The sequence below is a fragment of the Paenibacillus sp. A14 genome, assembly GCF_036864815.1.
GTDB lineage: Bacteria > Bacillota > Bacilli > Paenibacillales > Paenibacillaceae > Fontibacillus > Fontibacillus sanfengchensis.
In genome coordinates this window covers 1-104,750 of sequence record NZ_JBAGJD010000013.1, presented here as the reverse complement: position 1 = coordinate 104,750, position 104,750 = coordinate 1, and the positions used below count along the sequence as shown (strand labels likewise).

Genomic DNA, 104,750 nt, shown 5'->3' with positions numbered 1-104,750 from the left:
CCCCCTCAAGATGAGATTTCCCAATTAGTAAGACCCCTTGAAGACGACGAGGTTGATAGGCCTGGGGTGGAAGTGCAGCAATGCATGGAGCTGACAGGTACTAATCGGTCGAGGGCTTATCCAAAAACAACTCCAAAAAGTGGCGTCAGGCTGAACAAGCCGATCTGAGCACTTGAGGAGACTAAAACGCAAAGCACGTTTCGTATCCAGTTTTCAGGTGATCAAACATCTGAACACGTTTGGTGGCGATGGCGGAGGGGTTCCACGCGTACCCATCCCGAACACGACCGTTAAGCCCTCCAGCGCCGATGGTACTTGGACCGAAGGGTCCTGGGAGACTAGGACGCCGCCAAGCGAACTTTATTCCCTGATAGCTCAGTTGGTAGAGCACTCGACTGTTAATCGAGTTGTCACAGGTTCGAGTCCTGTTCGGGGAGCCATTTCATGGCCCGTTGGTCAAGGGGTTAAGACACCTCCCTTTCACGGAGGTAACAGGGGTTCGAATCCCCTACGGGTCACCATTTCTCTACTTTGTTTTTATCCCAGTAGCACGGAGGCTTAGCTCAGCTGGGAGAGCATCTGCCTTACAAGCAGAGGGTCGGGGGTTCGATCCCCTCAGCCTCCACCATATGATTTTCTTTTACTGACGCGGGGTGGAGCAGCCCGGTAGCTCGTCGGGCTCATAACCCGAAGGCCGCAGGTTCAAATCCTGCCCCCGCAATTATCCCTTCAATGGGATGCTTAACTAGTGTGGAGCCGTGGTGTAGAGGCCTAACATGCCTGCCTGTCACGCAGGAGACCGCGGGTTCGAATCCCGTCGGCTCCGCCATTTACATCTTAAGATTTCGCTTACGCGAGCCATTAGCTCAGTTGGTAGAGCACCTGACTTTTAATCAGGGTGTCGAAGGTTCGAGTCCTTCATGGCTCACCAGTTTTATTTTCTTTTTTTGCGGACGTGGCTCAGCGGTAGAGCATCGCCTTGCCAAGGCGAGGGTCGCGGGTTCGATTCCCGTCGTCCGCTCCATAATGCGCGCCCTTAGCTCAGCTGGATAGAGCGTTTGACTACGAATCAAAAGGTCAGGAGTTCGAATCTCTTAGGGCGCGCCATTCTTTTTATAGGCCGGTGTGGCGGAATTGGCAGACGCGCGCGACTCAAAATCGTGAGGGAAACCGTGGGGGTTCGAGTCCCTTCACCGGCATTTATCGGGACGTAGCTCAGCTTGGTAGAGCACCTGGTTTGGGACCAGGGGGTCGCATGTTCGAATCGTGTCGTCCCGATCCAAAACAGTCATCTTACGGATGGCTGTTTTTTTTATTGGAATTGGAAATGTGAACCGGGGTGCTAAAGGCATTGTATATTTCTAGAAACACGAGGTCAGAATATACAATAAAACTCCGATAGAAGGGGATCCTCGTGAATAAATTTCATCCTTTAAAGTGGCTCGGGAAATGTTGGAGAGCATGGAGACGTAAGGTTTTTACCATCTGTGCGTGCGGTATCGTTGCCTTTATGGCTTGGCTCGGTTTGCCGCTCTCCAAACAAATGGAAAGCCTGATGACCGAAGAACCGCTGGCCCTGGAAGCCCTCGGCAATTGGGTTGCCCCCGATACCTCGGAAGAAGCTGAAGGTTGGCTCGAAGACTTACGGAGGACGAAGCATCTCCGGATTGTACATCTGAACAAGAACTATACCTGCGGACAAGAAAGTTCGGTTCTGGGGTTAATGCGTCCCGAGGAGATTGAGGCATTGGCCAAGCAGCACCCGGAATGGAGCGGGCGTCTTGCCGCCGGCGGCGATGTTTGGTTTGATGAGCAGGTGCAGGGCATGTCGGAAATATGTGAGCGCGACGGTTATGTAGGCATTGATAAGAAGGGATATCTGAGCCTTTTTGAAGGACCGCCCAAACAGGAAAAGGTGATCCGAACCTTTTTTCAGTTGGACGTAGAAACCATGGAGAGCGCTCTGCCTACCGAAGTATTGGAGCAATTGCAAAACGGTATTCGCATCCGGGATATTGAAGAATACAACAGTGTATTATCCACCTTTAGCGACTATGCGGTAGAGGCATCCGAAGGAGCCATGAAGCCAACCGATGAAGAATAAGGAATAGGGCCGCCGCCCGTATTTAAAATAGAGAAGAGTCCAGGGACGTTGCGAGGCAACGTCTCTTTTTTGTTAGCGAAGGGCCTTCGAATTTATATTAAAGTTTTTCCTCAACCCCTTCAAACTTTTGTTATAATGAAGTGAATACATATGTTCGCTTTACCGGACATATCCCGAGGGGCTGGTGCAAACAGCCGGATCGGAGACTTGACTTGAGCAGGCTAGGGAGAGATTGGATTTTGCGAATATTGGGAATCGACCCCGGAATCGCAATTGTCGGTTTCGGTTTTATCGATAAGCAGGGGAGTAAGCTGGTACCCGTTCAATACGGTTGTATTCAGACGGAGGCCCATACGCCGGAGGAAGAGCGGCTGCTTCATGTCTATGAGGGAATGGTACAACTGATCGACAAGTATAAGCCGGATGCGGTTGCTTTGGAGAAGCTGTTTTTTAATCGGAATGTGACAACGGCGATGTCGGTGGGACAGGCCCGGGGAGTGATGGTGCTGGCTGCGGTGCAAAAAGAGTTGCCGGTCTCGGAATATACGCCGATGCAAGTCAAGCAGGCTATCGTCGGGTACGGAAAGGCCGAAAAACGGCAAGTCCAGGAGATGACGAGGATGTTTTTGAAGCTCCAGGCGATTCCCAAACCGGATGATGTAGCCGATGCGCTCGCTGTGGCGATCTGCCACGCACATTCCTGCACTTTAAATTCCAAACTAAATGAGGTATTGCGGTCATGATTGATTTTTTGCGGGGCCAGGTCGCCCATTTTGAAAGTGAATATATCGTACTGGACGTACAAGGGGTAGGGTACCGGGTCTTCTGTCCGAATCCCTATGCCTTTGCCGCCAAAAATCAGGAGATCACTACCGTGTATACGCATCATCACGTCAGAGAAGATGCCATTTTACTGTTCGGCTTCCCGTCCAGGGAGGAACAGCGGCTGTTCCGCAAACTGATCGAAGTGTCGGGGATCGGCCCCAAAGTGGCATTGGGAATTTTAAGCGGAGGCAATCCGGATACCGTGGTCGCCGCGATTCATCAGGAGAATATTTCATTTTTGACGAAGCTGCCGGGTATTGGCAAAAAGACGGCCCAGCGGATGATCCTGGACCTCAAGGACAAGCTGGATGGCATGGGCGGAACCGCCTCGCTGTTCGATCCGGTTCCGGCCGCGGTCGTGTCGGTGGACGGTGTGCCCGGCTGGCCGGAAGCCCGGGAAGGGCTAAAAGCGCTCGGATATACCGATGCCGAACTGGACCGCGTGTGGAACACCTTAAAGGATCAGGTGCATGTGGATGAAGCTGTCAATTCGGTAATGAAAAAGGCCCTCAAGCTGCTGTACGCGGGTTGATCATAGGCTGAAGGAAAGAGGTGCTGAAAAATGGAAGACCGAATCATTTCGGCAAATCTGATGATGGAAGACCAAGCCGTGGAGCTAAGCCTTCGTCCCCGCTATTTGGCGGAATATATCGGCCAGGAACGGATCAAGGAAAATCTTAAAATTTATATAGAAGCGGCCAAAATGCGCAAGGAAGCTCTGGATCATGTACTTCTTTACGGACCGCCGGGGCTGGGAAAAACGACGCTCGCGAATATTATCGCCAATGAACTGGGGGTCAATCTGCGGACGACTTCGGGGCCGGCGATCGAGCGCCCCGGCGATCTGGCGGCTTTGTTAACGAATTTACAGGAAGGCGATGTCCTGTTTATCGACGAAATCCACCGACTGCACCGGACCGTGGAGGAAGTGTTATATCCGGCGATGGAGGATTTTGCGCTGGATATAATGATCGGCAAAGGGCCGAGCGCGCGTTCTGTCCGGTTGGACCTGCCGCCTTTTACCCTGGTAGGCGCCACAACGCGCGCCGGTTTATTGTCCGCGCCGCTGCGCGACCGGTTTGGCGTAGTGAGCCGGCTGGAGTTCTATACCCGCGACGAGCTCAGCTTCATTGTGTCCCGGGGCGCCGACATTCTGGGCATCCCGATCCTGGGAAATGCCTCCGACGAAATCGCGCTTCGCTCGCGGGGGACACCGCGGATTGCCAATCGTCTGCTAAAGCGGGTAAGGGACTACGCCCAGGTTCGCGGAGACGGCATGATTACGCCGGAAATTGCTAAAGAGGCTTTGGAGATGCTGCAGGTAGATCCGATGGGCTTGGATCTGATTGACCATAAGATGCTGCGCGCCATGATCATGAGTTTTCGCGGCGGACCGGTCGGCCTGGACACGATTGCAGCGACCATCGGGGAAGAGAGCCAGACGATCGAGGATGTTTACGAACCGTATCTGCTGCAGATCGGTTATTTGCAGCGGACACCGCGCGGCCGGGTGGTAACACCGGCGGCTTATGCCCACTTGGGGCTTCCTCTGCCGGAACCGCCGAAGTAAAGGGTCGCCTGGCCACCCTGTAATAGGACTGCAACAGCAACATGAGGAGGAGTCGCGACATGAAGAACAAGACGCCGGGGATTTCCCCAAGACTATGGGGAAAAGCTCTTCTGGCCGGACTTTTGCTGGCTGGAGCCCTTCAGCTTCCCGTTTCGGCCGATCGCGGGACAAGCGCTAATGTAAGGGTAGCCATGTTTCTGGATTTCGGAGGCACCTTTAAGTCCACCGTTCCGGCGGTGACCTTGAAAGCTGATTCGGCTTGGGGAGCCGGTCTGCAGACGGGAGGGGACAATTGGGTCCGGCTGTCGGCCGGAGAATCCGCCCGTTTCAGCGTTTCCGGCTATAAGGTAAAGGTCATGGAAAGCACGGACTGGAACACGGTAGCGGCGGCGGTAAAGAAGCTGCAGGCAACCGCCGATAAACCGGTGGCGTTTGAACAGAAACAAGACGGAGGCACCCGCTATCTCATATATACCGGCCCTTACGCAAGCGAGGCGGAAGCCCGGAAAGCCGCGGATCGCACCGCTTCCGCACTTTCCGCCTCGCTAAAAGGCCAACAGCCGTCCGTGCGGGGCGTCCATTATGCTTCCGCCGGGAGCTTTGACAGTAAGGTCGAAGCGGAAGTGGTGCGCGCTTCCCTGGATGTGCCGAACGGAGAAGCGTTCGTGGTGCTTACCGGACCGCAGCAATACAGCGTATGGGCAGGGGGCGCGGCGAATGAGGCAGATCTTGCGGCGTTGAAAGGGCAACTGAACCAAACGGCGCCCCAGCTATCCTGGACTACGGCAAACACGAGTCAGCCCGCGCTGCTTATTCACAGCGACGTTACGCTCAACTTGGCAGCGCCTTCTTCAGTAGATCACTTTGAACTTAGCGGAAGTGAGGCAGCACTGCGGATTGGGGACGATGAAGATTCCTTGATCCAGGTGGCAGAACGATCCAACCGCAAATATCGCGGCGACTTTGAAATTAGCCGCTATAACGGTCAATTGGCCTTGGTTAATGAAGTCCCGCTAGAGCAATATTTATATTCCGTCGTAGCTGCCGAGGTTCCTTCTTCCTGGCCCCAGGAATCCCTGAAGGCGCAGGCGGTGGCCGCCCGAAGTTACGCGCTGTTCAACGCCTCAGCCAATAGATTCAAAGTGGCCGGATTGGTTGACACGACCTTAAGCCAGGTTTATAACGGAGCGGAGAAGGAAGTAAAGAGCGTGAAACAGGCTGTAGACAGCACGGCGGGTGAGGTTCTCACGGTAAACGGCAAAGTCATCGAGGGGATTTTCTCCTCCAACAGCGGCGGGGCCGTAGCGGATTCCTCGGAGGTCTGGAACAGCCTTGATCCGGTATTTTCCTACGTGCCGAGCGAGGAGGATCAGGCGGCGCAGGCCGGTTTGAAATCCTGGTATTACGTCCTTTTATCGAGCGGTAAGACAGGCTATATTCGGCAAGACCAAGCGGAATTAACAGGCGGCTCAACCGCCGCCGGATTAAAGAAACTGACCGCCAAGTCGAATTCGGTCATGGTCAGACCGCTGCCATTGATTCAATCGGGAGTGGACCCCGTCGCCAAAATCAATCTGGGCGACCAGGCGATCGTCCTCGGTGAACAGGTTGAATCAAACGCCTATGCCTGGATTCGGGGTCCCTTCAGTTCGGCGCAATTGGAGAAATCGTTGAAAGGCAAAACGAGCACCCCGGTACCTTCGCCCATCAACAGTCTTGAGGTCACTCAAAGAGGGCCGTCCGGTCGGGTTACCCAGGTCAAAGCCAACGGCCAAATTGTGGATGTCAAATATCCCGACGCCTTGCGTTCGGCTTTGAACGGCTTACCGAGTACCCTGTTTGATATTGTGCCTACCGGACGTTATACTTTACAAGGTGCGGATGGTGTTGTCGCCAGCAAAAAGGCATCTGAGGGCGTTCAAGTCATGACGGCTTCCGGTACCAAGAACTTGTCCGGCGGAAACCTCGTTGTTATGGACAGTAGCGGCGCGGCTCGTGTCGTGGACGATACCCAGGCGTTTTTGTTTATAGGTAAAGGAAACGGCCATGGTCTGGGATTATCCCAATGGGGAGCCAAAGGAATGGCCGACGCCGGGTATGATTATCGGAAAATCTTGCAACACTACTATCAAAATGTGACTATTGTCAAGGAATGAAGGCTAATTATGAATGTAGACCTGTACGATTTTGAGCTTCCGGAAGAACTGATTGCCCAGACGCCGCTTGCGGATCGTACCGCTTCCCGGCTGCTGGCCTTGAATAAACAAGACGGAAGCATACAGCATCATACGTTTTCGGACATCGTGGATTATTTGCAGCCGGGCGATACCTTGGTCTTGAATGATACTCGCGTAATTCCCGCCCGACTATTCGGGGTCAAGGAGGATACCGGGGCCAAAGCGGAAGTTCTCCTGCTGAAAAATTTGGGAGAAGATCGCTGGGAGGCCTTGGTCAAGCCCGGTAAAAAATTAAAAACCGGAGCGGTCATCGTGTTCGGCGAAGAGCTGAAGGCGACGATTGAACAGGAAGGTGAAATGGGCGGTCGTGTGCTTCGTTTTTCCTATCAAGGGATTTTTCACGAAATTCTCGACCGCTTGGGGCAAATGCCCCTCCCGCCTTATATCAAGGAGAAGCTGGATGACCGGGAAAGATATCAGACGGTTTACTCGAAGCATGAAGGCTCGGCGGCCGCTCCGACGGCCGGACTTCATTTTACGGAAGACCTGCTGGATGAGATTCGAAAAAAAAGGATCGATATTGCTTTTGTGACGCTGCATGTCGGGCTTGGAACGTTCCGCCCGATGTCGGTCGATCGCGTTGAGGATCATGTAATGCATGAGGAATATTATGTTCTGCCGCAAGAAACCGCGGATTTGTTGAACGAGACGAAGGCGAGAGGCGGCCGGATTATCGCCGTAGGAACGACATCCGCGCGGACGCTGGAAACGGTGGCGCAGAAATGCGGGAATGGTCCGGTGGTTCAAAGCAGCGGTTGGACCGGAATCTTTATCTATCCCGGTTATCAATTCGGGCTGGTGGATGCGCTCATCACCAATTTTCACCTCCCGAAGTCAACGCTGGTTATGCTGGTCAGCGCCTTGGCGGGCCGGGAGACAATCTTGAAGGCTTACCGGGAAGCGGTTGAGCATCGATACCGGTTCTTCAGTTTTGGGGACGCCATGTTTATTTACTAAAAGCTATAGAGGATGGATGATAGATGGCTGCAGCGATAACTTACGAACACATCAAAACCTGCAAACAATCGGGGGCCAGACTGGGGCGTGTGCATACGCCGCACGGCAGTTTCGATACCCCCGTTTTTATGCCGGTCGGAACACAGGCTACCGTCAAAACGATGAGCCCGGAAGAGCTTAAGGAAATGGATGCGCGGATTATTTTAAGCAATACGTATCACCTGTTCCTTCGTCCGGGGCACGACATCGTCCGGGAGGCGGGCGGGCTGCACAAATTTATGAATTGGGATCGCGCCATCCTGACGGATAGCGGCGGATTTCAGGTTTTTTCCCTGAGTGAAATGCGAAAGATTACGGAGGAAGGCGTGCATTTTCGTTCCCACCTGAACGGAGACAAGCTGTTTCTTTCCCCCGAGGTCGCCATGGAAATTCAGAACGCGCTCGGCTCCGATATTATGATGGCATTTGACGAATGTCCGCCTTATCCGGCGGATTACAATTATGTCAAGAAATCCACGGAACGGACAAGCCGCTGGGCCGAACGCTGCCTGAAGAGCAACGCTCGACCGCATGACCAAGGGCTGTTTGCCATCGTGCAGGGCGGCATGTATGAAGATTTGCGCAAGCAGAGCGCCAAAGATTTGACTTCCCTGGATTTCCCGGGGTATGCTATTGGTGGACTGAGTGTGGGTGAACCGAAGCATTTGATGTATGAAGTGTTGGACTATACGGTGCCTCTGTTGCCGACGGACAAGCCCCGCTATCTGATGGGTGTCGGTTCGCCGGATGCGCTGATTGAGGGCGCGATTCGGGGAGTCGATATGTTTGACTGCGTATTGCCGACACGGATTGCCCGCAACGGCACCACGATGACGAGCCAAGGAAGACTGGTCGTCCGAAACGCTCAGTATGCCAAAGACTTCGGACCTCTGGACCCGGAATGCGACTGCTACACCTGCCGGAACTATTCCCGCGCTTATCTTCGTCATCTGATCAAAGCCGACGAAACGTTCGGACTCCGGCTGACTACATATCATAATCTGCAATTCTTGATCAAACTGATGGATAACGTTCGCCAGGCGATCATGGATGACAGATTGCTGGATTTCCGGGATGAGTTTTTCGAAAAGTATGGTCTTTTTGGCAACGAAAAAGGATTTTAAAGATTCGGATATACCATGAAAGGGGGAAAAATGGGATGTTCCATCAATTTTACGCGGCAACACCGGCGGCCGGTGCACCGGGAACAGGGGGACTGCTTTCGTTCATCCTGCCGCTTGTGATTATGTTTGCCGTGTTCTACTTTTTGCTGATCCGTCCTCAGAAGAAAAAACAGCAAACCCGCAATACGATGCTCAACGCGCTGCAAAAAGGGGATAAAATCGTCACGATCGGCGGCCTGCACGGCTCGATTGTAGAATTGACCGATGATACGGTTGTCATTCGCGTCAACGATGTAACGAAAATGACGTTCGACCGCAATGCCATCAGCCACCGGGTGGATGAAAAGGCATAGCCTTACGGTGTGAACTCGAAAGAGCCTGAAGTCAAAACTTCAGGCTCTTTTTTTCGACCAATCGGAAGAGGGGAGGGAGGGATTCGCGCTTCGATCCAGGCGCCGGGCCCATTTTAAACCAAGGCCGGATGCCAAAGTGGCGAGAAGCAGTCCGCCGATCATATCCGTTAGCCAGTGAATGCCCAGGTAAAAGATGGAGAAAACGATAATAGCCGCGCTTGCCGTAGCCGCGATCGCCCATTTCCGGTTTCCCGAACGGATCGCGAGCATCGCCATCGAAACCGAGACCGAGGTATGCAGGCTGGGAAAGCAGTTGTTAATCCCCGAAAGGGGACGGTAAAGCGTATTGAATTCCGGAAAAGCCTCCAGCATGTAGAACGCTGCTCCCGATGGCGGATAGGACCATACTTCGTTGACCGGAAACAGCGCATAGAAGGGGAGCGCGACCAAATAATTCAGCATAACCGTACAGCAAGTGGCATATACGAAAAGCTGCCGGCCGTCTCCGGCATAAATAAACAAAGAGGCTAAAATAAGCGCTTGAAATACGACCAGATAAAAGAACGACACGACCAAAGTTACCCCAGGGGCATGAAAAAGCTGCTGAAAAAAGGAAACAAAGTGGCCTTCCAGTTGGAATACCCAGGGCGTAAAATCAGCGGAATAGCTGTAATTTTGTTCCCAGGTCAATTCCAGGCTGTTTAACAGAAGCACAGCCACCATCATCGCCACCACGAGAAGCAATTTTCTGGATTTGACCAACAAGCTTAGCATAGCGGTCGCCGCGGTCCATAAAGAACGCGTACAGCAAAGTAGAACAAGAAGAAGAAATACCACCGCCGTTAGCAAGGAAATTGTAGACATCGAATGAAACTGCACGATCAAGCCTCCTACTATAGATCATCATCACTATGAAAGATTACCATAGTAGAGAGACGGGGAGTTTGCAGTTCCGTTACTTTTTCGTAAAGTTCACGCCAAATACCCCGCCGACGGCACCCAGAAGCAGCGAAGGAATGAGCAGCGCAAACTCCTGAACCCCCAGGGCATGATCCAGAGCCAGAAAACTGACAAGAAGCAACAGCAATCCGTACAGCCCCCCTGTAATAGAGCCTTGGTACAATCCTTTATGCCCGGCTTTTTTTCCGGAAACCAGCCCCCCTGCCAGCAGAGAAATCCCGTGTACCAGATAGGTATACCAAGTGAGTTCCTCTTCTTCCAAAATCCCGGATTGAAGCAGCAGCGACAAGATTAAGGCACCGATCATCATCCACAGAAAAGCGTACCATAATCCGGATACAGTAGGATGAGAAAAGCGGAATGAGAACATACGGCGAATGAGATGCATGGCAAGTTCCTCCATTCGATATTGTTAACCCATTTTATGGCCAAGCCGGGAGCGTTATGACTGAACGTCCAAAAATCAGGAATAAATTGTTTGGCATGTTAGCGGGAAGCGAAAGCCAGAATACAGGTACACCCCATTTTTGAGAAATGACGGGAGGGAACAGTTATGGCCGGGCATATCACACATCTTTCACTTGTCGTTTTTCGAACGGTATTGATGTATGTATTGGTTTTCGGAGTCATGCGGATTATGGGGAAAAGAGAAATCGGCCAGCTGTCCATCTTTGATCTGGTCATTTCGATTATGATTGCGGAAATCGCGGTTTTCGCTCTGGAAGATCCGGAACGACCTCTATATGACGGGATTGTTCCGATGATCACGCTGCTGCTTATCCAAATCGGCATTGCCGTCTTGTCCTTGAGGTTTCGCAAGGTGCGGCTTTGGTTCGATGGCGAGCCGAGCGTCATTATCCGCAACGGGGATATCAATCAGAAAGAAATGAGAAAGCAGCGCTATAACATCGATGACTTGTTGATGCAGTTGCGGTCTCAAAATATAGACAGCGTGGCCGATGTGGAGTTTGCCGTGCTGGAAACCAGCGGAAAGCTCAGCGTGCTGCCGAAAGATAAAACACTGGCCGGCGAGCACCCCGCCAAAGATGGCAAGAGCAAGGAAGCGGTATTCCCGTCGCTCGTTCCCAAGGTAAAATATGAAGCGCTGCCCCTGCCCCTGATTTTGGACGGAAAAGTGGACGATCACAATTTGAAACAAATCGGAAAAACCCGGTTCTGGTTGAAAAATCAAATTCAGGCCAAGGGGGTCCAGGATTTCAAGGATGTCTTTTTCTGTTCGATCGATCATAGGGGCAGATTATACTTCAATCGAAAGAAGGACTACTAAGGGATTTTTAGGCCTTGAACCATCTCCGGAATAGGGGGAGGCGTTTAAGATCATGCAAATCCACGAGCCCCAGCAAACCGGATAAAATCAAATACAAAATACCCGAGAGCGAGACGGAGGTCAGAAATTGAACTCCTGCGTTACCTCCTATTGGAACTTCATAGTAGAGATAAGAGGCGGCACCGGCCATGATGATCATCGCGCAACAGACTTTGACCAGATCCAGCAACGGCAACCGGTAATTTAACGTTTTGGCGACGCTTTGTCCATGGAGCAAAGTGACGATCACAAAGTTGACGATGATGGCAAGAATGGCCCCATAAATGCCTAGCGACGGATTTGAAGCAAGGTAAAAAATAAGAATAATTTTAACGATCGCTCCAATCAGCGTGTTGACGAGAGCCCTTCCCGGCTTATCCAGCGCTTGCAGTGTTGCCTGCAGCGGGGTTTGGACGTACAGCAGGAGCGCGAAAGGGGCCATCAGTTTCAGCATGCCCGCTATTTCCCCATCATTATAGACCAACTCGCAAAGCGGTCCGGCCAAAACATACATAACCGCAGCGAAGGGGGCGCCCGTCACCAGGGCTAGCCGAATGGATTGATGCAATCGCAAGTGAATCGTTCGGTGATCCCCCCGCGCTTGCGCCTCCGCCAATGAAGGAACCAGGGAAACCGCCAGGGCGGAGGTCAAGGCCCCCGGCAGCAAAAGCAAGGGAATAACCATGCCCTGCAGCGCTCCGTACTGGGCGGTGGCCACGGCGGTAGCAACCCCTGCAATCGCTAGACTTTGCGCGGTAGTAATGGACTCCAGCAAATAGGACAGCGAGCCGACAAGGCGACCTCCGGTAACCGGAATGGCGATACGCAGAATTTTGCGGAGCATTGCGGAAAAACTCTTAACCCGGGTGGCTGGCGCGGTTACTGAGATCTCCGGGGTTTCTTGCGCCTTCTTTTCCCGACGTTTCAGCCGGTGATACTGCCATAGCAAGACCGCCATTCCGGCCATTTCACCGACAACGACACCAAGCATGGCCCCGGCTGCGGCATATTCGATTCCCATCGGCAGCAGCAGAAAGGAAAACCACAGCACGCAAATGATCCGGGCTACCGTCTCCAGAATGGAGGATACGGCCGAAGGGATCATGTCCTGCTTCCCTTGAAAATAGCCGCGGAATACGGAGGAAATGGCAACGATGACAATCATCGGGCTCATGGCCAGGAAAGTCTGATATACCCGCGGATCCGTCAAAATATAGCGCGTGACCAAAGGAGCCCCCACAATGCACAGGACCGTAAAAAACAACCCGGCCCCGGTTGCAAAAATCAGGCTCGTTCGCAAGATGGCTTTGGACCGCTCGGGGACGCCGGCCGATTCCGCTTCGGCGACCAGCTTGGCGACAGCCAGCGGGATGCCTCCGGCGATCAGCGTGACGATCACGAGAAAGAACGGGTAACCGAGCTGGTAGAGGCCGACGCCTTCGGCTCCGATGACCCGGGGAAGCAAAATTCGCGGAATAAACCCGAGAATACGATTGATTATACTTGCGGCCAGCAGAATCATCGTGCCCTGGATAAAGGTCTGTTTGTTCAAATGGGATTCCCTCTCTCCTTATTAAGCGGCTTTGCGTGCATGCAAGACCCGCGGTTGTTAATAACCATATGCCGGTCCTGTCCCACTTCATGACTTGTCTTTTTGGGTCTTTATGCAGGAATCCAAAAAATAAGGTAGAATGTAATAAGACGGGGAGATAGAAGGAGGCATCATGATGGCTGAAGATGAAATGAGCGAAAAGCAGTTAAACGAAGCAATCGAAAGCCTTTGCGTCAGCAAAGCGGAGGAGTTCCGGTTAATCGGGTATGAGCATGTCACCGGCCGGGATATCTGGGAGTGCGTCAGCCAGAAATACGAGAAAGAAGGCTTCCCGCCATTATATCAGTTAGTGAATGATATCCTTTCTTTAAAAGCGACCCAGTTTATGAACTATATGACGATTTCCGCATTTCGTGGATCCCGTTTCGAATGAAAGGGGTCTTTTTTGTGATGGAATTTTAACCACTGTTTAAAAACCGACATAATTTGATAAATTGACGCTCATTTCAGGCATAGCTATAATAGGAATATTGAGAATTGAAAGGGGAAGGAAGCACGGGATGAAAAGAATCTTCGCATTCGTAACCGTCGTGGTTGTGATTTCCGGCCTTATGGCCTGGTCAACCCCCGGATTGCTGAAAAGTGTACATCTCGGACTGGACCTGAAAGGCGGGTTCGAGATTTTGTATGAGGCTTCGCCGATGGAAGGCGGAGAGAAAGTATCCAGACAATCGCTGTTAAAAACCGCTCAGAGCCTGGAAGACCGGGCCAACAAGCTGGGAACCAGCGAACCGGAAGTTACGACGGAAGGAACGAACCGCATTCGTCTTAAACTGGCGGGCGTGACCGATGAGGCCGAAGTCCGTAAGTTGATGAAGGAACCGGCCTCTTTGACTTTCCGTAGTAAGGACGGGACGGAAAAATCGGAAAACGAGTACAACAAGATCGAAATGATCGGGACGGACTTTGTCGAGAACGCGGCCAAGCTGGAAGTTGGCTCGATGAACGAGCCGATCGTGAGTATCAAAGTCAAGGACAAGAAGAAATTTGCGGAGATCACGGAGCGTTTAATTGGTAAGCCGCTCGCTATTTACATGAATGATAAGTTGATTTCCGACCCAATCGTACAAAACGTACTAGCGGACGGCACCGCCACAATCACCGTGGGGGGAGACCGAAAGAAAGCCGAGGAGGTCCGCGATAACATCAACCTGGGCGCTTTGCCCCTGAAGCTGACCGAGAAATATACGCAAAGCGTCGGCGCTACGCTGGGCAAACAGTCGTTGGATAAGACGATTGAAGCCGGATTGATCGCTTCCGCATTCATCCTGCTGTTTATGGTGGGCATGTACCGGGTTCCCGGTCTGGTGGCCTCGTTTACGCTGATTGTCCATACATGGCTATTGATACTCGTATTTGTGTGGGCGGACTTCACGCTGACCTTACCGGGGATTGCAGCCCTGATTCTGGGGGTCGGGATGGCGGTCGACGCCAATATTATTACCAATGAACGGATTCATGAAGAAATGAAGAGCGGCAAGAGCGTGATGTCGGCCGTCAAAGCCGGGGACAAGCATTCCTTCCGGACCGTTATGGACTCGCAAATCACAACGATTATTGTGGCGGCCGTAATGTACTGGTTTGGAACCGGCGCGGTCAAAGGCTTTGCGCTTGTGCTTATCGTAGAGATCGTGCTGAGTATCGCAACGAACATTTACCTCTCCCGCTTCCTGTTGAACCTGCTGCTTAAAGCCGGTAAACTGTTGAAGCCGAAGTACTTCGGTGTAAAGGAGAGTGATATTCGTGAGCTTTAAGAAAACCTTGGACTATGTACATCTTAGCAAGTATTTTTATATATTTTCGATCGTTCTGACCGTTGCCGGAATTATTTGTTTGTCCGTATTTGGGCTGAATTACAGCGTAGATTTCAGAGCCGGCTCCAATGTGGATATCACGTTGACCAAGGGGATCACCGCGGAGCAAGTAAAGCCGATTCTGGACAAGCTGAAAATCTCGGATGAAGCGACAATTAGTCCCGGCGAGGAACGGATGAATATCCGGTTTACCAAGGTGTTGAATGAGGACCAGGAATCCCAATTGAAGCAGGAGATAACGAAGCTTGATGAGAAAGCCTCCTTTGAGGTGAACACGGTCGATCCGGAAATGGCCAAGGAATTGGCTCGCAACGCGATCTATGCCGTCCTGATCTCCTGTCTGGGCATTATCGTTTACGTCAGCATCCGTTTTGAATGGAGATTTGCCTTGGCTGCGATTGTCTCCCTGCTGCATGATGCATTTATGGTCGTTTCGGTGTTCTCGATTTTCCGCTTGGAAGTCGATTTGACCTTTATCGTTGCCGTTTTGACGATTATCGGGTATTCGATTAACGATACGATCGTAATTTTTGACCGGATTCGCGAGAACTTGCGCTTCAGCAAGCTGAAAACCCGTCAGGACCTGGTCGAATTGGTCAACCGAAGCGTCTCGCAAACCATTATGCGTTCGATTTACACCGCATTAACGGTATTTGTGGCTGCCTTCTTCCTTTTCCTGCTCGGTGGAGAATCGATCCGGATGTTTTCGCTGGCGATGGTTATCGGGCTCTTGTTCGGGGCATATTCCTCGATCTTTATCGCAAGCCCGTTGTGGTTCGTTTTGAAGAGCAAGCAGAAAAACAAGCCGGCCAAGGCGTCTTAAGAGGCCGCTTAGCCTTTTGTTTGGTATAACAGAGCCGCGTCGAATCTTGACGCGGCTTTCCCTCTCTTTACGTAAAAATGTCTCAGGAGGATTCATATGTCGCGCGAACAAGCCGTTCCAACCAATTCCGCAGTATGGCTCGGTATCGCTAATCATATTGTTTTAGCCGCATTTAAGGGCACGATCGGCGTGCTCTTCGACAGCAGGGCGCTGCTGGCGGGCGCGCTGCATTCGGCCGCGGACGGGGCCGCCCTGGTTTGTGAGAAACTCAAGCTGCCAAGACAAGCGAAAAAGAACGGGGAATCCCGGCGGTCCGGTGCCGGAAAAGCCGGGGAGCCGCTTCTGGCCATCTTTTTGTCCGTGTTCCTGCTGATGGGAAGCTTTCAAATGGGCATTTCCTCCATCGGCGAGATATCCCAAGGAAAGATAGCTCCCCCCGGGGCCTTGGCCGGCGTGGCTATCGTCATCTCGATTGCGCTGAAGGAAGCGCTGTTCCAATACCAGTACCGCCAGCTTCGGAGGTCTAAAAGCGAACAGGTTCAGGGGTTGGTCGATTCGCACAGACATTCCCTGTACGCCTCGGTTGCCGTATTGATCGGCGTATTCGGCGCGATGACCGGCCAGGAGATGGGAGTGCCCGTGCTGCTTTACCTGGACCCGGCCGCATCGCTGCTCGTGTCCGTCATGGTGCTGTGGCGGGTGTATCGTATGATTCTTGGAACCGTATACGGTTCTTTGATTTCGGACATCCAGGAGGAGGACGCCTCCCTGTTCGTCGAAACGGTTCAGCGGGTGCATGGCGTCATCACGGTGGATGAACTAAAGGCGAAGGAAAACGGTCATTATGTAACGGTTACTGCCAGAATCAGTGTAAATCCGCGGATCACCGTCCTGGAAGCCAATGAGATCGCCACACGGGCAAAGGTATTGCTGATGACCCGGTTCACGCATATCAGCGAGGTAAGCATCCAGGTGTTTCCGTATGATCCCGGTTATCCTTACAAAAGCAACTTCGAAGGTGCCGGCGATGATCTGCCAACCTTGCTTCAGTAGGAAAGGGTCTTAGAAAGAAGGTGTTAGAGGCTTGATTCAACCGAGATATCAATGGAAAATACTCCCCAGCGACCGGGATGCTGCCGCGGAATTGGAGCGGAAACTTAAGCTTCCACCGCTAGTCGCTTCTTTACTGGTGACCCGGGGATTAACCGATGCGGACGAAGCCGCAGCATTTCTCAAAGGGACTATGGGAGATTTACATGATCCGTTTCTGCTGAGCGGAATGCGAGAGGCGGTCCCGCGAATTCGGAAAGCCCTGGAGCATGGGGAGCGCATTTTGATTTATGGCGATTATGACGCGGACGGGGTATCCTCGACGGCGTTGATGATTTGTTTAATGAGACATCTAAAGGCTGACTTCGAGTATTACATCCCCCACCGTTCCAAAGAGGGGTATGGACTGCATCTTCCGCCTTTACAGCAGGCCCGGGAACGCGGGGTCACGCTGGTGATTACGGTGGATACGGGGATCAGTGCTGTCGAACAGATCGCCTTTGCCAAGGAAGCCGGAATGGACGTGATCGTTACCGACCACCATGAGCCGCCTGCCCGGCTGCCGGAAGCCTTCGCATTGATCAACCCCAAGCTGCCTTATTGTCCTTATCCCTTTAAAGGACTGGCCGGGGTAGGGGTGGCGTATAAATTGGCCACGGCCCTTCTCGGGAAAGAAGTGCCCGCATCCTGGACGGAGCTTGCCGCTCTGGGCACCATTGCCGATTTAATGCCGCTTACGGGCGAGAACCGGGCGATCGTCCGCTCCGGTCTGGCGTCCATGGCGGATTCGCCTTTTCCGGGGATGACCGCTCTGTTAAAAACCGCGGGTTGGAAAGCGGGGGAAGTCACGGCTATGAACGTGGCCTTTGGATTGGCGCCGCGAATCAATGCCAGCGGACGGATGAGCCACGCGGACCGGGCGGTGAAACTGCTGGTTACCGAACTGATGGAGGAAGCGGAGGCGGCGGCCCTTGAACTCGACATCCTGAACAAAGAACGGCAGGAACTGGTGGAGCTAATCCTTCAGGAGGCCTTGCTCGGTCTGGAGGCGAAAGCGGCGTCCGGGAAACTGCCGGACGTGATCGTCGTAGCCGGGGAGGGCTGGAATGTCGGCGTCGTGGGTATCGTCGCTTCCAAAATACTGGAGAGGTATTACCGGCCAACCCTGGTGCTCGGCATTCACCCCGAGACGGGAGAATGCAAAGGCTCGGCCCGTTCGATTCCCGGTTTTGATATATACGAGGCCCTGACGGAATGTGCCGATCTTCTGGATCATTTCGGCGGGCACCCTTCGGCTGCCGGAATGTCGCTTTCCCGCGAGCATCTGGCCGACTTTGAGCGGCGCTTGAATGAGTTTGCCGCAGGTGTGCTGAAGCCGGAGCACTTTGTTCCGACAATGGTGAACGATTTGGAGTGCTCTTTGTCGGGTATCACCCTATCGGTCATTGAGCAGATGGAAACTTTGGCTCCTTTCGGAATGGGCAACCCCTGTCCCCGCTTGTTGATCCGCGGTGCGAAGCTGGTGGACTGCAAGCCGATCGGAAAAGACGGCAAGCATTTACGGCTTACGGTCGCCCAGAACAACACAACGATGGAGGCGGTAGCTTTCGGAAAAGGGGAGCTGGCCATCATGCTGGCCGAGGAGGCGGAGCTCGATATCGTCGCGGAGGCGGGAATTAATGAGTGGAACGGCTCGCGGAAACCGCAATTGCTGATTCAAGACATCGCCGTGTCCCATCTGCAGGTGCATGATTTCCGCGGCTTTGGCAAGCCGGCAGTCAAACTGAACGAGTTAACCGAAGAACTCTTGAAATGCCCGGGATTCCGTGCGGAATCCGTTGGGGCGCTGCTCAACCCGGACTCCGAAATTTTGGAGCGTCCGGAATTGAATCCTGCCTCGCTTTGGGTATATGATAGGAGAGTCGGTGCCGTACCGGTGAAATCCGGCGATCCCGAAATGGGAGCCCGGGAAGTGACCACACTCTTTTTGCTGGAGCTGCCGAAAACTCCCGTGGATTGGAACCGCATACTGGGATTATTCGGGGCTTTGGAAAGGGTTTATCTGCTTCATCCGAAAACCCCGCCTCAGGAGCTGCTGGAGCCGCCGACCCGAGATCAATTCAAGCAGGTCTACGCTTTGCTCCGGAGCTATGCGGCAGCCGAAGGGCAGCCTGAAGATAAGCTGATTCCGGCCATGATGGCGCGGACGCGGTTATCCGGACGCATGTTGGCTCTTACGATGGACGTTTTTGAAGAGCTTGGCTTTATCGCGCGGACTTCGGGAATAATAACCGTAATGCCATCCCCGTCCAAACGGCCGTTGGAATCGTCCGTACGCTACAGGGACCTGGGGCTGCTTGCGGAGACGGAACAAATGCTGCTTCGGGCGCAGGTTTCCCAGATTACCGAATGGCTGCAAACCCGGATTCAAGGAGCTTCATAGCTATATATCCATACTTAATCGCGTTACGCATACTTAGGAGGAGATTGTATTGAATTTTAAAGATTACATCCGGGTCATTCCCGATTTTCCGCAGCCGGGAATCAGCTTCAAAGATATTACGACCTTGCTGAATGACGGTGAGAAATACCGGCTTGCTATTGAAGAACTAAAAAGCCTGGTGTCCCACCTGAAGATCGATCTGATCGCCGGCCCGGAAGCCCGCGGCTTTGTCGTCGGCGCGCCGCTCGCTTACGCCCTGGGCGTCGGGTTCGTCCCGATCCGCAAAAGCGGGAAGCTGCCTTACGAAACCATCGAGGTCGGCTACGATCTGGAATACGGCAAGGACAAACTGGCGATGCATACGGATGCGGTTAAACCGGGGCAGAATGTGCTGATTGCCGATGATCTATTGGCAACCGGCGGTACGATCTCGACCTCGGTCGACCTGGTCCGCAAGCTGGGAGGAAACGTAGTCGGAACCGCTTTCCTGATCGAACTGGGCGACTTGAACGGCCGGGCCAAGCTGCCGGGAATCGATGTCTTCTCCCTCGTCCATTACGATTTCTAACCATCGCTTAAGCGATAAGAACAACGTCTATCGACGTACATTTATAATCTAAACAAAAAGAGCTATCTTCCCGAACCGAGAACGGTTCGGAAAGCATAGCTCTTTTGCATAACTCCTAGTGGGCCGCTTCATCCTTGTCATTGGACCATCCCAGCACTTGGAACAGCTTGAAGAACAGGCTGAGCAGGATGCCGACAATCGTAGCGAGAGCCATCCCCTTCAACTCTACGTTGCCCATAACCAGCTTGGTGCCGCTGAGGCCGACAACCAGGACGACGGTAGCGAGCAGCATGTTGGTCGGTTTGGAGAAATCGACTTTCTGTTCCACGAAAATTCGCAGCCCCGATGCGGCGATCACGCCGAACAGCAGCAGGGAGACACCGCCCATGACCGCGGGAGGAATATAAGCGATAATGGCCGAGAACTTGCCCGAGAATGAGAGCAGGATCGCAAAAAACGCTGCACCGCCGACAACAAAGACGGAGTAAACCTTGGTCAGCGCCATAACCCCGATATTTTCTCCATAAGTAGTATTAGGAGTCGAACCGACAAAGCCGGACAGGATCGTCGACAAGCCGTTGCCGAGCAGAGAGCGGTGCAGGCCGGGATCCTTGGACAAATCTTTGCCGACGATATTGCTCGTTACGAGCAAATGGCCGATATGCTCCACGATCACGACCAGCGCGACGGGGATGATGGTGATGATTACAGAGGGATCCCACTGCGGCGTAGTGACGGTAGGGAGCGAAAACCATTTCGCCTTGGCGATCGCCGCGGTGTTTACCTCGCCCATAAAATAGGCGGTCACGTAGCCGACCACGATTCCGATCAGAATATGAATAATTTTCGGAAATCCGCGAAACAGGACCGCGCCGAGAACCGTTACGCCAAGGGTGAGCAGGGACAGCAGAATTGTCGGAGGGTCGGGTGTCCAAGGCTCTGTCGGATTGGTGGAAATCCATCCGGCCATACCGGCGGCAACCGGGATCAATTCAAGCCCGATCAGGGCAACGATAGCGCCCATGGCGGCCGGAGGGAACACGACGTCAATCCAGCCGGTCCCCGCGTATTTGGCGATAAGACCAACGGCGATGAAGATCAGACCGGTGATAATAAAAGCGCCCAAAGCCAGCGCATAGCCGTTGCCCGCATCCGCATGGGAAATCAGCACGCTCTGAACGGGGGAGATAAACGCAAAGCTCGAACCCAGGTAAGCGGGGATTTTCCCCTTACAGATTAAAATGTAAAGCAGCGTACCGATCCCGTTCATCAGCAGGATCATGCCCGGATCGACGCCGAACAAATTCGGCACCAGCACGGTGCTGCCGAACATCGCAAACAGATGCTGCAGGCTCAGCAGGACGCCGGGGGCGAAGGAAACTTTTTCATTCACTTGAATTTCACGTTGCAAACGGGGTCACTCCTCTATTTTTCCGCTTATTGAAGACCATCCTTAATAGATTATAGAGATTGATGACATTTTTCAACAGAAAATTTCATGCCCTTTCGGGATTTCTTAACAGATTCTCCTAAAGCAAATCGTTGCATACTTTAAATTCGGGGCAGGCTTGCTGGATTTGGATACCACGGCTTCAAGTGTTGACGGAAGAGAACGCAAGAGTCATAATTATAGGAAATCAAAATTGGGGGAAAAATGTCCTCTTACATGCAGTTATCCCGTTTATTTTCATATAGAAAGGACTCGAGCAGGATTCAATGGGCATAGAGCGATTACTTGAAAAGGCGTCCGCCTATATTAAAGAACCCGATTTGGAGCGCGTCCGGGAAGCCTATGATTTCGCGGAGCAGGCCCATCACGGACAAGTGCGGAAATCCGGCGAACCTTATATTCTGCATCCCTTGGCGGTTGCGGAAATTGTCGTAAGCATGCAGATGGACATTTTGTCCATCATTGCGGCGCTTCTTCATGATGTCGTGGAGGACACTACGGTTTCCCTCAAAGAAATCGAAGAGAACTTCGGCAAGGATTGCGCCCTGCTCGTGGACGGATTGACGAAGCTGGAACGCATCAAGTTCCGGTCCAAGGAAGAGCAGCAAAATGAAAATTACCGGAAAATGTTCATCGCGATGGCGCAGGACATCCGGGTGATCGTCATCAAGCTGGCCGACCGCCTCCACAATATGCGCACGCTGAAATACCAATCCGAGGAAAGTCAGCGCCGCATCGCCTATGAGACGCTGGAGATCTTTTGTCCGATTGCGAACCGGCTCGGGATTTCGGCGATCAAATGGGAAATGGAAGATATCGCGCTGAGATATTTGAATCCGCAGCAATACTACCGGATCGCGAATTTAATGCGGAAGAAAAGAGCGGAACGCGAGGAATACATCGAAAGCGTGATTTCGCGGATTGCCGAAAAGCTGGACGAGATGGGCGTGGAAGCCGATCTATCCGGCCGTCCCAAGCATATTTACAGCGTCTACAAGAAGATGACCACGAAGAACAAGCAGTTCAATGAAATCTACGATCTGCTGGCGATTCGGATCATCGTGGACAATATTAAAGATTGTTATGCGACCCTGGGGATCATTCACACCTTGTGGAAGCCGATGCCGGGGCGCTTTAAGGATTATATCGCCATGCCGAAGGCCAATATGTACCAGTCGCTCCATACGACGGTCGTAGGGCCGAACGGCGAGCCGACGGAAGTGCAGATCCGCACCTGGGAGATGCACCGGACGGCGGAATACGGTATCGCGGCGCACTGGGCGTACAAGGAAGGACCCGAAACCGGGGGTCCGGAGAGGAAAATGACCTTCTTCAACGAAATTCTGGAGCTTCAACACGAGGCCAAGGATGCGTCCGAATTCGTAGAATCGTTGAAGATGGATTTTTTCACGGATCTGGTCTTCGTGTTTACGCCATCCGGCGAAGTCATCGAGCTGCCTTCGGGTTCCGTCCCTTTGGATTTCGCGTACCGGATTCATACGGAGGTCGGCAACCGGACGATCGGCGCGAAGGTCAACGGCCGTATCGTGCCGCTGGACCATCGGCTGAAAACCGGAGATATCGTCGAAATTTTAACCTCGAAGCATTCATACGGGCCGAGTCAAGATTGGCTCAAGATCGCCCAGTCCTCCCACGCGCGCAGCAAGATTAAGCAGTGGTTCAAGAAAGAGAAGCGCGAGGAGAACGTCGAGAAAGGCCGCGAAGCGATCGAGCGCGAGCTGAAGCGCGCGGGCATCGAGCCTTCCGCCTGGATGTCGGACGACAAGCTGATGGAGGCCTGCAAGAAGTTTGCTTTTAACGATGTGGATGACATGTTGTCCGCCGTCGGATTCGGCGGAATTACGGCCGCACAGATCTGCACGAAGCTTACGGAGAAGCTGCGCAAGGAGCAGGAGGAGAGTCATTCGATCGAACTGACTTCCGAAGTGAAGGAAGTGAAAGCGGCCGAGGAACGGAAGCCTCGCCCAACCAACGGGGTGGTCGTCAAGGGGATCGACAACCTGCTTGTGCGGTTTGCCAGATGCTGCAATCCGGTGCCGGGCGACGATATCGTCGGCTATATTACCCGGGGGCGCGGCGTTTCCGTGCATCGCAGCGATTGTCCGAATATCCCGAACGGAAGCGATGGGGAAGAAGCGGCCCGCGTGATTGAGGTGGAATGGGAGCGTGCCATCGAGGCCAACTACAGTGTCGATATCGAGATTACGGGGCACGACCGCCGGAATTTCCTCAATGAGGTGCTGCAGGCGGTTTCCGAAAGCAAGACGAATATCTCCGCGGTCTCGGGACGCTCGGACAAAAACAAAATGGCCTTGGTGCATATGACGATTCTGATCCGGAATACCGATCATTTGCAATCTGTCGTGGAAAAAATCAAGCGGGTGAAGGATGTATACACCGTGCATCGGATCATGCAGTAAAAGGAAACCGGCCTTTACCCGCTTTTGAGGGAGCCAGAAAGAAATGAAAATTGTCGTTCAACGCTGCAAGCGTGCCAAGGTTACGGTTGCCGGAGAAACCGTAGGTTCGATCGGGCCCGGTCTGATGCTGCTCGTCGGGGTGACCCACGAGGATACGGAGAAGGATGCCGCTTACCTGGCGGAGAAAGTCGCCGGCCTGCGCATCTTTGAAGATGCCGAAGGGAAGATGAATCTTAGCGTGACGGACGCGGGCGGCGCCATTTTGTCAGTGTCCCAGTTCACACTTTACGGGGATTGCCGGAAAGGCAAACGGCCGAGCTTTATAGCGGCGGCTCGTCCGGAAACGGCGGCCCCTCTTTATGACCGGTTCAATGAGTTATTGCGTCAAAAAGGGCTTGTCGTCGAAACCGGACGGTTCGGGGCGGATATGGATGTAGAGTTGACCAACTGGGGGCCGGTTACCCTGATCCTTGAGCACCCCGCGCCCGCGGATGGAAACGGGAGCCAGGGATAGGCCGGATGCTTATTGGACAACCTTAGGGTGATAGTGAAAAATCGTCCCTTTTAAAGGAGTCCGATCCAACCGATGCGCCAATCCATGAAATCCAGGGTCTGGCAGAGCCTACCGCTGATGCCTGCGGGACACCGCGGCGAGGCCTGGACGACGATGCGCCTGGCCGAAGAGGAACAACTTTATCATGTCCGTCAGATCAAGCCTTCCGGCGAGTATATTCCCAGGCCCGGAAGCTGACGAGGAAGGCACCGGAGAAAAGTTCCGGTGCCTTTTTTGTGTTAGATCCGCCCTGTTATAATCTCCTTACGTTCGGGTAATAACAAAGCAAAAGATATTTCGGGAGGGAATGGAGAAATGAGCAAGGTTGCATTTTTACTGGCAAACCAGTTTGAAGATTCGGAAATGCAGGTGCCCTACGATGAAGTGAAGAAGGCCGGACATCAAGCCGATATCATCGGACTAAAGGCCGGTGAAACGCTGAAAGGCAAGCAGGGAAAGGCGGAATACACGGCGGAGAAGGCTATTTCCGAAGTCAACGCCGAGGACTATGATGCCGTGGTGATACCGGGCGGTTCCTCCCCGGAAAACCTGCGGCTCGACGCCGATATTCAGAAATTTGTGACACGGGCCAACGCTTCGGGAAAACCGATCGCGGCGATTTGCCACGGTCCGCAGATTCTGATCAGCGCCGGATTGCTCAAAGGAAGAACCGTCACCTGCTATCCGCCGCTTCAAGATGATGTGGTCAATGCCGGGGCGGAATTTCGCGACGAAGAAGTCATTGTGGACGGCAATTTTGTTACATCGCGCACTCCGAAGGACGAGCCGGCCTTCGTGCGGGAGCTGTTAAAGAAGCTGTAACCGGTCATTCTCCGAGCGGTTGATATACATGGATGGTCGGGACGGCAAATCCAATGCGTTCTAAAGGAGAGATCGACATGTCCAAGCATATTCAGGCTTATTTCAAGAGTGAAGATCAGGCGGAGGGAGCAAGAACCAGCTTGCTTCCGTATGAAACGGAACAACTGGAGGTCGGAGCGCTGGATCGGTCGATCGGCCGAAACAGCAATATTCTCGTTCCGCTGCTGCCCCTTAACGGATCCGGGGTCGATACCGGCGGAACTTACGGATCGGTCGGCGTGCCGGGCACCGTGTCCGCACAAGGGGTCGTCCCCGTTGTGGCCATGGCGGGCCGTACCGACGATAACGAGCCGGTATCCGGGGAACGGGAGCGTGCGCAAGGAGATGTTCCCGGGTCTGGCCCAGTCGTGGACGTAACCCGTACGGACGAGGGAGATTACGATGACCTGAAATATGTGTTGACCGCCAAGGTCCGGGATAACGACTATGACGACATCGTGAGAAAGCTGCGGATGCAAGGCGCCTATGTGGAGCATTTGGATTAGGCAGGCAACACTATGATGCTTTGTAATGAAACTGTAATATTCGGTTCATGTTCCTTTAACATAGCCTGTTTATAATAACAGCATGACCCCCTTTTAATATATTTACCTTTTGGACCTGTGCCCCGTTGGTACAGGTTTTTTCTTTGGGTTGGGCTTGACTTTGTTTCTGCATTTCCTTAAAATCAGGAAATATACAGTTTCAAACCGATTTGATGACGGGACAAAGTAATTCAACCCCACACCCGCAGAGAGGAATCCCTGCCTGGAAGGCCCGCGATTGTTTGGAGGCGGTCCTGCAGGCTAGGCTGGAAGGATTCCGGTGATGATTGAACGAAAGACTTCCCCGAGAACCGGCGGCGAAGTGCATCAAGGTGCAGAGTAGACGTGCGGCGCAGGCGGGCGTTAACCGCTTATGAGCGGATCTTTTGGCGGCGAATTTTGCCCCGGGATTCGGAATGTGGGTGGCACCACGGGTGAATGGATAACCAATCTCTCGTCCCTGTTTGTTATAAACAGAGGCGGGAGTTTTTTATTTCCAAAAACTTCGAAATGAAGCAGATCAAGAGAGATGGAGGATGGGATTATGGCGTTTCAGAAACCGACGGGCACGCAGGATTTGCTGCCGGGCACGGTGGAAAAGTGGCAATGGATCGAAGACAAAGCCCGCGATCTTTGCCGCCGTTTCAATTACCGGGAAATCCGGACGCCGATGTTTGAGCAAACCTCGCTATTTGAACGGGGAGTCGGCGAAACGACGGATATCGTGGAGAAGGAAATGTACACGTTTCAGGATAAAGGGGAACGCTGGATGACCCTGCGTCCGGAAGGCACAGCCGGTGTAGTCCGCTCTTATGTGGAAAATAAATTGTACGGCGATCCGGACGTGACCAAATTGTATTACATCGGACCGATGTTCCGTTACGAGCGTCCTCAGGCGGGACGCCAGCGCCAATTTCACCAGTTCGGCGTCGAAGCTTTCGGGGCGACGGACCCGGCGATCGATGCGGAGGTCGTCGCTCTTGGTTTTCAATATTGCCGGGAGCTGGGATTGAAAGAGGTGAAGGTGGAAATCAACTCGGTAGGAAATCCGGCCAGCCGGGCCGCTTATCGCGAGAAGCTGCTGGCGTTTCTGACCCCGATGAGGGACACGCTCTGCAAGGACTGCCAATCGCGAATGGAGCGAAATCCTCTGCGGGTGCTGGATTGCAAAGTGGACCAGGATAAGTTCGGCGGGGCCCCGTCGATTCTGGACAGTCTGGATGAGGAATGCACCGCTCACTTCGCCAAGGTCCAGGAACTTCTGACCGCGATGGAAGTGGACTATGTCATCAATCACCGGCTCGTCCGCGGTCTGGACTATTATACGCACACCGCGTTCGAATATAAAGCTCAAGGGATCGGGGCCATCGATACGATCGGCGGCGGGGGCCGGTACAATGGCCTTGTTGCCGACATCGGCGGGCCGGACCAGCCGGGAATCGGCATGGCGCTTGGACTTGAGCGGATCGCGCTGATTCTCGAGAAACAAGGGATCGGCCTTGACGCGGTCAAGCCGCTGGACGTTTATCTGGTGGCGCTTGGCGAAGCGGCGGACAAGGAGATTACGACCCAGTTGTTTAAGCTGCGGCAGGCCGGATTCTCCGGAGAGCGGGATTATTTGGGGCGTAAAATGAAAGCCCAGATGAAATCCGCCGATCGGATGCAGGCCCGGTATACGGCCATCCTGGGCGACGACGAGCTGGAGCGCGGCGAAATTGCGCTGAAATCGATGGAAACGGGCGAACAGAGCACCGTCAAGCTTGCGGAGTGGATCGACTTGTTGCGGAAGTAAGAGAAGAACACCGTTTTTTCAAAATTAACCATATTAATTAAAAGTGAAGGAGCCATACCTGTATGAAACGTACGCATCAATGCGGAACACTGACGACCGCAAATATCGGAGAAACCGTTACCCTGAACGGCTGGGTCCAAACCCGCCGCGACCTTGGAGGTGTCTTGTTTATCGACCTGCGTGATCGCAGCGGGATTGTTCAGATCGTCTTTAATCCGGCTTACTCCGGAGAAGCGCTGCAAATTGCGGAAAAAGTGCGCACCGAATATGTGCTTGCCGTTCGCGGCGAAATCGTAAAACGGGATGCGGAAACGGTGAACCCGAATCTGCCAACCGGCGAAATTGAAGTTCGCGTGACGGAGATCGAGGTGCTGAACGCGGCTAAAACGCCTCCGTTCTTCATCGAAGACGGCATTGAAGTCGATGAATCCTTGCGCTTGAAATATCGTTATCTGGACCTGCGCCGCCCGGAAATGCAGAAAACGCTGTGGCTGCGTTCCAAAGCGGCTAAAGTATTCCGCGATTTCCTCGACGGAGAGGGCTTTATCGAGGTGGAAACGCCGATTCTAACGAAAAGCTCGCCGGAAGGCGCCCGTGATTATCTGGTGCCGAGCCGTGTGCATCCCGGCGAATTCTTCGCTCTGCCGCAATCGCCGCAATTGTATAAGCAATTGCTCATGGTCAGCGGGGTCGAACGCTACTACCAGATCGCCCGCTGCTTCCGGGACGAGGATTTGCGGGCCGACCGCCAGCCGGAATTTACGCAAGTCGACATCGAGACCTCGTTCCTTAGTCAGGACGAGCTTTTGGACATGATAGAGAAGCTGGTGGCCCGTTTGTTTAAAGAGACCAAGGGTCTGGACATCGAAACGCCGTTCCAGCGGCTCAGCTATGCCGATGCAATCGGCAAGTACGGTTCCGATAAACCGGATCTGCGTTTCGGTCTGGAACTGGTTAACGTAAGTGATCTTGTCGCGACCAGTGGTGTTAAAGTATTCGCTTCCGTCATTGAAAAAGGCGGGGAAGTCAAAGTGCTGAACGCCAAGGGCTGCGGAACATGGAGCCGAAAGGACATCGATGACCTCGGCCCGTTTGCCGCCCGCTACGGCGCGAAAGGCCTGGCCTGGATTCAGGTGAAGGAAGGGGAATTCCGCGGACCGATCGTCAAGTTCTTTACCGAGCAGGAAATCGAAGCGTTGAAGGAACGCACGGGTGCGGAAGAAGGCGATTTGCTTCTCTTCTCGGCGGACAACAAGAAGGTCGTTGCCGACGTTTTGGGCGCGTTGCGTCTGAAGATCGGCCGGCAGCTCGGCCTGATCGACGAGAGCGTGTACAAATTCGCCTGGGTCGTCGACTTTCCGTTGCTCGGATGGGATGAAGAGCAAAAACGCTATGTGGCGGAGCACCATCCGTTCACCCGTCCGCGCGAAGAAGATCTTGCCCTCTTCGAGACCGATCCGGGTAAAATCTTGGCTCAAGCTTATGACCTTGTCTTGAACGGCTACGAAGTCGGCGGCGGCTCCATGCGGATTTACAAACGTGAGGTACAGGAGAAGATGTTCGAAGCCATCAAATTGTCTCCGGAAGAAGTCAAGGATAAATTCGGCTACCTGCTGGATGCCTTTGAGTATGGAACGCCTCCGCACGGCGGGTTCGCCTTCGGCTTCGACCGTCTGGTCATGTTGCTGGCCGGCCGTTCGAACCTGCGCGAAACGATCGCCTTCCCGAAAACGCAAAGCGCCGCCGATCCTTTGATGAACGCTCCGGCCGAAGTCGATGTGGCTCAGTTGGAAGAACTGCATATCAAGCTGGCTAAGAAACCGGCTGAAGATAAAAAGTAAGTTCGGAATCGAACCAGAAACCTGATGGGAGGTTAGCCTACACATGCTTCATCAATTTTCACGAACCGAGCTGGCCATTGGTGCCGAGGGTCTGGACATTCTGAAAAAAAGCACGGTAGCCGTGCTTGGTGTCGGCGGCGTCGGGGCTATGGCGGTCGAAGGGCTGGCCCGGACCGGCATCGGGCGGATCATCATGATCGACAAGGACGTTGTCGACATCACGAACATAAACCGCCAGATTCATGCTTTGACGACCACCATCGGCCAGAAAAAGGCGGATCTGATGTGCGAACGGGTAAAACTGATCAATCCGGAATGCGAGACGATCGCATTGAACATGTTTTACACCGAAGAAACGTATGAGGAATTGTTCAAATACGATATCGATTATGTATTGGACGCTTCCGATACGATCATGTACAAAATTCACCTGATCAAGGAATGCCGCAAACGCGGAATACCGATGCTCTCCAGCATGGGGGCGGCCAACAAAATGGATCCGACAAAGTTCCAGGTGGCCGATATTTCCAAAACCCATATGGACCCGATGGCGCGGGTGATCCGCACCAAACTGCGCGAAGACGGCATCAAGAAGGGCGTCAAAGTCGTTTTCTCCACGGAACAGCCGGTCAAGCCCCGCGTGGACGTCACCGAGAAAATCGCTCCGGCCGACGCGAAGATTCGGAAAGCGAAGCAGCCGCCGGCGAGCAATTCGTTTGTGCCGCCGGTCGTCGGCTTGATCATGGTCAGCGTGGCCGTACGCGAGCTGCTGGAAGCCGGGGGAGTGCGGGCATGAACCCGCAGCCGGAGCTGATCAAGAAGCTGCGATTGCCCGCGGATCACGAACGCGTTCTCGTGCTGGGCGCGCCGGAGGGGTATGTGGAGCAGTTGGGCTTAAGCTCGGCGCATACCGTTTTGGACGAGGGACTGGCCGGAAGTTACGAGTTCGTGCAGATGTTTTTCCGTTCGATCCGGGACGTGGAGGAAAGGGAGCCCGCGGCGCTGCGCGCCATCAGGCCGGACGGACTGCTGTGGCTGTGCTATCCGAAAGGAGGCGCCAAGGCGGGCACCGATCTGACCCGGGACAAAGGCTGGGAAACGGTAAAAGCCGCCGGGTATGACGGCATCGCGCTGGTATCGCTGGATGACGTGTGGTCGGCGATGCGGTTTCGGCCGGCGGACCTGGTGAAGCTCACGCCGAGGTCCACCCGCCGCACGGCCGGGACGGGAGAGGCCAAGGCGAAGCGCGAACCGGCGACCCTCGCCGAAGCGCCGGAGGAGCTGACGTTGGCGCTCGGGAAGGAGCCGCAGGCCGCGAAGTTTTTTGACGAGCTGGCCCCGTCTCACCGGAAAGCGTACCTCGAGTGGATCACGGATGCCAAGCGTGCGGAAACGCGGGAAAAGCGGATTGCTCAAACCATAGAGAAGCTGAAGCTGGGCTTGAAACGTCCGTCGGACAAAATCTGACGCTATAAAATGCATAGGCTGCTGCAACGAAGCGCAGGTTTGATGGGAACATCAAACCTGCGTTTTTTATTGGGTGCGGCTTCGCAGAAGTTGTGCAAGAATGTTTCTCTGAGGCAGGGGGGCCGGTTGCGACAGACTGCGGGTGTGGTATGAGCAAGCTTGGTGGTGGTGCCTGTTCTAATAATTAACGGGAATTCCTACCGTTAATTTCGAGCGTTTCCCCTTGTGGAGCAGGATTAACGGGAATTTATCCCGCTATTTCCGCACAAAGTGGTCGATGGAGCCGCAGGGGCGCGGATTAGCTGGAGCTTTTCCAGTTATTTATGCCCGCGGGGCTGGAGTGTCCAAAATAGCGGGATGTTTTCCCGCTATTTAGAATGCGCCGCTCGCCGGGCCCCGCCGGAACCTGTGACATTTAAGCAAGTAAATTCGCTTTAATCCGTTCTTAAGTGGTATAATAAAACTCCTTTTGACTTCGGAGCAGGGCAGCCAGAGCTACACCGGATCGGCCGGAGCACAGACGGAATACTAAACCTTAGGAGGTAACTGAAATGGAAGATTTTCAAAGTGCCTATCAAGAAGAAAAAGAGCGGCTGAATCGGACGCTGGGCGAGGTGGAAGCGAAGCTTCAAGAGCTGCGCAGCATCCCCGTGTATACGGGCCATGATTTTACGGAGCAAATTCTGGAATCGGGCAGGGAAGCCCAGCGGCAGCAGTTGGAGAAATCTATCCGCGAGCCTTACTTTGGCCGGCTGGATTTTGAGGAACGGGGCAAGGGGGCGTCGCCGCTGTATATCGGCAAAGTGGGCGTGGCCGACGCCGACGGGAGAAATCCGCTGATCATCGATTGGCGCGCCCCGGTGGCCAGCTTGTTCTACTCCTTTACCGGCGGGGACTCGGCCGCCTATGAGTCGCCCGAGGGACTGATCGAAGGGCTCGTGTACTTGAAGCGGAATATCGTCATCCGCAAGGGCATTCTGGAACGGGTCGTGGACACGTTCAATAAGGAGAGCGAAGGCCCGGCCGTATCCGACGAGTTCCTGGTGTACCGCCTCGGCGAAAACAAAGACAACCGGTTGCGTGACATTGTCTCCACGATTCAAGCGGAGCAGGATCTGATCATCCGGGCGGCGAAAAACACCGCACTCATTATCCAGGGCGTGGCCGGAAGCGGAAAAACGACCGTGGCGCTGCACCGGCTCGCTTTTTTGCTGTATCAGTACAAGGAGCAAATCAAGGCGGAGCGGATGGTTATTTTTGCCCCGAACCATATGTTTATCGACTATATTTCCGAGGTGCTGCCCGAGCTGGGGGTCGGAGACATTCAGCAGAGTACCTTCGGCGACTGGGCGGCCCGGGTCCTGGGACTTATGGAGGCGCCGACCGACGGCGCGGCTACGCTGACGCGCTGGTTCGATAGCGATGAGTTTGGCGGTGGCGGCAAGCGGCCGGACGATGAAGCATTGCCCGGGAGGTACAAGGGCTCGCTTGCCTTTCAAGCGATCCTCGACCGCTATCTGGAGCGTATTGAGACCGGCTGTGTACCCGATGCGGATTTTGAGCCGTGGGACGGGAGCCGGCTTGCCCGGGAAACGATTCTGCAATGGTTTGAGGGCGAATATAAGCACTATCCGGTTGCCCGCCGCAAAGAACGGGTGTTGGCCCGGATTCACCGCTGGGTCGAGATGGAGCTGAAGAAATCACCTTCCCAAACCGCGCTCAAAGAACGCAAGAAAAAAGCGCAGCAGCGGGAAAAGGCCTATGCCAAAAAGTGGCCGGAGCTGGAGGCGGTGGCTTTGTACAAAAACTTATTTTTGACGTTCGGGGGAAAAAAAGGGAACAGCTCGGACGGGGATATCCTCTCAGGTATACCGGCCGCGATCTATAAGGAAACCAGGGATTATTTGAAAAAGGGACAGGTCAAGGACGAGGATCTGGCGGCCTTGCTTTACTTGCATTCCCGAATCCAGGAAATCGAGGGGAGCCTGACTTTCGATCACGTCGTCATCGACGAAGCCCAGGATTTCAGTCCTTTTCAAGTGGCGGTGCTGGACCGGTTCGTCAAAGGGCACTCCTTCACGATTCTCGGCGATCTGTCGCAGGGGATCCATTACTACAAAGGGGTCCGGACCTGGGAGGAGATGCAAGCCTTGTTCGCGCCCCAGGAAACCGCTTATTTTGCGCTGACGCGCAGCTACCGGTCGACGATGGAAATCATCGAATTCGCCAACGATATTTTGAAAAAAGGGGTGGGCACCGACCTGTTGGCGGTTCCGGTATTCCGCAGCGGGGAGCCGGTTAAATTGAAGCCGGCGGTTGGGGACGGACGTCTGGCGGCCATTTCGGAAGCCTTGGACCTTACGCTATCCGGCACGCACCGCACGGTGGCGCTGCTGACCCGGACGATGGCGGAGGCAGAGGAGCTGCATCGCGAGTTGGCGGAACAAGGCAAGGATGTTCATTTAATCGACGGCGACCAGCGGCAATACGCGGGCGGGATTTCCGTGCAGCCGGTCTACCTGTCCAAAGGCCTTGAGTTTGACGCCGTGCTCGTGACGGATGTGGACCGGGCCCACTATGGCCCGCAGGATGCCCGGCTGCTGTACGTCGGTTGCACGCGGGCTCTGCATGAGCTGTGGCTGATGCTTGGCGAACAACTGCCGGAGTATGTGCCGGACAAAGTGCCATCCGATGTGTAAAGCTGCCCGGCTAAACCAGCCGGACCGCATTCAACGGCCGTCGGTAAAATCCTCCAGGCTGCGGTCGGCCTTGCTTTGATTGCATTCGCTGCAGGCGCAGACGCAATTTAGCGGCGTCGTATGTCCGCCCTTGGCTTTCGGCAAAAGGTGGTCAATCGTATCCCCGTAGGCGCCGCAGAAAAAACAGGTATAGCGGTCCCGGGTTAAAATGTAGCGGCGGAAGGCCTTGTTGCTGTACAAACGGCGGATCGTGTGGCGATTGACGACGACGGCGGCATGCTCTTTCACGAGGGTGACCGCGAGTTCCAGGTCGACCTCCTGATGCCAGCGGCTGCCTTTGTCGGTCCGGCCGCGCATCCGGATTTTCCCCTCCCGGTTAGGGCGCAGCACCGAGGCATCGGGAGCCGAGGCCGGCGCCGAAGCGGGAGGAGCGGGGAGAGCCCGCTTCATCAAGGGGCGGGCGATTGTCCCTTCGACCGGCTTATCCGCAGCCGCAGCCGTGGACGCTTTGAGCTCGATCGGCCGGGAGGCAGGCTGCCCCAGCCGTTTCAATTCGGCGCGGCAGCCCCGGCAGGTGCCCCGGCGGGCGCCCTTGCCGGAACGCTTGGCAGTGCGCCGCAAAAAATGAGAGACCGGCTTTATTTCGCCGCAGCGGGCGCAGCGTTTGAAGTTCTTTTGCAGTTCCCCGCTTTTCGTATCGGGGGCTTCGGCAAGTTTGTCCGGGTTGTTCGGTCCGGTCCGCATCATCGGTTCACCTCGTTCTTGAGAGCATCGTGGAATTTCGTTATATGTATATTATACCTCCCAGCGCCCATAAGTCCTAAACGGATTCGTTTTTTTAGCGCAAATCAAATAGGCCGTCCGGGCCTGATCCGGGCGGCCTATCTCTATTCGGTAACAGCTGCGGCTTCCCTGAGGGAGGTTCGCATTTTACAAATGATTTTACGGATGCTTTCGTCGGACAGAAAAAATCGCTCCGCCAGATCGCTGACGGTATGCCCCGAATGGTATAGGCGGTAGATTTCTTCATTTCTTTTGGCCATCGATTTGCGGGTTCCGCTGAGCTCACCCCATAATGCCCGGGAACGTTCCGGCTTGGGGATATAGAGCAGTTCGCCCTGGATATAATTCTGAAGTTCTTTCAACATCCTAGGGGGAAGCACATCCTTCCCGTTTTTGTAGTTCACGATCATGTTCCTCCTTGATCCTGGGTATGGAAGTTTGGCGGATAAATTGAGTTTCCATGGTCGTAAATCCCCCTTTCGGCGTAAAATTTGGTTTGCCCTAATTTGGCAATGCTTGCGTCTATCTTAACATACTTGGTTTCAAACGGAAATAAGAGGGGCATTACAGCCCCCCTAGCATGAGCTCCCGCGTTACGCGGAAGCCACCTCACTCACTGAAATCACTTCGATCAGCCCCCTTTCCAGTGATTCGTCGGCCCGACATCTATATTAACTCATATTCGGGGTGGGGAAGAAAGCGAAAGAACGTTTATAAATGTTTTTTACCGTTCATGTGCTAGAATGTGTATTGTATAGTCGATAACAAATGAATTGAGGAAGTGAGTTCATGGATTTATTCTCTTATTCCCGGGAAAGCGATCCCTCGGGGCGGCTGCTGGCCGACCGGATGCGGCCGACGACCCTGGACGAATATATCGGGCAAGAGCATATCGTCGGCCCGGGGAAGCTTCTGCGGCGCGCGATTGAAGCCGACCAGGTCTCCTCGATTCTGCTGTACGGTCCTCCGGGGTGCGGCAAAACGACGCTGGCCCATATTATTTCCCACCACACCCAGGCCGAATTTGTACGGCTTAATGCGGTCGACGCTTCCGTGAAAGATGTCCGGGAGGTCATCGAGAAGGCGCAGAACGATAAGGCGTTCTACGGCACGAAAACGATCTTGTTCCTGGATGAGGTCCATCGCTTCAACAGCTCGCGGCAGGACGCCCTTCTTCCCGCGGTGGAGAAGGGGACGATTATTTTCATCGGCGCGACGACCGAGAATCCGTTCCACTATGTGAACGGGGCCTTGTTAAGCCGCTCGACGCTCTTCCAGCTGGAGCCGCTGACGAAGGAGCATTCGCTCATCGCCATGCGCCGGGCGCTGGACGATCGCGAGAAAGGTCTCGGCTTTATGAAGCTCGAGACCGATGAAGCGGCGCTCCAGCATGTCGCGGAGATGGCCAACGGTGATATTCGCCGGGCCCTCAACGCGCTGGAGCTCGCCGCCATGACGACGCCGCCCCGCGGGGACGGCACCGTCCACATCACGCTCGAGGTGGCGGAGGAGTCGATCCGCCGCCCGCTGGTCAAAGCGGACGAGTCGACGCAGTACGATGTCCTCTCCGCGTTTCACAAAAGCATCCGCGGCTCCAGCGATGCCGCGTTGTTCTGGTTTCTCTACGCCGTCGAGAAACTGGGGATGGACCCGATGACGTTTATCCGGCGGCTGATCGCCGCCAGCAGCGAGGACATCGGGCTGGCGAACCCGCAGGCCATGGTGCAGGCGGTCAGCGCCCTGGAGGCTTACCGCCACAACGGCTGGCCCGAGGCCAAACTGAATATCGCCCAGGCGATCCTGTTCGCGGTCGAGAGTCCGAAATCGAACGGCGTGGTGGCAGCGATCGGCAACGCGATGGCGGCCATCGAGGAGGTCAGGAGCGCGGAGGTGCCGCTGCATCTGCGGGACGCCCATTACAAAGGGGCGGTCAAACTGGGGCATACCGGCTACAAATATCCGCACGACTATCCCGGCCACTACGTGAAGCAGGAATATCTGCCGACCCATCTCGCCGGGCGCTCCTTTTACCATGCAACGGAGCAGGGAAACGAGAGCAAGATCCGGCACAATCAGGAGCTGCGGCGCAGAGGGGAGTAGAGAGTTGCTGACCCACCCCTGAACCCATGGCTACGAAAAAATCCCCGTCCTCCAGGCTGGTGAAGCCGGAAGGCGGGGATTTTTGTGAAAACGAGCGGGTTTACCGATGGCGGCCGAGCTCCGGCACGGGCAGCTTCTCGGGCGCTTCGATAATGCCGCCGCCCAGGCAAATTTCGCCATCGTAGAAGACGACGGCCTGCCCGGGGGTGATGGCCTTTTGCGGCTCGTCAAACTGAACGGACAGCGTGCCGTCTTCCTGAGCCGTTACCGTAACCCCTTGGTCGGGTTGACGGTAGCGGAACTTGGCCGTGCACTTGAACGGCCCTTGCGGCAGTTGATCCTGCCCGGCGATCCAGTTGACGCCCGACGCGGTCAGGCCGGTCGAATAGAGGCTTGGGTGCTTGTCGCCTTGAACGACGTATAGGATGTTCCGTTCGAGGTCTTTTTCGGCGACAAACCAAGGTTCGCCGGTGCCCGAACCGCCGATGCCGAGCCCTTGCCGCTGGCCGAGCGTATAGTACATTAAGCCATCGTGCCGGCCTTTGACTTCGCCGGAGACGATATCGACCATCTCGCCGGACTTGGCCGGCAGATAGTGGCTCAGAAACTCGCGGAAATTCCGCTCGCCGATGAAGCAGACCCCGGTGCTGTCTTTTTTCTTGGCGGTGTACAGCCCGGCCTCTTCGGCAATGCGCCGTACCTCCGGCTTGGGCAGATGGCCGATCGGGAACATCGCTTTGGAGAGCTGCTCCTGGTTCAGCGCGTTCAAAAAGTACGTTTGATCCTTGTTATTGTCGACGCCGCGCAGCAGCTTGTACACTCCCGCTTCTTCCACAACGCGGGCATAATGTCCGGTGGCCACGTAATCGGCGCCAAGGTCCAACGCCTTGTTCAAAAATTCGCCAAACTTGATCTCCCGGTTGCACATGACGTCCGGGTTCGGCGTACGTCCGCGCTTATATTCGTCGAGAAAATAGGCAAATACTTTATCATAGTATTCTTTTTCAAAATTGACGGTATAGTACGGGATATCGATTTGCTCGCAGACGCGGCGCACATCTTCGGCATCCGCCTCGGCCGTGCAATAACCGAACTCGTCGGTATCGTCCCAGTTCTTCATGAATATGCCGATAACATCGTACCCTTGCTGTTTTAACAGCAGGGCGGTTACCGAGGAATCGACGCCGCCGGACATGCCGACAACGACGCGGGTTTCGTGATTGGGCTTGCTCATCTCTTTTCACTCCTTTAGGCCTCTTTGGGCCATATAGTTATTTTACCATAAGATCCGGGATCGGATTCGATGCCTCTCCTTGTGCTGTCGTAGGGCAGCCGCCGTCGAGCCGGTTTGTGAAAATGGTAAATTCCGGGCAGAATATTGCAGGATTCCGGTCGGATTTGTTTTCCAAAAAGAGGCGGGATATGTTACGATAAACAAAGATTAATGATAGGAATAGACAGCAATATCTATTCTTAATTGATCAAAGTTCAATTATATAAAGATTATTTGAAAATTGAAAGAGGTGGCTTCTTTGAAGATTTCCACAAAAGGACGCTATGGCCTGACGATCATGATGGAGTTGGCCGCTAAATTCGGTGAAGGACCGACTTCCCTCAAGAGCATTGCGGAGAAAAACCAGCTGTCCGAGCATTATCTTGAACAACTGATCGCCCCGCTGCGCAATGCCGGTTTGGTCAAGAGCGTTCGCGGCGCGTACGGCGGGTATATCCTGTCCCGCGAGGCCGGCGAAATTACGGCAGGCGACATCATTCGCGTGCTGGAAGGGCCGATTTCTCCGGTGGATTTTACGGAGGAAGACGATCCCGCGAAACGGGATTTGTGGCTGCGGATTCGCGACAGTATCGCCGAAGTGCTGGATTCTACAACTTTGGAGAATCTGATATCCTTTGAGGAGAAGGGCGCGAAGGAAAATTATATGTTCTATATTTAGCAGGGATTAGAATCCCGCCTATTCAAAGGGATTAAAGAATGTTTGGAAAAAATTGTAATCCGTACCTTGCCTGCAATTGGTTGTTGTTGGCATTTTTGAATGGTGTCAAGATAAATAAATAAGAGTTGTTGTCTAGTGCCCCATCAGCCATCGTAGTGGGAGTTTTTAAGACTCTTCGCCTCGGCGTAGCGGGCTTAATTCTGCATGCCTCCACCAGAATTTCTCTAGGCCCTCCCTGTCGCTGCAATAGCGGCCTTTTGGGCCGTTATTCCGGCCCGATTCGCCTCTACCGAGAAAATAGCGGTCAAAAAAGGCCTTATTTCCTGCCTTGGAGCACTAGCGTTGCATTAACCCGCGAGGTCTAACGGCTGTAGCATCCTCCCTTTGAAGCAGGACAGGTGAATAAGAGCCTTTTGCGCCTTATGCGGCGCTATTTTGGCGAATTCGGGTGGTCGGGGGGGAAATAGCCGACTTTTAGGCAATGACGTTGCATCAAACCTTCCTTGATGCTGCCCATTTGGGGCCATTCCGCCGCTTCGGCAAGCAACATGTCGAACTTAGATCGTCGTCTCCCCCTCTCAACCATGCTAACGGTCGCCACAGCCGCTATTTGCCCTGTTTGCGCTGACTCCAAATTCTAACGGTCGCCACGGCCCCTATTTCATATAAGTATGGCTGTTTTGGTCGAAATGATGGTAAATAACGGTCCACACGACCGTTAAAATCCCAATACGTGATTCAATCGCAACATAACGGCTCTCACGGCCGTTTAGACTTCCTAACTGCAGAACCTTGTTTAAAAGGCCTGTACTTTTTTGCGAAGTTCTTTAAAAGCGATTAAGGCATCAAGCTCCGTTGTAATCATGTGTCAGGGTAAATGCAATGCTAGTGCCTTTTGCGCCGCTATTTTGTCGAATTCGGCTCATCGGTTGGGGATAACGGCCTTTTAGGCTCCTATTGTTGGAAAAAGCGGGCCAAGCCCTGATTTCGGAGGCCGCACCACCCAATATAAGGCCCGTTTTGACCGCTATGATTCCCGCGGAAATGAATCGGGCCGAAATAACGCCCCAAAAGACCGCTAATGCGAACGTCCAAGGGACATGAGAGGGCGCAGCTCCCGTTCGGGGCAGAAGGATTCAGCTCGCTGCCACACTGTTACTTAAGGCGGCGCATGCACCATGTCAGGTTTAATGCAACGCTAGTGGCCTTGGAGTCCAATAATCAGGTTTTGACCCGCTTTTTCCTAAAATAGAGTCATAAAAAGCCGTTATTTCCAAGCGCTGAGCCGAATTCGACAAAATAAGGGCGTAAAAAGCTCTTATCACGATTCACTAACCTAGCTTTCAAACAAGTTGTCTGCTGGGGGATTCGGCATAACCGGAAAAATAGAGAACAATGAATAAGCCCACTGGCCTAAATGGCTGTGGGCTTTTATGCTCATACTTGAGACAAGAGATCTTTCTTCTTCAGTTCAAATTCTTCTTCGCTGATGATTCCTTGTTCCTTTAGTTTTGCTAATTTTTCTAGTTTTGAAAAAGCGTCTTCACTGGTTGGGGCGGCTTGTGCGACCGGTACCGCCGGATTTGGGTCGCTCTGCAATTTATAAATTAATTGTTCTATCCTCTTAAAATCATCAAAATTACCACGAATCAATACCGTGTTTTCATCTTTAGCATAATCAAAGGCGGAACCGAATCGCTTCGTATTGTCACCGGAGCCACTAGCAATAATTTGAAAATGACCGGCTGTCAACATGCTTGGTTTTTTGGTCTGAACCGATGTTATGCTCTTGATGAGGTAAGTCTTTAAAGATTTCTGTTCGAGCAACTTCCCTCTCTGTAAATAAACTACGTTCTTAGTTACAGCAATCAGTCCATTTATGCCTTCGGCAGAAGCAATGATGTCCTTTTGATCTACTGATTCGAGCAATTTCCTCATCAAATTTGACATATTCGACTTTCCTCCCTATTTTTTGAAACAATGATACCAAATATTGTATGGTACATCTATTACTTTTTTACCAAAGTTATATCACTTTTCGGATGGATTTTCGGGCAGGGAAGTCCAGTCGGGACAAGTATGCCTCTCATAATGTATAGCAACCGCTTTGACATGGAGGTGGAGGCAGTGCCACGTGTATCAATAATCATGCCGGTTTATAACAATGCGGCGTTTGTCCAGGAAGCGATTCACAGCATGCTGATTCAGACTTTTAAGGATTTTGAGCTGATCGTCATCGACGACGGATCTAAGGATGGTTCGGCTGAGCTTATCGATCAGTTTAAGGACCCGCGGATTCGCAAAATCATTCACCGCCAAAACCGGGGGGTTGTCTCGGTTTTAAATGAGGGATTGGGACTGGCCACGGGAGAGTACATCGCTCGAATGGACAGCGACGATATCTCCACACCGGATCGGCTGAACATCCAGGTTTCGTTTATGGATCAGAATCCAGCGGTTGGTTTGAGTGCGGGAGCATTTACCACAATCATAGGCGGAAGGCCCAAAATTAATCCGTTTTCCCATGAGGAAATCAAGACCTGGCTCTTGTTTCATTGTTGTATCGCCCATCCGACAGTCATCATGCGAAACAGCATCGTTCAACAGTTGGGAGTTCGGTATGACAGCAATTATCCGCACGCGGAAGACTATGAGTTGTGGAATCGGCTGGCGTTTCAGACGCAATTGGCGAATCTGCCCGTAAATATGCTGTACTATCGCACGCATAGCGGACAAGTATCCCACTTGCACCGGGCGATCCAGAACGATTCGGCCCGGAGGGTCCGGCAAAGGCAATTTTCGCGCTTGGGTTTGCACCTTTCCGATGAAGAGAATCGGATTATGCTCGATTTTATACATTTCAATATTAATCCGGCGGACTATCCCGGTTATTTTCGGGCCGTTGGCTTTGCTCGTTGGTTGCTTGAACAAAATGCGAAGCATCGGGTGTATGATCAGCAAATGCTGAATATGGCATTATCCCGCTGCATTTCCCATCTGCCGTATTAAAAGAGGATAAACTCCGCCGCAGTTTCTTTGTGGCGGAGTTTTGTATAGTCGGACGAATTTGTCCGTATCCCGAAATTTACAAACCTTCCAAGCTAATAGGCAGTAGTTTTTTTGTCAAAAATAATATAGAATTAAACTCGCTCAAATGACTGTCTGATTTCATATTATCGAAGGTGGCTTGCCATACTATGAAAACCATATATTTGGACCACGCGGCTTCCACGCCCGTACATCCGAAAGTGGCGGAAGCGATGGTCGCCGTCATGCGGGAGCAGTACGGGAACGCTTCGAGCATCCATGCCTACGGCCGTGCCGCCAAGAGACTTGTTAACGGATCGCGGGACCGGCTGGCGGACCTGGTCGGATGCCGCTCGGACGAGCTGGTGTTCACGGGCGGCGGAACGGAGAGCGATAATTTGGCTTTGTTTGGCGCAGCGGAAGCGCGAAGGGACCACGGCCGTCATATTATTACGACGGCGATCGAGCATCATGCGGTGTTGCATGCTTGCGGTCGTCTGGAGAAGCAGGGCTACGAAGTTACATATTTGCCTGTCGACCGGCATGGCCAAGTCCAACCGGAGCAGGTTCGGGAAGCGATTCGTCCGGAGACGATTCTCGTCAGCGTGATGTATGCCAATAATGAGGTCGGGACGATACAGCCGATCGAGGAGATAGGAGCTATAACTGCGGAGAAGGGGATCGTGTTCCATGTCGACGCCGTCCAGGCTTTGGGCGCGCTGCCGATTCGGCTCGGGGAACTCCCGGTCGACTTGATGAGCTTTTCCGCGCATAAAATTAACGGGCCTCAGGGAGTAGGCGCGCTTTATGTCCGGCGGGAACTGGTGATTGAGCCGATTCTCTTCGGAGGCCTGCAGGAGCGTAAACGCCGGGCCGGCACAGAGAATATGGCCGGGATTGCCGGATTCGCCAAAGCGGCCGAACTTGCGGCGGAACAGCTTTCCGGGCGCGCCGCGCAGGATGAAGAGCTGCGCCGGGTTTTCCTGGATGCGCTGGAAAGCGAGGTTGGGGCGGGCCGTTTCCATGTCAACGGACACCCTGTCAAGCGGCTTGCGCATATCGTCAATGTCAGTTTTCCGGAATGCGACACGGAGACGATGCTGATGAATCTGGATATGGAGGGAATTGCGGTAGCCAGCGGGTCAGCGTGCTCTTCGGGATCGCTGGAGCCGTCGCATGTCTTGGAAGCGATGAATCTGCCGATAAATTTTTTGAACTCGGCGATTCGATTTAGCTTCGGTTTGGGTAATACTACTGAAGAAATGAAACTTACCGCCGAAAAAGTTGGAACCATCCTGGAACGTCTTCGTAGAAGAAGATAATGGGCGTCTTTTGTAGTTTTTTCGGAGGGAGGTTTATTTCGCTGGTCTGCAGCAAGAGATTGCCACAGTAGGAGGAGCCGTGCTCATGATGAAACTTCAAGAGATGGTAGGCTTGGCCGTGTTCGATGTGGGAGACGGCAAACAGATCGGGAAAGTTCTCGACTTCCTGCTGGATGATCACTGGAGAATCACAGGCATACAGCTGGAGGGGAAAGCGATGTTTTCCTCCACAGTGAAGGTGGTGCTCTGGGAAGATATTGTAGCGTACGGTGAAGATGCCGTGATGATACGCAATCAACAGGCGATCCGCAAATGGGATGCCGAGAATATACAGCTTACCTTTTTCGCAGGTAACGGCAAATTGAAAGAACTTCCGCTCCTTACCGAGGACGGAATTTTGATAGGGCATGTGGCAGACGTTTATTTTGACCAGGAAATGGGAAATACAATTACAGGAATAGAAGTCAGTGACGGGTTTATCTCGGACCTGATGGAAGGGCGAAAAGTGCTGCCTTTTATACCCGGTATGATCAAAGGCGAAAACGCAATCATGGTCCCTCCAAACAGTGAGCAGCGGTTGGAGAAGGCGATGAATTCTGTTAATGGATAGGTGATGTGTTGATGATGAAGTGTCCAAACTGCAGTTCCAAGGATATCGGCAAGATCGGCTCCCATCAGTTTTATTGCTGGGGGTGCTTTATCGAATTAACGGTAAATGGCGAGAAAATGTCGGTTTACCAAGTGGAAGAAGACGGAACCCTCAGTTCTTTGGATGATTTGTTTTTTGGAGAAGAGGTCTCCCAGGATCTTCCCCAAATCCATCTGTCCTAGCAGCACGTAGATAACTTAAAATCATCATTATAGAAAAGCTCTCTCCTCCCAGAGGAGAGAGCTTTTTTGTTGTTTTCGGAAACCGGCGGATGAGATTTTAAATGTTGTCAACATTAATCATGACGGAATCGGGTTTTGATTTGATTGAGTGTGAAAGCGCTGTGAATTAGGATGAAATTAAGGAAGCGGAGCTTAAAACAACGCTGCTCCGAAGACAATTCAACAAAAGGAGGCATCCTCGTGATGGGTATAGAAACGAAGCAAAAATCCGGAGGAGCAAGGGTTAGAGTACAGCAGGTCGGGCGGCTGCTCAGCGGAATGGTTATGCCGAACATCGGCGCGTTCATCGCCTGGGGCCTGATTACCGCTTTGTTCATTCCAACGGGCTGGATTCCGAATGAGAAGCTGGCCACGCTCGTGGGGCCGATGATTAATTATCTTCTTCCTCTGTTGATCGGGTATACCGGAGGACAAATGATCCACGGGAAAAGAGGCGCCGTCATCGGGGCGATTATGACGCTTGGCGTCGTGGTGGGCTCGGACATTCCGATGTTCCTCGGCGCGATGATCGTCGGTCCGCTGGCCGCTTGGGTATTGAAGCAATTCGACAAATTGGTGGAAGGCAAAATTAAATCCGGCTTTGAAATGCTGGTCAACAACTTCTCGCTGGGGATTATCGGCGCCATTCTCGCCATCGGTGCTTATACGGGGATCGGTCCGGTTATCCAGGCGATCAGCAAGACGCTATCGGCGGGCGTTGACGTTCTGATCAATATGCATCTGCTGCCGCTCGTCAATATTATTATCGAGCCGGCCAAAGTTCTATTCCTGAACAACGCCATTAACCACGGCATTCTGAGCCCGATCGCGGCGGAGGAATCCGCAAGGTTGGGAAAATCGCTGATCTTCATGCTTGAATCGAACCCGGGGCCGGGCCTTGGCATTTTGCTTGCTTACTGGCTTGTGGGCCGCGGTTCGGCCAAACAATCCGCCCCGGGCGCGGTGGTTATTCATTTTTTGGGCGGGATTCATGAAATTTATTTCCCGTACATCCTGATGAAGCCTATCTTGATTTTGGCCGCGATCGGCGGTGGGGTAACCGGAACGTTTACGTTCCAACTGCTTAACGCAGGACTTGTGGGCTCCCCATCCCCGGGCAGTATCTTCGCCTATATCGCCATGGCGCCGAAAGGCGGTCTGGTACCGGTTCTTGCCGGGGTCGTCACCGCGACCGTCGTCTCGTTCCTGCTGGCTTCCTTACTGCTCAAGACAGGTAAACAGAATGAGGAAGAATTGGATCTTGAGCAGGCGGAGGAAAAAATGCGCGAAATGAAAGCGGCAGGCCGTGTTCCGGCGGCAGCTCAAGCGGCGTTGGAGCAAGAGGCCACCGACCGCAAAACCAACGTGAACAAAATTGTCTTCTCTTGCGATGCCGGTATGGGTTCGAGCGCGATGGGCGCTTCCATCCTGCGCAAGAAGATGCAGCAAGCCGGAATTCATGTGACCGTTGTGAACTCGGCGGTAAGCGAAATCCCGGCGGACGCGGACATCGTCATCACGCAAAAGCAGTTGACGGAGCGGGCGAAGGCGAATAAGCCGGATGCCGAGCATATTTCGATCGACAATTTCTTGAAGAGTCCGAAATATGACGAGCTGGTGGAACGCCTGAAAGGGGAGTAAACCAGTAAACAACTTATTTTTGGACCATAACGCTGGAGATGGCATTCTCCAGCGTTTTATCTCACATTCACATTCAAGCGAGGGATGAATATGGGGAAATTTACCGCCAGACAGCGACAGATTCTCATGTTCCTCCTTGGCCGGAAGAACGGGGTGACCGCGGCGGAGATCGCCGCCGAAACCGCGGTTAGTGTCCGGACGGTACACCGGGAACTTGACGATATGGACAGGAGTCTGGCTGAGTTTGGCATCCTGCTTCTCCGCAAATCCGGCACCGGGATTGCGCTTCTCGCTCAGGACGGCGGCCCGCTTGAAGAAGAGGAGCTGACGAAAGTCCGCGAAGAGTTGCTGACGGGGAAACCGGCGGACTATTCGGGCGATGAGCGGAAAATCATGCTGCTGTGCGATTTGCTCGAGACGGAGGAGCCGATCAAGATGTTCGCTTTGGCCCACAGCTTGAAGGTGACCGTGGCGACGGTGAGTTATGACCTTGATGAGCTCGAAAGCGAATTGAACAAGCTGGGTTTGCAACTCGTACGGCGGCGGGGATACGGAGTTGAGATTCAAGGCGCCGAGACCCAAAAGCGGGCCGCCATCGTCCGCGCGGCTTCCAATGAACTAACCTACTCCGACCTGGTGGGAGCCCCGGCTATTCATGAGAACGCGGGAGCCCGCCGCCTGTTGGAACTGATCGGCAAATCCGACCTGCTTACCGTGGCGAATTGTTTTTGGGACATGAATTGGCGATGGACCGAGGAACTGAGCGAAGGGGCTTATACAGGGCTACTGACCGCCTTGTCCGTAATGGTGAACCGGCTTCGCCGCGGGAGAATGGTCATGGCGGGAGAGTTGCAATCACCGGGCCGGGGAGCTTTGGAGCAGAGCTTGCTGAATCAAGCAGGGGACTTGGCAAGGCATCTGGAGAAAACCTTCGCCATCTCGGTACCCGGGGAAGAGACCGCTTATATCGCAAGCCTGTTCCAGCGGGCCAGGGAGGATTCTCCCGAACTTGCCCATCTCGATCTTGAGATCGTCGACATCATCGAGAGGCTGATCGGTTTGATCATGGAGCGGACCGGGATTCCTTATCAAGAGGATCGCACGCTTAGGAGCGGGCTGCTTGAGCATATCCGCCCCGCGTTAAAAAGAATCCGGGAAGGGGCGCGCATACGAAATCCCCTGCTTTCCGCCATCCGGAAAGATTATGAGGAGCTGTTCGCCAACGTTCGGGAGGCTGTCGACGAACTTGCGGGGGATCTGCAGGTGCCCGATGAGGAGATCGGATTCCTGGTCATGCATTTTGGAGCTTCGGCGGAACGGCTTCACCAGCCGGGCCGGAACTTGCGTGCAATCCTGGTATGCTCCAGCGGGCTAAGCTCCTCAAGGCTGCTCGCTACTCGTTTGGCCAAGGAAATGCCGCAAATTCAGGTGCTGGGAAATGCCTCCTGGTACGATGTGGCCCGGCTGCCGGAGGAGGACTACGATTTGCTGATTTCAACGATCGATCTGCCGCTTTCCGGGGACCGGTACGTGCGGCTCAGCCCTTTATTGACGCGGGAAGACCGTGAACGCCTGCTCTCCCATATCCAGCAGATGACCCTCGGAAAGAAAAAACCTCCGGAAGCCGGCGTGCCGCTTCAAAAGGAAGGCGCGATGGCCCGGCTCGGGACGCTCAACGCCACGCTTAGCGAAATTCACTCGCTGCTTCAGAGCTTTGGGCTTTACGAACTGAACAATGAAGGAGCCGGGCTCGGGAACATCGTAACGGAGGCGCTGGAGCTGGTGAACGGTGCGGGATCCGAATCCGGGGGAAAGCTGATCGCCGATATCCTCGCGGTTGCTGAACGGCTGCTCGAACGCGAGCGTTTGGCCACCCAGATGATCCCCGGGACCGCCCTCGCCTTGTTTCATACAAGAAGCCCGTATATCCGGTCGCGCGCACTTTCGCTGTTCCGGTTGAAATCGCCGTTGGCGTTGGAATCGGAGGGAGAAGTCAAAGTCATTCTGCTGATGCTGGCCCCGCAGGAGCTTTCCAAGGAAAGCTTGGAGGTACTCAGTGAAATCAGCGCTCTGCTGCTGAATTCGCAGCTCGTGTCCCTGCTTGAAACAGGGACGGAAGAGGAGATTCGTAATTTTTTGGCCGCGGAACTGCTGAACTTTTTTGAGAACAACGGATGATTTCACAACGAAAAAAAAAGGAGATAGAACAATGAGCATACTGTCGATAGATAAAATTGTACTCAATGCTGCCGCTAAAGATAAATACGAGGCGATTCGGCTGGCCGGCGAACTGCTGGTGCAAGCGGGACACGTCACGGCGGATTATGTGGAAAAAATGATAGAGCGGGAAAATATCGTGTCCACGTATATGGGGGCCGGTCTGGCCATTCCCCATGGGACGAAAGAGGCAAAATCGATGGTATCATCGACCGGCCTGTCTATCGTCCGGTTTCCGGAAGGCGTCGATTTCGGCGGCGACGAGCCGGCGTTCGTCGTCATCGGGATCGCCGGAGCCGGGGGGGAGCACATGGAGATTTTGACCCAGGTCGCGATGATATTTTCCGACGATGACAGCATCGAACGCGTGATGAACGCCGCCACCAAGGAAGAAATTATGGAACTGTTCGGAGGCGAATTGGCATGATGAAGGCTGTCCATTTTGGCGCGGGAAACATCGGAAGAGGCTTCATCGGGCTGCTTTTGTCACAGGCGAGATATGAAGTGGTATTTGCGGACGTCTACGAGCATGTCGTCGCTGCGTTAAAAGAGCGCGGGGAGTATTCCGTCGTCCTGGCCGGAGAGCGGCGGGAAACGACCGTGGTTCGGGGAGTGACGGCGTTGAACAGCAACGCGGACAATGAGGCGCTGGTCCGGGCGGTGGCGGAAGCCGATCTGGTGACCACGGCCGTCGGGGTTTCCGTGCTGAAGCATATCGCCGGCACGGTTGCCGAAGGTGTTGCCTTGCGGTTGCAGCATTCCGACGCCAAGCCGCTGCATGTCATCGCTTGCGAGAACGCGATTGGTGCCAGCTCGCAGTTGAAGGAGCTGGTCTATAGCCGGCTCGGCGAGGAAAGCCGGGTGCGTGCCGACCGGACGGTTGCGTTTCCGGATGCGGCGGTAGACCGGATTGTGCCTCAGCAGAGCCACAAAGATATATTGAAGGTTGTCGTAGAGCCCTTCTTCGAGTGGGTCGTCGATGCCTCGGCGATGCTGCCGGGCTATCGCCCCATCGGCGGAGTCAAATATGTGGACCGACTTCTGCCGTACATTGAACGCAAATTGTTCACGGTCAATACGGGTCATTGCTCGGCCGCCTATATGGGCTACCTTCAGGAATACGACACGATTCAGGCGGCCATGCACGATGAGGAAGTCGTCGGCCATGTAGCTGCGGTCCTGAAGGAGACGGGAGCGGTGCTGATGAAGGAGCATGGCTTTGACGCGGAAGAGCACCAGGCTTATATCGCCAAAATCCTGGAGCGGTTCCGCAACCCCGCCCTGACGGACGAAGTTTCGCGAGTGGGACGTTCGCCGATCCGCAAGCTGTCGCCGGGCGACCGGTTGGCGCGGCCGGCGATGAAGGCCTTCGAGCAAGGCCTGGAATACCGCTATTTGGCGCGGACCATGGCGGCGGCCCTGCTGTTCCGGGCGGGTGACGATCCGGAGGCGGCGGAACTGCAAGCCGAGCTCCAAGCCTCGGGGCCGTCGGAAACGATCGCCAAGTACACCGGAATTGCCCCGGATCATCCGGTTCACCGGGAAATTATGAAGCAATACGAACTGTTGGAAAATTGGGCGTAAGTCCGGTCGTGATCGATTGAACGCAGATCGCCGCCTCCCCGCTTTTTGGGATTTGTCTCAAAAAGCGCGGACGGGCGGCGATTATTTTTTCCGGCCCCCGCATATACTTTCTTCATAGCTGGTCCGACTCCGAAATGTGGGAGGGGGTTACTGTAAAGTGGAACCGTTCACCAAAAGCAAAGTGTTCCGGTATGCGGTCTGGGTGCTGCTGGGGCTTGTCATCCTTTATTTTGTTTGGCTGCTTCGCCCTATGTTTACCGTGATTTACGGATTTTTGAAAGCCATACTCTCCCCGTTTATCATCGCCATGATTATTTCCTATGTCCTGAACCCCGTTGTCAGACTGCTGGGCGGGCGGAAGGTGCCGAGGACGGTGGCTGTGCTGCTGATCTATGCGGTATTTTTGACCAGTCTGTCCGTGATATTAATGAATGTCATCCCGATGTTTGTCGAGCAATTGGAGGAACTGGGAGAGCATTTGCCCGAACTGACGCTGCATACCCAGCAGTTGATGAACCGTTGGGATAACACGTTCGTGCCGGGGAGTATCCGGATGGGGATGAACAACTGGTTCTTCCAATTCGAACAGCGGCTCGCGGCGGCGATTTCCAGCTTTCTGAACAATATCGGGACGACGATCAGTGTCGTGTTTAACGCGTTCATCGTACCGTTCCTTATTTTTTATATGCTGAAGGATTTTGAAAATTTTGAACGGATCATTCTGAAGTATCTGCCGAGATCTCGGAGGAAGTCCATCGTGTCCTTGTTAAAAGAAATCGATGAAGCGCTAGGAAACTACGTGCGCGGACAACTGCTGGTTTGCGTGATCATCGGCGTGCTGGCCTACATCGGATACGTCATTATCGGGATGCCCTTTGCGCTCCTGTTCGCCGGGGTTGTCGCCGTCTGCAATATCATCCCTTATCTCGGCCCGTTTCTTGGAGCCGCCCCCGCCATGGTGATGGCGACCACAATCTCCTGGAAAATGGTGTTCATGGTATTGTTGGTCAATATGATTTGCCAAATGATCGAAAGCAATGTCATATCACCCCAGGTCGTGGGGCGGAGTCTGCATCTCCATCCGATGCTGATCATTTTCGCTCTGCTGGTCGGCGGGGAAATCGGCGGCATCCCGGGGCTGGTGCTGGCGGTACCTTTTTTTGCGGTGGGCAAGGTGGTCATTCAGCATTTCTATGCTTATTACGTCCGAAGAAAGACCGTATAGCGAGGGATTTCCTTGATTGACAGCCTGTTTGCCGCCTTATATACTAATACTGATTGTTAGAATCAAAGAAAACGTTGACGAAATAAAGTATGTCCGTGCCCGATTTTCCCCAGAGAAGGTGTTCCTTCGTTCCGTAGCGGCCTGTAGATGAAGAGCTGGAAACGATTGGCTGAAAGAACCCGATGATCCCCGGACAGAAACGCTGATTTCCGAGTGCGAGGCCTAAACCCTCGCCGGGGGGTTCCCGTTACCGGACCGTCAAAGGCGATCGCTCTTCTCTTCTGAATGAATGGATTCGGAAAGCAAGGCGATAACCAGGGTGGTACCGCGAGACAATCGTCCCTGATCTTCAGGGGCGTTTTTCTATTTTTTGAGAGTTTAGAGGCATATCTGTCGTGTCGCGTAAACATGAAATCAAAACGAGGAGGAAACATAGATGAAAGCAAGTGAAATTCGCTCTAAATGGCTGGAATTTTTCGCCAGCAAAGGGCACAAAATCGAGCCGAGCGCTTCGCTCGTGCCGCATAACGATCCGTCCCTGCTCTGGATCAATGCCGGGATGGCGCCGTTAAAGGCGTATTTTGACGGTCGGGTAAAGCCGGAGAATCCGCGGATCACCAACTCGCAGAAATGCATACGCACCAACGACATCGAGAATGTCGGGAAGACGCGGCGTCACCATACGTTTTTTGAGATGCTCGGCAACTTCTCCATCGGCGATTATTTCAAGGAGGAGGCCATTACCTGGGCCTGGGAGTTTCTGACCGGCAAGGAATGGATCGGCTTCGATCCGGAACGTTTGTCCGTGACGGTATATCCTGAAGATGAAGAAGCGTTCAAGCTGTGGAATGAAAAAATCGGCATTCCTGCCGAGCGTATCATTAAGCTGGAGGATAACTTTTGGGATATCGGCGAAGGTCCTTGCGGCCCTTGTACGGAAATTTTCTATGACCGCGGCGAGGCGTACGGCGATCTTTCCGATCCGGAATGCTACCCGGGCGGAGAGAACGAACGGTTCCTGGAAGTGTGGAATCTGGTGTTCTCGCAATTCAACCATAACAAGGACGGCAGCTATACGCCGCTTCCGAATAAAAACATCGATACCGGCGCAGGCCTGGAGCGCTTTGCTTCGATTCTGCAAAACGTAAATTCCAACTTCGACACCGATCTGTTCCAGCCGATTATCGCCGAGACGGCCGTGCTGGCCAAGGTCGCTTACGGGACGAGCGAAGATACGGACGTGGCGCTGAAAGTGATTGCGGACCATATTCGCACGGTGACTTTTGCGGTCTCCGACGGGGTTCTTCCTTCCAATGAGGGCCGCGGCTACGTCATCCGCCGTCTGCTGCGCCGTGCGGTTCGCTACGGGAAACTGATCGGCTTGGACAAGCCTTTCATGTTCCAGCTCGTGGAGACGGTGGGCGAGATTATGGGTTCGTATTACGAGGATATCGTAACTAAACGCGAATTTATCGAAAAAGTCATTCACTCCGAAGAAGAGCGGTTCCACGAAACACTGACGGACGGATTGGCGATCCTGGCCGAAATGAGCTCGGAAGCCAAAGCCGCAGGAAGCACGCAGATCAGCGGACCCGATGCCTTTAAACTGTATGACACCTATGGTTTTCCGTTGGATTTGACGGAAGATTTCGCGGCGGAGCACGGGCTCACGGTGGATCGCGACGGCTTTGAAGCGGCGATGGAAGAGCAGCGCGAGCGGGCCCGTTCCGCCCGTCACGACAGCGGCAGTATGAAGGTGCAGGGCGGGGTCCTTTCCGATTTTACGACTAAAACGGAATTCGTTGGATATAATGAGCTAGAAGCTGCAACCGAGATCGTGGCCTTAATCTCGGAAGATGAATTTGTCGAGGTACTGCGCGCCGGGGAGTCGGGACAGGTTGTTCTGGCCCGTACGCCATTTTACGCGGAGAGCGGCGGTCAAGTGAGCGACCGGGGGACGATTTCCGGCGATGCGGGGACCGCGGCGGTGCAGGGGCTGTTTAAGGCGCCTCACGGGCAGCATGTTCACCAGGTGAGCGTCACCTCCGGCGAGCTGCGGACAGGCGCGAAGGTGAAGGCGGAAGTGAACCGGGAGATGCGCCGGGACATCGTCAAGAACCATACCGCGACCCATTTGCTGCACAAGGCGCTCAAAGAAACGCTGGGCGAGCACGTCAATCAGGCCGGATCTCTGGTCGAGCCGCAGCGGCTGCGCTTCGACTTCTCGCATCTGGGCAGCATTTCACCGGAAGAATTGGCCGAAATCGAACGCCGCGTTAATGAGCAGATCTGGAACGCCCTTGATGTCGTCATCGAACTGAAACCGATCGATGAAGCCAAGGCGATGGGAGCGATGGCGCTGTTCGGGGAAAAATACGGCGATATCGTCCGCGTCGTTCAAGTCGGCGAATACAGTCTGGAGCTGTGCGGCGGCTGCCATGTCAACAACACGGCTGAAATCGGCCTCTTCAAGCTGGTGAGCGAGAGCGGCATCGGCTCCGGCGTGCGGCGCATCGAGGCCGTGACCGGACGGGGGGCTTACCTCTTCATGGACGGTCAGCTTGATCTGCTGAAGCAATCGGCCGCCCTGCTCAAGGCCAATCTGCCGGACGTACCTAAGCGCATTGACGCCTTGTATGCACAGCTCAAGGAGTTGGGCCGTGAGAACGAATCGCTGCAGAGCAAGCTGAGCGCGATTGAAGCGGGCGAGTTGACGGACAAAGTGGTCTCCGTGGGCACGACCAAACTTCTCTCCGTCAAAGTCCAGGCCGGCAGCATGGATGCGCTGCGCGGACTGGCTGACGAATTGAAAGCGAAGCTGCCGGATACAGTGATCGTCTTGGGCGCTGCGATGGACGACAAGGTGAATTTCGTCGTGGTGGTGCCGCAGGAGGAAGTGAAGCGCGGACTTCATGCCGGCAAGCTGGTCAAAGAAGTCGCCGCCGTATGCGGCGGAGGCGGAGGCGGCCGGCCGGATATGGCGCAGGCCGGCGGAAAGGACATTTCCAAGCTGGACGAAGCCCTTAAACTGCCGGAACAATGGATTTCCGCGCAGGCATAAAATTCATAGTTTTTCTTCAAAATATAAAGCGGGATTATCCAAAATTTCCTTATGGGGCCCATGATATGTTATAGTAAATATAGGTAAAACATCAGCCGCACAGTTGCGCGGGTCTGAAGAAGCGAGGTGTCATCATGGACTCCATGGATAAAACCGTTAAGTTTAATGTCGCCGGCGACGAACAGGAAGCGTCGGCGAAGGAAATTCTTCTTGCCGTTTATGAGGCGCTCCAAGAGAAGGACTATAATCCGATTAACCAGATGGTCGGATATTTGTTGTCCGGGGACCCGGCATATATTCCGCGCCACAACAATGCAAGAAGCCTGATCCGCAAGAAAGAGCGCGATGAGCTGATTGAAGAGCTGGTCAGATATTATCTTGCAGGCCATCGTTAGGAGTTTGCATGAAAATTTTAGGTTTGGATTACGGGGATCGGCGGATCGGCGTCGCGGTCAGCGACGCCTTTGGCTGGACCGCCCAAGGCCTTACGGTTATTGAACGCCGCCGTGAAGGCGACGAGCTTGACCGAATCGCCGAACTGGTATCCGAGCATGAAGTCGAAGAAGTCGTCGTAGGACTTCCGAAGAACATGAACGGCAGTGTGGGACCCCGCGGGGAAATATGTATGGCCTTTGCCGAGGAACTGAAGACTAGACTTCAGATTCCCGTTCATTTATGGGATGAGCGTTTGACCACGGTATCCGCGCAGCGGACGCTGATCGAAGCGGATGTCAGCAGGAAGAAGCGCAAAGGGGTCGTCGACAAGATGGCCGCAAGTTTGATTCTGCAAAATTATTTGGACTCGAAGAGTCAAAGGTGAGGGTGATCGCACATGTCTAAAGATCGTATCGGCAATGAAGAAGAACCGGAAATTATTTATATCCCCGACGAAGAGGGCAATGAAGAAGAATTCGAAGTCATTATGAAATTCGAAGTCGACGGTTCGGACGCGAAGTATATGATGGTCGTTCCTCTGGATTCCGCAGGGCCAGAAGAGGACGAGAGCGAAGAAGTATACGCATTCCGTTACGAGGAAGACGGGGATGACCTGAAGCTGTACACGATCGAAAGCGATGAAGAATGGGAAATCGTCGAGGAGACCTTCAATACGCTAATCGATGAATTTGACGGGGAGGATGACCGTGACTGAGTTTTCCGCAGATCAGGTTGTTTGGTCCACGCGTGTCCAAGACGCCTTCGGCCCTATAGTCGAATTGGAAGATGAAGAAGGTAAAGTATCTTATTACAACGTAGAGAAGGAATTTCAAGTCGCTGGTTCTACGTACGTGGTTCTTCGACGCGAGAATGGCGAAGCCGGAGACGAACCCGAAATTTTCAAGCTGGTGGCTGCGGCTGACGGCTCGCTGGAGCTCGTTACGATCGACGATGACGAGGAATGGGAGAACGTGTCGGAGCTTTACGATGAATTGACCTTCCCGGAATAGACCGGGCGGGTCGGATTGTGTTACTATAGATCGGAACCAAGAAAGGGCGGGATAACCGCTCTTTTTGAATTGTTCTCATATTTACTGGATACGAATAGGGGTTGAGTTATTGAAGAAGGGGTCAAAATGGCTGATGTCGCTCCTCACGGTAGCGGTTGTTATTGCTGCGGCGGGAGGGGTTTATATCTATAACGGGATGCAGCCGGTGAAACCGTCGAACAAGCCCGTCAAGCTGGCGATCCCATCCGGGACGGGTACGGGGGGAATTGCGGATTTGCTGGAGGATCGGGGACTGATCAAAAATTCCTTTCTCTTTCTTTCCTATCTAAAATGGAAGTCCGAAGGCAGCCGTTTTCAAGCCGGGACTTATGAGCTGACGCCGGGCGTGACTTACGACGAAATCATCGCCAAGCTCAATCGCGGTGATGTGGTTGCGGAAGAGATGATCAAGTTTACGATTCCGGAAGGCTTCACCGTCGTGCAAATGGCGGACAAGCTGGCCGAGCAGGGAATCGTGGACAAAGAAGCTTTCCTGAGCTTGGTGAAGACACCGACAGGGATTCACAACGCTTTGTTGGCGGATATCCCGGAGGATACTGAGCTTAATTACAAGCTTGAAGGTTATCTGTTCCCCGAGACGTACGAGCTGAAGAAAGACAGTACGGCGGCGGATATCGTTCAGCGGATGTTTGAAGAGACGGAAGACCGTCTCGATCAAATTCCAAATTTTCGCGAGAAGCTGACCCAGCGGGGAGTCGACTTGAATGAGCTAATGACGGTGGCGTCCCTAGTGGAACGCGAAGTCGTCGTCGATACCGAGCGCGCCTTGGTGGCCGGCGTCATCTACAACCGACTGGGCAAAGGGATGAAGCTGGAAATCGATGCGACGGTACAGTATTTGCTGGGAAAATCGAAGGAAAGACTCCTCCACTCCGATTTGCGGAGCGTGGATAGTCCTTACAATACTTATATATATGAAGGGCTGCCCCCGGGTCCGATCGCGGCTCCGAGCCAGAAGTCGATCGAGGCGGCTTTGGAGCCGGAAGAATCCGAGTATTTGTTTTATGTGACGAAAAAGGACGGCAGCGGGGAGCATCTGTTTGCCAAAACGTACAAAGAGCATCTGAAGAACATCGAGAAAAGCAAGGCTACGGCCAAATAACTGGGGTGGATAATCATGGGGTACAAACCGGAACTGCTCGTTCCCGCAGGTTCATTAGCGGAGATCAGGGCTTATCTTGAGGCGGGGGCGGATGCCGTCTTAATCGGCGAGACCAGATACGGCATGCGCCTGCCTGGAAATATTCAGGCCAATGAAGTCGCGCAGGCGGTCCGGCTTGGTCACGATCACGGCGCCAAGGTTTACGTCAGTGTCAACAAGCTGCTGCATAATGACCAGTTGAAGGAACTGCAGGATTATGTCAAGGTTTTGGCCGAAGCCGGCATAGACGGCATCCAGTTCGGCGATCCCGCAGTGCTCCAGGCGGTACGGGAGCTTGCCCCCCAAATCGCATTGCACTGGAATGCCGAAATGACTTCGACGAATTACTCGACCGCCAATTACTGGGGAAGTAAAGGAGCTACCCGCGCCGTACTGGCCCGCGAGCTGAACATGGACGAAATTACGGAAATGCAGCCTCACCTGCAAGTCGAGGCCGAGGTACAGGTTCATGGAATGACGAATATTTACCATTCCAAGCGCCGGCTGGTCCAGAGTTATATGATGCATCAGGGACGACCGGTAGAGGGCGGCGACCTGGGGAAAGAGCGCGGGTTGTTCCTCATCGAGGCGGAGCGGAAAGAAGAGAAATTTCCAATTTACGAGGATGACAACGGAACTCATATTATGAGTTCGGACGATATATGTATTTTGGAAGACCTGCATATTTTGCTGGCGGCCAGTGTGGCCAGTTTCAAAATCGAAACGCTGCTCAAAAGCCCGGAATACAACAAAGTGGTTATTCAGGCTTATCGCAAAACGATTGATGCGTATATCGCGGATCCTGACCAGTATGAAATGGATGAGGCCTGGATCGAGAGCATCCGACGGGTCCAAGATCCGGAACGGGAATTGTCCTTTGGCTTTTTCTACAAAGAACAGGTTTATTGATCAATCGCATGCATCGTCATGCATAATCACGCAAAGAGGTGAACGAAGATGCAAACCGCGGAGAAACATATCCGGAAATACACGGGGAAACGTTACCGGTTGGAGAAGCCCGAGCTGCTTGCGCCGGCCGGTAATCTAGAGAAGCTGAAATTCGCGATTCATTATGGAGCGGATGCCGTGTATATCGGAGGACAGAAATATGGCCTTCGTTCCAATGCCGATAATTTCAGCTTTGAAGAAATGCGCGAAGGGGTCGAATTTGCCAAAAAATACGGCGCCAAAGTGTTCGTGGCAACCAATATTTATGCGCATAACGAGGATTTGGCGGGGATTGAAGAGTACCTGCGCAACCTGTATGACGCGGGAATTTCCGCCGTGATCGTCGCCGATCCGATCATCGTGGATACGGCCCGGCGGGCGGTTCCCGGCTTAGAGGTCCATCTCAGCACTCAGCAATCGACGGTGAATTGGCAGGCCGTCAAGTTCTGGAAGGAAGAAGGTCTCCCACGGGTCGTCCTCGGCCGCGAAACGAGCCTGGAAGAGATCGAGGAGATTAAAAAGCACGTTGACATCGAAATTGAAGCATTCATACACGGAGCGATGTGCTCATCTTATTCGGGACGCTGTGTTCTGTCGAATCATTTTACCGACCGGGATTCGAACCGCGGCGGCTGCTGTCAATCCTGCCGCTGGAAATACGACCTGTTCGAAGATGGCCGTCCGGACGAAGCATGGATTTCCGAAGAGGAAGCGATGGGGGATCCCGTGCTGCAGCAATTCCAGCTTGGGGTGAACCAGCTGCCGCTATTCGGTGAACAGGACAACGCCTTCACGATGGGGTCCAAGGATTTGTGCATGATTGAGCATATACCCGATCTGATCGATGTCGGTGTCGACAGTTTCAAGATCGAAGGGCGGATGAAATCCATCCACTACGTGGCCACGGTCGTTAACGTTTACCGCCAGGCGATCGACGCCTACATGGCCGATCCGGAAAATTACGTATTGAAGCCGGAGTGGGTCGAGGAGATCAACAAGGCGGCGAATCGTCCGCTCAATACCGGATTTTTCTATGATACGCCGGATCACGAGGACCATATTTACGAACCGGAGGAGAAGGCGGCGCCTTACGATTTTGCCGGTTTGGTGATGGACTATGACGCGAAGACCGGGATGGCGGTCATCCAGCAGCGCAATCACTTCAGACCCGGCCAGGAAGTGGAATTCTTCGGTCCCGGAGGTACGTTCTTTAAGCAGACCGTAACCGCGATTTGGGACGAAGAGGGGAATGAACTGGACGCCGCCCGCCATCCGCTGCAAAAGGTCAAAATTAAAGTGGATCAACCCGTTTCTTATTTCGATATGATGCGCAAGAAAAAATAAAATGGCTGCTTATATAGCAGGAGCCCGTGGAGTGAAGAACTTCCGGGCTTTTTTGTTGTTTTTAAGAATCTCCCCCAGTTCCATGTTGTTGAACGTACACGCCTTTACAATATTCAACAAGTATGCGAATCCGAAACATTCGCTCTTCTTTTGCTTAGGCCAAAAGTCCCTTTTTTGCGTTTTGCGTTCTTTTTTTACCTCAAGCTTTAAATTCATGGCCGAATTATGCCGATATTAAAGAGGAGTTGCTTACTTGCTGTCGAATGATGTAAGTGACGAGTTATGTTAAGTAAACGTAAAAAGTAAGACCACAAGCCTAGGTTTGTGGGTGCAACAACTAATCTAAGCGGTGGGTGATGGAAATGGGTCTGGTTCCGAAGAAAGAGAACCGAGAAGGCAGCAACAAGGAATCAAAGAAGAAGGGCTTCGATGAAATGAGGAACACCATGAAGAAAGCCTTCGGTGGAGAAACATGGTCGGCATTGGGAAGCAAGCTTCCCAAACAATTGAACCCGAACAAATCGGTTGGCGTCCGTCTGTTCCTGATTTTCTTTATCGCGATTATGTTCTTCGTCTTGACGATCGGCATCATATCCTATCAAATGGCGAAGGGAACGATCCAGAAGAACGCCAAAAGCGCGAATCTGCAGACGATTGTTCAGACCTCGCAGAAATTGGATATTGTTTTGGGCAAATATGAAGAAAATTTGCAGCAAATGTTCCTGGACGACGAAATGCAAAAAGCGATTACGGAAGCTTCATTATCCAACATTTCCGATTATGACCGGTTTACGGTGATGAACAAATTAAGAACCCGGTTAAACGGGATTACTTTTTCCACAAAAGGAATTGTTGCCGTTTACATGATGTCGGCGGACAACCTGATCGAAGATGTTAGCTCGGGCAGCGCGGATTCCGCATTTCTTCAGGAGGCCAGAAAGCAGCCATGGTTTGCGGAAGCTGCTAAGGGACCAAGTGTGGCCTGGCTGAATGTTCCTAAAAAGAGCGGAGGGACGCAGGTTTTCCGACTCGTCCGGTCGGTGCAAAGCGTCAACAGCATGAAGCGTTTCGTTCTGGTTGCAGACATTAATCTGGAAGTGCTCAACGGTTATTTGAAAGAGATCAGCCTCGGGAAAAACTCGGAAATTCAAATGCTGACCCCTGACAATGTGGTGGTGGGATCTTCCACTGGCGGGAATGAAGGCAAGAAGTCCGAAATCGACTTGGCAAAAGCGGGCGATAAGAAAACCGGCAGCATTAATACGAAAAATGCGAAGGGAAAAGACGTTCTGGCGGTCTTTAATACGCAAGCCAGCACGGGATGGAGACTGGTGGGTACGGTCGGCACCGCCGAATTAACCAAGGATGCGGGCGGAATTTTGCTTGTAACGTACATATCCGCGGCTGTGGTGGCGGTAATCACGATCCTGTTGGCGATGTGGATAGTTCGAATGATCGCTTATCCGCTGGCCAAGCTGAAGAATCTGATGGAAGAAGGCGCCAGAGGCAATCTGAACGTTCGGATGGTACTGAATTCGAAAGATGAAATCGGCCAATTGGCGGCCAGCTTTAACGTCATGATGGAGCAAATTACCGGCCTCGTCAAACAGACGAACCAATCGGCCAAGGATGTTCTGGATACGGCCGCCGAGCTGACCCAGGCCTCCAACAAAACGGCGATTTCCGCGAAAGAGATCGCTGTGGCGACGGAGGAGATCGCCAACGGCGCGACAAGCCTGGCCAATGAGGCGGAACGCGGCAATACGCTTACCGAGAATATCACGCGCCAAATGGAACGCGTTATTTACGCCAACAAGGAAATGGAAGAATCCGCCCACCAGGTGGAAAAATCGAGCCAGCAGGGGAGCGGCTATCTGAGCAGCCTGCTGGACAAGACGAATATGACGGTGGATATGATCAACGCTTTGACGGCCAAGGTGGATGCCTTGAAGGCAAGTACGTCGTCCGTATTGAAAGTGCTGGACGTCATGCAGAACATTACGCAGCAAACCAACATTTTATCCTTGAACGCGACCATTGAAGCGGCCCGGGCGGGGGCGGCAGGACGCGGATTTATGGTCGTCGCGGATGAAATTCGCCAATTGGCGGATCAATCCCGTCAATCGATTACGATGGTTGGCCAAATTACCGACAACATTCAGAAGGAAATGAACGAAACGGTCCAGGCGCTGTCGGAGGCAAGTCCATTATTCCAGGAACAAATCAACTCGGTCAAAGAGACCAGTCAGATTTTCGTGTCCGTTCAGGAGCAAATGGAAGGATTTATTCGTCATCTGGATACGGTAACGGCATCGATCGACGAGTTGAACGAGTCCCAGAATGTGATGTCCGAAGCGATGGGCAATGTCAGCGCCGTCGCGCAGGAATCTTCGGCGACTTCCGAGCAGGTGGCTTCGCTCAGCAGCGAGCAGCAAACGGTTGGAGAGCAGCTTGTGCAGTTGTCGAATAAACTGGAAAATGTGTCCAATGGGTTGAAGGATTCGCTGTCTAAGTTTACGGTATAGGGTATTTAAATCATATAAGCGCATTGTTAAAATTGCGGGTTGTCAGGGCGGATTGTCCTTGGCGACCCGTCTTTTTTGTCGGCGTGTTTTATGTGGGTTATGGCAATGTCGACATCGGTACCATCTCTCCCAGGGTGTGAAGTGACTTTTCCCAGGAAATAATGGGAGAGAGAAATGGAGGCGGCGTACATGTCATTATCCGGAAAGAAACGCATATTTTATATTCTAATGCTATTCGCAGGGGTCTTTGTTCTTTTTGCGGTTCGGGTGGCATGGATTCAATGGACGGCGGCTTTTGTTCCGGTAACGAAGGCGGGAAAAACGATGAATGAACTGGCGGTTCGGCAGCGGGAAGAGGGCGTTGAACTGGATAGCGGAAGGGGACAGTTCGCGGACCGCAACGGAGAACCCTTTACCGGACAGATTCACTGGAAACCGACGCTGTTTCCCATCTCCGAGTTACCCCCGAGGAAGTCGGTTCGGGAATTGGCCGGCCTTCTTGGTACCGATATGGAACATTTAAGCGAATTGTGGATGGGGTTGCAGAAACCTTACATCTGGCCCGATGATCCAATGGACGATGGGAAAAAGTCGCTGCCCGAATCGCTGCCGTGGCCGGTCGTCAAGGGGTTTGAGCTTCTTCCTTATAAAGAGCGTTACCCCGAGGGACTGCATGGGAAACAGTGGCTGGGCTTCACGGCCCAGCGACCCGATGAAGTGCGGAAGCTGGCGGCCGCAAACCCGTCGAAGCGACAGCTCCCTTTAAGTTTGCAATTGGGGGCCTCGGGATTGGAAAAAACGTTGGACCGTTTTTTACACGGAGACGGCGAAACCCGGGTATATTACTCCGTGGATGGCCGAAAGCGGGCAATAGACGAGATCGGAACGAGAGCGGTAAGCTCCAAGAACCGCTATTTTCCGGTCAAGGTGAACACCACGATCGATTTGGCGATTCAGCAGCGCCTGGAAAAGTTGACGGAAGAGATGAATATTCGGGAAGGAGCTGTCGTCGTCCTGGACACCGACCAAAGCGATATTGTCGCCATGGTGTCCCGGCCTTTTTTCGATCCGAAGCAGGTGGATATTCAAAGCGGGGATTGGAGCAACCGTGCCGTCAAGGCGGCGATTCCCGGCTCCATCTTTAAAACTGTCGTCGCTGCCGCCGCTTTGGAGAAAGGAGTGGCCCATCCCGGCGAAAAATTTCATTGTTCGGGGCATTACGGCAAATACGGACTGGCCTGCTGGAAAAAAGAAGGGCATGGCACCCTTACATTAGAGGAAGGCTTTGCCCGTTCTTGCAACGTCGTTTTTGCGTCCCTGGGCGAACGCTTGACCGCGTCCGATTTGGAGAGAACGGCCGCCGCTTTAGGCTTGAACAGGAAGGTCGGCTGGAATGCTCAAGCGTTTATGGGCGGAGCCGATCTATGGCAAATTGATCAGGAGGAGAAAGGGGCTTTGTTCGGAACCACCGGAAAAGTGGACGGCGGGGTGATGGCTCAGACGGCGCTGGGGCAGCGGGATGTCCTGATGACTCCGCTCCAAGCCGCCAATCTGATCGTTACCCTGCTTCATGACGGACAAGTGACCTCTCCGCGGTTGGTCCGCTCGATTCAATATAATGATGGCACCACCCTGGCCGATTTTCCGGTGCAGCGTTTGGTCCGCCAGGAAGCGGGGGTCTCGGCCGAGACAGCAAGAACCCTGCTCGCCTGGATGAGGATGACGGTCACCGACCGCAACGGAACGGGGCGTTCTTTGCTTCAGGCTGCATGGCCCCTGGCCGGCAAATCGGGTACCGCAGAGGCGGGAAAGGGGGAGAGTGGCCGAAACCAACGAAACCATCAATGGTTTATCGGGTACGGCCCCAAGGACAACCCCCGGTATGCCGTAGCCGTGCTCGTGCAGAACCGCCCCGCCGGTTCCCCGCATCAGGCTGTCGCCTTGTTCCGCAGCGTGATGGATACGCTTGCCGAACAGAGTAAGCCTGGGGTCGGATCCCATGGGGATCCGGCCACTTTTCCAAAAAAATGACACTAATTCTATGGCGGGTGTGATAAAATAGTGAGGATGCTATGTTTTAGTGCATGACAAAGTCAATGATCATAGAAAAGTGGGGAAAGCACATGGAGACTTTGCTGCTGTGGTTATTTTATATCTCATCGCTTTATGCGTTTATACCTGGCCTGATCACCAGGCTCTTTGGATACCGGGTTTTCAGACGGGGCCTTAGCGACAGCAGGTTCGCCCTTACCTTCGATGACGGTCCCGATCCGGTTTATACCCCTCAACTGCTTGATTTGCTGAAGCGGTATGATGCCAAAGCGACCTTCTTCGTTGTGGGCTCCAATGCCGAGAGACATCTTGATCTGATCAAAAGGATGCACGAAGAGGGCCATTTGATCGGGATCCACAATTACATCCATAAAACCAATTGGTTGATGCGGCCGGCGACCGTCAAGAAGCATATTCAAAAAACGAGCGGCATCATTCAGGCCGTTACAGGCGTGAAATCGATATACTATCGGCCGCCTTGGGGCATCGTGAATTTGTTTGATTTCGCCAAGCGCGGCGACACGCAGATCGTGCTATGGTCGGCGATGTTCAGCGATTGGCGAGTACGGATCGGAGCGGACAAATTAACGAAACGGATGATGAGGAAACTGCGGGGCGGCGAGGTGTTTCTGCTTCATGATTGCGGTTCGACACTGGGCGCAAACCGGGGAGCACCGGGGGAAATGTTGGTCGCCCTGGAGCGGGTCTTGACGGAGGCAGACCGGAAAGGTCTGAAAAGCGTGCGAATCGACGATCTGATCCAAATCACCGAAAACGCCAAGCTCGGAAAAAAGGGCAAACCTGTTCCCGTTGACGGAGAGAAGGTGGCCAGAAGTGGGCCTACGGATGCTTCACGTTTCAAAAAAATACTGATCTCGTTATGGTTGCTTTGGGAGAAGGTATTTCACCAACTTTTCCACGTGCAATCCATACACAAAGAAGACTCCTTCTTTCATTTCCGGATTCGGCCGTATCACGGAGATTCGGTCGAGATGAACGGGGGCGCCAAGCTGAATAACGGAGATCGGATTATGGAGCTTCATTTTGACAATAAGAAGCTGTATGAAATCGGCTCCCGCTCGAAATCGCCGGTTCAACTGGCGATTAAAATGGTTCGGGGCGTGGAGAAGGAACTGCCGAAGTTGGCGAATTACATCGCCAATCACCCGGATCTGCATGATGTCAAGGCTTTGTATGGCGTCAGCATGATCAACCGGGGACCGGAGCAATTCGGGTTTACAGTAACCGATCTGCCCAAAGGCTGGTTTGCCAGCTCGTCGCGGCTGTACCTCAAATTTCTGCTGAGAGTCATCCATCCGGACGGAGGGGCAAGATTGAAGCAGTCCGCCGAGCGTTTGGTTCCCAAACTGATCCTGATGCCGATCGAACATTTGGTCAGCCATTACATGCAGGACGATTCCAAGCGCAAAATGAACGACAAACCGGAAGCTGTTCCGGAAGAGGAGCCCGTTTTGAATGCCAGCATGTCCTGTCCTTAAGGTCTTATCGCACTTAATATGCCAAACGTCTACAAAATGCGCCCGCAGGAGCTTCCTGCGGGCGCATTTTCTTTAGATGGAACCGACTAAAATTAAATCTTCATAACACCGCCGGAGCTGGCGTTGGTTACGAGCTTCGAGTAACGGGCCAAATACCCGGTCTTCACTTTCGGCTCAAAGCCTTTCCAGTTGGCCCGGCGGCGGGTAAGTTCCTCATCGTCGACATGCAGCTCGATCTTCCGGTTGTTCAGATCCAGCTCGATGATGTCCCCGTCCTCGACAAAGGCGATTGGTCCGCCCTCGGCCGCCTCCGGAGAAATGTGGCCGATACTGATCCCGCGGGAAGCGCCCGAGAAGCGGCCGTCCGTAATGAGGCCCACCTTGGCGCCCAGGCCCATGCCGACGATCTGGGAGGTAGGCGCCAGCATTTCAGGCATCCCCGGACCGCCCTTAGGTCCTTCATAGCGGATGACGACAACGCAGCCTTCCTTCACTTTGCCGTTGGCGATGCCTTCCAACGCTTGCTCCTGAGAGTCGAAGCAGATGGCCGGCCCTTTATGATAACCGCCGACCGAAGGATCGACCGCTCCGACTTTAATGACGGAGCCCTCCGGAGCCAGGTTGCCGTACAGAATGGCCAGTCCGCCTTTCTCCGAATGCGGATTAGCGATCGGGCGAATGACGTTATGATCCAGGATTTCGCAGCCCGCCACGTTTTCGGCAATGCTCTTTCCGGTCACGGTAATCCGGTCCCCGAAAATGGCGCCGGGCTTCTTAAGCAGCTCGTGCAGCACGGCGCTTACGCCGCCAGCCCGGTGAACGTCCTCGATGAAAAGATCGGAAGCCGGTGCCAGCTTCGCGATATGCGGGACACGGTTAGCCACTTCGTTAATCCGCTCCAGCGGATAATCGATGCCGGCTTCCTGCGCGAGTGCGAGTGTATGAAGCACGGTATTGGTGGAGCCGCCCATCGCCATATCGAGCGCGAAAGCATTGTCGATCGACTCCTGCGTGACGATATCGCGCGGTTTAAGGTCGAGCTTGATCAGTTCCATCAGTTGGCGTGCGGATTGTCTGACGAATTCTCTGCGCTCTTCGGCTACAGCCAGGATCGTTCCGTTACCCGGGAGAGCAAGACCCAGCGCTTCCGCTAGGCAGTTCATGGAGTTCGCCGTGAACATACCGGAGCAGGAACCGCAGGTCGGACAGCCGTATTGTTCAAGCTCTAGCAGATCGTCATCGCTGATCTGTCCGGCTTGGTGAGCGCCGACGCCTTCAAATACCGAGGTGAGCGAGAGCTTGCGACCCTTGCTGTCCACGCCCGCCTTCATCGGCCCGCCGCTGACGAACACGGTTGGGATGTTGACGCGGAGCGCGCCCATCATCATCCCCGGCGTAATCTTGTCGCAGTTCGGAATGCAGACCATGCCGTCGAACCAGTGCGCGGATACGACGGTTTCCAGCGAATCGGCGATAATTTCCCGGCTCGGCAGGGAATAGCGCATGCCGATATGGCCCATGGCGATCCCGTCGTCAACCCCGATCGTATTGAATTCAAAAGGAACACCGCCGGCTTCGCGGATGGCTTCCTTCACGATTTTGCCGAATTCCTGCAAATGCACATGGCCCGGCACGATGTCGATATAAGAGTTGCAGACCGCGATGAACGGTTTGCCGAAATCTTCATCCTTGACCCCCGCTGCCCGCAGCAAGCTGCGGTGAGGAGCGCGGTCGAAGCCTTTTTTAATCATGTCTGAACGCATTTTCTTTGCTGTCATGATGTTGGATCCCCCCACGATTGAAATAATGAAATATATTGATTTTGGAACTTTACACCGCTAAAGGTTTTCTTTAAAGTCTATCATAGATAACCCGGTTTTTCTACCAACCAGAAAAAAGAAACCCCGGTGGGTACCGGAGTTTCTTCATTAAGAAACAGCGCTGATGACCGTTTCGTTATTTATTGTTATTATTGCGCGCTTCGCCGCCTTTGCGGCCAATTTCACGGTAAAATTCTTTATCGTGTTTTTCGGAGGTAGCTTCGCCGCCCTTTTGACCGATTTCTTGGTAGAACTCGCGGTCATGATTTCGGGAAGTGGCTTCGCCGCCTTTTTGACCGATCTCCTGATAGAATTCCTTACCGTGATTTTTGGCGGTAGCTTGCCCGCCCAAACGGCCTGCTTCTTCACGGCTCATTTTTCTTTTGTCCTGTGCCATGTTTATCACTCCTTAGGTCGTTTTGGTGTGTTAGTTCGTAACAGTTATTTACCACGGGCAGCCGCCTTGAAACCAGATTTAACAGAATAACTAAAATCTTCTATTTGAATTTGCTCCAAGCCCTGATTTCTCATCATTGGTGTTTGCCGATGGCGCCAAAGCTGCCGAAGGCTTTACGCTCCAAATTTAGTACCCACTGAACCGGAGGTTCGATCGCGAAGGAGGTCCATTTTCGGACAATGGGCTGGCTGAGCAGCAGGGTCAGACCGAACGCCGCCATAATGACGGCAACTCCGGCAAGGGCTCCCTCCAGCCGGCCATACAGCGGCGATGCCACAGCCAAGCGGATGATGAGGCCATGGAGCAGAAAGACATATAGCGTCCGGCGGCCGTATTCCGTCAGAAGGTTCTCGCGCTTGGGCACGAAAGAGAGAAAAACCGCGCCGGCAATGAGCTGCAGGCCATACAAGGCCAGCCGATACAGGCCCGCATACCACTCTTCATGATGAAGCTGCATATAAGTCATGCTCCCGTAGAGCCAGCCCGGAACCAAACGGTTCCCGCCCAGAAGGATAGCGGCGAATAATCCGGCGGACAAGAGGATTCCGGCCATCCGAACCTCGCGGGTCAATCTCTTCTCCAAAGCCTCGAAGGAAAAATGATAGCCGGCGATGAAAAACGGCAGAAACACGAAGGTTCGCGAAACGCTGAGCCAGGTTCCGTCCAACGGGAGATAGCCGACGAGCACCCCGAGGGTAACGGCCGCCCCAACCTGTTGCAACGGGGACCATTTGCGCATCGCCAGCAGCAGAAGCCGCCAACATAAATGGCTGGCCAGGAACCAGAGCAACAAGAAGGGAGCGAAAAAGGAATGATGAATATCTTTGACATGAAAGACGGTTAGATCCAGCGCCGAATACAGGGACTGGAAAATGATATACTGCATGCCGATCTGCAGCATGATTTTGCGGCCGGCGGTGCCGGTCAGGCTGGACTTGGCAAAATACCCCGTAACAAAGACGAACAAGGGCATATGGAAGGTAAATATCCATAGGTACAGCGTATGGAGTCCCTCCATCCGCGCAATCAGCGGCTCAACGGCATTGCCGATTAAAACGCAGACGATGAGCAAAAAGCGTAAATTGAGGAAAAACGTTTCACCTCTGGGATTTAGCTGATGTGCCGACATACGTAAAACTCCTCCCCCATGGATTTGATGCTTATAGCCAATTGTTTGGTCGAGATTAACGGGATGCCTGAAATTGCGGATAACGGCGGCTGAGCGGTGAAGTAGAATTTAAACGGACCAGACAACCCGGCGTGAAAAAAACTAAAATTTTAAATATATTCTCATAATAAAAGTACTTTGAATTCTCTTAAATTCTTGTGATATTAATCACAATTGAAAACGCTGCCATTGATCATTTTTGTGTCTATCCAATGAAACCCCGAGTAGGGAAAATTTTGTCTCCTGAATGATCACGGAGTACAATGTTTTTAGAGTATATAAGTTTAGTTTGTTTAGGGGAACTATTTAAAGGAAGACAGGGGGGGACGATAGTGCCGGCGATCCGAATTCATGACCGGGCGGTTCCTTGCCGGGGAATTCTGTTCGATAAGGATGGGACTTTGCTCGATTTCCTGCAGCTGTGGGGGAATTGGGCGCGGACGCTAACCGAGCTGCTTGTGGCCCATCTTGGGGTGCTCGGGGCGGAACTTCCCGTTCCCAAGCGGCGTTTGATCGGGCTTCAATACAACGCAGAGGGGCAGGTGAGCGGATATGACAAGACCGGCCCGCTCGCGATGGGAACAGAGGAAGAAATGACGGCGCTGCTCGCCTGGCAGTTGTATGCGACCGGCGTGCCGTGGAATGAAGCGCTGGTTCAAGTCAGGCAATTCAGCGTTTCCGCGATGGTGGAGGTGGAGAAACATAGAAGCGCCCAGCCGCTGCCGGGATTGAGCGACTTTTTGAACTCGTGCGAAAGAGCTGGCCTGCGGCTCGGCGTGGTTACGTCGGACACGACCTCCGAGGCGTTGAAGCACCTGGGCTGGCTCGGTTTCCGCGGCCGGTTCCAATCCGTGGTCGGCCGGGAACGGGTCGTGAAGGGGAAGCCGGATCCGGAGATGGCCTTTCTCGCGATGCGGGAACTCGGGATCGCGCCGGAGGAATGCATCGTCATTGGAGACAGCAACGCCGACATGGTGATGGGCAAGCAGGCCGGTGTTGCCCTGACGATCGGGATTGCGCCGGATGGCGAAGGTCCGTCTTATCTGCTGGATGCCGATCATATTATCTCCAGCTACCGCAGCCTGGAGGCTTATTAATGGTAACGGATTACGGGACGGATTAGGAAGAGCAAGGAGGAGAAGAACGAATGAAGGAAGAATCGCAAGCCAAAATCGCCATACTTTCGGAATGGATCGGGGAGAGCGAAAACATCGTCTTTTTCGGCGGGGCCGGGGTCTCCACCGAGAGCGGTATTCCGGATTTCCGCTCGGCGGCCGGAATATATCAAATTGAGAAGGAGTCGCCGTATTCCCCGGAGGAGATTTTGAGCCGCCCGTTTTTTAACCGGCATCCGGAGGTGTTTTTTGATTTTTACAAATCGAAAATGATCCACCGGAAGGCACAGCCCAATCAGGCCCATCTGTTACTGGCGAAACTTGAGGCGGAGGGCAGACTAAAGGCCGTGATTACGCAAAATATCGACGGGCTCCATCAATTGGCGGGCAGCCGCCGCGTGCTTGAACTGCACGGGTCCGTCCACCGCAACTTCTGCATGGACTGCGGGCGCTTCCACTCTCTGGATGAAGTGATGGCCAGCCCGTCTGCCGTTCCCGAGTGTTCCGCTTGCGGCGGCATCGTTAAGCCCGATGTCGTTTTGTACGGAGAAAACCTGAATGACCGGGTGATAACCGAAACGGTTCAAGCCCTGGCGGAGGCGGATTTGCTACTGATCGGAGGCACCTCGCTGACCGTATATCCGGCCGCTTCGCTGATCGGCTATTTCAAGGGACGCCGCACCGTGCTGCTTAACGCTTCAGCTACCGCTTATGATGACCGTGCCGACTTGCTGATCGCTGAGCCGATCGGCGCAGTAATGGAACAAGCAGCGGATCTGCTTGAGCGCGAGTCTTCCGCGGACTTCTAGCTAGAAAACGGTTTCTTGCCAAAGCGGAAGGAACGAGCTATGATGTTTTTCAAGGAAAATTCACTTCGGGAAGGATGGGAAGAGTATGGTCTATACGGCAAGCGATGATCGTTATGAATCTATGAAATATAACCGGGTCGGCCGCTCGGGTCTGAAACTGCCGGCCATTTCGCTGGGGCTGTGGCATAATTTCGGCGGCGTCAATTCGTTTGAGAACGGACGGGAGATGCTGCGCCGCGCGTTTGATCTGGGCATCACACATTTTGACCTGGCGAATAACTATGGGCCTCCTCCGGGTTCGGCCGAAGAGATGTTCGGTCAGATGTTGAAGAAGGATTTCGCCCCTTATCGGGACGAAATGGTCATTTCGACGAAAGCGGGTTACTATATGTGGCCGGGGCCGTATGGGGAATGGGGGTCCCGAAAATATCTGATCTCCAGCCTGGATCAGAGCCTGAAGCGGATGGGGGTAGATTATGTGGATATTTTCTATTCCCACAGACCGGATCCGGAAACGCCTCTGGAGGAGACCATGATGGCGCTGGACCAGATTGTGCGGTCGGGAAAAGCGCTGTACGTCGGCATTTCCAGCTATTCGGCCGAACAGACCGCGGAAGCGTCCCGCATTCTGAAAGAGCTCGGCACACCGCTGCTGATTCATCAGCCGAGTTACTCGATGCTGGAGCGTTGGATTGAGAACGGGCTCCAGGATGTGCTGGATGAGAACGGCGTCGGCAGCATCGCTTTCTGCCCGTTGGCCCAAGGTTTGCTGACGAATAAATATTTGAACGGCATCCCGGAAGATTCCCGGGCGAAGAGCGCAACGGGTTTCCTCAAAGAAGAGCAGATCACGCCGGAAACGCTGCGCAAAGTAAGGGCGCTGAATCAGATGGCCTCGGCCCGCGGGCAAAGCCTTGCGCAATTTGCGCTCGCTTGGGTCCTTCGCGGAGGCCGGGTCACCTCCGCCCTGATCGGGGCCAGCCGGGTGAGCCAAATCGAGGAGAACGTCCAGGCGCTGAACAAACTAGACTTTACCGAGGAAGAATTGTCCCGGATTGAAACGATCTTGAATACGAACGGGGATCATTAAGGGTGTAAGGCCGAGACCGATCGGCGGATTACGCGGCGACAACACCCCTATCCTCCGGCTGGTTACGGAGAGGTGGGGGTGTTTTTGTTGTGCGGCCCGCCGGAGGCGTTCTTCCTATACTCACTGGGCGATTCGCCGTGAAAGCGCCGGAATTGTCGGGAGAAATACAGCGCGTCTCCCATGCCGACGGAAGCGGCGATTTGTTCGATCGACAGCTCGGAGCGTTCGCGGAGCAACTGCCGCGATTTATCGATCCGCAGCTTCAGCAAATAGGTCACGGGAGACAGCCCGGTCTCCTTCTTAAATATCCGGGATAAGTAAGCGCGGTTATATCCGAGACTTGCGCACATCTGCTCGATCGACATCGGATGCGCATATTGGCTGGACATATAGTGAATCATTTGCTTGACGATGCGCTGGACTCCCGTTTCGCCTGCCGGCAGGCCGGATTCCAGCACCAGTTTTTCCTCCGCTTCGGCCATAATCAAATACAGGCAGCCGAGCGAGGCCAGATGGGAGCTCGGCTTCTTGCTGCGGAACGCTTGCAGTGCGGATTCCAGCAGCAGGGGGATCCGGCTCTCCTCGCCGGAGCGGAAGACCGGAAGCTTGGGGGTAAAGCCGGCGCGCAAGATCAGGGTCTGCGCCTTCTCGCCGGAAAAAGCAATCCACCGGTAGCCCCAGGGATCGTCATTGTCCGAGGCGTAGCTCACGAGCTGGTCGGGCTGGATGAGAAAGCAGTCGCCCTGGCTGAGATCGTAGTGGGCGAATTCCGTCCGGAAGCTTCCTTTTCCGCGTTCAACAAAATGCAGAAGATAATAATCGTATACTTTAGGGCCCAGACGGTGCTCCGCCATCGTTTGGCTTTCTCCCGCAAAAAGGACATGGAGATCATGGTTTTCGCTGATTTCCGGGTTGGCCGCGGCGCTATAAGTTTTCTCGGGCATCGGTACACTCCTCTTGGGTTCAGGTCACATATGTCCATATTATTCTCGCATAGATGCATTATCAATTACAAGCGTTTTCTTTATACTAGGAACAAGAACTTAAGATTCCATGAAGATGGGGTGCAGGTAAATGAAAAAGCAGGAAATGGAACAAATGTTTATATCGCGTTGCGGAGGGAGCGGCGAGGGTGTGCGCATCTTTAACGCACCGGGCCGCGTCAACCTGATCGGCGAGCATATCGATTATAACGGAGGCTATGTGCTCCCGGCCGCCCTGGAGTTCGGAACCACGCTGGCCGTACGGAAGAGAGACGACCAAAAAGTTACATTTGCATCAAGTAATTTACCTTATACGGCGGAAATCGCACTGGATGACCTAGGCAAGGCGAAAACCGGAGAATGGGTGGATTATCCGATCGGGGTGATCGTGGAACTCGGCAAGAAGGGAATCCGTTTAACGAGTGGCTATGACTTGTTTTTCCATGGGGAAATCCCTAACGGCGCAGGATTGTCTTCCTCGGCATCGATTGAGGTGGTAACCGCTTATGCGCTGCTGTTCATGGAAGGCCAACCGACGGACAAGGTGGAGATCGCCGTATTGTCCCAAAAGGCGGAAAATCTGTACGTAGGGGTAAACAGCGGCATCATGGACCAATTCGCCGTTTCGAATGGCGCGCGGGATCATGCGATTCTGCTAATGTGCGACACGCTCGAATACAAGCTGGTTCCTTTCCGGACCGGGGCGTATAAGCTGATTATCGGCAATACGAACAAACGGAGAGGACTTGTGGATTCAGCTTATAACGAACGGCGCGAACAGTGCGATGCGGCTCTGCGCATCGTACAGCGGGAGGAGCCGGAGATTCGGTACCTCGCCCATTTGAAACCGGAACGCTTCGAAGCGCTCCGCGGCAGCTTCACGGATGAAGTGCTAGTGAAACGGGCGAAGCATGTCGTGGAAGAGAACGCCCGCGTGCTGCAATCGGTGGATGCGCTCAGCGCCAATGATCTGACGGCGTTCGGCAAGCTGATGAACGCGTCCCATGACTCTCTTCGCGATCTATACGAAGTGAGCTGTATGGAGTTGGACGTGATGGTGGAAGAAGCCCGCAAAATAGACGGGACGCTGGGCTCGCGGATGACGGGTGCCGGGTTCGGGGGATGTACGGTATCCCTGGTGCACGAGGATGCGGTGGAACGGTTCGTTCAGGAAGTCGGCGCGGCTTACCTGGAGCGTACCGGACTTAAGGGCGATTTCTATGTATGCGGCGTCGGCAACGGCGTTCATGAAATGAAGGGAGAGGTTTAATATGGCGATCCTGGTAACGGGCGGAGCGGGTTATATCGGTTCTCATACGGTAGCGGAGCTGCTGGATCAAGGGAAAGAGGTCGTGGTGATCGACAACCTGTTGACCGGTCATAAAGGGGCGCTGCTCGGCGGCAAGCTGTACGAGGGTGACCTCCGCGACAAAGCGCTGCTTGCCAAGTTGTTTGCGGAGAACGAGATCGAAGCGGTCATTCATTTTGCCGCCAGCTCCCTGGTTGGAGAGAGCATGAAGGACCCGGTGAAATACTTCGATAACAACGTATACGGAACCTTGTGCCTGTTGGAAGCGATGGATCAAGCCGGCGTTCGCAAAATCGTCTTCTCATCGACGGCGGCGACTTACGGGGAGCCGGACAAGGTGCCGATCGAGGAGACCGACGCGACCCACCCGGCCAATGTGTACGGGGAAACGAAGCTGACGATGGAACGGATGATGGCCTGGTTCGACCAGGTTTTGGGCATCAAATACGTATCCCTGCGGTACTTCAATGCCGCCGGCGCGCACGAAAGCGGCAAGATTGGCGAAGATCACCGGCCGGAAAGCCACCTGATCCCGCTGATTTTGCAAACCGCGCTGGGGCAGCGCCCGTCCATCCAGGTGTTCGGTGACGACTACAATACGCCGGACGGAACATGCGTCCGCGATTATATCCACGTGAGCGATTTGGCGGACGCGCATCTTCGCGCCGTCGATCACCTGATGAAGGGCGGGGAAAGCGAGGTTTTCAACCTGGGGAACGGTCAGGGCTTCTCGGTCAAAGAGGTGATTGCCAAGGTCAAGGAAGTGACCGGACGGGATTTTCCGGTGGTCGTCAGCCCGCGTCGCGAGGGCGATCCCGCCGTGCTGATCGCCTCCTCCGACAAGGCCAGATCGGTGCTCGGCTGGCAGCCGAAGCGCGACAAGCTCGATGATATTATCCGCAGCGCCTGGGAATGGCATCTTCATCATCCCGACGGCTACGGCGACAACTAAGGAGTGAGGAACTGTGGAAGCTGAAGTGATGCAAAGACAGGAAGCGCAGCAAGCGATCGAACGGCTGATCCACTATGGGCTGGAGCAAGGGATGATCGACTGGTATGATCTGGACTACTCCCGGAACCGGCTGCTGGAGCTGTTTCGTTTTGATGAGCCTTTTGCCGGCCAACTCGACGGGGAGCCGCTTTCGGGGCCGCAAGAGCCGCTGGCCAAGTTGATCGATTACGGACTTGCGATCGGTCTGATCCCCGAAAACAGCGACACCTACCGCGATTTGCTGGACGCCCGCATCATGGGCCTGTTGATGCCGCGCCCTTCGGAGACGATCGCGAAATTCCGCCAAACGGCGGAGAGCCAGGGCATTCAGGCGGCCACGGACGAGTTCTACAAATTGTCGGTAACGAGCAATTATATCCGGATGGATCGTGTGGCGCAAAATATTTACTGGACTCAGCCGACCGATTTCGGCGATATGGAGATTACGATCAATCTGTCCAAACCGGAGAAAAATCCGAAGGAAATCGCCATGGCGAAGCTGCTTCCGCCGCCGATCTATCCGAAGTGCCAGCTGTGCCGGGAGAACGTCGGCTACGCGGGACGGCTCAACCACCCGGCCCGGCAAAACCTGCGGGTGATTCCGCTTGAGCTGAACGGCGAGCCGTGGCTCTTCCAATATTCGCCGTACGTGTATTATAACGAGCACTGTATCGTATTCCATCACGATCACGTGCCGATGAAGCTGACCAAGGAGACGTTCAAACGGCTGCTTGATTTCACGGGGCGTTTCCCGCACTATTTCATCGGCTCGAATGCCGATCTGCCGATCGTCGGCGGCTCGATTCTGACGCATGACCATTTCCAGGGCGGACGTCATACGTTCCCGCTGGAGAAAGCTCCGATCGAGGCCTCGTTCCGCCATCCGGACTTTGCCGGCGTTACGGCCAGTCTGGTTCACTGGCCGATGTCGGTGCTGCGGCTGAGCGCACAGGATCCGCAGGTGCTGCTGGAGGCGGCGGACGACCTGTACGAGAAATGGAAGGCGTATAGCGATCCGGCGGCGGACATTCTCGCCTTCAGCGAAAGCGACGGTTCCCCGGTACCGCACAATACCGTCACGCCGATCGTCCGCCGCGGGGCGGACGGCGGCTATGAGATGGATATCGTGCTGCGCAACAACCGCACCAACGGGGAGCACCCGGAAGGGATATTCCACCCTCACCGGGAGATGCACCATATCAAGAAGGAGAATATCGGCTTGATTGAGGTCATGGGGCTGGCGATTCTGCCGGGACGGCTGAAACAGGAGCTGGCCGATATCGCCGACCTATTGAGCGGCAATGACGAACTGCGGGAGCAGGCGCTTTCCGCCGATTCTGCCGGCCCGCTTGCCGTGCACGCTTTATGGATCGGCGAGCTGATCGAGCGTCACGGGACGAAGCTGGCCCGGGAGCAGGCGGAAGCCTTGCTCCGAGAAGAGGTCGGCCGCAAGTTTGCGGAAATTTTGGGCCATGCCGGCGTGTTCAAGGTAAGCGACAACGGCCGGGAAGCCTTCCGCCGGTTTATCCGGTCGGCGGGTTATCGGGAATAGGGTTGCGGTAGACCGTGGGTTGCAAAGGAGAAGTCGCCTTTGCAGCCCGCTTTTTTATTCTCTGGCCCGGTTTGTTTTTAGAACGGAAGCGGCAGTATAATCAGAGTGTCATGTTGCATTTAAAATTCAACGTAGGAGGGCGTCTATAATGAATCGTTTTCAATTTCACAATCCGACCAAGCTAATCTTCGGCAAGGAGCAATTACACACTTTGAAGGAAGAAGTTCCGCGTTATGGGCGCAAGGTTCTGCTCGTTTACGGGGGCGGCAGCATCAAACGGAGCGGCCTCTATGACAGAGTGATGTCCCTGCTTCAGGAGATCGGCGCGGAGGTGACCGAGCTTTCCGGCGTGGAGCCGAATCCGCGGCTGTCCACGGTGCATCGCGGCGTGGAGCTGTGCAAGACCAAGGGCATCGAACTTGTCCTGGCCGTAGGGGGCGGTAGTGTGCTGGACTGCTCGAAGGCGATTGCGGTGGGCGCCAAGTACGACGGCGACATGTGGGATTTTGCGGAGCGAAAAGCCGTACCTCAGGCTGCGCTGCCATTGGGAACGGTGCTGACGATGGCGGCTACCGGTTCGGAAATGAACGGAAGCTCGGTTATCTCCAATGAAGCGACCCAGGAGAAGCTCGGCTGGGGCAGCAAGCTTGCTTACCCCGCTTTTTCGATCCTGGAGCCGGAGAATACGGTGACGCTGCCGAAGGATCAAACCGTCTACGGCATGGTGGATATCATGTCTCATGTGTTTGAGCATTATTTTCACAAGGAAACGAATACTCCAGTACAAGACGGCTTCTGCGAGACAATTCTCAGAACGGTGATCGAAACGGCTCCGAAGCTGATCACGGATCTGGAAAATACGGAACACCGCGCAACGATTCTCTACTGCGGCACGATGGCGCTGAACGGCGTACTCAACATGGGTTTGTCCGGCGATTGGGCAACCCACAATATCGAGCATGCGGTGTCCGCGGTATACGATATCCCGCATGGCGGCGGACTGGCTATCCTGTTTCCGAACTGGATGAAGCAGGTCATGCATCATGACCTTACCCGGTTCAGACGGCTGGCGGTCAACGTGTTCGATGTCGATCCGGCAGGCAAAAGCGATCAAGCCATCGCCGAAGAAGGGATCGCTTCGCTGCGCGCGTTCTGGGATTCCATCGGGGCGCCGAGCCGGCTGGCCGACTATTCCATCGACGACAGCAAGCTGGAATTGATGGCCGACAAAGCCGTGCGGTTTGGAGCGTTTGGCAATTTTGCCCGGCTCGAAAAACAGGACGTATTGGAAATTTACAGACGGTCCCTGTAACTGAATAAACTGTAAAATGCCTCTCTTGGATTTCCGAGGGAGGTTTTTTTATATGAGTAAGGGAGAATTATGCAACAATGTCGAATGTAAAACGTAACAATCTACATATGGGTTTGAGATACAGCTGGAAAAGGGGGGGATGGATTGGAGGTTTTGTTTTGGAGCTGTTTTGTAGGCGGAGCCCTCTTCGCCCTCATCAGCACCATCGTTGGCGATTTGGTGGGAGGGTGGCTGGAAGGCCTGTTTGACGCCTTTTCGGCGGATTTCCTGAAACCGGTGGTTACGGCCTCGGCGGTCACCACCTTTGGCGGTGCCGGGATTCTGCTCGACCGCTATACCGGTTTGGGAAATGCCGGCGTTGCGCTTATGGCCATTCTCATTGCGCTTGCCTTATCCGCACTGATTTACTTCGCTTACGTAAAACCGATGGAAAACAGTGAAAACTCCATCGGCTACTCTCATTCCGAACTTCCCGGCAAGCTGGGGGAGGTCACCGTACCGATCCCGTCCAACGGATACGGTGAGATTATGGTGAAATTCGTTTCCGGCAATACGCTGCATACGGCTGTAAGCTGGGACCGCCGCGATATCCCTGCGGGGACCATGGTGGTGATTATCGATGCGAAAGACGGTGTCGTCCATGTATCCGAGTTCGAAGAGCACAATCAAACACAAGGAGATGATGTGATTGGAAAACATGCCTGATTTTTTGTTGATCCCCGGGATTGTCATTGCCGTCATAATTATTCTTGGTCTGGCCTTTTGGGCCCGATACAAAACGGTCAGTCCGGATGAAGCGATGATCGTGACCGGCTCATTTCTGGGGAACAAGAACATTTCCGAAGACGAGTCCGGAAGGAAAATCAAAATCGTGCGCGGCGGCGGGGCGTTCATCTGGCCGATTTTTCAAAAAGCCGAATTTATGTCGCTCCTGTCGCACAAGCTGGATGTGATGACGCCCGAAGTTTATACGGAGCAAGGGGTCCCGGTGTCCGCAGACGGCGTCGCCATCATTAAAGTCGGCAGTTCCGTCGAAGATGTCGCCACCGCGGCCGAGCAGTTTATGGGCAAACCGATTGAATCCCTGAAAGGGGAAGCCCAGGAAGTTCTTGAAGGGCATCTTCGCTCCATTCTCGGGTCGATGACGGTGGAGGAGGTATACCGGAACCGCGACAAATTCGCCCAGGAAGTTCAGGGTGTAGCGGCGAGAGATTTGAAAAAGATGGGCCTGCAGATCGTTTCGTTTACAATCAAGGATGTTCGGGATAAGCACGGGTATCTGGAGGCGCTCGGTAAGCCGCGAATTGCCGCGGTCAAGCGCGATGCCGAGATCGCCGAGGCGGAAGCGATGCGGGATGCCCGCATTCAAAAAGCCTTGGCGGAGGAATCCGGGCAGAAGGCGGAACTGCTGCGGGACACGAATATCGCGGAGGCTTCGAAGGAGAAGGAACTGAAGGTCGCTTCGTTTAAGAAGGAACAGGACACCGCCAAGGCCGAAGCCGATCAGGCCTACCACATCCAGGAAGCCCGGGCGAAGCAGACGATGGTCGAGGAGCAGATGAAGGTCGAATTGGTCCGGAAGGAGCGCGAAATCGATCTCCAGGACAAGGAAATCGTCGTGCGCCAAAAGCAATATGACGCCGAGGTGAAGAAGAAGGCGGACGCCGACCGTTACGCCGTGGAGCAGGCCGCCGAAGCGGAAAAAGCCCGGAAAATGCGGGAAGCGGATGCGCTCCAATATTCTATCGAGACGCAGGCCAAGGCCTCCGCGGAACAAAAACGCCTCGAGGGCCTGGCGATCGCCGATGCGGAACGCGCCAAAGGGACGGCGGACGCCGAAATTATCCGGTTGCGCGGTCTGGCCGAGGCGGAAGCCAAGGAAAAACTGGCGGAAGCGTTCCAGAAATTCGGTGAGGCGGCCATCTTGGATATCGTGGTGAAGATGCTGCCCGAGTTGGCCGGCAAAATCGCCGCACCGATTTCGACGATCGATAAGCTAACGGTTGTCGACACCGGCAAAGGCGAAGGCGCCGCCCGCGTCAGCAACTATGTTACCGAGCTGATGGCCACTGCACCGGAGATGTTGAAGAGCGTGTCGGGCATCGAGCTGGATCGCCTGATCCAAGGCCTTACCCGGGGCAAAGCGGTCCCGGCGGCTGAGGCTGCCGCAACCAAGTCCACGGTCCCGGCGGAGAAATCCTCCGTTCTGCTGGAGAGCGCCGCGGCTTCGCAAGAAACTCCCTAACCGGCGAAGAAACCGGCGGACCCCGTCCGGCTGTGATCATTAAGGAAGACGGTTCAAAGTAAAAAAGCGCGAGTTGCAAGGGGAGTTATGCCTGCAACCCGCGCTTTTTTAAAGCGGTTCTATTTTGTGGGAAATATTTTTATAGTTCGCATAGTTTAAGTTACAATGTTACATGCTGGCCTCTGGCACGGAGGAGACCCGTCGATTATAATAGGCATAAGCATCCCTGAAGTACAACAATGTAAGGAAAATGAGGTGCAATTGTGAACAGCTTACAAGTAGCTAAAGCGCTGAACAATAATGTCATTATTGCCCATCATCCCGAACATGACGAAGTGGTCGTGATCGGTAAAGGCATAGGCTTTAACCGGAAAGCAGGGGACGCGATTCCTCTGGAAGCGGTAGAGAAGCTGTTTATTTTGACCAGCCGATACGAACAGGAACAGTATAAACAGCTTGTTACCCACGTCGATGAGCAGTTGATCGAAATTATTGGCGAAATTATTACGTATATTTCCAAGAAGACACAGACGGAGCTTAACGAGCATATACATATCGCGCTTACCGATCACCTCGCTTTTGCCATTAAACGGGCGGAACAAGATCTCGCGTTCCACAATCCTTTTCTGTACGAAACAAAAGAGATCTATCCGGTGGAATACGAGCTCGCGGAGTATGCGATTCGTTTGATTGATCAAAAGCTTGGCGTCGATTTGGGAGAAGATGAAATTGGATTCGTAGCGCTTCATATCAACAGCGCCATGACCAACCGCCATATCAGCGAAGTTCGCGGCCATACCCAGTTGATCGCCGATCTGGTCGAGGTGGTGGAAAGTGAATTAAAGTTTACGATTTTGCGCAATACTCTGGATTATTCCCGGTTGTTGACGCATTTGCGCTTCGCTATTGAACGGATTCGACGGGGGGAGCAGGTAGGCGAGGTGGAGAAACTCGACAGTTTGCTGAGACAGGAGTATCCGGTGCTTTACGGGGTGGCGGAGAAAATGACCCGGATCATGGAGCAAAGGCTGGAAAGACCGGTTTACGCGGCCGAAGTCAGCTACCTGACGATGCATTTGCACCGTGTGGCTCCTCCCCATATTAAATAAAGTGTTGCATGACCGGTAAGGGTCTGCTATAATTCATTGCGTTAAACAACATGCTTCATGACAACGTGTTACTGATTCGATCAGGCATGAGTTGATAAAAGTTTTTTTGATTGTATCGCCGGATTGCGGGGTATTATAACCGTAATTACGGTAATGCGATTGATGAACTTTCATTGGCTCATGCTTTTTTGTTGTCTGAACCTTTAAGAATGAGTGTGGGAGGTTACTTATGTTCAAGAAGTTTTTCGGCGTTTTACAGCGTGTCGGTAAGGCGCTCATGCTTCCTGTGGCGCTGCTTCCTGCCGCGGGACTGCTTCTTGGGATCGGCAATATGCTGGTAAGTCCGGAGTTTCTGGAACATGTTCCGGCCTTGGAAAATCCGACGGTACACGCTATTGCCACGGTCATGATGAACGCGGGCCAAATCGTCTTTACCAATCTCGCGCTCCTGTTTGCGGTCGGGGTAGCGGTCGGTTTGGCCGGCGGGGAAGGCGTTGCGGGCTTGGCCGCCATCATCGGTTACCTCGTCATGAACGTGACGATGGGAACTGTGATCGGCGTTGTGCCGTCCATGATCGGAACCAATCCGGCCTATGCGAATGTGCTGGGAATTCCGACGCTGGCCACGGGCGTGTTTGGCGGGATTATCGTCGGGATATTGGCGGCCAGCATGTACAACCGGTTCTTTAAGATCGAATTGCCTTCTTATTTAGGCTTTTTCGCCGGTAAGCGTTTTGTGCCGATTATGACGGCAGCGACATCCGTCTTGCTCGGGCTGCTGATGGTGGTCATTTGGCCGCCGGTCCAATCGGGCCTTAATGCGGTGTCCCATTTTATGCTTGAGCAAAACCAAACGCTGTCGGCTTTCATTTTCGGGATTGTGGAGCGGGCGCTAATTCCGTTCGGTCTGCACCATATCTTCTATTCGCCGTTCTGGTTTGAGTTCGGGGAATACATCAACAAGGCGGGGCAACTCGTACGCGGCGACCAGCAAATCTTTATGGCGCAGCTGCGCGACGGCGTTGACTTCACGGCAGGTACGTTCATGACCGGTAAGTTCCCATTCATGATGTTCGGTCTGCCTGCCGCGGCACTGGCCATTTACCATGAAGCCAGACCGGAGCACAAAAAATACGTGGCCGGGATCATGGGCTCGGCGGCCCTTACTTCGTTCCTGACGGGGATTACCGAGCCACTTGAATTCTCGTTCCTGTTTGTGGCTCCTGTTCTGTTTGCGGTACACTGCGTATTCGCGGGTTTGTCTTTTATGGTGATGCACATCCTCGGCGTAAAAATAGGGATGACGTTCTCCGGCGGTTTGATCGACTACTTGATCTTTGGAGTCATCCCGGGACGCACGCCATGGTGGTACGTGATTATCGTAGGTCTGATCCTCGCCGTGATCTATTACTTCGGTTTCCGCTTTGTTATCCGGAAGTTCAATTTGAGAACACCGGGCCGGGAAGATGCGGCCGCTGAGAATGAGGGCGACTCCGGTCAGAGCAAGGCGGTGAAGCAGGATGAGCTTCCGCATAACATTTTGGCGGCGCTCGGCGGCGGGACCAACATCGCTCATCTGGATGCCTGTATCACCCGCTTGCGGGTAGAGGTTAAGGATAAAGCCAATGTCGACAAGGATCGGCTGAAGAAGTTGGGCGCTTCGGGCGTGCTCGAGGTAGGCAACAACATTCAGGCGATATTCGGTACCCGATCCGATACCATTAAATCGCAGATTGCGGACATTATGAGCGGCCGGACGCCGGCGATTCCAACGAAGCCGGATGCCGCCGCGGAGGCCGCGCCAAAAGCGGCCGAAGTCGAGCAGCAAGCCGCCAAAGACGGCGATGCGATCATCAATGAGGATATCGTGATGCCGGTAAACGGGGAACTGCTGGATATAACCCAGGTGCCGGACCCCGTGTTCTCCGAAAAGATGACGGGCGACGGTTTCGCCGTGCTTCCGGCGGACGGCAACATCTGTTCACCGGTTTACGGTAAAGTGTTCAACGTATTCCCGAGCAAGCACGCCATCGGCATCATGTCCGACGGAGGCAAAGAAGTGCTCGTCCACATTGGAGTCAATACGGTGAAACTCAAGGGTCAGGGCTTTAAGGTACTGGTCAACGAGGGCGATCTGGTCGCGGCCGGACAGCCGATTATGGAAGTTGATATCGCTTATGTGAAAGAGCATGCGCCTTCCATCATTTCGCCGATTATTTTCTCGAATCTTCCCGAAGGAGCCGTAGTTACTTTGAAGAAAAGCGGTCCCCTGAAAAAAGGCGAAGGCGATATTATCACCATCCGCTAATATGACAAATCGGAAAGAAATTGGATTTGGTATTACCGATCCCTTACAATAAGGGTGAATTCATAATAAGAAAGCGAGTGTATTCAACATGGAAAAAAGATTCAGAATTACAGACGAAGACGGTATCCACGCACGTCCGGCGACGGCATTGGTCAACACGGCCAATAAATTCAAAGACGCTGAATCCTTTGCTGAAGCTAACGGGAAAAAAGTGACGCTGAAATCGATCTTGGGAGTTCTTTCCCTCGGTTTGGAAAAAGGCGATAACATCACTTTAATCGTGGAAGGCGACAGTGCCGCAGAAGCTCTTCAAGCGCTCACGGATGTGATGGTAAACGAAGGGTTAGGCGAAGTTGATGCTTAAGATTGACGGCATTGCCGCATCCGCTGGAATCGCGATCGCTTCGGCTTTCAGGCTGGAGCATCCCGATTATACGGTGAAGCGCAAAAACGCTGAGGATCCGGCCGCAGAGCTTGCCCGTTTGGAGCAGGCTCTGGCCATTTCCCAGCAGGAGCTCGAAGCGATTAAAGAGCGCACGCTGCAGGAGCTTGGCGCCAAAAAAGCGGAAATTTTCGAATCCCACCTGTTGATTTTGAATGACCCGGAGCTGCTTACACCGGTCCGCGATAAAATCGCCGAGGAGAAGGTTTCGGCGGAATACGCGCTGGACGAAACGGCCAAACAGTTCATCAGCATGTTTGAAAACATGAAGAGCGCCTATTTGCAGGAACGCGCCGCCGATATGCGCGACGTGACGAAACGCGTGCTTACTCATTTGCTGGGGCTGAAGTACGTCAATCCCGCCGAGATTAGCGAAGAAGTGATCGTCATCGCCGAGGATTTGACCCCGTCGGATACGGCCCAACTGAACCGGAAATATGTGAAAGGCTTTACGACGAACATCGGAGGCAGAACCTCCCACTCGGCCATTATGGCCCGGTCGCTGGAAATTCCGGCCGTTGTCGGAACGAAGGACGTTTTGTCCCGGGTTCAAGCCGGAGATACGGTGATTGTGGACGGACTGGGCGGGACGGTCATCGTAAATCCGACACCTGAGGTGCTGGAAGAGTACAAGGCCAAGCGCGACCAATATCTCCGGCAAATCGAGGAGTGGAAGAAGCTGCGCGAGGTTCCGACCGTGTCCAAGGACGGCGTCCATGTCGAATTGGCCGCCAATATCGGAACACCGAACGATGTCACCGGGGTTCTGGAGAACGGTGGCGAAGGTGTCGGATTGTACCGGACCGAGTTTTTGTACATGGGCCGAACCGAACTGCCGTCCGAGGACGTTCAGTTCAACGCCTACAAGACGGTGCTGGAGAAGATGGAAGGCAAACCGGTCGTCGTCCGCACTTTGGACATCGGCGGAGATAAGGAACTGCCTTATCTGGATCTTCCCAAGGAAATGAATCCGTTCCTCGGTTTCCGGGCGGTTCGCCTGTGCCTGGATCGCAAGGACATATTCCGCACCCAACTGCGGGCCCTGCTGCGCGCCAGCACATACGGCAACTTGCGGATCATGTTCCCGATGATCGCTACGCTGGACGAATTCCGTCAGGCAAAGGCGCTGCTTCTCGAAGAGAAGGAAAAGCTCGTGTCGGAAGGCGTTGCCGTATCCGACGAGATCCAGCTTGGAATCATGGTGGAAATTCCTTCGACGGCCGTCCTTGCGGACCAGTTCGCCAAAGAAGTGGATTTCTTCAGTATCGGAACCAACGATCTGATTCAGTACACGATGGCCGCCGACCGGATGAACGAGCGGGTATCCTACCTGTATCAGCCTTACAATCCGGCGATTCTCCGTCTGGTCAAAATGGTGATCGACGCGGCGCACAAAGAAGGGCGCTGGGCCGGGATGTGCGGCGAAATGGCCGGCGATTCCACGGCGATCCCGCTGCTGCTTGGGCTTGGGCTTGACGAATTCAGCATGAGCGCGACCTCGATTCTGCCGGCCCGCTCGCAAATTGCGAAGCTCTCCAAGGCGGAGATGAAATCTTTGGCCGAGCAGGCTTTGCAAATGCAAACCGCGGAGCAGGTCGTCGAGTTGGTACGCAGTATCGGCGAGTAATTGATTTTATTAGCATCTTTTCCAACATTATTGCGGGTTTCCTACTCAACCGGCGCCTGAGGGTGCCGGTTTTTTTTGCGCATCGGTTTATTTTTTCGCTTATTTGGGATAAAGTGAGGGTAAAACTTACTATGTAAGTTAAACCAAGGAACTAGCCACGGGCCAGTAAAGTGATAACAGGAGCTAATTTACTCATGACAAACAACTTAGCGAGGACGGGGATTATCGACATCGGTTCCAACTCCATCCGTCTGGCAATCTATGAAGCTACGCCGGAAGGGGCTTACCGGCTGGTGAATGAAAATAAGGAATCCGCCCGCCTTAGCGGAAAAATCAACCGCGAGGGAATTTTGGAAGAGCAAGCCATTCTCGGGATCGTTCCCGTGTTGACCCAGTTTCGTGAGATTTGCGAGGTTTACGGCTGCCGGACCGTTCGCGTAGCCGCGACGGCGGCGATCCGAAACGCTGCCAACAGTTTGCAAATTACGGAGCGCTTACAAGCGGAGACCGGACTTGAGGTCGAAATTTTAACCGGCGAACAGGAGGCTTACTTGGGGTTTATGGGCGTTGCCGCCGGGATGGAGACGAAGGACGGACTAATTATAGACATCGGCGGCGGAAGCACCGAAATTACCTTGTTTCGCGATCGCCAATTGCTGCACAGCGTATCCCTGCCTATCGGAGCGGTAAACGCCCAGTTGAGATTCGGAGGCCCGGATCCTTGGGGACAACCCGATACGGCCAGGCTGCAGCAGGAAGTCGAGCGGCTGCTGGCCGGGCATGACTGGCTCGTAGAGCATCCGGGACTTGCGCTGATCGGCCTTGGCGGCACGATCCGGACGCTTGGCAAGCTGGATCAGCGCAGGCGGAAGTATCCGCTCCGGCTGGCGCACCACTACCGGCTGGATGCCGAGAGCCTGGCGTATTATGCCGATCTGCTCCCCGCTATGCCGCTGGAGAAGCGCAAGGCGCTCGACGGGCTGCCCAAGTCGCGGGCCGATATTATCGTGCCCGGCCTGATCCTGCTGCAGGCCGTCTTCCGCCATACCGGAGCCGCCTGCTGCATCGTCAGCGGGACGGGGCTTCGCGAGGGCCTGCTGATGGATACGCTCGGCATCGGCGTGCCCGAGCCGGCGGAGGTGCTGGCCCGGCAGGCGTCCGGCCTGCTTGCTTTCCATGCCGGGGCGCCGCTTGGCCATTTCCGGCAGGTCAGCCGGTTTGCGGAGCGGCTGAGCGCCGTCATGGAAGCGGGAGAACCCGCGCCGGAAAAGGCGATGGAGACGCGTCGCCTGCTGTTCGCGGCCTCGATGCTCTATAAAATCGGCGGAGCGATCCGCTATCACCAGTACGACAAACATACGTCGTACTGGCTGCTCCACGCGCCGCCGGGCGCCCTGACCCATCGCGAGGCGGTGCTGTGCGGGGCGATCGTCGACTGCGCGGCCGGAGGCGGCAAGAAAGCGATCGATAGAGAGCTCCAGCGCCTTCTGGAGGAGGGGGACCTTGAACGGATCCGCGAGCTCGGCTCGCTGCTGGAGATTGCGATTGCGCTGGACGCCAGCGAAACGCAGAATGTAGACCTAAAGGAAGCCCGGCTGCAGGACGGAGCATTATTACTCCGCTTAAACTGCCGCAGCCGGGCTTACCTGGAAACGAGCCGGCTCGAAGGAGCGGCCAAAAACTTTAAAAAGGCCTGGAAGTTCAGGTTGGAGTGGGAGTTGAGTCCTGCTTCCACTTGCTGATGTCCAGCGCGTCGAACTGGCTCCGGCAAGGCGGATGCGGGTTGACGGCGGGCACATACTTGCCGTTCTGAACGAGCTTCTTCGCCTTGACGTTGTCGGCCAGAGAAAGCATCAGCACTTGCATGAGCGTTTCGCGGGTATCTTCATTTAAAACCGGGCACATCAGCTCCAGTCTTCGCGTCAGATTACGGGTCATCCAATCCGCACTCGACAACCAGACTTCCGGCTGGCCGCCGTTTTCGAAGTAATAGATCCGCGAATGCTCGAGAAACCGGTCCACAATGCTGACGACCCGGATTCGTTCGCTTAAGTCTTCGATCCCCGGCCGGAGGCAGCAGACGCCGCGGACGATCAAGTCGGTATTTACGCCGGACCGGGAGGCCTCATACAATTCGTCGATGATTTCCTGATTCGATAAGGAATTCATTTTCGCGATAATTCTGGCCGGCCTCCCGGCGGCCGCATGTTCCGCCTCGCGGCGGATCAGCGAAAACAAGCGGTCCTTCATCCCCGTCGGCGCCAGCGTAAACGCCTTCCACTGATCGGCCTCCGAGTAGCCGGTAATCAGATTGAACAGCTGCGAGGCATCCTCGCCGATGGCGGAATCGGCCGTAAACAATCCGATATCCGTATACAGTTTGGCGGTGATATCGTTATAGTTGCCGGTCCCTACATGTACATACCTCTTCAGGTCCCGTCCTTCCTGGCGGACGACGAGCAGGATTTTGGCATGGGTTTTCAGGCCCACAAGGCCGTAGACAACGTGGCAGCCCGCTTTCTCCAGCGTCCGGGCCCAGGCGATATTCCGCTCCTCGTCGAATCGCGCTTTCAGTTCCACGACGACGGTGACCTGTTTCCCGGCCTCGGCCGCGCGGGCCAGCGCCTGAATGAGCGGAGAATTGCCGCTGACGCGGTACAGCGTCATTTTGATCGCCATGACCGCGGGATCTTCCGAAGCCTGGGTGATAAAGTCGGTGACGGCTGCAAAGCTTTCGTACGGATGGTACACCAGGACATCGCGTTGTTTTAATACCTCGAAATAATCCTCACTGATCTCGAACTCCCGGGGGTACACCGGCTCGATCTGCGGATAACGGAGCTTCGGATTTCCTTTGACCGCGGCCGGGAGCTTGCCGAGAAAGCCGAGATCCAGCGGCCCGTCGATTTGAAAAATCGCCTCGCTGATTTCAAATTCCTCCCGCAGCACTTCCAGCGCGTAAGGATGAATCCCCTTCTGGATCTCGAGCCGGACGGGCGCTCCCCAACGGCGTTTGCGGAGCTCTTTTTCGATTTCCTCGAGCAGATCTTCAGCCCCTTCCTCGTCCAAGGCCAAGTCGGCGTTCCGGGTCACCCGGAACTGATGAACGGCCAGCGGGGTATATCCGCTGAACAGCGTGTGAATATGATGCTGAATGACCTCTTCGATGAGGATAAAGGATTGCTTTTTGCTGTTGGAATGATGCGGCAGGGGAATAATCCGCGACAGATTGGACGGGATTTGCACGATCGCAAAATAAGGCTCCCGTTCTTCCTCGTCCTCCAGGCCCCGCGCAGCCAGGGGGTCCCTCGCCAAAACGACCGCCAAATAAACGAATCCGGTATGGACGAGCGGGAACGGACGGCTCTGATCCACGGCCATGGGCGTCAACACGGGAAATATAATGTCGTGGTAGTACGTCTCCATCGACTTCCGTTGGGTGGAGTTCAACTCATCGTATTTAAGAAACAAAATATGCGCCTTGGCGAGTTGACGGGTCAAGTCCCGGAAAGTCCGGTATTGATCCCCCACCATTGCCGAAATTCGGGTGATCAGCCGCTTGTACAACCCCGCGGGCGTATAGCCCGTGAAATCAGTTTTTGTGTAGCCTGCCCGGATTTGGTCCTGAATCCCCGCTACGCGGACGCTCATAAACTCGTCGAGATTGCTGGATACGATCGCGAGAAATTTGGCTCTTTCCAGCAAAGGCGTGGCCGGATCCTTCGCCTCCATCAGCACGCGGCGGTTGAATTCGACCCAGCTCAAATCCCGGTTCAAATATCGGGACCCTTTATTTTTATGTTCAGCAAGTGCCATTCTGCATGACCTCCATTTGCCCTAAAAACTCTCAGTTTGGAAACAAGCTAATTTTATTTTACTATGCCGATAGGAAGCGAAATGCATGATTGTGTAAACACAGTGTAAAAATTATAACTCTATGTAAAAATGTACGGATTTTTTGAGCCACCGCCTGTTAAATTCAGCAGAGATATGGGTAATAGATATTTATAGCATTTATTGGCGTTTCGCCACTGTAGCTTTTCTAAGGAGGATGATGCATATATGGCAACGAATCATCAGACACATCGGTTAGATGCTGAACGAAGAGAGACGTTTACCCGGGCATCCCTACGTCAGTTAAGGGACAGCGGCCGAATTCCCGCGGTTATCTATGGGGCGAGCACGGAGCCGCTGCCGCTTCATGTGGATTTCAAAGAGCTGGCCAAAATTTCCCGGACCGGAAGGGCGGAGGTTTTCGAACTTAAGCTGGATAGCGGGGAAACCTACCCGGTTCTCATCAAGGAGATTCAGCAGCGTGCCGGTAAAGTAGTGCATGTGGATTTTCAGCAAGTTTCCAAAAACAAACCGATTCGCGTCAAGGTTCCGTTGACTTTAAGCGGAACGGCCCAGGGGACGAAGGTTGGCGGCGTACTGCAAGTGCAGTCGACGGAGCTGGAAGTGGAAGGGTTGCCGGATGATCTGCCGGCCGAAATCGCGGTGGACATCTCCCATTTGGGAACCGGCGACAAGCTGACGGCCGCGGACGTGACCTTGCCGGCAGGAATAACGCTGGTCGGGGCGGAAGAGGAACTGCTGGCTTCGGTTGTGCTGCCGCGGGTGGCGGAAGCGGATCTCGCCACGGATGAAGCCGAAGAAACTGAGCCGGTGGCCGAAACATAGAAGATTAACAACCTGTTTGATAGAACGGCGTGGGCTGTGCAGCAGCTGCGCCGTTTTTCGTTGGTCTCTTGTGCCGCCGAACTTTTTTAACGGACACAGTAGCGCCTATTTTGGCAAAAAATAGCCTATCCAATTTCTAACGGAAGCAGTAGCGCCTATGTTCCTCAATCACCTTCAAACAGAGCGATTTGCAACGAATAGGGACTATGATTTCCGTTAACCTCTGAAATCGGCCTTTAGGCGCAAATAGGCGCTAATATTTCCATTAGGCCGGTAAGTTCTCTTCCCATGTGGCGAAGCATCCGTCTGCCGGCGGGGAGTTCCTTCTCTTCTTCTTCCAGCTTGACGAATCTGTCATTTGTAACTAGAATGGTTGCATGATCTAGGAGTCATACTATTTTATAAGAAGAAAGAAGGGGTTTGGGTGCCACCGAAAAAGACAGGAAACGCCATGACGCAGCGAAAAGAGGAGGCGGAGAGGCAGGCGCAGCAGCAGCGGAAGAGGCGGGTGATTTGGTTCTCGACCGTCGGCGTTCTGCTCGTATTGATCATCGTTGTGCTGTCCTTGGATCCGAAGCCGAAGGCCGCTTCGTTCGATTACGAAAATCTGCCTGTGCTCGGCCGGAGCGATGCGCCGGTGAAAGTTGTGGAATTCGGGGATTTCAAATGTCCGTCCTGCAAAATAGCCATTGAGACGATCAAGCCGCAACTGGTCAGCGATTATATAGATCAAGGGAAGGTCGCTTTTTATTTTATGAACCTGCCTTTCATCGGTAAAGATTCGACAACGGCGGCCCTCGCCGTTCAATCCGTTTACCACCAAAATAAGGAAGCTTACTGGCCGTATTTCGACGCCATTTTCAGCAGGCAGGGGGAGGAAACCGCAGAGTGGGCTACGGTCGACTTTCTCGTCGGATTGGCGGAGGAACTTAAGCTGGAAGTGAATTATGAGCAGCTCCGCAATGATATCGAAAGCAAAACCTACCAAAATGAAGTGGACGAGCAGTACGCCAAAGGAGATTCCTTGGGCGTCGACAGCACCCCGACCTTCTTTATTAACGGCCGGGAGTTTACCGGCAATATCGCCAACTATGACGAGTTCAAACAAGCCATCGATGAAGCGATGAGCAAGTAGTGGGAGGAATCGGCGGATGCGCTCTTTTTTTAGGAATTACGGCATTTATCTCGCTTGGCTGGTCTCGCTGGTGGCTACCGCGGGCAGCTTGTATCTAAGCGAAGTGCTGCATTATGAACCGTGCCGGTTATGCTGGTTTCAGCGGATCTTTATGTACCCTCAGGTGATCATCCTGGGAATTGCCGCTTACCGCAATGACCGTTCGGCCGTCATCTATGCCATTCCTCTCAGTGCCATCGGCGGTTCCATTTCGCTCTATCATTACGCCGAGCAGAAGATTCCGGCTCTATCCAAACTGCTCCCCTGCAAAGTGGGCATTCCCTGCAATTTCGATTATTTGAATTGGTGGGGGTTCGTCACGATCCCGTTTATGGCGTTAATCGCCTTTATCTTGATCATTTTATGTCTCTCCGCCGCCCGTAAAGGGGCTGCGGATCAGCCGGAAGCTTAGCAAGAACGTACCAAGAAGCGGGGCCCCTTGTCTGTAATGGACAAAGGGCCCCGCTTTGACGTTGCCGGGCGTCATTACGCGTTCAATTCGTTCAGGGAAGGGGACGGAAGGTGTACTGTATATCCGCCTGCTTTTGAAGGAACGCGTAAGCTCATTAAAACTCCGTCCACCTTTCGAGCGAATCCAACTTCTGCTTGAACAGAGCGGCTTGTTTCTTGATCTCTTGTTCGTTTTGAGACGCGAGGACGCGTTCGAACTCGAGAATGAGATCGGCGATATATTCCCGTCTTTCATGAAGGGCTTCTTCATAAAGCCGTTCCCCTCTCGCCAGCAGCAAACGGTTCTCACTGCGGTCGCGGGGATGAATTTTCAAATGCTTCAATTCCTCAAGCCGGGCCTGGATTTGTTCCGGGGAATATTGGCCGGGATTCTTCTCGATAATCATCGTTTTCTTCTCGCCGGTTTTGACCGTGGTGACCTCGACCTCCAGCACGCCATTAATATCGTAGGTATAACGAAGATCGATGCTTTGTTCGCCGGCGGGGGCTATCGGAATTTGAATGGTCAAATCGCCCAAATGCACATTGTTCTCGACCCGCCGGCTTTCCCCTTGATAAATGCCGAGGGTAATCGCGGACTGGTTATCATGAACGGTACAAAGCCGATCCACTTTGCTGACCGGAATCGGGGTGTTCCGTTCAATAATCGGAAGGAAATAGCCGTCCTCGATTCGGCCGCCTTCAAACCGCTTGATGATATCCGTCCCCAGCGTGAACGGGCAGACATCGGTCAAAATCATCTCCTGCAGGCTGGCGTCGCGGTCTTTCAGCGCGACCTGGATCGCTGCGCCCAAGGCGACGGCTTCGTCGGGATTGATATTGGAGTAAGGCAGGCGGCCGAACATTTTGCTGACCACCGATTTAATGATCGGCATGCGGGTGGCTCCTCCGATTAGGATGACCGCGTCCAAATCTTTCGGCGCCAACGAAGCGTCGCGCAAGGCGCGTTCAATCGGGTTGCGCAGACGAAGCAACAACTGGCCCGCCAGCTGTTCGTACTGGTTCCGGTCGATGGTCAACTGGTAGGTCCGATCCCCTTCGCTAAAGGCCATCTCGCCGGTATTGCCGTTGCCCAGCGCGATTTTGCACGTTTCCGCCTGTTTAAACAGAGCCGACCGGGCCTTGCCGGACAAATTCACAAAGTCGATGCCCTGGTTCTCCACAAAGTAAGACAGCAGAATGTCGGTAAAATCCTCTCCGCCCAAATAGTTGTCCCCGGCGATGGATTGGACTTGCATGACGCCTTCAAACAGTTCGAGAATCGATACGTCGAAGGTGCCTCCGCCCAGGTCAAACACGAGGAACCGGGTGTCCGCCTCCTGCTGATGAAGTCCGTAGGAAACCGCGGCGGCGGTAGGTTCGCTGATCAGACGCTCCACGTGCAGCCCGGCCAGCGCCGCGGCCCGAAGCGTCGCTTTGCGCTGGGTATCGTTGAAATAGGCCGGAACGCTGATGACGGCCTCTTCGATTTCCTCATTTAAATAGGCTTCGGCGTCCGCCTTTAAAGACCGGAGAATAAAAGAAGACAGGTCCTCCGGGGAAAAAGAATATTTGCCGATCTGGTACTGCTTGTCCGTCCCCATGTAGCGTTTGAAGGTGGAGGCGGTCAAATGCGGATGCGTGATGCTTCTCTCCTTGGCGATTTGTCCTACCAGGATTTCATCGTTGTCGTCCAGGCTGACGACGGATGGCGTGAGATGGGAACCCAGCGAATTGGGGATGATTACCGGACCGTTTTCGGTCCAATGGGCCACCAAACTGTTGGAGGTTCCGAGGTCGATTCCGATTTTTGCCATAATGTACCTCGCTTCAGTGATAAGTATTCATTATAATTATCGGTTTGAAAGTAAGGAATTGTAATGCTGTACTGTCTTCAGGGTTCCTCCGCGTTGTTCTCCGCAAAAAAGCGTCCGCTTTTCAAATCGTGGACAAACTGCTGCAGCCACTCGTAGTACCCCAAGGCGTGACGGAGCTTGTGCAGGTCTTTCAAACAGTTCGTACGCTCTTCCTCCGGCGTCTCGAGATCCAGGATTATCTCCGTAAGCTCGGGCAGTACTTCTTGAATGGCTTCGGACATCACGTCGATTTCGCGCTGCAGCTTGGCGGTGAAGAAGTTCTGAAACGCCCGGTAGAAATCCGTCTCCGCGACATACAGGTCTTTGCGGTCTTCTTTTTCCGCCAGCTTGGTCACCATTTGGGAGGCCATGAGGGAGCGGACCGCATAGCTCATATTGCTCTTGCTCATATTCATCCGTGTTTTCATTTCTTCCAGAGTCATCGGCTTGTCCTCAAAATACATGATTCCATACAGCTCGCCGAAGGAATGGGTGGCGCCGTATAAATCCATCGTATTCGCGATTGCCTTGATCACTTTGCGGCGAAGCCGGGCCGCCGGCCCGACTTCGTCCGGTGTAAGCTGATTCATAGATTCACCTGCCGATAGCATCGATTTGGTCCCGACTTCCATTATAAGTTTCATTGTGGAAATGGGGGAGAAAAACAAGTTTTTTTACAGGATTCGAAACGGAATTTTACATCAAGAAAACCATGCGTACACGCTTCAATTGTACAATATTTTTTGAACACTAGGAAAGTTATTGCAAGGAATCTGATTAAATGGCATGTTTCTTGCCAAATGTTAAATGAAAATTGAACGATAGGAGGAACGATTTGAAACCTTCAAAATGGGCCCCGGAACTTAAGGCGCTGTCATACACGCTGCCGGCGATGATCCCGCTTGCAATGTTTTGGCTGTTCCCGCTGGGGTATGCTTTTTATTTGAGCTTAACGGATTGGGATTTTATGAGTCCGGACAAAAAGTTTGTCGGGTGGGACAACTTCGTCCAACTTTTCGGTAATCCGGAGTTTTACAAATCGTTAAAGGTCACTTTCCTGTTTATGGCCGGAAGCGTGATTCCGACACTGGTCGGCGGCCTGGCCCTTGCGGTGCTGTTCAACGTCAAGCTGCGATTTTCCGGATTATACCGAGCGCTTATTTTTTCGCCATGGGTAACGCCTACGGTGGCCGTCTCGATCGTGTGGTCCTGGATCTTTGAGCCGGAGGTGGGATTGGCCAACTATGCGCTCCGCCTTTTTGGAGCCGAAGGGGTCGGGTGGTTGAGCGATCCGAACTGGGCGCTTGCCGGGATCCTGATCGTTACAGTTTGGAAGTCGGTAGGCTGGGCGATGATTTTTTATCTGGTGGCGCTGCGCAATGTACCGCGGGATTTGCTGGAAGCCGCGGAGATGGACGGGGCCGGAAGTTTCCGCCGGTTTACCCGGATCACGGTACCGCTGATCTCGCCAACCACTTTTTTTCTGGCCATCATTTTAATGATCTCGTCGGTCCAAGCTTATGACCAAATTAATATTATGACGCAGGGAGGGCCTTCCGGGACGACGCGAACTTTGCTGTATCTGTATTACCAGTCCGCGTTCGAGGCGTTCCATATTGGCGAAGCTTCCTCGGTGGCGGTCGTACTTGTGATCGGCTGCGCCCTCTTGTCGCTCGCTTCTTTCGCGGTAAGCCGGCGGAGCGTGCATTATGAATAAACCCGGGATGAAAGAGGAGTGCGATTCATGACGGAGAGAAACGGACTGCCGCGCATTATGAGGCATTTGGCGCTCGCTCTGATCGCCGCCTTGATGGCCTTTCCTTTTTATTGGATGGTTACGAGCGGTTTGAAGACAAACGATGAGATATGGCGGTTCCCGCCGACCTTTTGGCCTGAAGCTCCCGATTGGGGCAACTTTCCGGAGGCTTGGAAAGCGGCTCCCTTCTGGAGATATATGATCAACAGCATCGGTGTTGCTTGTGCCATCGCGGCGATTCAAGTGATCAACTCGGCTATGATGGCCTATGCGTTAACGCATATGAAATTCCGTCTTAAAAGCCTGCTGACGGCGGTAATTCTGCTTGGCTACATGGTGCCTAACACCGCTGTCTATTTGCCGGGGTATGTCGTGCTGTCCAGGCTTGGACTGCTGGATACTTACACAGGGCTGATATTATCGAATTGCGTCAGCGTCTTTTCGATTTTCTTAATCAGACAGGCGTTCCTTCAGGTGTCCCACGAGCTGGTGGAGGCCGGGCAGATCGATGGCGCGCCGCACCGGACGATCCTTTGGTCCATCCTGGTTCCGCTGACGCGGTCGTCTTTTGCCGTACTGGTTCTGATTACGTTCATCGAGCAGTACAACAACTATTTCTGGCCCATGCTGATCACGAAAAACCCGGATCTTCAACTAGTGTCCGCGGGGCTGCGCAGCTTTTTTGTGGAAGGGGGTGCGTACGGTCTGAAGTGGCCGCTCATTATGGCCGCCGGCTCATTTACCATTTTGCCGCTGCTGCTGCTGTTTCTACTGACTCAAAAAACGATTATGCAAAGCGTGAATTTATCTGCGGGTGTCAATAAAGGGTAGGTTAAAGGGCAAGTCCATATTTTGCGGAGCGGGGGAAAGAAGCATGAATTTGAAAAAAGGGCTGTTGTTCGCTTGGATCTGCGGTTTAGTACTGTTGTCGGCCTGCGGTACCGGGGCCAAAAACGCGGGGGAGACGTCGGCCACGGCCGGCAAGGCCGCGGCGGAAACGGGCGGCGGAGCGCCCGTGGAAATCGAGTTCTGGTATGGGCTCGGCGGAAACCTCGGGGACCACATGAAAAAGCTGATCGACGATTTTAACGCCTCCCAGAAGGAGGTCGTTGTGAAGGGGATCGTCCAGGCCGACTATTCGGAGACGGAACGGAAGCTGCAGGCCGCCATTGCCGCGGGAAATGTCCCGGCAGCGGTACTGGCCTCCAATGTGGATTGGGCCAGGAAAGGCTATTTTGCCCCGATGGACGAGATGATTGCACAGGCCGCGGATTTTAACAAAGAGGATTTTGTCCAGACGTTCCTATCTCAGGGGCAGGTTGACGGAAAACAGTATTTTCTTCCGATGTACGGAACGACACAGGTGATGTATTACCGTAAGGACAAGTTTGAGAAGGCGGGGGTTAAGCCGGAGGATATCAAAACCTGGGAGGACCTGGCGGAGGCCGCAAAAGCGATGACGGAAAAATCCGGCGGCAAAACGACCGTCTACGGCTGGGAACCGATGTGGGGAGAAGGGAATATGATCGATGCCGTTCTCAGTAAAGGCGGCCGCATTCTCAGCGAGGACGGCAAAACGGTGCTGATCGATTCGCCGGAATGGGTGGAAACCTGGGCTTTGTTCGGGAAATGGATCCACGAGGACGGGATCATGCGGATTCACTCCGGCGGCCAGGGCTGGGAGTACTGGTACAAGACGATCGACGATGTCATGAAAGGCCAGGCTGCCGGATATACCGGCTCCAGCGGGGACCAGGGCGATCTCGACTTTACGCAGATCGGTGCCATGGAGCAGCCCGGCTGGGCAGGCGTCGGGGAGGGCAAGCCCGTAGCCAGCGCGATTATGGCCGGTATCCCGGCCAAAGCCAGTCCGGAGCAGCAGCAGGCGGCATTCCAATGGCTGACCTATTTCAACAATGCGAAAAACACCGCATACTGGTCGATGAATACCGGGTATATCGCGGTTCGTCAATCCGCACTGGAAGATCCCGATTTTGTCGCGTACAGCGAGCAGAATCCGCACAGCAAGGTGCCATTAATGCAGGCGGCGCACGGTTCCGCTCCGTTCCAGGATCCGACGGGCGGCAAGATCAACGATGCCTTGAAGATCGCAGCCGACAAAGTACAAATCGAGAACATTCCGGCCGAACAGGCGCTCAAGGAAGCGAAGGAAGCGGCGCAAAAGGCGCTCGACAGCGTGAAGTAGAGGCGGACGGGAATGAGCGAACTTTTTGTGAATGGACGCCGCTATGCCATCGACGGCATTTTATTCGATAAAGACGGAACCCTGCTGGATTTCGTCAGCATGTGGGGAAGTTGGGGCGATCGGATGCTGGACGGATTTCGCAGCCGGCTTGCTTCCCTCGGGTTGCGCCCGGCCCCTTTGGATCCTTCCCTGTGGGGTACGCTTCACGCCGGTGATGGAGGCATTTACGATTATGACCGGAATGGTCCGCTTGCCATGGGGACCCTGGCTGAGCTGTTCACCCTGCTGACGTGGCAGGGATACCGGGCGGGGCTGAGTTGGGCAAAGGCCAAAGAAGTGGTTGAACTCTGCCGCATCGCCGCGGACGAGGAGCTGGACCGGGGCCGCCCGGTCCTGCCGATGCCTGGTGTCGCCGCCTTCCTGGAGGCCTGCGGCGAGCGGCAAATTCCGCTCGGCGTTGTCACCGCGGATGATACGGCGGCCGCCGAGAAGCACTTGGAGTGGCTCGGGATCCGCCGCTATTTCGCGGTTGTTATCGGCAACGATCTTGTGGCGCGGGGCAAGCCGTTCCCGGATATGCTGGAACTGGCCTGCCGGAAGCTGTCGCTTCGGGTGGAGCGGACGGTTGTCATCGGCGACACGAACGGGGACATGCGGATGGGCAAAGCCGCCGGAGCGGGCCTCTGCATCGGACTTGCGAGCCAACCGCCGGAGCGTGGCGAGCCGGCCGAGCTGTTCCCGGATGCCGATGTTCTGGTCGAGTCCTATAGCTCACTAACCTTGAGAAGAGGGAGCGGCGCAGGCCTTGAACATCTTGAAAACTCATTCGGCGGGGAAGGGGAGGTACAACGATGAGCATGGAGCTTAACAAGCCGGAAAGGGAGCGGCCGCGGCTTAGTTTTCAAGTGATCACGGATACACATGTCACTGTGGACCCGGATCATGAATACAACCGGAACTTCGACCGGGCGTTAAAAGATATCGCCGCCAACGCGGTCCGCAGCGGGGGGATTATGCACGTCGGGGATTTAACCGACCACGGCGATCCGGAGGAGTACCGGGAAATGAACCGAATCCTCGCGGCTAACCGCGAAGGGCTGCCCGATGTTTATTTTACGCTGGGCAATCACGATGTCGCTCTGGGGGACTGGAATTCGAGGCTGGCAAACTACATCGGGCATTCCGGGATGGCCGGCCCTTACCATGACCACTGGATCGGCGGTTATCATTTTATTTTTATCGGTACGGAGCGGGGGCTGGAAAGGTTTTGCGATTTAAGCCAAGCCCAGTTGAACTGGCTGGATTTGAAGCTCGGAGAGCGGGCTTCCATGGATAAGCCCGTCTTCGTATTTCTTCACCAACCCTTGAAGGATACGGTTGCGGGCTCGCTGGAAGCGCAAAACTGGTACGGAGTTGTGCAGGATGCGGAGTTGAAGCGAATTTTGGGCAGGCATCCGCAAGCGATCCTGTTTACTGGGCATACGCACTGGCATCTCGGGGCGGAGCGCACGATGGTGGAGGGGCGGGGGAGCATGGCGACTCTATTCAACGCCGCTTCCGTAGCTTATCTGTGGACGGATGAGGATGAGCCGCTCCTCGGGAGCCAAGGCTATTACGTTGAAGTTTATGCCGATAGAGTGTTGGTCAAAGGGCGGGATTTCACGGCGGGGCGTTGGGTGGAATCCGCGCAATTTTCGATCCCGATCCCGTCCTAGGACCTGCCCGTGTCGGTTTGGAGGGTGGTATGCATTTCCAGGCCTGAGACCGCAACATTTCCACCTTTTTTACGTTCGTTATGATGGAGGTGTTACTATTGATCAGACACAAGAAATGGCTCGTTTCCATCATGGTGGCCGTACTCGCGGTTTCGCTGGCCGCCTGCGGCGGGAAGAATAATGCCCCGGCAAACTCCGCTCCGCCGACTAATCAAACCGACCCGGGCAACGGGGAACCGAACCGGAACGACTCCGAGACGCCATCGGAAACGAAACAGGGGACAGGGGTCTGGGTAGGCCTGATCGATAACCATTCCGCCGAAATCCGGGTGGATGGAAATCCGGAAGCCTTCCAATTGAACCAGGATGTACAGGAACTCGCCGACGGATTGAATCCGGAGGAGACCGTACAATTTGAATATGTGGAGCAAAAGGTCGAAGGTGACGATTCCCTGATCCAAAAGACCATCACCAAACTGGCCAAAGCAGGCAAGGGTGAACAAGCCGAATCGGGTTCCGGCGGCAAGCAGGCACCCGCGGGGGATTTGCCGGCGACACGAACCGTTGAGGTCGAACTTGAAGGGATGAAGGAAGAGCGAACGGCCAAGCTGGCTGAAGGCGAAGGCTATGCCTTTTACGCTTTTGACGGCTTCACCTTCGATGCCAAAGAGAACAAGTTAAAGATGGATTACGACAACAACTATTTCGTCGAAATTGTCAAGCTGCCGTCCGACTACAGCCTGGACCAAATTGCGGCGGATGCCAAAAAAGAACTGGCCGAAACCGGCAAGGTCGAAGAACGGAAGGGCGAGGAAATCCATGCTTCGATGCGGGACGCGTCGCTCTTTCTGGTTGCAAGCGGTGAGAAGCTGACCAAGGAATATATCCTTAAAGAAGTGGACGGCCAAGGATATATGTTCAGGGTAAACATGCCGCATGGCGAGGCTTCGGAAGGATTTGGCCCGCTGGCCTTCGCTTCCCTGAATACCATCGTGAACCGGTAGGGAATTTAAGGGGAATATTTCGGAATGGGGAGCCAAATGTACCGTGAGGTTCCGTATCACGAGCCGATGAGTGTATATCGCTAACCGGCGTTCTTGTCAGAAGCTACCCGTTCTTTCCTAAGGGAAAAGATGGGTAGCTTTTTCTATAGTCGATGGACATTTTTTCATTGGGAGTACTGCTTGCGGAATTTTTGCGGCGAACAGCCGTTTTTGATCGTAAACCGGTTCGAGAAGTAAGGGGCATTCCGGAAACCGACATCCTTGGCGATCTCCGACACCGGCCATTCGGTCTTCAGTAACAGCAGTTTGGCCTGTTCCAGACGGTAGTGCAGCAAATATTCATGCGGGGTCATACCGTATACCTGCTTCAGGCACCTCGTAATATAGTTATAGTGAAAATGCAGGGCTTCGGACAAGCTTTCGCTGGTGATTTCGGAACGATAATGGTTTTTGATATACGCCTCCGTCTGTTCGGCCACGGTGACGACGGGGGAGGCATACTGCTCAAGTTGGCGCAAATCCATCATGCGGATCAGTTCGTCGAATGTCTGCTGACTGGACCAATAAGCGCTGGATTGACGCTCGGTCGTATAGGCAAGCAGCTTGTCCATCAATCGATAGGTTTGACCGGGATAAGGCAGATGCCAATGTTTCGGCAGTTGAATGGAATAAGGCGCCGTCCCGTAAACACGGGTATGCTCTTCCGGCTGATAGAGCGCAGGCAAGCTTCCCGAAGCTGTTTCCTGCCAGGGACAGACGGTGTGAAAATGGAGCCAGTAAAAAGAGCAGCGCTCCTCACACGGCTTGAACGCGTAATGGTAACGGTCCGGCAGCAGCAGCAGCGTTTCTCCCGCCCCCAGCTCCCAGCGTTTCTCTTCCTCTCCAATAAACAGGGTTCCCCGCTCCACCAACAGCAGGTCGAAAACTCCGAGATTTTTCCGGTTCGGATGCTGGTCTCCGGCAGCGTAGACCGTATGGCCGCATTCCAGAAAATAGGGGGCTGGCGGGGCCGGAATATGAACGATATCGGCGGCTTTGATCATTGGGCCTCTCCTCCTTGGTTTGTGTGAAATATTATAAACAACAGGTTGGAAGCGCTTATATTATTTATTAAATATATAAGCTAGAATGAAATCTGTCAGTATGATTTTTCGATAAAAGGAGGAGTCTCCAAGATGGTCAAAAGCGCGAATACGGCTTACGCGGCTCGAGTGCCGCTGCATCAGGTGCACATTCAGGATGAATTTTGGAGTTACTATATTAATCTGGTACGGGATGTCGTTGTCCCCTATCAGTGGGACGCCTTGAACGACCGGGTCAACAGTGCGGAACCGAGCGGGGCCGTACGGAATTTTAAAATTGCGGCGGGAGTGGAGCAGGGCGACTTTTACGGCATGGTATTTCTGGACAGCGATATCGCCAAATGGCTGGAGGCGGTGGCCTACCTGCTGGAATCGAAACCCGATCCGGCATTGGAGGAGATCGCCGACGGTTTGATCGATATCATCGCGATGGCTCAGCAGGAAGACGGTTATCTCAACACCTATTTCACGATCAAGGAGCCGGGGCAGCGCTGGACCAACTTGGCGGAGTGCCATGAGCTGTACTGTGCCGGACATATGATCGAAGCGGGCGTAGCTTACTACCGGGCCACCGGAAAAAGAAAGCTCCTCGACGTCGTCAGCCGCTTCGCCGACCATATCGACAGCGTGTTCGGCACCGATCCGGGGAAGCTGGCGGGGTATGACGGCCACCAGGAGATCGAGCTCGCTTTGATCAAGCTGTATCAGGCTACCGGGAATGAGCGATATTTGCGGCTCAGCCGTTATTTTGTGGATCAACGAGGGCAGAAGCCGAACTTCTATGCCCTTCAGTTGGAGGAGCGCGGAGGCAAGACCCACTGGCCGGGGAATATGGCGCTGGATCTGGAATACAGCCAGTCCCATGTCCCGGTGCGGGAGCAGGATAAAGCGATCGGGCACGCGGTACGCCTGCTCTATATGCTGACCGGCATGGCCGACGTCGCCGCCGAAACGGGAGATGACAGCCTGTTTGCCGCATGCCGGCGCCTGTGGGACAACATCGTCACCCGGCAGATGTACATTACGGGCGGCGTGGGCTCCATGCCGCAGGGCGAAGCGTTCTCCTTCGACTACGATTTGCCGAACGATACGGTCTATGCGGAGACCTGCGCTTCCATCGGCTTGATCTTTTTTGCCCAGCGGATGCTGCGGATCTCGCCGGAAGCGGAATTTGCCGACGTGATGGAACGCGCCTTGTACAATACGGTGGTTGGGGGCATGTCCCGGGACGGCAAGCACTTCTTCTACGTCAACCCGTTGGAAGTGGACCCTAAGGCGTGCGGCGGAGCCAACCGCAAATACGACCATGTCAAGCCGGTACGCCAGGAATGGTTCGGGTGCGCCTGCTGCCCGCCGAACGTTGCCCGCTTGTTGGCCTCCTTGGGCGAGTATATTTATACCGTGCACGAAGATACCCTGTATACTCATCTTTATATCGGCGGCGAGGCGCAGCTGGAAGTGGGCGGCGGTGAAGTGAAGTTGAAGCAGGCGTCGAATTATCCGTGGGACGGCAAGATTCGGCTGGAGGTGGAATCGGATGGGGCGGCAGGATGGTTCGTGCTGGCGCTGCGGATTCCGGGCTGGTGCAAGCACGCGTCGCTCAAACTCAACGGTTCGGCCTATCCGCTGAACGATCAAACCGTAGTGAACGGGTATGTGCGGATCAAGCGGGAATGGGCGGCCGGCGATTGCGTAGAGCTGGACCTGGAAATGCCGGTGCAGCGGATATATAGCCATCCGCTGGTTCGCGCGAACGCCGGTAAAGTCGCGCTGCAAAGAGGCCCGCTCGTGTACTGCCTCGAGGAGGCGGACAATGGCGCCAACCTGCACGAGCTCGTGCTGCCTCGCGAGGCGGAGCTTACGGCGGTCCGGGAGGAACAGCTTCTCGGCGGCGTGGTCACCGTCCGGGCCGAGGCCGAGAAGCTGCGGGAAGAGGACTGGACGAACGGGCTCTACAGCCCGGAAGCCGCACCAGGGACGAAGCCGCACCCGGTGAAGTTCATCCCGTACTACGCCTGGGCCAACCGGGGCGAAGGCGAAATGACCGTTTGGGTCAGAGAGCGATAATAGAGCGAACATAGTGAAGGGACCAGGCCCGATTGCCGCCAGAGTGCGCGGCGGTCGGGTTTTTTGTATTGGCGGTCGGCGCGGGCGGGCGGCTGTAACGGAGGTGGAGTGCAGGATTAATGGGATATTCTCCAGCTAAATATCCTTTTCGGCGTAGTCCGTTACCCTTTGACTAGCGATGCACTAACCCTAACATGAAAGAAGAGTGTGGTAAAAATGAGAGCCCTATCTTACGCGTGGCGTAGTCCTGCTTTATTTCGGGAGATTTTATCTTTTTCTTCCAATATTAACCCGAATCGATATAATCGAGTATGAATTCCTGCAAAAGGTCAGGCATTCCGGCTGGTACTAACGCCTGAGAGGAGTCTAACGGCAGTAGCAGCCGCTATTTAACGAAAAGTAGCCCTTTCGAAATTCTAACGGTCGTGAGCGCCGTTATTCCCCTGGATTCTCGCCTTAACAGCATTAATCTTGCAAAAACCTTAACATCAGTTAGTCGTAATGAGTTGAACTAATGATGGAGGGATAGAGGCAGCCGGGTGAAATGTTCTTCCGATCGCTGTTGCTCCCGGATTTCTTGATGAATTAAATTCAGATAAGGTAGAAGTCCGGTCACAAAGGCGAACGCTACGCTTCTCCAGAATCATTTCACCCTCTTGCCTTTTCCCATCCTATGCTCTAGTTCAACTTGTTTGCCAGTGATGTTTCGCCTCTCCCAAAAAGGCAAAAAAAAGCCCCACCTCACTTCAAACGTACAGACACATTTTTTTCCAGAGTATGGTTTTTCTTCTGTTTTGGTTCTACATTTTTTTAGTAATAGATCATCCGTAGTTTCTCCAAACGTTCTGGATGAATTCTTGGACGACCGCCCTTTTTCCTTCGGCCCTTACTCGTCCGCTGCGTCACTGGATGTAAACGGTCCAAGAAATCGGTCCACGCATTCGTTAAATACGCACGCATCTTCCTCGTCACTTGGCCAATGGGCAGATCCGGAGCGTAGAGATACCGGATTTCTTCACACACTACGTACGCCAGTAGGTTTAAATAAATCAGGTTCCATACCGCCTGTGGCTTGTTGTTGTATATTTTTTTCAGATGCAAATTTGACTTCATGAATTTAAAAAATAGTTCCACTTTCCAGCGGTAGTGATACATTCGGGCCACATCTTCCGCTTTTACATCCCAGCGGTTCGTTAGAACTCGCACTTGATGAACCTTGTGCTTATTGTCGATAAACTCAAACTCGACCAGTCGGAACACGCCGGTTTGTTGGCTATCCGGGTCCTTGATTTCTACTTCGGCATCCCGCTTGATGAAACTCCCCGCGACCTTGGACTGAAGCACCCGTACTCTGCTGTTGCTCTTAAGTCGGACCACAAAGTAAATCTGATTTCGATCCCAATGGAGGAATTGTCCGTAACAGATATAACCTCGGTCAAACAAATAGGTGGTTCCTGGCTCCCAAACAAGGTGTTCCAACACTTCCGAGTCTAGGTCGGCCACCATCGCCGTGGAGAGTACGATGCCTTTTAGCCAGGCGCTTATCTCGCCGGTGAGATGCAGGCAGGTATGCATTTTTACCGCACTCTCTCCCGCTTGGCGTAATGCCCACTTCCCTCGCGGTAGGCTCAGAGTGATTGACGAGGAGTCTACCGCGGCCAGTCGCCCAAGTCCCTTGAGCTTTTTCGGTAGTGTAGGTCCCTGGTGATGCCACAGGTTTTTGAGACGCTGGAGGAACAAGTTACGAACACTGTCGGTTGGAATTTGCGCTAGTTTTCGATTTAAGGAGGAAGCATGGATCGACTCCAAGCCTACCCATTTTTGCAGCCACGGAGCACTTCGTAAATGCTCTGCGACGTTATCTAGTGAACTCCGTTTTTGCAAAATGGCCTCCAGAAAGAGAAGAATCGTGTTGCCAAAGCAAAGCTTCTTGGCGTAATGATCGCCACAGAGTAAACGCACATGGACATCCAACCAACCTAAGGCTTGACGAATCACGGATGGGTTAGGTATCTTTTTATTCAAGGAGACCTCCTTTCGTATGTGTCTGTACAATTCTACGATAACTGGGGTCTCCTTTTTTTGTAAATTATTCTTCTTACTTTTTATGTCATTTTTTTTGCAAGATTACTGCCTTAACAGCCTGTTTATGCGAAAATAAGCGCCGTGGCG

General features: G+C 54.0%; 88 protein-coding genes, 10 tRNA genes and 2 rRNA genes. 83 read left to right on the top strand and 17 right to left on the bottom strand.

The genetic code is table 11. The annotated features are described in order from the left end of the window. From V4U88_RS23610 to yajC, 20 genes are all read left to right on the top strand, one after another. Positions 1-124, top strand: a 23S ribosomal RNA gene (locus tag V4U88_RS23610); the annotation flags it as partial. A gap of 114 nt (positions 125-238) precedes the next feature. Continuing rightward, a 5S ribosomal RNA gene (gene rrf, locus V4U88_RS23605) occupies positions 239-355 on the top strand. Between the two features lie 9 nt (positions 356-364). Continuing rightward, positions 365-440: transfer RNA gene (locus tag V4U88_RS23600), tRNA-Asn, on the top strand. 6 nt (positions 441-446) lie between these two features. Continuing rightward, positions 447-521: transfer RNA gene (locus tag V4U88_RS23595), tRNA-Glu, on the top strand. A gap of 31 nt (positions 522-552) precedes the next feature. After that, a tRNA-Val gene (locus tag V4U88_RS23590) sits at positions 553-628 on the top strand. A gap of 19 nt (positions 629-647) precedes the next feature. Continuing rightward, positions 648-721 (top strand) — tRNA-Met (locus V4U88_RS23585). A 31-nt stretch (positions 722-752) separates the two neighbouring features. Then, positions 753-829, top strand: a tRNA-Asp gene (locus V4U88_RS23580). A gap of 26 nt (positions 830-855) precedes the next feature. After that, positions 856-931 (top strand) — tRNA-Lys (locus V4U88_RS23575). Between the two features lie 18 nt (positions 932-949). Then, a tRNA-Gly gene (locus tag V4U88_RS23570) sits at positions 950-1,024 on the top strand. 6 nt (positions 1,025-1,030) lie between these two features. Further along, positions 1,031-1,107 (top strand) — tRNA-Arg (locus V4U88_RS23565). Between the two features lie 12 nt (positions 1,108-1,119). Next, positions 1,120-1,199, top strand: a tRNA-Leu gene (locus V4U88_RS23560). A 5-nt stretch (positions 1,200-1,204) separates the two neighbouring features. After that, positions 1,205-1,278 (top strand) — tRNA-Pro (locus V4U88_RS23555). 136 nt (positions 1,279-1,414) lie between these two features. Continuing rightward, entirely contained in the window at positions 1,415-2,104 is a 690-nt protein-coding gene (locus V4U88_RS23550) for a BofC C-terminal domain-containing protein (protein ID WP_334075671.1), read from the top strand. Positions 2,105-2,343: 239 nt separating this feature from the next. Further along, the gene (gene ruvC / locus V4U88_RS23545) at positions 2,344-2,847 is read left to right on the top strand and encodes a crossover junction endodeoxyribonuclease RuvC (protein ID WP_334075670.1); all 504 of its coding nucleotides are present in this window, start codon (positions 2,344-2,346) and stop codon (positions 2,845-2,847) included. Next, positions 2,844-3,461 carry a Holliday junction branch migration protein RuvA gene (gene ruvA / locus V4U88_RS23540; RefSeq protein WP_334075669.1) on the top strand — a complete coding sequence of 206 codons (618 nt, stop codon included), beginning with the start codon at positions 2,844-2,846 and terminating at the stop codon, positions 3,459-3,461. The genes ruvC and ruvA overlap by 4 nt, the downstream gene beginning before the upstream one ends. Before the next feature lie 30 nt (positions 3,462-3,491). Continuing rightward, positions 3,492-4,499 (top strand): Holliday junction branch migration DNA helicase RuvB, encoded by a 1,008-nt coding sequence (gene ruvB, locus V4U88_RS23535; RefSeq protein ID WP_334075668.1) that lies wholly within the window; start codon positions 3,492-3,494, stop codon positions 4,497-4,499. Positions 4,500-4,558: 59 nt separating this feature from the next. Next, positions 4,559-6,655, top strand: a complete 2,097-nt coding sequence (locus V4U88_RS23530) for a SpoIID/LytB domain-containing protein (RefSeq protein ID WP_334075667.1) — start codon at positions 4,559-4,561, stop codon at positions 6,653-6,655. Positions 6,656-6,664: 9 nt separating this feature from the next. After that, positions 6,665-7,693 carry a tRNA preQ1(34) S-adenosylmethionine ribosyltransferase-isomerase QueA gene (gene queA, locus V4U88_RS23525; RefSeq protein ID WP_334075666.1) on the top strand — a complete coding sequence of 343 codons (1,029 nt, stop codon included), beginning with the start codon at positions 6,665-6,667 and terminating at the stop codon, positions 7,691-7,693. A gap of 23 nt (positions 7,694-7,716) precedes the next feature. Further along, positions 7,717-8,856, top strand: a complete 1,140-nt coding sequence (gene tgt / locus V4U88_RS23520; RefSeq protein ID WP_334075665.1) for a tRNA guanosine(34) transglycosylase Tgt — start codon at positions 7,717-7,719, stop codon at positions 8,854-8,856. Positions 8,857-8,891: 35 nt separating this feature from the next. Next, a complete protein-coding gene (gene yajC, locus V4U88_RS23515) occupies positions 8,892-9,209 on the top strand; it encodes a preprotein translocase subunit YajC (protein ID WP_334075664.1) in 318 nt (105 codons plus the stop codon). A gap of 39 nt (positions 9,210-9,248) precedes the next feature. Here the strand turns inward: yajC and V4U88_RS23510 are convergent, their stop codons facing one another. After that, positions 9,249-10,088 carry a phosphatase PAP2 family protein gene (locus tag V4U88_RS23510; protein WP_334075663.1) on the bottom strand — a complete coding sequence of 280 codons (840 nt, stop codon included), beginning with the start codon at positions 10,086-10,088 and terminating at the stop codon, positions 9,249-9,251. Positions 10,089-10,164: 76 nt separating this feature from the next. After that, positions 10,165-10,557, bottom strand: a complete 393-nt coding sequence (locus V4U88_RS23505; protein ID WP_334075662.1) for a TIGR04086 family membrane protein — start codon at positions 10,555-10,557, stop codon at positions 10,165-10,167. A 165-nt stretch (positions 10,558-10,722) separates the two neighbouring features. Between V4U88_RS23505 and V4U88_RS23500 the strand changes: the two genes are divergently transcribed. After that, positions 10,723-11,457: a DUF421 domain-containing protein gene (locus V4U88_RS23500; RefSeq protein ID WP_334075661.1), complete on the top strand. Its 735-nt coding sequence runs from the start codon at positions 10,723-10,725 to the stop codon at positions 11,455-11,457. Positions 11,458-11,464: 7 nt separating this feature from the next. On the opposite strand, the gene spoVB is transcribed toward V4U88_RS23500, so the two are convergent. Continuing rightward, complete coding sequence (spoVB, locus tag V4U88_RS23495) at positions 11,465-13,048, bottom strand: stage V sporulation protein B (protein WP_334075660.1); 1,584 nt, start codon at positions 13,046-13,048, stop codon at positions 11,465-11,467. A 175-nt stretch (positions 13,049-13,223) separates the two neighbouring features. Between spoVB and V4U88_RS23490 the strand changes: the two genes are divergently transcribed. From V4U88_RS23490 to V4U88_RS23465, 6 genes are all read left to right on the top strand, one after another. Next, positions 13,224-13,481 (top strand): post-transcriptional regulator, encoded by a 258-nt coding sequence (locus V4U88_RS23490; RefSeq protein WP_334075682.1) that lies wholly within the window; start codon positions 13,224-13,226, stop codon positions 13,479-13,481. Positions 13,482-13,608: 127 nt separating this feature from the next. Continuing rightward, positions 13,609-14,862, top strand: coding sequence for a protein translocase subunit SecD (gene secD, locus V4U88_RS23485; protein WP_334075659.1), 1,254 nt, complete (start codon positions 13,609-13,611; stop codon positions 14,860-14,862). Next, positions 14,852-15,745 (top strand): protein translocase subunit SecF, encoded by an 894-nt coding sequence (gene secF / locus V4U88_RS23480; RefSeq protein WP_334075658.1) that lies wholly within the window; start codon positions 14,852-14,854, stop codon positions 15,743-15,745. Before secD ends, secF begins: the two co-directional genes overlap by 11 nt. Before the next feature lie 96 nt (positions 15,746-15,841). Further along, a complete protein-coding gene (locus tag V4U88_RS23475; protein WP_334075657.1) occupies positions 15,842-16,798 on the top strand; it encodes a cation diffusion facilitator family transporter in 957 nt (318 codons plus the stop codon). Positions 16,799-16,829: 31 nt separating this feature from the next. After that, positions 16,830-19,238, top strand: coding sequence for a single-stranded-DNA-specific exonuclease RecJ (recJ, locus tag V4U88_RS23470; RefSeq protein ID WP_334075656.1), 2,409 nt, complete (start codon positions 16,830-16,832; stop codon positions 19,236-19,238). 49 nt (positions 19,239-19,287) lie between these two features. Then, on the top strand, positions 19,288-19,806 hold the full coding sequence (locus tag V4U88_RS23465; protein ID WP_334075655.1) for an adenine phosphoribosyltransferase: 519 nt from the start codon (positions 19,288-19,290) through the stop codon (positions 19,804-19,806). A 115-nt stretch (positions 19,807-19,921) separates the two neighbouring features. Here the strand turns inward: V4U88_RS23465 and uraA are convergent, their stop codons facing one another. Then, entirely contained in the window at positions 19,922-21,217 is a 1,296-nt protein-coding gene (uraA, locus tag V4U88_RS23460) for a uracil permease (RefSeq protein WP_334075654.1), read from the bottom strand. A 305-nt stretch (positions 21,218-21,522) separates the two neighbouring features. Between uraA and V4U88_RS23455 the strand changes: the two genes are divergently transcribed. From V4U88_RS23455 to V4U88_RS23410, 10 genes are all read left to right on the top strand, one after another. Continuing rightward, a complete protein-coding gene (locus tag V4U88_RS23455) occupies positions 21,523-23,697 on the top strand; it encodes a RelA/SpoT family protein (protein ID WP_334075653.1) in 2,175 nt (724 codons plus the stop codon). 43 nt (positions 23,698-23,740) lie between these two features. Beyond that, complete coding sequence (gene dtd, locus V4U88_RS23450) at positions 23,741-24,211, top strand: D-aminoacyl-tRNA deacylase (protein ID WP_334075652.1); 471 nt, start codon at positions 23,741-23,743, stop codon at positions 24,209-24,211. A 72-nt stretch (positions 24,212-24,283) separates the two neighbouring features. Continuing rightward, the gene (locus V4U88_RS23445; protein ID WP_334075651.1) at positions 24,284-24,448 is read left to right on the top strand and encodes a hypothetical protein; all 165 of its coding nucleotides are present in this window, start codon (positions 24,284-24,286) and stop codon (positions 24,446-24,448) included. A 117-nt stretch (positions 24,449-24,565) separates the two neighbouring features. Then, positions 24,566-25,072: a type 1 glutamine amidotransferase domain-containing protein gene (locus V4U88_RS23440; RefSeq protein WP_334075650.1), complete on the top strand. Its 507-nt coding sequence runs from the start codon at positions 24,566-24,568 to the stop codon at positions 25,070-25,072. Between the two features lie 77 nt (positions 25,073-25,149). Then, a complete protein-coding gene (locus V4U88_RS23435) occupies positions 25,150-25,617 on the top strand; it encodes a hypothetical protein (RefSeq protein ID WP_334075649.1) in 468 nt (155 codons plus the stop codon). Positions 25,618-26,200: 583 nt separating this feature from the next. Next, on the top strand, positions 26,201-27,448 hold the full coding sequence (hisS, locus tag V4U88_RS23430) for a histidine--tRNA ligase (RefSeq protein ID WP_334075648.1): 1,248 nt from the start codon (positions 26,201-26,203) through the stop codon (positions 27,446-27,448). A gap of 62 nt (positions 27,449-27,510) precedes the next feature. After that, a complete protein-coding gene (gene aspS, locus V4U88_RS23425; protein ID WP_334075647.1) occupies positions 27,511-29,289 on the top strand; it encodes an aspartate--tRNA ligase in 1,779 nt (592 codons plus the stop codon). A gap of 43 nt (positions 29,290-29,332) precedes the next feature. Continuing rightward, positions 29,333-30,085 (top strand): tRNA threonylcarbamoyladenosine dehydratase, encoded by a 753-nt coding sequence (locus V4U88_RS23420; protein WP_334075646.1) that lies wholly within the window; start codon positions 29,333-29,335, stop codon positions 30,083-30,085. Then, complete coding sequence (locus V4U88_RS23415; protein ID WP_334075645.1) at positions 30,082-30,756, top strand: YdeI/OmpD-associated family protein; 675 nt, start codon at positions 30,082-30,084, stop codon at positions 30,754-30,756. The genes V4U88_RS23420 and V4U88_RS23415 overlap by 4 nt, the downstream gene beginning before the upstream one ends. A 551-nt stretch (positions 30,757-31,307) precedes the next feature. Next, on the top strand, positions 31,308-33,455 hold the full coding sequence (locus V4U88_RS23410) for a HelD family protein (protein WP_334075644.1): 2,148 nt from the start codon (positions 31,308-31,310) through the stop codon (positions 33,453-33,455). 30 nt (positions 33,456-33,485) lie between these two features. On the opposite strand, the gene V4U88_RS23405 is transcribed toward V4U88_RS23410, so the two are convergent. Together V4U88_RS23405 and V4U88_RS23400 are read right to left on the bottom strand one after the other, a co-directional pair. Then, a complete protein-coding gene (locus V4U88_RS23405) occupies positions 33,486-34,202 on the bottom strand; it encodes an HNH endonuclease (protein ID WP_334075643.1) in 717 nt (238 codons plus the stop codon). 140 nt (positions 34,203-34,342) lie between these two features. Further along, positions 34,343-34,642, bottom strand: a complete 300-nt coding sequence (locus V4U88_RS23400) for a CD3324 family protein (protein WP_334075642.1) — start codon at positions 34,640-34,642, stop codon at positions 34,343-34,345. A gap of 385 nt (positions 34,643-35,027) precedes the next feature. On the opposite strand from V4U88_RS23400, the gene V4U88_RS23395 reads away from it, so the two are divergent. Then, a complete protein-coding gene (locus V4U88_RS23395; protein WP_334075641.1) occupies positions 35,028-36,338 on the top strand; it encodes a replication-associated recombination protein A in 1,311 nt (436 codons plus the stop codon). A gap of 100 nt (positions 36,339-36,438) precedes the next feature. Here V4U88_RS23395 and mnmA read toward each other — a convergent pair whose 3' ends face one another. Then, entirely contained in the window at positions 36,439-37,572 is a 1,134-nt protein-coding gene (mnmA, locus tag V4U88_RS23390) for a tRNA 2-thiouridine(34) synthase MnmA (RefSeq protein WP_334075640.1), read from the bottom strand. A 298-nt stretch (positions 37,573-37,870) separates the two neighbouring features. Here mnmA and cymR point away from each other — a divergent pair, with 298 nt between their 5' ends. Further along, on the top strand, positions 37,871-38,290 hold the full coding sequence (gene cymR / locus V4U88_RS23385) for a cysteine metabolism transcriptional regulator CymR (protein WP_334075639.1): 420 nt from the start codon (positions 37,871-37,873) through the stop codon (positions 38,288-38,290). A 1,437-nt stretch (positions 38,291-39,727) separates the two neighbouring features. On the opposite strand, the gene V4U88_RS23380 is transcribed toward cymR, so the two are convergent. Next, positions 39,728-40,240: an SHOCT domain-containing protein gene (locus V4U88_RS23380; RefSeq protein WP_334075638.1), complete on the bottom strand. Its 513-nt coding sequence runs from the start codon at positions 40,238-40,240 to the stop codon at positions 39,728-39,730. Positions 40,241-40,417: 177 nt separating this feature from the next. Between V4U88_RS23380 and V4U88_RS23375 the strand changes: the two genes are divergently transcribed. The 20 genes from V4U88_RS23375 to V4U88_RS23280 all read left to right on the top strand — a co-directional run bounded on the left by V4U88_RS23375 (position 40,418) and on the right by V4U88_RS23280 (position 64,251). Continuing rightward, positions 40,418-41,299, top strand: coding sequence for a glycosyltransferase family 2 protein (locus V4U88_RS23375; RefSeq protein ID WP_334075637.1), 882 nt, complete (start codon positions 40,418-40,420; stop codon positions 41,297-41,299). Between the two features lie 188 nt (positions 41,300-41,487). Further along, positions 41,488-42,639, top strand: a complete 1,152-nt coding sequence (locus V4U88_RS23370) for a cysteine desulfurase family protein (RefSeq protein WP_334075636.1) — start codon at positions 41,488-41,490, stop codon at positions 42,637-42,639. An 88-nt stretch (positions 42,640-42,727) separates the two neighbouring features. Then, positions 42,728-43,249, top strand: coding sequence for a PRC-barrel domain-containing protein (locus V4U88_RS23365; RefSeq protein ID WP_334075681.1), 522 nt, complete (start codon positions 42,728-42,730; stop codon positions 43,247-43,249). Positions 43,250-43,263: 14 nt separating this feature from the next. Beyond that, complete coding sequence (locus tag V4U88_RS23360; RefSeq protein WP_148452582.1) at positions 43,264-43,470, top strand: hypothetical protein; 207 nt, start codon at positions 43,264-43,266, stop codon at positions 43,468-43,470. Positions 43,471-43,713: 243 nt separating this feature from the next. Next, a complete protein-coding gene (locus tag V4U88_RS23355) occupies positions 43,714-45,150 on the top strand; it encodes a PTS mannitol transporter subunit IICB (protein WP_334075680.1) in 1,437 nt (478 codons plus the stop codon). Positions 45,151-45,240: 90 nt separating this feature from the next. Continuing rightward, the gene (locus tag V4U88_RS23350; protein WP_334075635.1) at positions 45,241-47,328 is read left to right on the top strand and encodes a BglG family transcription antiterminator; all 2,088 of its coding nucleotides are present in this window, start codon (positions 45,241-45,243) and stop codon (positions 47,326-47,328) included. Positions 47,329-47,359: 31 nt separating this feature from the next. Beyond that, a complete protein-coding gene (locus V4U88_RS23345; RefSeq protein ID WP_334075634.1) occupies positions 47,360-47,794 on the top strand; it encodes a PTS sugar transporter subunit IIA in 435 nt (144 codons plus the stop codon). Then, positions 47,794-48,951, top strand: coding sequence for a mannitol-1-phosphate 5-dehydrogenase (locus V4U88_RS23340; protein ID WP_334075679.1), 1,158 nt, complete (start codon positions 47,794-47,796; stop codon positions 48,949-48,951). The genes V4U88_RS23345 and V4U88_RS23340 overlap by 1 nt, the downstream gene beginning before the upstream one ends. Positions 48,952-49,108: 157 nt before the next feature. After that, positions 49,109-50,176, top strand: a complete 1,068-nt coding sequence (locus V4U88_RS23335; protein WP_334075633.1) for an AI-2E family transporter — start codon at positions 49,109-49,111, stop codon at positions 50,174-50,176. A gap of 436 nt (positions 50,177-50,612) precedes the next feature. Then, complete coding sequence (gene alaS, locus V4U88_RS23330) at positions 50,613-53,237, top strand: alanine--tRNA ligase (protein WP_334075632.1); 2,625 nt, start codon at positions 50,613-50,615, stop codon at positions 53,235-53,237. 134 nt (positions 53,238-53,371) lie between these two features. After that, positions 53,372-53,632 (top strand): IreB family regulatory phosphoprotein, encoded by a 261-nt coding sequence (locus tag V4U88_RS23325; protein WP_148451291.1) that lies wholly within the window; start codon positions 53,372-53,374, stop codon positions 53,630-53,632. 8 nt (positions 53,633-53,640) lie between these two features. Beyond that, the gene (ruvX, locus tag V4U88_RS23320; protein ID WP_334075631.1) at positions 53,641-54,057 is read left to right on the top strand and encodes a Holliday junction resolvase RuvX; all 417 of its coding nucleotides are present in this window, start codon (positions 53,641-53,643) and stop codon (positions 54,055-54,057) included. A gap of 12 nt (positions 54,058-54,069) precedes the next feature. Further along, positions 54,070-54,387, top strand: a complete 318-nt coding sequence (locus tag V4U88_RS23315; protein WP_334075630.1) for a DUF1292 domain-containing protein — start codon at positions 54,070-54,072, stop codon at positions 54,385-54,387. Beyond that, on the top strand, positions 54,374-54,682 hold the full coding sequence (locus V4U88_RS23310) for a DUF1292 domain-containing protein (protein WP_334075629.1): 309 nt from the start codon (positions 54,374-54,376) through the stop codon (positions 54,680-54,682). The genes V4U88_RS23315 and V4U88_RS23310 overlap by 14 nt, the downstream gene beginning before the upstream one ends. A gap of 133 nt (positions 54,683-54,815) precedes the next feature. Next, the gene (gene mltG / locus V4U88_RS23305; RefSeq protein WP_442951911.1) at positions 54,816-55,844 is read left to right on the top strand and encodes an endolytic transglycosylase MltG; all 1,029 of its coding nucleotides are present in this window, start codon (positions 54,816-54,818) and stop codon (positions 55,842-55,844) included. Between the two features lie 15 nt (positions 55,845-55,859). Next, entirely contained in the window at positions 55,860-56,792 is a 933-nt protein-coding gene (locus V4U88_RS23300; protein ID WP_334075627.1) for a peptidase U32 family protein, read from the top strand. A gap of 48 nt (positions 56,793-56,840) precedes the next feature. Beyond that, positions 56,841-58,175, top strand: coding sequence for a peptidase U32 family protein (locus V4U88_RS23295; protein ID WP_334075626.1), 1,335 nt, complete (start codon positions 56,841-56,843; stop codon positions 58,173-58,175). Positions 58,176-58,537: 362 nt separating this feature from the next. Continuing rightward, positions 58,538-60,700 carry a methyl-accepting chemotaxis protein gene (locus tag V4U88_RS23290; RefSeq protein ID WP_442951910.1) on the top strand — a complete coding sequence of 721 codons (2,163 nt, stop codon included), beginning with the start codon at positions 58,538-58,540 and terminating at the stop codon, positions 60,698-60,700. 189 nt (positions 60,701-60,889) lie between these two features. After that, positions 60,890-62,731, top strand: coding sequence for a peptidoglycan D,D-transpeptidase FtsI family protein (locus V4U88_RS23285; protein ID WP_334075625.1), 1,842 nt, complete (start codon positions 60,890-60,892; stop codon positions 62,729-62,731). Between the two features lie 92 nt (positions 62,732-62,823). Continuing rightward, positions 62,824-64,251 carry a polysaccharide deacetylase family protein gene (locus V4U88_RS23280; protein ID WP_334075624.1) on the top strand — a complete coding sequence of 476 codons (1,428 nt, stop codon included), beginning with the start codon at positions 62,824-62,826 and terminating at the stop codon, positions 64,249-64,251. Between the two features lie 92 nt (positions 64,252-64,343). Here the strand turns inward: V4U88_RS23280 and ilvD are convergent, their stop codons facing one another. From ilvD to V4U88_RS23265, 3 genes are all read right to left on the bottom strand, one after another. Further along, positions 64,344-66,029 carry a dihydroxy-acid dehydratase gene (gene ilvD / locus V4U88_RS23275; protein ID WP_334075623.1) on the bottom strand — a complete coding sequence of 562 codons (1,686 nt, stop codon included), beginning with the start codon at positions 66,027-66,029 and terminating at the stop codon, positions 64,344-64,346. A 178-nt stretch (positions 66,030-66,207) separates the two neighbouring features. Then, positions 66,208-66,468 carry a general stress protein gene (locus V4U88_RS23270; RefSeq protein WP_334075622.1) on the bottom strand — a complete coding sequence of 87 codons (261 nt, stop codon included), beginning with the start codon at positions 66,466-66,468 and terminating at the stop codon, positions 66,208-66,210. 133 nt (positions 66,469-66,601) lie between these two features. After that, on the bottom strand, positions 66,602-67,657 hold the full coding sequence (locus V4U88_RS23265) for an acyltransferase family protein (RefSeq protein WP_334075621.1): 1,056 nt from the start codon (positions 67,655-67,657) through the stop codon (positions 66,602-66,604). A 371-nt stretch (positions 67,658-68,028) separates the two neighbouring features. Here V4U88_RS23265 and V4U88_RS23260 point away from each other — a divergent pair, with 371 nt between their 5' ends. The 3 genes from V4U88_RS23260 (at position 68,029) to mgrA (ending at position 70,710) form a co-directional block, all read left to right on the top strand. Beyond that, positions 68,029-68,793 carry an HAD family hydrolase gene (locus tag V4U88_RS23260; RefSeq protein WP_334075620.1) on the top strand — a complete coding sequence of 255 codons (765 nt, stop codon included), beginning with the start codon at positions 68,029-68,031 and terminating at the stop codon, positions 68,791-68,793. A gap of 50 nt (positions 68,794-68,843) precedes the next feature. Then, entirely contained in the window at positions 68,844-69,620 is a 777-nt protein-coding gene (locus V4U88_RS23255) for an NAD-dependent protein deacylase (protein ID WP_334075619.1), read from the top strand. An 85-nt stretch (positions 69,621-69,705) separates the two neighbouring features. Beyond that, the gene (gene mgrA / locus V4U88_RS23250) at positions 69,706-70,710 is read left to right on the top strand and encodes an L-glyceraldehyde 3-phosphate reductase (protein ID WP_334075618.1); all 1,005 of its coding nucleotides are present in this window, start codon (positions 69,706-69,708) and stop codon (positions 70,708-70,710) included. Positions 70,711-70,772: 62 nt separating this feature from the next. Here the strand turns inward: mgrA and V4U88_RS23245 are convergent, their stop codons facing one another. Continuing rightward, on the bottom strand, positions 70,773-71,654 hold the full coding sequence (locus V4U88_RS23245; RefSeq protein ID WP_334075617.1) for an AraC family transcriptional regulator: 882 nt from the start codon (positions 71,652-71,654) through the stop codon (positions 70,773-70,775). Between the two features lie 130 nt (positions 71,655-71,784). On the opposite strand from V4U88_RS23245, the gene V4U88_RS23240 reads away from it, so the two are divergent. From V4U88_RS23240 to V4U88_RS23190, 11 genes are all read left to right on the top strand, one after another. Then, positions 71,785-72,963, top strand: a complete 1,179-nt coding sequence (locus V4U88_RS23240; protein ID WP_334075616.1) for a galactokinase — start codon at positions 71,785-71,787, stop codon at positions 72,961-72,963. Between the two features lies 1 nt (position 72,964). Next, the gene (gene galE, locus V4U88_RS23235; RefSeq protein ID WP_334075615.1) at positions 72,965-73,954 is read left to right on the top strand and encodes a UDP-glucose 4-epimerase GalE; all 990 of its coding nucleotides are present in this window, start codon (positions 72,965-72,967) and stop codon (positions 73,952-73,954) included. 28 nt (positions 73,955-73,982) lie between these two features. Next, a complete protein-coding gene (locus tag V4U88_RS23230) occupies positions 73,983-75,545 on the top strand; it encodes a UDP-glucose--hexose-1-phosphate uridylyltransferase (protein ID WP_334075677.1) in 1,563 nt (520 codons plus the stop codon). 148 nt (positions 75,546-75,693) lie between these two features. Continuing rightward, a complete protein-coding gene (locus tag V4U88_RS23225) occupies positions 75,694-76,857 on the top strand; it encodes an iron-containing alcohol dehydrogenase (protein ID WP_334075614.1) in 1,164 nt (387 codons plus the stop codon). Positions 76,858-77,001: 144 nt separating this feature from the next. Beyond that, on the top strand, positions 77,002-77,562 hold the full coding sequence (locus tag V4U88_RS23220) for a protease (protein ID WP_334075613.1): 561 nt from the start codon (positions 77,002-77,004) through the stop codon (positions 77,560-77,562). After that, positions 77,555-79,102: a flotillin family protein gene (locus V4U88_RS23215; RefSeq protein ID WP_334075676.1), complete on the top strand. Its 1,548-nt coding sequence runs from the start codon at positions 77,555-77,557 to the stop codon at positions 79,100-79,102. The genes V4U88_RS23220 and V4U88_RS23215 overlap by 8 nt, the downstream gene beginning before the upstream one ends. A gap of 263 nt (positions 79,103-79,365) precedes the next feature. Beyond that, entirely contained in the window at positions 79,366-80,211 is an 846-nt protein-coding gene (glcT, locus tag V4U88_RS23210) for a glucose PTS transporter transcription antiterminator GlcT (protein WP_334075612.1), read from the top strand. Between the two features lie 229 nt (positions 80,212-80,440). Next, entirely contained in the window at positions 80,441-82,519 is a 2,079-nt protein-coding gene (gene ptsG, locus V4U88_RS23205; protein ID WP_334075611.1) for a glucose-specific PTS transporter subunit IIBC, read from the top strand. A gap of 88 nt (positions 82,520-82,607) precedes the next feature. Further along, positions 82,608-82,883 carry an HPr family phosphocarrier protein gene (locus V4U88_RS23200; protein WP_334075610.1) on the top strand — a complete coding sequence of 92 codons (276 nt, stop codon included), beginning with the start codon at positions 82,608-82,610 and terminating at the stop codon, positions 82,881-82,883. Continuing rightward, positions 82,876-84,588: a phosphoenolpyruvate--protein phosphotransferase gene (gene ptsP / locus V4U88_RS23195; RefSeq protein WP_334075675.1), complete on the top strand. Its 1,713-nt coding sequence runs from the start codon at positions 82,876-82,878 to the stop codon at positions 84,586-84,588. Before V4U88_RS23200 ends, ptsP begins: the two co-directional genes overlap by 8 nt. A 194-nt stretch (positions 84,589-84,782) precedes the next feature. Then, positions 84,783-86,330: a Ppx/GppA phosphatase family protein gene (locus V4U88_RS23190; RefSeq protein ID WP_334075609.1), complete on the top strand. Its 1,548-nt coding sequence runs from the start codon at positions 84,783-84,785 to the stop codon at positions 86,328-86,330. Here the strand turns inward: V4U88_RS23190 and ppk1 are convergent. Next, complete coding sequence (gene ppk1, locus V4U88_RS23185) at positions 86,290-88,404, bottom strand: polyphosphate kinase 1 (protein ID WP_334075608.1); 2,115 nt, start codon at positions 88,402-88,404, stop codon at positions 86,290-86,292. The two genes, V4U88_RS23190 and ppk1, sit on opposite strands and share 41 nt — an antisense overlap. Before the next feature lie 246 nt (positions 88,405-88,650). On the opposite strand from ppk1, the gene V4U88_RS23180 reads away from it, so the two are divergent. The 3 genes from V4U88_RS23180 (at position 88,651) to V4U88_RS23170 (ending at position 90,854) form a co-directional block, all read left to right on the top strand. After that, positions 88,651-89,268 (top strand): 50S ribosomal protein L25, encoded by a 618-nt coding sequence (locus tag V4U88_RS23180; protein ID WP_334075607.1) that lies wholly within the window; start codon positions 88,651-88,653, stop codon positions 89,266-89,268. A 424-nt stretch (positions 89,269-89,692) separates the two neighbouring features. After that, positions 89,693-90,403 carry a DsbA family protein gene (locus V4U88_RS23175; RefSeq protein ID WP_334075606.1) on the top strand — a complete coding sequence of 237 codons (711 nt, stop codon included), beginning with the start codon at positions 89,693-89,695 and terminating at the stop codon, positions 90,401-90,403. A gap of 16 nt (positions 90,404-90,419) precedes the next feature. Continuing rightward, positions 90,420-90,854: a disulfide oxidoreductase gene (locus V4U88_RS23170; protein ID WP_334075605.1), complete on the top strand. Its 435-nt coding sequence runs from the start codon at positions 90,420-90,422 to the stop codon at positions 90,852-90,854. Positions 90,855-91,008: 154 nt separating this feature from the next. Here V4U88_RS23170 and V4U88_RS23165 read toward each other — a convergent pair whose 3' ends face one another. Beyond that, positions 91,009-92,709 carry a molecular chaperone HscC gene (locus V4U88_RS23165; RefSeq protein ID WP_334075604.1) on the bottom strand — a complete coding sequence of 567 codons (1,701 nt, stop codon included), beginning with the start codon at positions 92,707-92,709 and terminating at the stop codon, positions 91,009-91,011. 77 nt (positions 92,710-92,786) lie between these two features. Next, positions 92,787-93,338: a GbsR/MarR family transcriptional regulator gene (locus V4U88_RS23160; protein WP_334075674.1), complete on the bottom strand. Its 552-nt coding sequence runs from the start codon at positions 93,336-93,338 to the stop codon at positions 92,787-92,789. A 302-nt stretch (positions 93,339-93,640) separates the two neighbouring features. On the opposite strand from V4U88_RS23160, the gene V4U88_RS23155 reads away from it, so the two are divergent. The 6 genes from V4U88_RS23155 (at position 93,641) to V4U88_RS23130 (ending at position 99,429) form a co-directional block, all read left to right on the top strand. Next, positions 93,641-94,465 (top strand): carbohydrate ABC transporter permease, encoded by an 825-nt coding sequence (locus V4U88_RS23155; protein WP_334075673.1) that lies wholly within the window; start codon positions 93,641-93,643, stop codon positions 94,463-94,465. A 27-nt stretch (positions 94,466-94,492) separates the two neighbouring features. Continuing rightward, positions 94,493-95,335, top strand: coding sequence for a carbohydrate ABC transporter permease (locus V4U88_RS23150; RefSeq protein ID WP_334075603.1), 843 nt, complete (start codon positions 94,493-94,495; stop codon positions 95,333-95,335). A gap of 43 nt (positions 95,336-95,378) precedes the next feature. After that, positions 95,379-96,710 carry an ABC transporter substrate-binding protein gene (locus tag V4U88_RS23145; RefSeq protein WP_334075602.1) on the top strand — a complete coding sequence of 444 codons (1,332 nt, stop codon included), beginning with the start codon at positions 95,379-95,381 and terminating at the stop codon, positions 96,708-96,710. Positions 96,711-96,722: 12 nt separating this feature from the next. Then, positions 96,723-97,565, top strand: coding sequence for an HAD family hydrolase (locus V4U88_RS23140; RefSeq protein ID WP_334075601.1), 843 nt, complete (start codon positions 96,723-96,725; stop codon positions 97,563-97,565). A gap of 2 nt (positions 97,566-97,567) precedes the next feature. Continuing rightward, positions 97,568-98,425, top strand: a complete 858-nt coding sequence (locus V4U88_RS23135) for a metallophosphoesterase family protein (RefSeq protein ID WP_334075672.1) — start codon at positions 97,568-97,570, stop codon at positions 98,423-98,425. Between the two features lie 98 nt (positions 98,426-98,523). Further along, a complete protein-coding gene (locus V4U88_RS23130; protein WP_334075600.1) occupies positions 98,524-99,429 on the top strand; it encodes a hypothetical protein in 906 nt (301 codons plus the stop codon). A 164-nt stretch (positions 99,430-99,593) separates the two neighbouring features. On the opposite strand, the gene V4U88_RS23125 is transcribed toward V4U88_RS23130, so the two are convergent. Then, positions 99,594-100,472 carry a helix-turn-helix transcriptional regulator gene (locus V4U88_RS23125; RefSeq protein ID WP_334075599.1) on the bottom strand — a complete coding sequence of 293 codons (879 nt, stop codon included), beginning with the start codon at positions 100,470-100,472 and terminating at the stop codon, positions 99,594-99,596. A 132-nt stretch (positions 100,473-100,604) separates the two neighbouring features. On the opposite strand from V4U88_RS23125, the gene V4U88_RS23120 reads away from it, so the two are divergent. Next, on the top strand, positions 100,605-102,578 hold the full coding sequence (locus V4U88_RS23120; protein ID WP_334075598.1) for a glycoside hydrolase family 127 protein: 1,974 nt from the start codon (positions 100,605-100,607) through the stop codon (positions 102,576-102,578). A gap of 810 nt (positions 102,579-103,388) precedes the next feature. Here V4U88_RS23120 and V4U88_RS23115 read toward each other — a convergent pair. Beyond that, complete coding sequence (locus V4U88_RS23115; RefSeq protein WP_334075597.1) at positions 103,389-104,603, bottom strand: IS4 family transposase; 1,215 nt, start codon at positions 104,601-104,603, stop codon at positions 103,389-103,391. Positions 104,604-104,750: the final 147 nt, after the last annotated feature.

Excerpts from the sequence above, each read along its gene's own strand:
- ruvA (WP_334075669.1), top strand. The coding sequence starts at position 2,844 with ATGATTGATTTTTTGCGGGGCCAGGTCGCCCATTTTGAAAGTGAATAT.
- ruvB (WP_334075668.1), top strand. The coding sequence starts at position 3,492 with ATGGAAGACCGAATCATTTCGGCAAATCTGATGATGGAAGACCAAGCC.
- V4U88_RS23530 (WP_334075667.1), top strand. The coding sequence starts at position 4,559 with ATGAAGAACAAGACGCCGGGGATTTCCCCAAGACTATGGGGAAAAGCT.
- queA (WP_334075666.1), top strand. The coding sequence starts at position 6,665 with ATGAATGTAGACCTGTACGATTTTGAGCTTCCGGAAGAACTGATTGCC.
- tgt (WP_334075665.1), top strand. The coding sequence starts at position 7,717 with ATGGCTGCAGCGATAACTTACGAACACATCAAAACCTGCAAACAATCG.
- yajC (WP_334075664.1), top strand. The coding sequence starts at position 8,892 with ATGTTCCATCAATTTTACGCGGCAACACCGGCGGCCGGTGCACCGGGA.
- V4U88_RS23505 (WP_334075662.1), bottom strand. The coding sequence starts at position 10,557 with ATGCATCTCATTCGCCGTATGTTCTCATTCCGCTTTTCTCATCCTACT.
- V4U88_RS23500 (WP_334075661.1), top strand. The coding sequence starts at position 10,723 with ATGGCCGGGCATATCACACATCTTTCACTTGTCGTTTTTCGAACGGTA.
- V4U88_RS23490 (WP_334075682.1), top strand. The coding sequence starts at position 13,224 with ATGGCTGAAGATGAAATGAGCGAAAAGCAGTTAAACGAAGCAATCGAA.
- secD (WP_334075659.1), top strand. The coding sequence starts at position 13,609 with ATGAAAAGAATCTTCGCATTCGTAACCGTCGTGGTTGTGATTTCCGGC.
- V4U88_RS23475 (WP_334075657.1), top strand. The coding sequence starts at position 15,842 with ATGTCGCGCGAACAAGCCGTTCCAACCAATTCCGCAGTATGGCTCGGT.
- V4U88_RS23455 (WP_334075653.1), top strand. The coding sequence starts at position 21,523 with ATGGGCATAGAGCGATTACTTGAAAAGGCGTCCGCCTATATTAAAGAA.
- dtd (WP_334075652.1), top strand. The coding sequence starts at position 23,741 with ATGAAAATTGTCGTTCAACGCTGCAAGCGTGCCAAGGTTACGGTTGCC.
- V4U88_RS23445 (WP_334075651.1), top strand. The coding sequence starts at position 24,284 with ATGCGCCAATCCATGAAATCCAGGGTCTGGCAGAGCCTACCGCTGATG.
- V4U88_RS23440 (WP_334075650.1), top strand. The coding sequence starts at position 24,566 with ATGAGCAAGGTTGCATTTTTACTGGCAAACCAGTTTGAAGATTCGGAA.
- V4U88_RS23435 (WP_334075649.1), top strand. The coding sequence starts at position 25,150 with ATGTCCAAGCATATTCAGGCTTATTTCAAGAGTGAAGATCAGGCGGAG.
- hisS (WP_334075648.1), top strand. The coding sequence starts at position 26,201 with ATGGCGTTTCAGAAACCGACGGGCACGCAGGATTTGCTGCCGGGCACG.
- aspS (WP_334075647.1), top strand. The coding sequence starts at position 27,511 with ATGAAACGTACGCATCAATGCGGAACACTGACGACCGCAAATATCGGA.
- V4U88_RS23420 (WP_334075646.1), top strand. The coding sequence starts at position 29,333 with ATGCTTCATCAATTTTCACGAACCGAGCTGGCCATTGGTGCCGAGGGT.
- V4U88_RS23415 (WP_334075645.1), top strand. The coding sequence starts at position 30,082 with ATGAACCCGCAGCCGGAGCTGATCAAGAAGCTGCGATTGCCCGCGGAT.
- V4U88_RS23410 (WP_334075644.1), top strand. The coding sequence starts at position 31,308 with ATGGAAGATTTTCAAAGTGCCTATCAAGAAGAAAAAGAGCGGCTGAAT.
- V4U88_RS23405 (WP_334075643.1), bottom strand. The coding sequence starts at position 34,202 with ATGATGCGGACCGGACCGAACAACCCGGACAAACTTGCCGAAGCCCCC.
- V4U88_RS23395 (WP_334075641.1), top strand. The coding sequence starts at position 35,028 with ATGGATTTATTCTCTTATTCCCGGGAAAGCGATCCCTCGGGGCGGCTG.
- mnmA (WP_334075640.1), bottom strand. The coding sequence starts at position 37,572 with ATGAGCAAGCCCAATCACGAAACCCGCGTCGTTGTCGGCATGTCCGGC.
- V4U88_RS23380 (WP_334075638.1), bottom strand. The coding sequence starts at position 40,240 with ATGTCAAATTTGATGAGGAAATTGCTCGAATCAGTAGATCAAAAGGAC.
- V4U88_RS23370 (WP_334075636.1), top strand. The coding sequence starts at position 41,488 with ATGAAAACCATATATTTGGACCACGCGGCTTCCACGCCCGTACATCCG.
- V4U88_RS23365 (WP_334075681.1), top strand. The coding sequence starts at position 42,728 with ATGAAACTTCAAGAGATGGTAGGCTTGGCCGTGTTCGATGTGGGAGAC.
- V4U88_RS23360 (WP_148452582.1), top strand. The coding sequence starts at position 43,264 with ATGAAGTGTCCAAACTGCAGTTCCAAGGATATCGGCAAGATCGGCTCC.
- V4U88_RS23355 (WP_334075680.1), top strand. The coding sequence starts at position 43,714 with ATGGGTATAGAAACGAAGCAAAAATCCGGAGGAGCAAGGGTTAGAGTA.
- V4U88_RS23350 (WP_334075635.1), top strand. The coding sequence starts at position 45,241 with ATGGGGAAATTTACCGCCAGACAGCGACAGATTCTCATGTTCCTCCTT.
- V4U88_RS23345 (WP_334075634.1), top strand. The coding sequence starts at position 47,360 with ATGAGCATACTGTCGATAGATAAAATTGTACTCAATGCTGCCGCTAAA.
- V4U88_RS23340 (WP_334075679.1), top strand. The coding sequence starts at position 47,794 with ATGAAGGCTGTCCATTTTGGCGCGGGAAACATCGGAAGAGGCTTCATC.
- alaS (WP_334075632.1), top strand. The coding sequence starts at position 50,613 with ATGAAAGCAAGTGAAATTCGCTCTAAATGGCTGGAATTTTTCGCCAGC.
- V4U88_RS23325 (WP_148451291.1), top strand. The coding sequence starts at position 53,372 with ATGGACTCCATGGATAAAACCGTTAAGTTTAATGTCGCCGGCGACGAA.
- ruvX (WP_334075631.1), top strand. The coding sequence starts at position 53,641 with ATGAAAATTTTAGGTTTGGATTACGGGGATCGGCGGATCGGCGTCGCG.
- V4U88_RS23315 (WP_334075630.1), top strand. The coding sequence starts at position 54,070 with ATGTCTAAAGATCGTATCGGCAATGAAGAAGAACCGGAAATTATTTAT.
- V4U88_RS23310 (WP_334075629.1), top strand. The coding sequence starts at position 54,374 with ATGACCGTGACTGAGTTTTCCGCAGATCAGGTTGTTTGGTCCACGCGT.
- mltG (WP_442951911.1), top strand. The coding sequence starts at position 54,816 with ATGTCGCTCCTCACGGTAGCGGTTGTTATTGCTGCGGCGGGAGGGGTT.
- V4U88_RS23300 (WP_334075627.1), top strand. The coding sequence starts at position 55,860 with ATGGGGTACAAACCGGAACTGCTCGTTCCCGCAGGTTCATTAGCGGAG.
- V4U88_RS23295 (WP_334075626.1), top strand. The coding sequence starts at position 56,841 with ATGCAAACCGCGGAGAAACATATCCGGAAATACACGGGGAAACGTTAC.
- V4U88_RS23290 (WP_442951910.1), top strand. The coding sequence starts at position 58,538 with ATGGGTCTGGTTCCGAAGAAAGAGAACCGAGAAGGCAGCAACAAGGAA.
- V4U88_RS23285 (WP_334075625.1), top strand. The coding sequence starts at position 60,890 with ATGTCATTATCCGGAAAGAAACGCATATTTTATATTCTAATGCTATTC.
- V4U88_RS23280 (WP_334075624.1), top strand. The coding sequence starts at position 62,824 with ATGGAGACTTTGCTGCTGTGGTTATTTTATATCTCATCGCTTTATGCG.
- ilvD (WP_334075623.1), bottom strand. The coding sequence starts at position 66,029 with ATGACAGCAAAGAAAATGCGTTCAGACATGATTAAAAAAGGCTTCGAC.
- V4U88_RS23270 (WP_334075622.1), bottom strand. The coding sequence starts at position 66,468 with ATGGCACAGGACAAAAGAAAAATGAGCCGTGAAGAAGCAGGCCGTTTG.
- V4U88_RS23265 (WP_334075621.1), bottom strand. The coding sequence starts at position 67,657 with ATGTCGGCACATCAGCTAAATCCCAGAGGTGAAACGTTTTTCCTCAAT.
- V4U88_RS23255 (WP_334075619.1), top strand. The coding sequence starts at position 68,844 with ATGAAGGAAGAATCGCAAGCCAAAATCGCCATACTTTCGGAATGGATC.
- mgrA (WP_334075618.1), top strand. The coding sequence starts at position 69,706 with ATGGTCTATACGGCAAGCGATGATCGTTATGAATCTATGAAATATAAC.
- V4U88_RS23245 (WP_334075617.1), bottom strand. The coding sequence starts at position 71,654 with ATGCCCGAGAAAACTTATAGCGCCGCGGCCAACCCGGAAATCAGCGAA.
- V4U88_RS23240 (WP_334075616.1), top strand. The coding sequence starts at position 71,785 with ATGAAAAAGCAGGAAATGGAACAAATGTTTATATCGCGTTGCGGAGGG.
- galE (WP_334075615.1), top strand. The coding sequence starts at position 72,965 with ATGGCGATCCTGGTAACGGGCGGAGCGGGTTATATCGGTTCTCATACG.
- V4U88_RS23230 (WP_334075677.1), top strand. The coding sequence starts at position 73,983 with ATGCAAAGACAGGAAGCGCAGCAAGCGATCGAACGGCTGATCCACTAT.
- V4U88_RS23225 (WP_334075614.1), top strand. The coding sequence starts at position 75,694 with ATGAATCGTTTTCAATTTCACAATCCGACCAAGCTAATCTTCGGCAAG.
- V4U88_RS23215 (WP_334075676.1), top strand. The coding sequence starts at position 77,555 with ATGCCTGATTTTTTGTTGATCCCCGGGATTGTCATTGCCGTCATAATT.
- ptsG (WP_334075611.1), top strand. The coding sequence starts at position 80,441 with ATGTTCAAGAAGTTTTTCGGCGTTTTACAGCGTGTCGGTAAGGCGCTC.
- V4U88_RS23200 (WP_334075610.1), top strand. The coding sequence starts at position 82,608 with ATGGAAAAAAGATTCAGAATTACAGACGAAGACGGTATCCACGCACGT.
- ptsP (WP_334075675.1), top strand. The coding sequence starts at position 82,876 with ATGCTTAAGATTGACGGCATTGCCGCATCCGCTGGAATCGCGATCGCT.
- V4U88_RS23190 (WP_334075609.1), top strand. The coding sequence starts at position 84,783 with ATGACAAACAACTTAGCGAGGACGGGGATTATCGACATCGGTTCCAAC.
- ppk1 (WP_334075608.1), bottom strand. The coding sequence starts at position 88,404 with ATGGCACTTGCTGAACATAAAAATAAAGGGTCCCGATATTTGAACCGG.
- V4U88_RS23180 (WP_334075607.1), top strand. The coding sequence starts at position 88,651 with ATGGCAACGAATCATCAGACACATCGGTTAGATGCTGAACGAAGAGAG.
- V4U88_RS23170 (WP_334075605.1), top strand. The coding sequence starts at position 90,420 with ATGCGCTCTTTTTTTAGGAATTACGGCATTTATCTCGCTTGGCTGGTC.
- V4U88_RS23165 (WP_334075604.1), bottom strand. The coding sequence starts at position 92,709 with ATGGCAAAAATCGGAATCGACCTCGGAACCTCCAACAGTTTGGTGGCC.
- V4U88_RS23160 (WP_334075674.1), bottom strand. The coding sequence starts at position 93,338 with ATGAATCAGCTTACACCGGACGAAGTCGGGCCGGCGGCCCGGCTTCGC.
- V4U88_RS23155 (WP_334075673.1), top strand. The coding sequence starts at position 93,641 with ATGATCCCGCTTGCAATGTTTTGGCTGTTCCCGCTGGGGTATGCTTTT.
- V4U88_RS23150 (WP_334075603.1), top strand. The coding sequence starts at position 94,493 with ATGACGGAGAGAAACGGACTGCCGCGCATTATGAGGCATTTGGCGCTC.
- V4U88_RS23145 (WP_334075602.1), top strand. The coding sequence starts at position 95,379 with ATGAATTTGAAAAAAGGGCTGTTGTTCGCTTGGATCTGCGGTTTAGTA.
- V4U88_RS23140 (WP_334075601.1), top strand. The coding sequence starts at position 96,723 with ATGAGCGAACTTTTTGTGAATGGACGCCGCTATGCCATCGACGGCATT.
- V4U88_RS23135 (WP_334075672.1), top strand. The coding sequence starts at position 97,568 with ATGGAGCTTAACAAGCCGGAAAGGGAGCGGCCGCGGCTTAGTTTTCAA.
- V4U88_RS23125 (WP_334075599.1), bottom strand. The coding sequence starts at position 100,472 with ATGATCAAAGCCGCCGATATCGTTCATATTCCGGCCCCGCCAGCCCCC.
- V4U88_RS23120 (WP_334075598.1), top strand. The coding sequence starts at position 100,605 with ATGGTCAAAAGCGCGAATACGGCTTACGCGGCTCGAGTGCCGCTGCAT.